The sequence below is a fragment of the Salinibacter grassmerensis genome, from assembly GCF_947077765.1.
Taxonomy (GTDB): Bacteria; Bacteroidota; Rhodothermia; order Rhodothermales; family Salinibacteraceae; genus Salinibacter; species Salinibacter grassmerensis.
In genome coordinates this window covers 230,687-346,029 of sequence record NZ_CAMTTF010000001.1, presented here as the reverse complement: position 1 = coordinate 346,029, position 115,343 = coordinate 230,687, and the positions used below count along the sequence as shown (strand labels likewise).

General features: G+C 64.2%; 82 protein-coding genes and 1 riboswitch (2 of these 83 running past the window's edge). Of the genes, 33 read left to right on the top strand and 49 right to left on the bottom strand.

The features are described from left to right. From OJB03_RS01295 to OJB03_RS01245, 11 genes are all read right to left on the bottom strand, one after another. Nucleotides 1–891, bottom strand: partial view of a tyrosine-protein phosphatase gene (locus tag OJB03_RS01295; RefSeq protein ID WP_263784547.1) — the 5' portion only. Its footprint begins 249 nt before the window's first position; 891 of the gene's 1,140 nt are visible here — the first part of the coding sequence; the start codon lies at nucleotides 889–891; the stop codon falls past the left edge of the window. A gap of 71 nt (nucleotides 892–962) precedes the next feature. After that, nucleotides 963–3,899: a TonB-dependent receptor gene (locus OJB03_RS01290; RefSeq protein ID WP_263784545.1), complete on the bottom strand. Its 2,937-nt coding sequence runs from the start codon at nucleotides 3,897–3,899 to the stop codon at nucleotides 963–965. A gap of 681 nt (nucleotides 3,900–4,580) precedes the next feature. Further along, nucleotides 4,581–5,837 carry a helix-turn-helix domain-containing protein gene (locus OJB03_RS01285; RefSeq protein ID WP_263784543.1) on the bottom strand — a complete coding sequence of 419 codons (1,257 nt, stop codon included), beginning with the start codon at nucleotides 5,835–5,837 and terminating at the stop codon, nucleotides 4,581–4,583. A 573-nt stretch (nucleotides 5,838–6,410) separates the two neighbouring features. Further along, on the bottom strand, nucleotides 6,411–7,175 hold the full coding sequence (locus OJB03_RS01280) for a sulfite exporter TauE/SafE family protein (RefSeq protein WP_263784541.1): 765 nt from the start codon (nucleotides 7,173–7,175) through the stop codon (nucleotides 6,411–6,413). Nucleotides 7,176–7,270: 95 nt separating this feature from the next. Next, complete coding sequence (locus tag OJB03_RS01275) at nucleotides 7,271–8,740, bottom strand: MBL fold metallo-hydrolase (protein WP_263784539.1); 1,470 nt, start codon at nucleotides 8,738–8,740, stop codon at nucleotides 7,271–7,273. A gap of 278 nt (nucleotides 8,741–9,018) precedes the next feature. Beyond that, on the bottom strand, nucleotides 9,019–9,150 hold the full coding sequence (locus OJB03_RS01270) for a hypothetical protein (protein ID WP_263784537.1): 132 nt from the start codon (nucleotides 9,148–9,150) through the stop codon (nucleotides 9,019–9,021). A gap of 264 nt (nucleotides 9,151–9,414) precedes the next feature. After that, the gene (locus OJB03_RS01265; protein WP_263784535.1) at nucleotides 9,415–10,224 is read right to left on the bottom strand and encodes a GntR family transcriptional regulator; all 810 of its coding nucleotides are present in this window, start codon (nucleotides 10,222–10,224) and stop codon (nucleotides 9,415–9,417) included. A 334-nt stretch (nucleotides 10,225–10,558) separates the two neighbouring features. After that, nucleotides 10,559–11,164 (bottom strand): hypothetical protein, encoded by a 606-nt coding sequence (locus OJB03_RS01260; RefSeq protein WP_263784532.1) that lies wholly within the window; start codon nucleotides 11,162–11,164, stop codon nucleotides 10,559–10,561. A gap of 109 nt (nucleotides 11,165–11,273) precedes the next feature. Beyond that, on the bottom strand, nucleotides 11,274–12,947 hold the full coding sequence (locus OJB03_RS01255; RefSeq protein ID WP_263784530.1) for a b(o/a)3-type cytochrome-c oxidase subunit 1: 1,674 nt from the start codon (nucleotides 12,945–12,947) through the stop codon (nucleotides 11,274–11,276). Next, a complete protein-coding gene (locus OJB03_RS01250) occupies nucleotides 12,944–13,465 on the bottom strand; it encodes a cytochrome c oxidase subunit II (RefSeq protein ID WP_263784528.1) in 522 nt (173 codons plus the stop codon). Before OJB03_RS01250 ends, OJB03_RS01255 begins: the two co-directional genes overlap by 4 nt. Before the next feature lie 13 nt (nucleotides 13,466–13,478). Continuing rightward, on the bottom strand, nucleotides 13,479–13,682 hold the full coding sequence (locus OJB03_RS01245) for a hypothetical protein (protein ID WP_263784527.1): 204 nt from the start codon (nucleotides 13,680–13,682) through the stop codon (nucleotides 13,479–13,481). A gap of 501 nt (nucleotides 13,683–14,183) precedes the next feature. On the opposite strand from OJB03_RS01245, the gene OJB03_RS01240 reads away from it, so the two are divergent. Then, nucleotides 14,184–17,381: a basic secretory protein-like protein gene (locus OJB03_RS01240; RefSeq protein ID WP_263784525.1), complete on the top strand. Its 3,198-nt coding sequence runs from the start codon at nucleotides 14,184–14,186 to the stop codon at nucleotides 17,379–17,381. A gap of 58 nt (nucleotides 17,382–17,439) precedes the next feature. Here OJB03_RS01240 and OJB03_RS01235 read toward each other — a convergent pair whose 3' ends face one another. From OJB03_RS01235 to recQ, 8 genes are all read right to left on the bottom strand, one after another. Beyond that, nucleotides 17,440–19,086 (bottom strand): Rqc2 family fibronectin-binding protein, encoded by a 1,647-nt coding sequence (locus tag OJB03_RS01235; RefSeq protein ID WP_263784523.1) that lies wholly within the window; start codon nucleotides 19,084–19,086, stop codon nucleotides 17,440–17,442. A gap of 153 nt (nucleotides 19,087–19,239) precedes the next feature. After that, entirely contained in the window at nucleotides 19,240–20,538 is a 1,299-nt protein-coding gene (locus tag OJB03_RS01230) for a Y-family DNA polymerase (RefSeq protein ID WP_263784521.1), read from the bottom strand. Between the two features lie 33 nt (nucleotides 20,539–20,571). Further along, the gene (locus tag OJB03_RS01225; protein ID WP_263784519.1) at nucleotides 20,572–21,054 is read right to left on the bottom strand and encodes a LexA family protein; all 483 of its coding nucleotides are present in this window, start codon (nucleotides 21,052–21,054) and stop codon (nucleotides 20,572–20,574) included. 243 nt (nucleotides 21,055–21,297) lie between these two features. Then, a complete protein-coding gene (locus tag OJB03_RS01220; protein ID WP_263784517.1) occupies nucleotides 21,298–22,065 on the bottom strand; it encodes a TIGR00266 family protein in 768 nt (255 codons plus the stop codon). Nucleotides 22,066–22,802: 737 nt separating this feature from the next. After that, nucleotides 22,803–25,415: a bifunctional aspartate kinase/diaminopimelate decarboxylase gene (locus tag OJB03_RS01215; protein ID WP_263784515.1), complete on the bottom strand. Its 2,613-nt coding sequence runs from the start codon at nucleotides 25,413–25,415 to the stop codon at nucleotides 22,803–22,805. A gap of 154 nt (nucleotides 25,416–25,569) precedes the next feature. Next, nucleotides 25,570–28,296 carry an adenosylcobalamin-dependent ribonucleoside-diphosphate reductase gene (locus OJB03_RS01210; protein ID WP_263784514.1) on the bottom strand — a complete coding sequence of 909 codons (2,727 nt, stop codon included), beginning with the start codon at nucleotides 28,294–28,296 and terminating at the stop codon, nucleotides 25,570–25,572. 231 nt (nucleotides 28,297–28,527) lie between these two features. Beyond that, a riboswitch (adenosylcobalamin-variant (AdoCbl-variant) riboswitch) is annotated at nucleotides 28,528–28,604 on the bottom strand. 723 nt (nucleotides 28,605–29,327) lie between these two features. Further along, nucleotides 29,328–30,707: a hypothetical protein gene (locus OJB03_RS01205; protein WP_263784513.1), complete on the bottom strand. Its 1,380-nt coding sequence runs from the start codon at nucleotides 30,705–30,707 to the stop codon at nucleotides 29,328–29,330. A gap of 131 nt (nucleotides 30,708–30,838) precedes the next feature. Next, nucleotides 30,839–32,662 carry a DNA helicase RecQ gene (gene recQ / locus OJB03_RS01200; RefSeq protein WP_263784512.1) on the bottom strand — a complete coding sequence of 608 codons (1,824 nt, stop codon included), beginning with the start codon at nucleotides 32,660–32,662 and terminating at the stop codon, nucleotides 30,839–30,841. Between the two features lie 258 nt (nucleotides 32,663–32,920). Here recQ and OJB03_RS01195 point away from each other — a divergent pair, with 258 nt between their 5' ends. From OJB03_RS01195 to OJB03_RS01160, 8 genes are all read left to right on the top strand, one after another. Beyond that, a complete protein-coding gene (locus OJB03_RS01195) occupies nucleotides 32,921–33,355 on the top strand; it encodes a BlaI/MecI/CopY family transcriptional regulator (RefSeq protein ID WP_263784511.1) in 435 nt (144 codons plus the stop codon). A gap of 45 nt (nucleotides 33,356–33,400) precedes the next feature. Further along, a complete protein-coding gene (locus OJB03_RS01190; RefSeq protein WP_263784510.1) occupies nucleotides 33,401–36,889 on the top strand; it encodes a M56 family metallopeptidase in 3,489 nt (1,162 codons plus the stop codon). A gap of 41 nt (nucleotides 36,890–36,930) precedes the next feature. Further along, the gene (locus tag OJB03_RS01185; RefSeq protein WP_263784509.1) at nucleotides 36,931–39,267 is read left to right on the top strand and encodes a S41 family peptidase; all 2,337 of its coding nucleotides are present in this window, start codon (nucleotides 36,931–36,933) and stop codon (nucleotides 39,265–39,267) included. 22 nt (nucleotides 39,268–39,289) lie between these two features. Beyond that, nucleotides 39,290–39,568: a hypothetical protein gene (locus tag OJB03_RS01180; protein ID WP_263784508.1), complete on the top strand. Its 279-nt coding sequence runs from the start codon at nucleotides 39,290–39,292 to the stop codon at nucleotides 39,566–39,568. An 8-nt stretch (nucleotides 39,569–39,576) separates the two neighbouring features. Continuing rightward, nucleotides 39,577–40,269 (top strand): ATP-binding cassette domain-containing protein, encoded by a 693-nt coding sequence (locus tag OJB03_RS01175; RefSeq protein ID WP_263784507.1) that lies wholly within the window; start codon nucleotides 39,577–39,579, stop codon nucleotides 40,267–40,269. A 121-nt stretch (nucleotides 40,270–40,390) separates the two neighbouring features. Next, nucleotides 40,391–40,567, top strand: coding sequence for a (4Fe-4S)-binding protein (locus tag OJB03_RS01170; protein WP_263784506.1), 177 nt, complete (start codon nucleotides 40,391–40,393; stop codon nucleotides 40,565–40,567). A gap of 155 nt (nucleotides 40,568–40,722) precedes the next feature. Beyond that, entirely contained in the window at nucleotides 40,723–41,712 is a 990-nt protein-coding gene (locus OJB03_RS01165; protein ID WP_263784505.1) for a cation diffusion facilitator family transporter, read from the top strand. A gap of 116 nt (nucleotides 41,713–41,828) precedes the next feature. Then, nucleotides 41,829–43,595 (top strand): lytic transglycosylase domain-containing protein, encoded by a 1,767-nt coding sequence (locus OJB03_RS01160; protein WP_263784504.1) that lies wholly within the window; start codon nucleotides 41,829–41,831, stop codon nucleotides 43,593–43,595. A 15-nt stretch (nucleotides 43,596–43,610) separates the two neighbouring features. On the opposite strand, the gene OJB03_RS01155 is transcribed toward OJB03_RS01160, so the two are convergent. The 6 genes from OJB03_RS01155 to OJB03_RS01130 form a co-directional block, all read right to left on the bottom strand. Continuing rightward, nucleotides 43,611–43,985, bottom strand: coding sequence for an NINE protein (locus tag OJB03_RS01155; protein ID WP_263784503.1), 375 nt, complete (start codon nucleotides 43,983–43,985; stop codon nucleotides 43,611–43,613). A 34-nt stretch (nucleotides 43,986–44,019) separates the two neighbouring features. Next, nucleotides 44,020–44,337 carry a DUF2752 domain-containing protein gene (locus tag OJB03_RS01150; RefSeq protein WP_263784502.1) on the bottom strand — a complete coding sequence of 106 codons (318 nt, stop codon included), beginning with the start codon at nucleotides 44,335–44,337 and terminating at the stop codon, nucleotides 44,020–44,022. Between the two features lie 93 nt (nucleotides 44,338–44,430). Further along, nucleotides 44,431–45,324 (bottom strand): alpha/beta fold hydrolase, encoded by an 894-nt coding sequence (locus tag OJB03_RS01145; RefSeq protein ID WP_263784501.1) that lies wholly within the window; start codon nucleotides 45,322–45,324, stop codon nucleotides 44,431–44,433. 31 nt (nucleotides 45,325–45,355) lie between these two features. Next, nucleotides 45,356–45,820, bottom strand: coding sequence for a DUF4385 domain-containing protein (locus tag OJB03_RS01140; protein WP_263784500.1), 465 nt, complete (start codon nucleotides 45,818–45,820; stop codon nucleotides 45,356–45,358). Between the two features lie 42 nt (nucleotides 45,821–45,862). Then, complete coding sequence (locus tag OJB03_RS01135) at nucleotides 45,863–46,867, bottom strand: glycosyltransferase family protein (RefSeq protein ID WP_263784499.1); 1,005 nt, start codon at nucleotides 46,865–46,867, stop codon at nucleotides 45,863–45,865. Nucleotides 46,868–46,979: 112 nt separating this feature from the next. Then, nucleotides 46,980–47,759, bottom strand: coding sequence for a DUF3047 domain-containing protein (locus tag OJB03_RS01130; RefSeq protein WP_263784498.1), 780 nt, complete (start codon nucleotides 47,757–47,759; stop codon nucleotides 46,980–46,982). A gap of 446 nt (nucleotides 47,760–48,205) precedes the next feature. On the opposite strand from OJB03_RS01130, the gene OJB03_RS01125 reads away from it, so the two are divergent. The 9 genes from OJB03_RS01125 (at nucleotide 48,206) to OJB03_RS01085 (ending at nucleotide 57,484) form a co-directional block, all read left to right on the top strand. Further along, the gene (locus OJB03_RS01125; protein ID WP_263784497.1) at nucleotides 48,206–48,712 is read left to right on the top strand and encodes a hypothetical protein; all 507 of its coding nucleotides are present in this window, start codon (nucleotides 48,206–48,208) and stop codon (nucleotides 48,710–48,712) included. A gap of 57 nt (nucleotides 48,713–48,769) precedes the next feature. Then, on the top strand, nucleotides 48,770–49,666 hold the full coding sequence (locus OJB03_RS01120; RefSeq protein ID WP_263784496.1) for a hypothetical protein: 897 nt from the start codon (nucleotides 48,770–48,772) through the stop codon (nucleotides 49,664–49,666). 46 nt (nucleotides 49,667–49,712) lie between these two features. Continuing rightward, on the top strand, nucleotides 49,713–50,858 hold the full coding sequence (locus OJB03_RS01115; protein ID WP_263784495.1) for a glycosyltransferase family 4 protein: 1,146 nt from the start codon (nucleotides 49,713–49,715) through the stop codon (nucleotides 50,856–50,858). Nucleotides 50,859–51,049: 191 nt separating this feature from the next. Then, entirely contained in the window at nucleotides 51,050–52,387 is a 1,338-nt protein-coding gene (locus OJB03_RS01110) for an arylsulfotransferase family protein (RefSeq protein ID WP_263784494.1), read from the top strand. Nucleotides 52,388–52,406: 19 nt separating this feature from the next. Further along, complete coding sequence (locus OJB03_RS01105; protein ID WP_263784493.1) at nucleotides 52,407–52,682, top strand: hypothetical protein; 276 nt, start codon at nucleotides 52,407–52,409, stop codon at nucleotides 52,680–52,682. After that, nucleotides 52,679–53,062, top strand: coding sequence for a hypothetical protein (locus tag OJB03_RS01100; RefSeq protein WP_263784492.1), 384 nt, complete (start codon nucleotides 52,679–52,681; stop codon nucleotides 53,060–53,062). The genes OJB03_RS01105 and OJB03_RS01100 overlap by 4 nt, the downstream gene beginning before the upstream one ends. Then, nucleotides 53,059–54,132, top strand: coding sequence for a sulfotransferase (locus OJB03_RS01095; RefSeq protein ID WP_263784491.1), 1,074 nt, complete (start codon nucleotides 53,059–53,061; stop codon nucleotides 54,130–54,132). The genes OJB03_RS01100 and OJB03_RS01095 overlap by 4 nt, the downstream gene beginning before the upstream one ends. A gap of 45 nt (nucleotides 54,133–54,177) precedes the next feature. Beyond that, on the top strand, nucleotides 54,178–55,167 hold the full coding sequence (locus OJB03_RS01090) for a hypothetical protein (RefSeq protein ID WP_263784490.1): 990 nt from the start codon (nucleotides 54,178–54,180) through the stop codon (nucleotides 55,165–55,167). Nucleotides 55,168–55,861: 694 nt separating this feature from the next. Next, entirely contained in the window at nucleotides 55,862–57,484 is a 1,623-nt protein-coding gene (locus OJB03_RS01085; protein WP_263784489.1) for a sodium/sugar symporter, read from the top strand. A 92-nt stretch (nucleotides 57,485–57,576) separates the two neighbouring features. Here the strand turns inward: OJB03_RS01085 and fsa are convergent, their stop codons facing one another. Beyond that, nucleotides 57,577–58,257, bottom strand: coding sequence for a fructose-6-phosphate aldolase (fsa, locus tag OJB03_RS01080; protein WP_263784488.1), 681 nt, complete (start codon nucleotides 58,255–58,257; stop codon nucleotides 57,577–57,579). Between the two features lie 100 nt (nucleotides 58,258–58,357). Beyond that, entirely contained in the window at nucleotides 58,358–60,388 is a 2,031-nt protein-coding gene (gene tkt / locus OJB03_RS01075; RefSeq protein WP_263784487.1) for a transketolase, read from the bottom strand. A 531-nt stretch (nucleotides 60,389–60,919) separates the two neighbouring features. Here tkt and OJB03_RS01070 point away from each other — a divergent pair. From OJB03_RS01070 to OJB03_RS01060, 3 genes are all read left to right on the top strand, one after another. Further along, nucleotides 60,920–61,603: an SAM-dependent methyltransferase gene (locus tag OJB03_RS01070; RefSeq protein WP_263784486.1), complete on the top strand. Its 684-nt coding sequence runs from the start codon at nucleotides 60,920–60,922 to the stop codon at nucleotides 61,601–61,603. Between the two features lie 107 nt (nucleotides 61,604–61,710). Then, nucleotides 61,711–62,682, top strand: coding sequence for a YihY/virulence factor BrkB family protein (locus OJB03_RS01065; protein WP_263784485.1), 972 nt, complete (start codon nucleotides 61,711–61,713; stop codon nucleotides 62,680–62,682). A gap of 63 nt (nucleotides 62,683–62,745) precedes the next feature. Further along, complete coding sequence (locus OJB03_RS01060) at nucleotides 62,746–63,189, top strand: hypothetical protein (RefSeq protein WP_263784484.1); 444 nt, start codon at nucleotides 62,746–62,748, stop codon at nucleotides 63,187–63,189. 19 nt (nucleotides 63,190–63,208) lie between these two features. Here the strand turns inward: OJB03_RS01060 and OJB03_RS01055 are convergent, their stop codons facing one another. Next, on the bottom strand, nucleotides 63,209–64,294 hold the full coding sequence (locus OJB03_RS01055) for an alkaline phosphatase D family protein (protein ID WP_263784483.1): 1,086 nt from the start codon (nucleotides 64,292–64,294) through the stop codon (nucleotides 63,209–63,211). A gap of 76 nt (nucleotides 64,295–64,370) precedes the next feature. Then, on the bottom strand, nucleotides 64,371–65,882 hold the full coding sequence (locus OJB03_RS01050) for a calcineurin-like phosphoesterase C-terminal domain-containing protein (protein ID WP_263784482.1): 1,512 nt from the start codon (nucleotides 65,880–65,882) through the stop codon (nucleotides 64,371–64,373). A 479-nt stretch (nucleotides 65,883–66,361) separates the two neighbouring features. On the opposite strand from OJB03_RS01050, the gene OJB03_RS01045 reads away from it, so the two are divergent. The 4 genes from OJB03_RS01045 (at nucleotide 66,362) to OJB03_RS01030 (ending at nucleotide 72,956) form a co-directional block, all read left to right on the top strand. Beyond that, entirely contained in the window at nucleotides 66,362–67,543 is a 1,182-nt protein-coding gene (locus tag OJB03_RS01045; RefSeq protein WP_263784481.1) for a PqqD family protein, read from the top strand. Nucleotides 67,544–68,456: 913 nt separating this feature from the next. Then, nucleotides 68,457–69,287, top strand: coding sequence for a hypothetical protein (locus OJB03_RS01040; RefSeq protein ID WP_263784480.1), 831 nt, complete (start codon nucleotides 68,457–68,459; stop codon nucleotides 69,285–69,287). Nucleotides 69,288–69,528: 241 nt separating this feature from the next. Then, nucleotides 69,529–71,631, top strand: a complete 2,103-nt coding sequence (recG, locus tag OJB03_RS01035; RefSeq protein ID WP_263784479.1) for an ATP-dependent DNA helicase RecG — start codon at nucleotides 69,529–69,531, stop codon at nucleotides 71,629–71,631. Nucleotides 71,632–71,909: 278 nt separating this feature from the next. Further along, a complete protein-coding gene (locus OJB03_RS01030) occupies nucleotides 71,910–72,956 on the top strand; it encodes a PEGA domain-containing protein (protein ID WP_263784478.1) in 1,047 nt (348 codons plus the stop codon). A 79-nt stretch (nucleotides 72,957–73,035) separates the two neighbouring features. Here the strand turns inward: OJB03_RS01030 and OJB03_RS01025 are convergent, their stop codons facing one another. Continuing rightward, on the bottom strand, nucleotides 73,036–74,649 hold the full coding sequence (locus OJB03_RS01025; RefSeq protein WP_263784477.1) for a T9SS type A sorting domain-containing protein: 1,614 nt from the start codon (nucleotides 74,647–74,649) through the stop codon (nucleotides 73,036–73,038). Between the two features lie 676 nt (nucleotides 74,650–75,325). On the opposite strand from OJB03_RS01025, the gene OJB03_RS01020 reads away from it, so the two are divergent. Beyond that, complete coding sequence (locus tag OJB03_RS01020) at nucleotides 75,326–76,603, top strand: MraY family glycosyltransferase (protein ID WP_263784476.1); 1,278 nt, start codon at nucleotides 75,326–75,328, stop codon at nucleotides 76,601–76,603. A gap of 266 nt (nucleotides 76,604–76,869) precedes the next feature. Here OJB03_RS01020 and OJB03_RS01015 read toward each other — a convergent pair whose 3' ends face one another. Next, nucleotides 76,870–77,625: a hypothetical protein gene (locus OJB03_RS01015; protein WP_263784475.1), complete on the bottom strand. Its 756-nt coding sequence runs from the start codon at nucleotides 77,623–77,625 to the stop codon at nucleotides 76,870–76,872. Nucleotides 77,626–79,260: 1,635 nt separating this feature from the next. On the opposite strand from OJB03_RS01015, the gene OJB03_RS01010 reads away from it, so the two are divergent. From OJB03_RS01010 to OJB03_RS00985, 6 genes are all read left to right on the top strand, one after another. Next, nucleotides 79,261–80,724, top strand: coding sequence for a YfjI family protein (locus OJB03_RS01010; RefSeq protein ID WP_263784474.1), 1,464 nt, complete (start codon nucleotides 79,261–79,263; stop codon nucleotides 80,722–80,724). Between the two features lie 1,297 nt (nucleotides 80,725–82,021). Continuing rightward, nucleotides 82,022–82,498: a lasso peptide biosynthesis B2 protein gene (locus OJB03_RS01005; protein ID WP_263784473.1), complete on the top strand. Its 477-nt coding sequence runs from the start codon at nucleotides 82,022–82,024 to the stop codon at nucleotides 82,496–82,498. 566 nt (nucleotides 82,499–83,064) lie between these two features. Further along, entirely contained in the window at nucleotides 83,065–84,636 is a 1,572-nt protein-coding gene (locus OJB03_RS01000; protein ID WP_263784472.1) for a PKD domain-containing protein, read from the top strand. A gap of 442 nt (nucleotides 84,637–85,078) precedes the next feature. Then, nucleotides 85,079–87,841, top strand: coding sequence for a FlgD immunoglobulin-like domain containing protein (locus OJB03_RS00995; RefSeq protein WP_263784471.1), 2,763 nt, complete (start codon nucleotides 85,079–85,081; stop codon nucleotides 87,839–87,841). A 70-nt stretch (nucleotides 87,842–87,911) separates the two neighbouring features. Continuing rightward, nucleotides 87,912–88,079 (top strand): hypothetical protein, encoded by a 168-nt coding sequence (locus tag OJB03_RS00990; RefSeq protein ID WP_263784470.1) that lies wholly within the window; start codon nucleotides 87,912–87,914, stop codon nucleotides 88,077–88,079. Between the two features lie 27 nt (nucleotides 88,080–88,106). Next, nucleotides 88,107–90,098 carry a T9SS type A sorting domain-containing protein gene (locus OJB03_RS00985; RefSeq protein ID WP_263784469.1) on the top strand — a complete coding sequence of 664 codons (1,992 nt, stop codon included), beginning with the start codon at nucleotides 88,107–88,109 and terminating at the stop codon, nucleotides 90,096–90,098. A gap of 225 nt (nucleotides 90,099–90,323) precedes the next feature. Here OJB03_RS00985 and OJB03_RS00980 read toward each other — a convergent pair whose 3' ends face one another. After that, complete coding sequence (locus tag OJB03_RS00980; protein ID WP_263784468.1) at nucleotides 90,324–91,346, bottom strand: hypothetical protein; 1,023 nt, start codon at nucleotides 91,344–91,346, stop codon at nucleotides 90,324–90,326. A gap of 101 nt (nucleotides 91,347–91,447) precedes the next feature. Between OJB03_RS00980 and OJB03_RS00975 the strand changes: the two genes are divergently transcribed. Then, complete coding sequence (locus OJB03_RS00975; protein WP_263784467.1) at nucleotides 91,448–91,732, top strand: PqqD family protein; 285 nt, start codon at nucleotides 91,448–91,450, stop codon at nucleotides 91,730–91,732. A gap of 1,039 nt (nucleotides 91,733–92,771) precedes the next feature. Here OJB03_RS00975 and OJB03_RS00970 read toward each other — a convergent pair. The 17 genes from OJB03_RS00970 to OJB03_RS00895 form a co-directional block, all read right to left on the bottom strand. Beyond that, the gene (locus tag OJB03_RS00970) at nucleotides 92,772–93,746 is read right to left on the bottom strand and encodes a phosphoenolpyruvate carboxykinase (ATP) (RefSeq protein ID WP_263784466.1); all 975 of its coding nucleotides are present in this window, start codon (nucleotides 93,744–93,746) and stop codon (nucleotides 92,772–92,774) included. A gap of 525 nt (nucleotides 93,747–94,271) precedes the next feature. Then, nucleotides 94,272–96,179: an asparagine synthase (glutamine-hydrolyzing) gene (gene asnB / locus OJB03_RS00965; protein ID WP_263784465.1), complete on the bottom strand. Its 1,908-nt coding sequence runs from the start codon at nucleotides 96,177–96,179 to the stop codon at nucleotides 94,272–94,274. A gap of 64 nt (nucleotides 96,180–96,243) precedes the next feature. After that, entirely contained in the window at nucleotides 96,244–96,537 is a 294-nt protein-coding gene (locus OJB03_RS00960; RefSeq protein ID WP_263784464.1) for a PqqD family protein, read from the bottom strand. A gap of 63 nt (nucleotides 96,538–96,600) precedes the next feature. After that, nucleotides 96,601–98,511 (bottom strand): ABC transporter ATP-binding protein, encoded by a 1,911-nt coding sequence (locus tag OJB03_RS00955; RefSeq protein ID WP_263784463.1) that lies wholly within the window; start codon nucleotides 98,509–98,511, stop codon nucleotides 96,601–96,603. A 51-nt stretch (nucleotides 98,512–98,562) separates the two neighbouring features. Next, a complete protein-coding gene (locus tag OJB03_RS00950) occupies nucleotides 98,563–99,861 on the bottom strand; it encodes a hypothetical protein (protein WP_263784462.1) in 1,299 nt (432 codons plus the stop codon). A gap of 238 nt (nucleotides 99,862–100,099) precedes the next feature. Then, entirely contained in the window at nucleotides 100,100–101,065 is a 966-nt protein-coding gene (locus tag OJB03_RS00945) for a glycosyltransferase family 2 protein (RefSeq protein WP_263784461.1), read from the bottom strand. A gap of 439 nt (nucleotides 101,066–101,504) precedes the next feature. Beyond that, nucleotides 101,505–102,524, bottom strand: coding sequence for a glycosyltransferase family 2 protein (locus OJB03_RS00940; RefSeq protein WP_263784460.1), 1,020 nt, complete (start codon nucleotides 102,522–102,524; stop codon nucleotides 101,505–101,507). A 63-nt stretch (nucleotides 102,525–102,587) separates the two neighbouring features. Beyond that, nucleotides 102,588–103,538, bottom strand: coding sequence for a phosphoenolpyruvate carboxykinase (ATP) (locus OJB03_RS00935; protein ID WP_263784459.1), 951 nt, complete (start codon nucleotides 103,536–103,538; stop codon nucleotides 102,588–102,590). 235 nt (nucleotides 103,539–103,773) lie between these two features. Then, entirely contained in the window at nucleotides 103,774–103,926 is a 153-nt protein-coding gene (locus tag OJB03_RS15690) for a lasso RiPP family leader peptide-containing protein (protein ID WP_423816348.1), read from the bottom strand. 173 nt (nucleotides 103,927–104,099) lie between these two features. Continuing rightward, nucleotides 104,100–106,025: an asparagine synthase (glutamine-hydrolyzing) gene (gene asnB, locus OJB03_RS00930; protein WP_263784458.1), complete on the bottom strand. Its 1,926-nt coding sequence runs from the start codon at nucleotides 106,023–106,025 to the stop codon at nucleotides 104,100–104,102. 76 nt (nucleotides 106,026–106,101) lie between these two features. Then, nucleotides 106,102–106,392 (bottom strand): PqqD family protein, encoded by a 291-nt coding sequence (locus OJB03_RS00925; protein ID WP_263784457.1) that lies wholly within the window; start codon nucleotides 106,390–106,392, stop codon nucleotides 106,102–106,104. A gap of 42 nt (nucleotides 106,393–106,434) precedes the next feature. Further along, the gene (locus tag OJB03_RS00920; protein ID WP_263784456.1) at nucleotides 106,435–107,520 is read right to left on the bottom strand and encodes a nucleotidyltransferase domain-containing protein; all 1,086 of its coding nucleotides are present in this window, start codon (nucleotides 107,518–107,520) and stop codon (nucleotides 106,435–106,437) included. 728 nt (nucleotides 107,521–108,248) lie between these two features. Then, the gene (locus OJB03_RS00915; RefSeq protein WP_263784455.1) at nucleotides 108,249–109,127 is read right to left on the bottom strand and encodes a glycosyltransferase family 2 protein; all 879 of its coding nucleotides are present in this window, start codon (nucleotides 109,125–109,127) and stop codon (nucleotides 108,249–108,251) included. Further along, nucleotides 109,124–109,693, bottom strand: coding sequence for a WcaF family extracellular polysaccharide biosynthesis acetyltransferase (locus OJB03_RS00910; protein ID WP_263784454.1), 570 nt, complete (start codon nucleotides 109,691–109,693; stop codon nucleotides 109,124–109,126). Before OJB03_RS00910 ends, OJB03_RS00915 begins: the two co-directional genes overlap by 4 nt. A gap of 27 nt (nucleotides 109,694–109,720) precedes the next feature. Continuing rightward, nucleotides 109,721–110,905 (bottom strand): glycosyltransferase, encoded by a 1,185-nt coding sequence (locus OJB03_RS00905; RefSeq protein ID WP_263784452.1) that lies wholly within the window; start codon nucleotides 110,903–110,905, stop codon nucleotides 109,721–109,723. Beyond that, a complete protein-coding gene (locus tag OJB03_RS00900) occupies nucleotides 110,905–112,317 on the bottom strand; it encodes an exosortase Y-associated Wzy-like protein (protein ID WP_263784450.1) in 1,413 nt (470 codons plus the stop codon). Before OJB03_RS00900 ends, OJB03_RS00905 begins: the two co-directional genes overlap by 1 nt. Nucleotides 112,318–112,483: 166 nt before the next feature. Then, nucleotides 112,484–115,343, bottom strand: partial view of a hypothetical protein gene (locus OJB03_RS00895; protein ID WP_263784448.1) — the 3' portion only. 209 nt of this gene lie beyond the right edge of the window; only the last 2,860 of its 3,069 coding nucleotides appear in the window; its start codon lies beyond the right edge, outside the window; it ends in the stop codon at nucleotides 112,484–112,486.

Sequence of the window (115,343 nt, the reverse complement as noted above, 5' to 3'; positions counted from 1 at the left end):
GTCGTCCGACAGCGCGTAGTCCTGAACGATGGTCTCGCGGTCTACGCCCAGTGCGCTGAGCAGGAGCGCTGTCCCGGTGCCCGCGCGGTCTTTCCCGGCCGAGCAGTGAAAGAGAAGCGGGGTCTTGCCCTCGGCCACGTGGCGAAACATCGTAGCGTACTTGTCGGCGTGCTGGTATGCGATTCGGGTATACATCTCAATCATCACCCCGTGCATTTTCTCGGCGGTGAGGTCCCCTGAGAAGAGCGTTTTTAGGTCGTCTCCGCTCTCGTTTGTGTACCCCCAGGAAATGATTTTCGGGGTTGAGGCACCGCGCCAATTCGTTGTCTCGGAGACGCGCTCGTCCGACGACCGAAAGTCGCAGACCACCTTGATGCCGAGATGCTCCAGGTAGTCGTAATCCGCATCGGTGAGATTCGACAGCACGCCCGATCGATAGACCGTTCCCCACTTCACGCGTTGCCCTTCCGCGGCGGCATAGCCGCCGAGGTCCCGGAAATTGCGTCCCCCCTCGAGCGGAAGCACGCGAGTGGCCGTCCGACGCCCAGCGCCCTCGCGGTCGGGCTGAATCACAAAGTAGGGACGCGCGATGCTGTCCGGCACGGTGGCCTCATAGCGTGTTGCCCGGACGTCGGTGGCGAGGCGGTGCATCTGCGCCGGCGCCGCATCGGGACGGCCGGACACGTAGATTGAGACGGCGGTTTCCGTCGAGGTCTGACTCCACGTCAGGCGGTACGTTCCAGAAGCCATACGCTCCGCGTCGGCCGCTGTTATCGCCACCCGTGCCGCCGACGATGCCTGCGCACGGGGCTGAGACTGCGCAGGGAGCACAGAGCCGACGATCAAAAACGCAGTGATGAGGGCAGAGAATACCACGGCTCGGGGCTGCATGGATGCTGAGTAGAACATGGTTGAAACACGCGCTTGGCTGAGGGGAGAAACGAGGTCGGGAGCAGAGGGCATCAGTAGCTCACCCGCACGCCGATTTGATAGCGCCGGCCAAACCCTTCTACCTCAAGCGGGTTGCCCTCGCTGCCTTTATAGCGACGTCCCAGCTCGTCGGTCAAGTTGTTTGCGTCGGCGAACACGGTGTAGCGGTCGGAAAAGGAGTAGCGAGCCGACACACTCAGGCGGGATTCGTCGTCCCAGTAGGTGTCGAGGCGTTCATCGGTCGGGTCCAACGAATCGACCCAGTCGTCGCGCCACTGGTAACTGAGACGTGCCGAGAGGCCATAGCGCTCGTAAAAGACGGACCCGTTGAAGATTGCATCGGAGGTGCCTGGGAATCGGGCCTCGCGAGGCTCTGTGTTCGGGGCGTCGGGCGTCGTAAACTTGCTATCGAGGAACGTGGCGTTCGTCTGCACGCCTAGCCCCCCCAGCGCGCCGGGCAGGAAGATCCACTGCTGAGAGTATTCCATTTCGACGCCGTAGATGCGCCCGTCCTGTCCGTTGAGCGTGGTCTCGTAGATGTATCCGCTGCGGTCGCGCCCGTCGGCGTCGAATCGATCGCCGTCCACGATCGTGGCGGACGCAAACTGCGGGTTGCGAATCCATTTGCCGAAGCCACTTACGGACGCAATTCCCGCCCCGGACAGGTAGTACTCGAAGCTGAGGTCCGCCCCCCAGGCCTTTTCCGCCTTCACGGACGGATTCCCTCCGTTGATGGTCTGATTGGCGTCATCAATGTTCACGCTTGGGCGCCGTTCGGCGAAGCCGGCACGGCCGATGGTACGCGTTCCGGCGGCCCGAATTCGAATGTCGTCTGTCACGTCGACATTGACGTGGAGGCTGGGAAAGAATTCCGTCTCGCTGGTGGAGGTCGATACCGACTCTGAGCCGTCGTCCACGACCCGAAACCCGTCGCTTTCATAGCCGGCCTGCTCGACACGGACGCCGCCCAGCACGCTCCCCCACGACGGCGACCAGGTGTTCATGACATAGCCGGAATAGATGTCTTCCTGCACGGTGTACCGATTTTCATCCGGCACGGCCTCACTCCGGTCGTACAGGCCGGCTTCTTCGAGCTGACGGACGGCGCGGTCAAACTCATTCTCCAGTCCCGACACGTCAAACCGCTCCAGGTCGTAGCGATTGGGAAAGGGAAAATCGCTTCGCAGCCCTTCGTCCATCAGTTGTCCCTCAAAATCGATTGCGGGCGCACCGGCCTTTTGGAGCAAATAGAAGGGGATAGTGCTCACTGCGAAGTCGTACCCGCTCTTCTCTCGGGTGTCGAACTTGGCCCCGAATTGAATGTCCGAGGAGGTGCCGAAGAGGCTCCAGTTGCGCTGAAGATCGATCTTGGCTGCGTAGGCGTCGGTGTCGGACTGGCTGTTGATGTCAAGCCCGAGATCAGTCTCGTAGTCGGTCTGTGAGAGGTCGTCGACGGACGAGGACGTCGGGCTGGAGAGGTCGAGCGATGGGAAGTTGGGGTCGCTGAAGTCGTACTCGGCGGTCAGCGACGGACTGGACTGCCCCGGTCGCATGAGCGGGAGCTCCGCCGATGATGACGTCCGTGTGTAGCTCCCCCGGTAGCTGAGATCCCAGGCCCCAAACTGACTCTCTCCGCCCACCATGTTCGTCCAGGTGCTGTTGCGGTACCGCCCCGGGCCGAGGAGCCCGTTCCTAGAGACGTCCTGCAGGGTGCCCTGCGTAGGGGTGTTCGAGCCCTCCTGAAACCCAGAGGCGCCGCCTAAATCGAACACGTACTGGTTTCGTTGCTCGTCGTCGTTGAACTCGACGTAGGTGGAGGAGACGAAAAATTCCTGTGTCTCGCTCGGGCGAAGGTCGAACCGGCCGCTAAAGGCATTATTGGTGCGGTCGAGGTAGTACACCCGATAGTCGGCCTCGCTGGGCCAGAGCCTGCCGTCCGGACCGATCTCGTAGCCACTTTCAATGTTGTTCGTAACCTGATTTCGCTTGTACCGAGAGGCGGTCAGGACGATGCCGAGGGTCTCGTTCCACGTATTGGAGATCTGCGCCGACGCGTCGTACTGGAGGTCCTGACTCATGCCCATGTACCCCGGGGACACCTCCCCGTTGACATGCAACCCGGGATTGTCGAACGCCGAGGCGGTCTCCACATTGATCTGCCCCGCGATCGCGGAGGCCGGTTTGTTCGGGGCAATTGCTTTTGTTACCTCCGTCGAATGAATGATCGGGGCCGGAATCTCGTCGAACCGGACGACGCGGCCCTCGGACCCAATCACATTGAGCCCGTTGATTGCAAGTCGCGTCCACCGTTGCGGAGTGCCGCGAAGATTGACGTACCGGGCCTGGCCCTGGTCGCGCTGAATGGCAACCCCAGGGACCCGCGAGAGGGCGGCCGCCGCATTCTGGTCCGGAAACTTCCCGACCTGGTCCGAGGCAATAATATTTTTGACCACCGGGGCGGCCTTCTGTCGCGAGAGCGCGGCCTCCTGCGACCCCACAATTGGGGATGCACTGACGCTTACCCCACCCATCTCGGTGGCCTTTCGGGTAAGCACGACATCCGCCTGCGTGATCTCGTTGGGCTTTACGCTCACCGTCCGGCGTTCCTGCTTGCGCCCAATGTACGTTACGCGGAGCGTGTGCTCCCCGGCGGGTATGCCCTCGATACGGAATCGCCCGTTGCGGTCCGTACTGGTCCCGCGCCCCACCTCGGACAACTGTACGTTGGAGCCGGGAAGTGGAGTGCCTCGCGCCGAGTCCGTCACGACCCCCGTGACCGTACCGGTTCTATCCTGCTGGGCCGATGCGGGGGCCGCGATGACAACACACAGTCCCAGCAGAAGCACCAGAAGACGTCCCGCCCCGGCGGCCGCTGCGTGCCGCAGTAGAGACGGGAAAGGTGAAGGGCCGTGGTTGCGTGAGTCAGTGGGCGCAGAATCTGGGTTCTGCGAGTGGCGTGAAGGGGCCATTGCTTTGCTGGCGGAGTTGAGAAGCAGGTGGGAGCAGGTCGTGAGCACGCCCCGTTGGAGCCGGATGTGAACACAATTCCCAATATGGCCGCCATACACCCCAGCGTCGTTCAACTTCAAGCGGTTGGACGTTCGACATCGCGATCCCCGTCCGAGATCGTGATGTCGGAACGTCCCCTGTGTCGTTTGGAACGCGCCGGATGGGACCTGCACGAGCCCGCGTTCTCTTGACGAGAGTCCAGCCTTACACGAGAGAGGACCGTAGGCAGATGTGAGGAGGAAAGGCGTGCGGGCCTGTGCTCTCCACCATAGAGGCTAGGGGGCCGCTGTGCCGACCTTAATCGCCGATGGGCGCGTGGGGGCTATCGATCGAGACTGCCTCGGCTCACCGACCCGGTCGCAAGCGTTTGGGACAACGCGGGGCAAAGACCTGGCTGGGCCCCCGCGTGCTCTTTTCATTCTCCCCGTGGCGGCTGGGGGAACCGGTTGGCGCACACGAAGGATGGGTCCCGCCGCCGATCCGCCCAGGCTCGGGCAAGAGACCTGACCAAGCTTTCTCCCGGCCCAACGATTTCCCATCACCGTGGGCTCTTGGCCCAGGGCAACCGGGGGACTGATGTACGGGCCAGGGCCAGTGGAGTCGCCAGCCGCGGAATACCGGCCGCGCCGCTTCTCATCACCCTACGCGGCCGAGGACGCCCGCTGCGTCCGCCGGTACGCCGCAGGGGTCGTCCCGGCCTTCCGTTTGAAGGCCGAATAGAACGTCGACTTCGAATTGAATCCCGCCTCGTGGGCGATGGCAACCACCGTCAAGTGCTCGCGCGCATCATCGACCAGCAGGTTCTTGGCCGCTTCGACCCGATAACTGTTGACCCACTCCGTGAAGCTCTGATCGAGCTTTTCGTTGATGACCTGAGAGACGTAGCGCGGTGGCACATCGACCTGGTCGGCCATCTGCCGGAGCGTAAGGTCGCCGTCCAAGTACGGCTCTTCCGCCTCCATATGCTGGACAATTTGGGTGCAGAAACGCTCTTTCTGTTCGGGCGACAGCGACGACGTTTCGTACTTGGAGGAGGCCGCCTTGTCGTCGGCGGCTTCGGGCTCGGCCCCGTCTTTCCGTTGCCCGGCGGCCGTCACGGATATGTTACCAGCGGGGACTGAGTCGCCGTTCTCCGTGTCGCGAGCCGCTGGCCTGATCGGCCCGATGGTCTCCACCAGGCCGGCGCCCGCGGGCACATCGTTCTCGGCCGTCACAGACGCAAACGGGGCAATCCGGTCTCCGGAGCCTCTGGTCGACGCAACCTGCCGCCTGTTGGGCTGCGCCCGAAACGAGACCAGAGTAGCCGCTATGCTCACGACCAGGGCGGTGGTCACGCCGCCAATTCCGACGGGCCGAAGCCACGCGTACGAGTCCGCCGAAAAGATGGGGATCAAGAGGCAAAGGCCGGCCTGTGTGATGGCCACCGCACACGCCAGGGGGAATCGAGCATCACGATCAACGTCTGACCGCTGGGAGTGGGCCCACAGCAGGTAGGCCACCAATCCGAGGTACACCAGTCCGATCACCCGGGGAAGCTCGGCCCCCGGAATGAAGGAGTCGGCCAGACCAATAGACGTGTAGTGGGTCGCGAGATCCGGGCGTAGCGGCCCTGCGAGCAGGACTGGAATCTGCATGCAGAACTGGATGGCCGCTGGCAAAAAGTGCAGCGCGTCTTTCCAGTCTGGCGACCGACCGGGGCGGAGAAGGTGTCGCACGCACAGGTAGAAGCACGGGGCAATGGCCATCCCGATGCTCGCAAGCGGAAACTGAAACGGCATCCAGAACGGAAGCTGTTCTCCGAGATTCATGGAGAGCAGCGTCAAAGTGACCTGAGTATACCCAAGCCCCCCGAATGCGCCGCTCAGATACCACCGGCCGGTTCCTTGTATTCGGGCCACAGCCATGATCGCAAGTAATGTACAATGCCAGACCCCAAGGAACGCGACTAGCACGAAGAAGCTGTCCCACGGTGAAACCACGTCGAAGGTCATGGGGACACTGTTTGGAATCGTGAAACGGCATGGAGCGCAGTTCCACAAACTTCTTTCGCATCAGAGGTGTGTTATCGTCAACATCACCAAACGGTTAACGAACCGTTATCACCTGGAGCGGGGCATGCCTCCGTAGTCTGTAGGACCGCGGGGGCCAGTCCCTACCATGGACAGGCGGTGCGGAGAAGAGCCAAGTTCTTCTGTATCGCCGTCCCGCCGTCCATGGGTCAGGCGATGGACACGCCAGAACGGCGGCCGTCGGTCACAGTCGAGACGATGCCCCTGCTACACTGGAATCGGAGACTCCACATCGGCCCACCGGAGGGTAGGCAGGTCGAGGCATGCCGAGAGCATATCGGAAGTCCTTCTCCGAAGACGTGCCGGGGAAGCAGGGGCCGCTTCGAGCATCCCCCACAGTCGCTCAATCTGCAGCGCCTCCAATCCATCAGTCTCACAATCGCGAAGTCCCCGGCCAGCCCATCAGCCGAACAATCTCACTAGATTTTGTCCGAGGACCACCACGCCCATCACGACCAGAAAGACCGCAAAGCCTCGCTTGAGGCGTTTCTGCGGCACATGCGCCCCGATGTGTCCCCCCACGAAGCTACCCACGATGCCAATGCCGGAGAAGACCAGCACCAGATCCCAGTGAATCGTGAGGCCGGCCGCCTCCATCACGTCGAGGTACTTCACGAATCCGCCGGCGCTCTTGAGGGCGATGATGGCGAGGCTGGTGCCAACGGCAAGGTGCATCGAGAGGCCCCCGAGCACCACCAGGGCCGGCACGATCAAAAATCCGCCCCCGACGCCCACGAGGCCCGTAAGCACCCCCACGCCCAGACCGTCCCCCATCACCTTCCAGAAGGCCCGGCCTGGCTCATCCATCCGATCGGAGGGGGGGCGGCGAAACATCAAGGCCGCCGCCCCGAGCATCACGAGGGCAAAAATCACGAGCTGCACGGCCCCCGACATGAACTGCGACAGGTAGGCGCCGGCGTACGCCCCCACGATGCCGGGCCCGCCAAACCAGCCCACAGTCCGCCAGCTCACCCGTCCACGAAAGGCGAGCGGAATGGCCCCGACGAGACTGATAAGGGCCACAATGCCGAGGGACTCGGCGATGGCGAGCTTGCCGGGCTCACCCACCAGATACACCAGCACGGGCACAGTGAGGATCGACCCTCCGGATCCTAATAGGCCAAGCACTAAGCCAACAAGAAGAGCGCCAAGCCAGGCCGCATACATAAAATTGAGGGTCAGATGGACGGACGGCAGTGGAGCGACGCGAGGGAGCGCCCGGCACTTTGTTTGGGCACTCCAACTGCGACGCGCTAACAGCTCTACGCGGTCACTGCCTCCTCGGAGTCTGGCTCGTAGTTCCGGAAGTGGTCGTTCACATACTTGACCGAGTGCCCGGCCCGCGCCAGGTACGACGAGGCGGCCGCCGCCCGTGCCCCGCTCGCGCAGTGCACCAGCAGCGTCTTCCCCTCCGGCAGGTCCGCCTCCCGCTCCGGCAGGCGGGTGTAGGAGACATTGATCGCCCCCTCCACGTGCCCCTCCTCATGCTCCAAGCGGTAGCGCACGTCGAGCACACCTGTCGTTTCATCCTGCAATTCGGCGCCGAAGTCCGCAAACGTGATCTCGTCAATCGTCTCGCTCGGGCCGCCCGCCTCGAAGTAGCGCTGGAGCGTCTCGATCTCTGCAAAGCCCGTCACGTTGTCGTATCCGATGCGCACCAGGTCGCGGACCGCCTCCTCTACGTCCTCCTCGTCTGCGATGAGCACAATCGGAGCGTTTTCATCTTCCACCAGCGATCCGACCACCGTGCTGAAGCTGCCGTTCATCGGTGCGCAGAGGCTGCCGGGGATGTGGCCGGCCATGTAGGCCGACCGGCCCGGCCGCGTGTCGATGATGAGGGGCTTCTCGCCGGTAGGCCCCTCGCTGGTCACGGCGTCCTCAAGTTCGCGGACCGTGAGCTCGGAGGGAGAGGGCAGCCCGCCGAGCACCGGCATTCCCTCCTTGTTGTCTCGCTTCATGCGGGCGAAGTAAGTCGGCGGCTCCGGCTGGCCGGCCAGGATGGACTCGACGAACGCCTCCTCCCCCTCGCGGGCCGCCTCGATCATCGGGTTGAACTGCTTCTCGTACCCGAGCGTGGACTGGGGCACCGCGCCGAGGGCCTTCCCGCAGGCCGACCCCGCCCCGTGGCCCGGCCACACCTGCAGGTGGTCCGGCATCTCCAGCACGCGCTGGACCGACTCGTAAAGCGTGCGCGCCGCCGGCTCCATCGCCCCCTCCACCTGGGCCGCCGACTCCAGGAGGTCCGGCCGACCGAGGTCGCCGACAAACAGAAAGTCTCCGCTTAGAAGGCCCATTGGCGCCGTCGCCCCGCCGCCGCGGTCGGTCACGAGGAAAGAAAGGTGCTCCGGCGTGTGCCCCGGGGTGTGGACGGCCGTGATCTCGATGTTGCCAATCGCGAACGTGTCGCCGTCGTAGAGCCACGTCACGTCGTAGTCCCCACCGCTTTGGGTCGGCCCTTGGGCCCACTCGTACTTCCAGTCATCGGGACCCTCGTCTGAGAGGTAGAGCGCTGCGTCGGTGCGCTCGGCCAGTTCGCGGGCGCCGGACAGGAAGTCGGCGTGGATGTGAGTTTCAGCGACGGCGGTGATTTCGAGTCCCTCTCGTTTGGCAATGTTGAGGTAGCGATCGATGTCGCGCTCCGGGTCGACCAGAAGCGCCTCGCCGGTCTCCTGACAGCCGATCAGGTAGGCGTACTGCGCAAGCTTCTCGTCGCTGATCCGTCGGAATAGCATGGGAGGTTGGGTCGGTTCGAAAGGGAAGTGGAGGTGGACATGAGGCAACGGACAGCGGGCGACGCCTGAGCCCCCGCAAGGCGTGAGGGCACCCGTCTCATCCAGTCCCAGTCGGGGGCAGGCCTCACGTGTCGCTCGACCGTGGACCGGCCCGTCTTATGTTGTAATATGTATTAACAACTACGGGATCGGGCTCTTCTATTTCTAGAGCATGGAAATGGTTTCGCTCGCGGAGCAAGGGCCCTCCTCTACAAGATTGTCTCCGGGGGCGCTGTTCGTCAAAGCCGAACGGCATTGCCCATCACGAGAACGCTGCTCAGCGTCATGACGACGACGGCGTTGATCGGAGGCAGCAGGCCCGAAACAGGGAGGCCGAGGCCAACGGCGTTGTAGCCGAACGTCCACCACAAATTCTACTGAATCACCTGGTGGGTGCGGCGGCTAAGATGCTGAAGCCACGGGACGAGCCCGGGGTCGGGGTCGTAGAGGAGCGCGTCTGCGGCCTCCATGGACACCGATGCCCTCACGACAGCGCGATGCCTACGTCCGCCTCGGACAGCGCAGCCGCGCCACTGAATCCCGCCGCCTATGAGCACCGGTGCGACCTTGGATCGCTCCTGAACGGCCTCCATTACGGCCTCAGAGTGGGGCTCCCCCATCCCATGAGACCGCAGCTATTCGCCATGCTCTTCGGCTTCGTCCCCAAAGACCGGCTCAAACTCGCGGAGCGGCATGCCGTGCTCCGCCACGCCCTGCCGGGTGGTGTCGCGGGCCAGCTCCAGCTCGTACGCCACCCGATCACTACGATAGTACCGCCGCTGGAAGTAGACGCGCTTCTCGCCCTCCGTCAGCGACAGGCGTTCGATGAGGAGCAGTGCCTCCCCGGCGTCCACGCCGAGCAGGTCCGTGATGGGGGCGTCCGCGTTGGCGGCCGTGATGCGGTAGTGGCCGCGCAGGACAGGGATGTCGTACTCCGCTTCGAGAATCTGGTAGATCGTCTCCTCCTCCAGGTCGTGGTCCTCCAAGAGCTGCGCGTAGAACATGGGGAGCCAGGTCCGGTCAAACGCGACGGGCCGCCCGTCCCCGAGGCGAAGACGGTCGAGTCGCATGACCGTCTGGTCGCCGGTGTCCAGATGAACGGCGACTGCGGGCGGGGGCGTCTCCGGCGCGTGGTGTTCGACCTGGGAGGACGCCTCGAGGCCCGCCTGTGCCATGTCCTGCGCAAAGTCAGTAAGGCGCACGAGGCCCTGCGCGGCCCGGCGCTCCTTGACGAACGAGCCGAGCCCCTGTCGGCGATAGATGTAGTCCTCACTCTCCAGCGTCTGGAGGGCCCGCCGCACCGTCACCCGGCTTACGTCAAACCGGTCTCCCAGTTGCTTTTCGGAGGGGAGTTTTTCGTCGACCTCGTACGTGCCCTCCTCGATCTGATCGCGCAGCCAGTCGCTGATTTGTTCGTGGCGCGGGCGTCCCGACTCAAGCTCCATAGAGAATCCTGTGTGGTGGGGGCAACAGCGCTTTGCGACGAGATATAGGCCATGTCACAACAGGAGAAGATAGGGGGAAGATCCCTCTTGAGGGGACGTGAGGCTATCCGGCGCTTCTCAACCCGGGGCCGGTCGCGCCGACCGACGGAGGCAATCCCGGGGCCGGTGGGCGCCCGAGCCGCTGCCTCCCGGCATGCGCGTCGACAGCGCCCTCGCCGCCCAATTTTGGGGACAGAGCGCCTGCGTTCTCGGGGGAGCATCAACACTCGCAACGGGGACAGGAACTGCGCGCCGGGCTGACTCTCGGCTGGGAACTTGAAGGGGCTCTCATCGACTAGCGCTCCATCTGTACCGGCACGTGCCCGAACGAAATGCGCCGGCGCACGGTGCGGGTAGAATCCTCGGCGCGTTGCAGCTCCGCCTCGGCGGTCAGCGACTGCGGGCGGGCGTCGGCCCCCATCGGCCAGGTGGCGCGGAACCGTGTGGAGTCGCCAGGGGGCCAGGTTGCCGTCTGCACCTCGTCGAGCACCGCGCCGTCGTCCGTCTCCAGGGCCCGAAGGGTGAGGCGGTAGGGCGTCTCCGCGTTGTTTTCCACCACGACGGCGAGCCGGAAGGTCCAGGGCCCAGACGACTGGGCTCGAACCTGCATCTCCACCACGCGCTCCGTCACGTCGGTGGCCGGCAGGAGGTCGTCGCCGATCCGGAGGGGGGCGTCGGACGATTGCCCCCCCAGTGAGTCCCCCGGGGGGCCCTGTTCTTCGGCCACCGGTCCCGATTCCTCCTCCCCACTCAGGAGGTAGCTGCGGACCAGGGTCATTCCCTCAATCCCGAATGCCAGCCCGAACGCCAGAATGAGAAAGAAGCGGACCACCCAGGGATTCACCTCGTCGGGAGCAGACGGGGACGAAGCACTATCCGTCTCGGGAGAATCGGTACTCATCGAGCAGAAGTCCAGGAATCGTCTAGGCAGCCACTGGGCGGATCCCATTTACGGTCGCATTCGCTCCCAGCTCAGAAGCACCGGGCGCCTCTCCGGCGCCCGCACACGCCTACATCGGCGCCGGGAACGCCCCCGGCGAGAAGAGGCCGTCCATGACCATCTCGGCCAGCGGCAGCGTGTAGGCGATGAGGACCAGCGCCACGGCCACGCCCATCCAGAGCTTCAGGTTGTCCAGGATCTTCGGCGAGTGCTCCGGCCCGGAGAGGGCGGGCGGAATCACGTCGTCCACGTCGGTGGCGGGGGCGCCGCTCCACCACGTGCCCCCGATTACCACCAGGAAGAGCACCATCGAGACGAAGAGAATGGTGCCCCCAATCGCCACCTGCCAGTCCATCTCCGCCATCGTGCCGAACGGCACCTCGTAGTCGATGCCCGCGTACTGGGGCTCCGCCACGCGGCGCGGCACGCCCGCCAGGCCCTGCCGGTGGAGCGCGTTGGACATCAGCGTCATTCCGATGAACCACGTGTAGGGCTGGGCCAGGGCCAGGTTTTTGAACTTGAGCTGCTTCCCCGTCAGCTGCGGTAGCAGCCAGTAGGTGATTGCCATGAAGGTGAGGGCCACCGCCGTCCCCACCGTGAGGTGGAAGTGGCCGGGAATCCATGCGGTGTTGTGGACCAGCATGTCGATGTTGAGCGAGGCGTTGACCATGCCGCTAAACCCGCCCGCGGCGAACATGATGCCGGCCAGCGCACAGCCCACAAACGCGGGCTGGCCCCAGGGCAACGCCGCCATCCAGGCAAAATAGCCGCTGCCGCCACGCTGGCGCGCCCCGTGCTCCATGGACGAAATGACCGTAAAGGCCGTCATGAGACTCGGCAGCAGAATGACGAGCGTCATGATGAGGGCCCACATCTTGTAGACCAGGGTGATGCCCGGGTCCGCGTACTGGTGGTGGTAGCCGATGGGGGTCGACAAGAGCAGAAAGAAGACGAAGACGATTCGGGCGAGTGGGTCGCTGAAGAGGCGCCCCCCCGAGAGCTTCGGCAGAATGGAGTACCACACGAAGTAGGCCGGCAGCAGCCAGAAGTACACCACCGCGTGCCCGAAGTACCAGAAGAGTGTGCGGGGCAGTAGCGGGTCAATCTTCTCGACGATTCCGAGCGACCACGGGATGAGGAGCACGACCACCTCCAGCGCCAGCCCCAGCGAGCAGAGGTACCACATGAGCCACGTGAAGATCACCATGTAGGTCTGCAGCGGGATGCGGGCGTCGGGGTTCTCGTCCCGCCACTTCCAGTAGGTCCAGAACCAGTCCGCCCCGGCCAGCCACGAGCCCACCACCAGGAGCGCCGCGCCGATGTAGAAGAGCGGATGCGCCTGCAGCGGCGGGTAGAACGTGTAGAGGACCGCCGCACTCAGGCCACTGCCCGGCACAAGCCCGCCGAGGATGGCCGTGGCCGTCATGGTCGTTCCCACCACCATCATCACGAACCACGTCCACGAGAACGTGGAGCTCTCCGGCTCCCGCTCCATGGTGCGCGTGACCCCCCACTGGTAGAGGCCCGTAATGAAGAAGGTGGTGAACACGAGGGCCAGCAGGACGCCGTGACCGGTGAGCACGTCGTAGTACTGCACCGAGGAGACAAACCCCCGAAAGACGTCCGTGCGGTGTAGCGCCTGAATGAGGCCGAAGAAGCCCCCGATGCCGAGGGCCACGAACGCGACGATCAAGTTGGCCTTGACGATGCGCGCCGCTTTCGGGTAGTGGTCGACAAACGTCATTGTGCGATCAAGTTGCTCTCGTCAAACTCGGATGGGGGGACGACCTTAATTTCGCCCTGCATGTTGTGGTGGGCCGAGCCACAATACTGGTGGCAGATGATGCCGTAGCTTTTGGCTTCCGGAAACCGGGTCGTGAAGGTCGCGACCTGCCCCGGAATGACCGTCGAGTTCAGGCCGCTTCCTGGCACTTCGAACCCGTGCATGACGTCCGGGCTCGTCATGTGAAAGGTCACCTTGGTATTGGCCGGCAGGGTCAGGGGCTGGGTGCTCCCGGGTCGAAAGATAAACTGCTGGGCCAGCATGTACACCTCGTAGTGGTCGTCACTAATCTTCCGCACCCCCGGCTTTGCAAACGGCCCCTCCGACAGGACGGTCGCCGGATCGACGGTTTCTCCGGTTTCCACGCCGGGCACCTTCAGGTTCATCACCGTGAACCCGAAGAGCACAATCCCGATGAAGGCGGCGATGAGGAAAAGAGAGAGCCCGATCCAGAGCTTCTCGAAACGGTGGACGTGCATGGTCGATCAGGACTTACTCAATGATGTGGGGGGCATGCGTGGCGAACTCGACGAAGTACAGCAGCGCGTACAGCACGAGCAAAAGGACGAAGTATGCCCCCGTGACCGCAAGGGTCCCGTAGGGCTGAAACTCGTCGAGGGAAATGTCTCGGGCCTTGCCCGAGTCGTCCCCCGCTGCGGCAACCTCGGTCGGGGCGTCGGGCTCGTCGGTCGGCATGAAGAGCAAACACACAATTCGGGAGAGCGACGAACGGAAGCGGGCGACGCGGCTTCAACAGGCACACGTGCCGCAATTCTCACGACTATGGTACAATTCAGAGACTCCCCCCGCAACCCTGCGATCTTGAACGATCGGGTGGGGCGTTCCCCCACTTCCCTGTGTGCGTGCGTGGCCCGCACCGTGCCCTCCCCTCGCGCCGAAAACGGTACGTCTTTGAGGAAAGGGAGTCCGCTCTATCGCTCCGGCCCATCGAGGGCAGGTCACCGAAGGAAGCAGCGTATTCCGTCGTCACGCACGTCATTCAGGCCCCTCGGCTGCGAGGCCACAAGTCAGTCGATCGTCCTCCATGTGATGCTGGGCCGCCCCGAGCATTCTCGCAATACCAAGATTTCGTAATGGCGGTATCGTGCCCTCATAATACCACACCGGTCGGGCACGTTCATCCCCTGGAGATCCAGCCCCCCTCACGACCGCTCCGCCGAATTCTCTTCGTTCGTCATGCGATCTCTCCCCCCGCTCGCCTCCACTCTCGCGCTACTTTTCGCAGGCCTCGCGCTCCTCGGCGGTCCGGACGCCCGGGCGCAGTACTTCGGGCAGAATAAAGTGCAGTACGACCAGTTCGACTTTCGGACGCTGGAGACGGAGCACTTTGTCTTCCACTTCTACCCGGAGGAGGAGCAAGCCGTACGCGACGCCGCCCGGATGGCCGAGCGTTGGTACGACCGCCACACCGAGATCTTTCTGCACCGCTTCGACGAGAAGAAGCCGATCATCTTCTACGCCAACGACGCGGACTTCCGGCAGACCAACGTGACGCCGCGGCCAATTAGCCCGGGCACCGGCGGCCTCACCGAGCCGCTGCGGGAGCGCGTGGTCATGCCGTTCGCGTCGTCGTACGGGGAGACGGACCACGTGCTGGGCCACGAACTGGTGCATTCTTTTCAGTTCGACCTCGGCCTGAACGCGGACAGCGTGGGCATTCAGCTCGGCGCCCTGCCGACCTGGCTCATTGAAGGGATGGCGGAGTACCTGTCGGTCGGGCGGCAGGACTCGCACACGGCCATGTGGATGCGGGACGCGGTGCGCCGGGACGACATGCCCTCGTTCGAGGGCCTCGCCAACCCGCGGGAGTACTTTCCCTACCGCTACGGCCAGGCGTACCTCGCCTACATTGGCGGCAAGTACGGCGACCAGGCCGTTACGGACCTCTTCAAGCGGGGCGGACAGGTGGGGCTCGACTCGGCCTACGTGGAGCTCTTCGGCGTGTCGGCGGACTCCCTCACAAACGAGTGGGCCCAGACCACCCGCGAGACGTACGGGCCGCGCATGGAAGGCCGCACGCCACCCGACTCCGCCGGGCAAACGGTGCTCGCCCCGGAGACAAACGGCGGACGCATTAACATCGCCCCGTCGCTGAGCCCGGACGGGCGCTACGTCGCGTTCATCTCGGAACGGGAACTGTTTTCCTTCAACCTGTACGTGGCGGACGCCCGGACCGGAGAGGTCATCGCGGAGCTGGACCGGGCCGGCACCACCAGCCACTTCAACGCCCTGCGCTTCATCAGCTCCTCCGGCACGTGGTCGCCCGATGGGCGGCGCCTCGCCTTCGTCAGCTCCGAGGACGGCGACAACCAGATTACGATCTGGAACGTGGTGGAGGAGGAGATCGAGCGTAGCTTCTCGGTGGACGGCGTCACGTCGATGAAGAACCCGGCGTGGTCGCCGGACGGCTCGAGGCTCGCCTTCGCGGGCACCGACGGGGGCATCAGCGACCTCTACGTCCTGGAGCTCGGAACGGAGTCGGTGCGGCAGCTCACCAACGATCGCTACGCGGACCTCCAGCCGACGTGGGCGCCCGACGGGGAGACGATCGCCTTCACGACCGACCGGGCAGAGACGGACTTCGAGACGCTGAGCCCGTCGTCGAACATGGACCTCGGGCTGGTGGACGTGTCGAGCGGGGAGGTGACGGTCCGGGAGCCGTTCGGGGACGCCCTGCACCACAATCCGCAGTTCTCGCCGGACGGACAGAGCCTCTACTTTGTCAGCGACCAGGACGGGTTCAAGGACGCGTACCGCGTGGACCTGTCGAATGGCGATCGGTTCCGCGTGACCCGGCTCAAGACGGGCGTGAGCGGCATCACGGCGCTATCTCCGGCGCTGTCCATCGCCCCCCAGAGCGGCGACATGATGCTGTCGGTCTTCGCGGACGGCAATTACACCGGGGTCCGCCGCCCTGCCAGCGAGGCGCAGGGCATCCCGATCGGGGGAACCACGGCCGGGATCCCCTCCTCGGATGACCGTACGCGTCCCCCCACGGAGACCGACACGGCCGCACAGGAGCCGGGGGCGAGCGCCGCCGACACGTCGCGCGCCGCCGGCATCCTGCCCTCCCCCGCGTCTCGAAACGAGGGACTGATCGCCGCCAACCTCCGCGACGCCACCACCGGCCTTCCACCCGACTCTACCGACTACACGACCGACGACTACGACCCAACGCTGTCGCTGGAGTCCATTTCCCGGGCCAGCGGCATTGGCGTCTCCGTCGGCGGCCCGTTCGGGGGCGGCCTGGCCGGGGGCATCGGGCTCCGGTTCGGGGACATGCTGGGGCACCGGACCCTCGGGGTGGCCGTGCAGGCCCAGGGCACCTTCCGTGACCTCGGCGGCGGGGTGTCGTACATGAACCAGCGCGGCCAGCTCAACTGGGGCGGGTCCCTCAGTCACACCCCCCTCATCTTCTCGGCGAACACGGTTCCCTTTCGGGACGACGCCGGACGCCTCGTCGGCCTCGGAAGCGTCGTGCAGCGCGCCTACATTACCTCCGTCAGTGGCAACGCCTCCTACCCGCTGAGCCCCACCCGACGGTTTGAGTTTTCGCTCGGCGGTACGCGCTACGGGTTCGGAACGAATGTGCGCACGGCGGGCCTTGCCCCCGACGGCACGGAGGAAACGTTGCAGGATCAACTCGGGGGCCGCTCCCCGAAATACCTAGCAACGGCGAGTGCGGCGTACGTGCGCGACTTCACGACGAACGGCCTCACGGGGCCCCTCCAGGGCGGACGGTGGCGGGTTGGCCTTACGCCGACGGTGGGCTCACAGAACTTCGTCACGGCCCGGGCCGACGTGCGCCGGTATCTCTACGCCGAGCCGTTCACGTTCGCCTTCCAGGCGCTCCACGTCGGAAACTACGGCGCCTCGTTCAGCGACGAGTTTGGCATCGGGAATGAGTACATCGGCTACCCCTACGGACAAGGCTTCGTGCGCGGCTACAGCGTGCAGAGCATCGCGAGTGGCATTCGGGAGAACGGCGGCTGCACCCGTCTCGGCGACGCCCCAACCACGTCGCAGTGCGCCGAGATCGACCGCCTCTTCGGCACGCGGGCCCTCACGACACGGGCCGAGATTCGCATTCCCCTTCTGGGCCCGGAGCGCCTTAGCCTCATCCCGTTCCGGTACCTGCCCACCACACTGGCGCCGTTCGTCGATGCCGGCGTAACCTGGACGAACGACGAGGGGCCGGACCTCTTCACGTTTGACACCGACAGCGCCGACACGACCATTCCGGTGGTGAGCGCGGGGGTGTCCGCCCGCTTCAACATCCTGGGGAGCCTTCTGCTGGAGACCTACTACGCGCGTCCCTTCCAGCGCCGCGACACGACCTGGGAGCTGGGCTTCCGCATCTCGCCGGGGTTTTGATTCATGAGGCGTGGCGCGTGAGGGGCCAGGACAAGAATCCCGTGTTGCGCTCCGTGCGTCATTCCGGCAGTCCCGGCTCCACCATGAGCACGTCCTCGCGGTCGACGCGCACCACGCCGGGATCCGCGCCGGTCGGGCTGGTGACGTACTTGCGCTCGGTGATCATGACGGGGGCCACGTCGCTGCCTTTCGACTTGCTGTAGTGGGCGGCGATGGCCGCGGCGACGTATCGGCGGCGCTTGCCGGGCTCGGCGTCGCGGTTCGGACGGTGGAGCACGGTGTGGGCGCCCGGCACGCCGCGCGCATGCAGCCACAGGTCGTAGGGCTGGCTGGCGTGGAACGTAAGGTCGTGGTTCTGCCGTGCGTTTTTGCCGACCCATACCTCGAAGCCCTCCCCAAGGTCGAAGCGGCGGAACGGGAAGTCGTCCACGTCCGCGTCGTCCCGCTCCACGAACGGCAACAGCTCGTCCTCCCGCTCGTCCCGAAAGTCCTTGATGCCGTCGAGCGTGTCAATCTCTCGGAGGTCGTGGAGGAGGGCCTCAGCCCGTTCGGCCCGCTCGATCGTGTCATCCAGTCGGACCTCCGCCTCCTCCCGCGACCGCCGCGTGCTCCGGGCGCGGTCGTAATAGTGCTCTGCGTTCTCGACGGGCGACTTGGACGGATCGACCGGGATGGTGACGGGCGCCCCGTCCTCGAACAGGTTGGGCAGCTCCACCTCCTCCGCCCCGTCGGGCACCTGGTCCTGCTGGGCCATGAGGAGGTGGCCCCACCGCTCGTAGCGCCCGGCCCGGCTCTCGCTCTGAAGCTCCTCCACCATACGCTCGGCGCTGCGGCGTTCGTGCTCGGCCGCCGACTCGAGGGCCTCCTCCAGTGGGTCGTAGAGACGGTGGAAGTGCTGCTCGGCCAGTGTGCGCCGCACGAAGTCGGCCACCGCGGCATCCACTGTGTCGAACCGCTCGGCGGGCGTCTCCTCGCGGTGCCGGAGCGGCACCAGTGAGAAGGCGTCCGGGAACTGTCCCGCGCCGTAGATTACGGGGGTCGGGTCGGTCAGGGCGTCGCGGAGGGTCATCGACGCGTCGAAGAGGGCCCGCCGCTCCGCCGCCGTGCAGTCCGCGGGCGCCTCACTCGTAACGCCCGCCCGGTGCAGCGTCTCCCGTGCCAGGTCGCCCCCGAAGAGCGACACGGCCGACTGGACCGCCTGGCGCGTCTTGTTGCGGTTGTTTTTCCATCGGTCCTCGAACGCCTCGAACGTATCCGGCATTGGGGCGGCGTACGGCTCGGGCGCCTTCGTTCCGGCGAGCTCATCGTGGCGCTGGAAGGCGGCGACGATCGTGTCGTCAGGCGCGACGTGAAAGGCATTGGCCCGCGCCCCAAAGAGCTGCCACAGAATCCGCCCCCCGCCGTCCAGCTCGATGGACACGAGCCGGTCTCGATGGGCGATGGACACCCCTGTCACCGCCCGTCCGATGGCGCCCTCAAAGAGGGTGGCTACGTTGCGACGCGCCTTGTGGTAGCCCGGACGGCGAAACAGGTACAGAAACGGCCGTTGCACCGAGCCGCGCACCATCCAGTCCTGATCATCCATGGCCAGCGCGACGGTCAGCTCGTTCTTCGTCTGCGAGTAGATGTCCCGGACCGTCGTGCCCTCCAGGTCGGCGTGCCATTCGTGGACGAGGGCGCGGAGGGTGTAGTAGTTGTTGACCACGGGTGTTGTCGGCTCGGCGGGAAGTTCAGTCCAGCATGATCGGTGGGCGGCAACGGACCATCACCGTACGCTCGTTCCTCGGCCCGGTCCGTTTTCCATTCATCCTCCACCCTACGAGCGGGGCACCGAGGACGGCACGGGAGCTCCGTGTCTTCACGCCCTCGCCACCGGCAGTTCATCCCATCGGGTCGTGTAGTGCTGGGAGGTGTTGTCGCGCGTCATGGTCCAGTCGCGGTCGCCCAGCAGCCCCGCCGCCGCGACCCCGATGGTGCCCCGCCCCATCGTGCCGTTGATCTGGTCCACGGCCTGCATGAGGGCCTCGTCATCCTGAACGGGACGGCCGAACAGGCTGCCCTGATGGGGGCGCCGGGGCCGGATCGCGTACAGCATCACGCCGGCCTTCCGGTAGGCCGGGCCCGCCTGGTAGATGGCGTCCAGAAGACGGCGGGAGGACCGGACGAAGGGCGGAGCCGCCGCAGTGTGCTCGTCGAGCGTGGCCTGGGCTTCATTTGCGTAGTGGGGCGGTGGCCCGTGCGTCTTGGTGGTGATAAACGCGCCGATCCCCCGCGCCACGAGGTCTTCCTCCCGCAGCTTCTCCGCGGCCCGCTGCGCATGCTTAGCGAGGGCCTGTCGAAGCTCCGCCTTCGCCTCCACGGGCGAGCCGAACGAGCGCGACCGGACGAGGGACTGGCGGTCGGGCCCTACGAGGTCCAGGTCGAGACACTGGTGCCCCCGCAGCTCGCGGGCGAGGCGCAGCCCCACCACTGTCATCTTCGACCGGATCCACGGATCCGGCAGCGCCCGGAATTCCGCCGCCGTAGCGACCCCGTGCTCGCGCAGCGTCGCCTCGTAGCTCGGCCCGATGCCCCACACGTCCCCCACGTCGGTGCGGTAGAGCAGCACGTCGAGGTCCGGCTCCGGCGGGCACACGTAGACCCCCGTCCCGTCGCCCGCCCGCTTTTCAGCCTTGGCCTTCTCGTCCGCGATCTTGGCGAGCGACTTGGTGGGGCCGATCGCCACGCGCACCGGGATTCCCACCCAGTCCCGTACCCGACGACGGATGCGCTCGCCCAGCGTCCGGAGGGCGTCACGGTCGAGGGCGGGCAGCGTCACGAAGCACTCGTCGATGGAGTACCGCTCCAGGTCGATGCACATCGTCTCGAGCACCGCGGTCACGCGACGGCTTAGGTCGGCGTAGAGCGCGTAGTTGCTCGAGAGGACCGCCGCGTCCATCGCCTCCAGCTCATCCCGCCACTTGGACACCGGCGCGCCCATCGGCACGCCCGCCGCCTTTACCGCCGCGGAGCGGGCGATGATGCAGCCGTCGTTGTTCGACAGCACGACGGTGGGGCGGTCGCGGAGCGCGGGGTCGAAGACGCGCTCGCAACTGACGTAGAAGGCCTGGCAGTCGATGAGAGCAATGACGGGATCCACGGGCACGAGGGGCAACATAAACGGGGCGGTGCACGAAGGCGTAGAGAACCCTCACGACACCTCGTGGACCACGTGCTGCACGACGCCCCACACCACCAGCTCCTGCCCGTCCCGGACCGGGATGGGATCGTGCTGCCCGCTCTCGGGGACGAGGTAGAGCCGCTCCTTGCGCACCCGAAGGCGCTTGACGGTCAGCTCGGAATCGAGCGCGGCCACCACGACGTCCCCGTCCGCCGGCTCCACGGCCCGGTCGACCACCAGAATGTCCCCGTCGTGGATGCCCGCCCCGGTCATGGACGTCCCCGACACCCGGAGGTAGTAGGTCGCCGCCTCGTGCTCGATCAGGTGCTCGGCCAGGTCGAGTTCGGTTTCGACGTAGTCGGAGGCGGGCGACGGGAAGCCGGCCTCGACCCGGGTCAGAAAAAAGGGCTGTCGCAGGCTCGGCGTGGGGTGGGCCGGGCGCATGGCCGTCACGACGACATCGGGGGGGACGGAGCGCTGGTCCGGGTCATCGGCACTGCACGAAAGCGACATGGCGCGGTGGAGGCGTGCTGGACGGAGTGTTGGATCGGTGCGCCCCCACAATACAAACCAGCACACATATTTCAAACATGCACCCTCGTTTCCGTCTCATTCCGCCTCCGCTCCACCCTAAAAACGGACGTTTTGCCATTAACAATCCGGAATCGGCGCTTCAGGACTGACGCAGCTCCCCCGAAAGACCAGCGGTGGTGCTCCGGTCCGGAGGGATACAATCAGGCGTTCTGTCGGCTCCTGTTAGTCGCCGGAGATGAAGTCGCCGAGGATGCCGGTTCCACCCGGCCCCTCACTCTCTCCCCGGTTCGCAAGCTCGCCGGCCACAATGCGGTCAGCGAGGCGGGAGAACGGAAGGCTCTGCAGGTACACGGTGCCGGGCCCGGTGAGCGTGGTCAGGAAGAGGCCTTCACCGCCAAAGAGTGCGTTCTTGAAGCCGCCCACGAACTCGATGTCGTAGTCGACACTGCTGGAAAACGCCGCGAGACAGCCGGTATCGATCCGCAACGTCTCCCCGGCCTCGAGCGTGCGCTCGACGACGGTCCCGCCGGCGTGGATGAAGGTCCAGCCCTGCCCCGTGAGGCGCTGCAGGATGAATCCCTCGCCCCCAAAGAGGCCTGCCCCCAAGCGCTTGGTGAAGGCCACCTCGATCTCGACGTTGGCGTTGGCACAGAGGAACGCGTCCTTCTGGCACAAAAACTCGCCCCCGAAGTCGTCGAGCTGGACGGGGATAATCTTGCCGGGGTACGGGGCCGCAAAGGCCACGTGGCTCTTGCCCTGCCCCTCGTGGACGAACGTGGTGATGAAGAAGCTCTCACCGGACACCATCCGCTTGAAGCCTTTGAAGAGGCCGCCCCCGGTGTCGGTCTGCATGCGGACGCCGTCGTCCATGTAGATCATGGTGCCGGCCTCTGCACGCACGCCTTCTCGGGGGTCGAGCTCGACCTCCACGAGCTGCATGTCGTCGCCCAGAATGTCGTAGTCGATGCCATCGGTGCGGATGGTGCTCATTGGACCTGCGGTGTTGATTCTTGGGAGGTGAGGGGCCGCTACGACGTGGTCCGTAGCCGGCTTATTTTTCTAATATGCGAAACAGCAGCGATAGAGGAAAGGGCCAGGCCCCAAAAGGCAGACGTCCTCGTCAGATCTCTAGCTGAAGAAGGCCCTCCATCTTCACCATTTGCTTTCATGCCGGTCACTGTTTCGAAAGCCCCCCGAATGTTGTGCCCGCCGCCACCGGCACTTGTGCGAGAGAGTGTTAGCAGCCGCAGCAGGAGACTGTCACCGGTCCGGTCACAGTCGATACCAACCCGAGGCCGGGCTGTCTTGCGACCGCGTAAGAACCAGCGCTCTCGCCAGCAAAAGCAGACTGAGACGCGACTCGACAGCCGACGTGGGGGGATGGAAAAGACAGGGGACCCGACAGCACCTGCCCCGTGACTCTGTGTCGAGGGGGTGAGCACCCCGAATGACTGGGACGAGGTGGAAGAAAAATTGCCCCCGATCGAGAAGCCGGTACCGATGAGGTATGGGGCGTGGATCGGACGGGCCGCGTTCACTTCTTCACAGAGGGGAAACCGGGACAGTCGGTCGGACCGTCCTGCCGACTTTCCGGGTGCGCTCTAGCGCAGAACGTGGACGGTGCGACGGGGCGGTTTTCACGGGAACGACGCAGAAGAGCGACATGCTTATCTCTTCCCCCTCGCGGCGCGGCATTCCGAAATGCCGCAGGGCCCTTCCACGGAAGGTCACGCCGGTTCGGGGGCGAGCATGATCTCGGGGGCGGGCTCGCGCAGGTTGTACCGATTGCTCATGCTGGCCCCGTAGGCCCCCGTCGTCGCCACGAGCAGCGTGTCGCCCGGCTCCGTGGGCGGCAGGCGGCGGTCGTGGCCCAGCACGTCGCCGGTCTCACAGACCGGCCCCACCACGTCCGCCGTCATTGCGGGCGACTCGTCGAGGCGGCTGAGGTTGACGATCTCGTGGTGGGCGCCGTAGAGGGCCGGGCGCAGAAGGCTGTTCATGCCCGTGTCGAGCCCCACGTACGCCGCCGCGTCCTTCGTTTTCGTCTGCGTGACGCGGGCCAGCAGCACGCCGGCCTCCGCCACCAGGTAGCGGCCCGGCTCCATCCAGAGGTCGTACTGCGGGTGTCGGTCGGCGGCCTCCGTCAGGACGTCGTCGAGGGTGTCGAGGTCGAGCGGACGACCGCCCGAGGCGTTCGGCACGCCCAGTCCGCCCCCGACGTTGAGCGCACGGACGGCGGGGAACTCGGCGGCGAGGCTGGCCAGCAGGTCCACGAGGCCGGCCCATGTGCTCTCGTCCGTGATGCCGCTCCCGACGTGCGCGTGCAGGCCGACGACGGTGGCCCCGGCCTGATCGACCGCCGCACGCAGCCGCTCTAGGTCTTCGGGGACGACCCCAAACTTCGACTGGGCCCCCGCCGTGCGCACCTTTCGGTGATGGCCCTCGCCCTGCCCCGGGTCCACCCGCACGAACAACTCCTCCCCCGCAAACACGTCCGGGTGCTCGGCCAGGGGCTGCACGTTATCGACCGTCACGTGCACACCGCGCTCGAATGCGTCGGCGTACTCGTCGGGGGCCGCAAAATTCGGCTGGAACAGGACGCGCGCCGGATCGAGGCCCGGGCACGCCTCAAAGACGCGATCCAACTCGCCGGGGGAGACGCACTCGAAGCCGAGGCCCCGCCGCTCCAGTAGGCGGAGCACCTCGGGGTGCGGGTTGGCCTTCACGGCGTAGAACGACTGGTCGATTGGGCCGAGTCCCTGCACCTCGTCGCTGCGGGCCGTCACCACCTCCGGGTCGTAGACGTAACGGGGCGACTCGTCGTCGGCCAGGCGCAGCAGGTCCTCGCGGCGCTCCCGCCACCACGTGTCCGGCGCTTCCTCGGGGGAACCGTCCTCAACCAGCTCCTGCCACCGCGGCCCAAAGACGGCGTCCGACGCCCGATGCCCAAAGAACTGCGCGTGCAGCTCGCGGACGAGGCGTGAGGCCTGGTCCTCGTCCACCACGAAGCTCATGTTGAGGTCACTCGCGGCCTGGGTGACGAGGTGGACCTTCTGCTCATCGAACACCTCGAACGCCGGGCCCAGCTCGCTCAGCAGGGAGCGGATGTGGCGCCCCACGAGGCTTACGATGGCGCACGGGTCGATCAGCTCGGCGTCGCAGTATCGGTTCAGGTCGTGCAGCAGCCGGTCGAGGATGTCCGGATCAAGGGCATTAGCGACCGGGTCGAGCGTCACCGTCACGTTCGACTCCGACGTGGCCATCAGGTCGACGGACAGGCCGTGGTGCTTAAACACCTGGAAGACATCGGCCAGGAAGCCCACCTCCTGCCACATGCCCAGCGTGTCCATGCTGACGGCCGTGATGTCGGTCTTGGCCGAGATGGCCTTCACCTGCGGTCCCACGTCGGGCCCCTCGCCACTCACGATCGTGCCGTCGAGGGACGGGGCCTCGGTGCTGCGGACGTGGAGCGGGATCTGGTGGCGCCGGGCCGGGTCGAGACACCGGGGATGCAGCACCCGCGCGCCCATCGTCGCCAGCTCCTGGGCCTCGTCGTAGTCCAGGCGGCGCAGCAGGCGCCCCGACGGCACCTCGCTCGGGTTCGCCGTGAAGAGGCCCGGCACGTCGGTCCACACCTCGGTCCGCTCGGCCTCCAGCTTGGCCGCAAAGTGGGCCGCCGACGTGTCTGAGCCGCCCCGCCCGAGCAGAACGGTCTCGTCGAGGGCGTTGCTCGCGATGAAGCCCTGCGTGAGGTAGACGGTCTCCGGGGCGTCGGCGAGGTGGGCCTGGAGGCCCGGGTCGGCGTGCGACGTGCAGTTTGCGGCCAGGTACTGACGCCCCGGCGGCAGGTGCGGATCGTCGGTGGCCCGCAAGAACTCGCGCGCGTCAAGCCACTCTGTCGGCAGCCCCTGCGCCGACAGGTACGCCGCGCCGAGGCGGGTCGACAGCAACTCGCCCGTGGCCAGGACGGCGGCCCGCTGCCGGGGCGACGGCCCGTCGGTCGCCTGAATCTCATCGACCCACTGCTCCAGCCGTGCAAACTCGTCCGACAGCACCGCCTCGGCGTCCACGCCGAGGTCCTGCCCCAGTGCCCGGTGCCGCTCTCGAATGGTGGCGAGCGTCGACTCCGGGGCACCGGGATCGGCGGACGCCAGCTGTGCGCACAGCGCCTCCAGCTGATCCGAGATGCCCTGCAGGGCCGAACAGACGAGGAAGGGCGCGCGCCCCTCCATGCGGTGCGTGCGCACCACCTCGGCAATTGTGTCCCACCGGGCCCGGCTCGACACACTCGTGCCCCCAAATTTACAGACGACCCACGGATGACCTGACGTTTCCATCATGCTCCAATTCCTTCCACAAAATACGACGCGGCGCCCTCCATGTCGGGAGGACGCCGCGAAAACCACTTTCGTATGTCCCGACTACGTGTGAGAAGCGCACTCCGGGCCGACTTCGTTCCGACCTGCGCCCCTCACTGCCGCGGAGGCGTATGGCCTAGCTGCACCGCGAGTGCCCGCAGTCCGCGCACTCCATGCAGCCCTCTACGTGGCGCACGTTCGCGGACCCACACTTGTCGCAGGTGACTTCGTGGTCGGTGGCGTGGGCGCGCAGGGCCTTCGCCATCGACTGGCCGAAGGACGCGATTGAGCCCTCCGCCTTCTCGAGCTGCTCCACGAGGAAGTCAATCTTGGAGCCGTGGCGCAGCGCCGTCGACACGAGCCGCGTCTCCACGCGCACGTCATCGGACGGCATGTGGCTGGTGATGTCGCCGATCACGACCGTTCCGTTCGGGCCCAGAAGCGAGTAGTGACGGCTCTCATTCTTCCGGATGTGGCCCTCGTCGACGCGCTCACTGTCGTCGCCGAAGAGCGGGGCCTCCCCCTCCGACTTGAAGGCGAAGACCTCGTAGGGGTGATCCTCCAGAAAGCCGACCAGGATGGTCCAGTGGTCGCCCTGGTACCGCACGCGGTGGATGGCGCACGGCAGGGTCTCCGGGCGATCGGGCGCCTCGGTGCGGGGCACGCCATCGCCGTCGTCCTCGTCGTCGCCGCCGGAGAGCACGGCACTCATGGTCCCGGCGCGGTACGTCGTCACGCCCTTGATGACGCCTGTGTCGTGGGCCTTCTCGTAAAGCTCCTTGAAGTCCTCGAAGGGGTAGTCATTCGGGACGTTGACCGTCTTGGACATCGAGGAGTCCACGAACGGTGCCAGCGCCTTCATCTGGGTGAGGTGGTCGTCCACGTCCAGATCGCGGGTCGTGACGGCCCAGTCGGCCTCCGGGTCCCAGGTGCCATCCGTCTCCATGTGTCGGACGGCGTAGTCCTTGACCTCCTGATCCTTGCAGATGTCGCGGGTCGGGTGAATCTGCCAGTGGGTGTGGCCCTCCTCCTGGCAGCGAAGCACCGTCTCGTCGCCCTGCTCCTCGGCGGTCCAGGCCGTGCCGTCGGCGTCGATGTCCTCCCCCACTTCGTAGGCGTTCGGGGACATCGACGGCCGGTTGATCCCGTCGGGGAGCGCCGGCTGCTCGGAGGTCCGGATGTAGCTGTGCATAAACACCGGCTCGATGCCGCTCGACGGGGCGTTGCCCAAGGTGGACGTGTTGCCCGTCGGCTGAATGGAGAGCAGGTGACTGTTGCGGAGCCCCAGGTCGCCGATCATCTCCTTCGTCTTGTCCGAAAGGCGCTGGACGAAGGGGTTTGACAGGTATTCGTCCTTGTCGAAGAGCGGGAACGCGCCCTTCTCGTCGGCGAGCCGCGCGCTGGCCTGGTAGGCCTGGTTGGCGAGGTGCTCCTGGAACTGGCGCATCACGCGGGCCCCCTCGTCGGAGCCGTAGCGCGTCTTCATCATCATCAGCGCCGAGCCGTCGCCGTAGTGGCCGAGGCCGATGCGGCGCTTCTTCTGCAGGTTCTCCTGCTGCTCCTCGAGCGGGACGTAGCTGAGGTCGTTGACGTTGTCGAGGAAGCGCACCGCGAGCGGGACGAGGTCGTCGACGAGATCGTAGTCAATCTCGCCCGCTTCCTGGTCCACGAGCTGCGTCACGTTCAGGTTGCCCAGCAGGCACACGCCGCCGACCGGCAGCACCTGCTCGCCACACGGGTTCGTGGCGTTGATGTGCTCGATGTAGCTGAGGTTGTTCTCCTTGTTGATGGTGTCGACGAAGATGACACCGGGCTCGTTGCGGTTGTAGGTGGAATCCATAATCCGATTCCAGATCTCCCGCGCCTCGTACACCGCGGGCTCGCCGGTGGCCGGGTCCTTCCACGTCTTCACCGTGCCGCCCTTCTCCTGGTAGGCCTTCAGGTTGCCGTCCCAGTGCTGCTTGTAGAACTCCTTCTCGTTCTCGTAGTCGGGGAAGCGGAGCGCCCACTTGTCGTCGTTCCTGACCGCCTCCATGAACTCGTCGGTGATGAGAACCGACATGTTGAACTTGTGGAGGCGGCCGGGCTCCTGCTTCGCCTCGATGAACTCAATGATGTCGGGGTGCCAGATGCCCATGGTGACCATCTGGGCGCCCTTTCGGATCTTGTCCTTCACGTCGTCGCGGTCGGACATCATGCCGGAGCCCGCGACGATGGTGGCGGCCTGCTTATTCCAGACGTCGAGCATCTGCACCGCGCCGGGCGTCATGGAGCCGACGCCGCCGATGCGCGCCCCACGGGGCCGCATGATGTGGGCGCAGAACCCGTAGCCGCCCTCGCTGGCCAGGATCTTGGCCTGGCGGGTCAGCTCCGCCTGGATCTCGTCCATCGAGTCCTGGTCGTGGCCCTGAAACCCCGACACGAAGCAGTTGATGAGCGTGGCCTTGCCGAGGCCGGTGCCCGCGTTGGCGAAGATGCGGCCGCCAGGCGTGAACGGAAAAGGGCCAGTGCCCAGTCCTTTCCCGCTCAGAAGCTGATAGAAGCGCTGGGTCCACGCGTCGGTGTCGTCTTCGACCTGGGCCATGGCCCGCGCATTCCGGTACCAGCTGTCCGGTATGCGGTCGTCGGTGCCGTACTGGTAGTTTTGCTCGTAGACCTCCTCGGAGATCTCGGTCTCGAAGATGTCGTCGTTCGTCCGGTCGTCCGTGACGAGGTCGCTGTCGGACAGCTGATACTGATGCGACCCGTTTCGTCCCGACCGGGTGTTGACGCGGTGGCCGTTGGAGGCGTGCCCGTTGGTCGATTCGGCCGGGGCAGCCACGTCGGCCGCTGCGGATTCTGTAGAAGAGGGGTTTTGGGACATAACTGAGCGCTCGATTAATAGGAAAAGGACCTCGGACGGTTGGCGCGCGTCACGAAGGCCAGGGCGCGCTGAGAGAGGCGATTCAATACAGGCCAGATCCGCGCAGCGGGAGCGGGCTGCCCGGAACGGTTCGGCCAATGCCGTCAATCAACTCGTACGCCACGGACCACATGCCCTAAAGACGCGCAGGGCTTCCCCTCCGACACGGCGGCCTGAAGGGACGTGATCGCTCTCCGGGCGGGCATTCGGGCTGGAACCGTTGCGCGGCAGCGCCGGCCTTCCACCGGACTTTCCCCGTGACGCAGGAGCACCCATCGGTGCGTTCCTACCGCCATGCCACGACAGCACAACCCCAGAGAGCACGTGCTCACTAAGCGTGTCTTGTACGGTAGGTTTCTGGCGCCAAAGTATCAAATGGACGCCATTTACTGCTGTTATTGTTTCACCGCAGAAAACCGTTCTCAGCGTCGATGTGTGCGGGTATGAGCGGAACGCAGCTTTGTGAATTCCTTGATCCGTGTGCGTCTAGCGTCTGCCGCCGCGGAATCTCACAGGGCCTAGGTCTCCTCTTCGAACAGGCTCCACATACGAAAAATTTTCGTTCAGAGCAGGTGGAGATCTGACATTTGAACGGGCGGGGGAGATGACTTTCCAACCATTCCCCGAGTACAGGACGGGTAGGAGCAACAGCCCCCATGGTTGTCTGCGTCGAAGGGGCTTCCGGCGATGCTACTGAGCCAGCCGTCTTGCGGTTAGGCGCCCTGCAGAATCGTCCGCCTCTAGAAGACCGCCGTCAACCAGGCACGGTTCGGGCTCCTGTCTGGAGAGGATCGAGACCCTTCTTTCAGCCGCGGGTCGATGTCAACCGCCGTATCAGGCACCCACTCTTTATTACTGTTATTGACCACGTCGGCACATTCTCCCTGGACGCCGCTCCGCGTGGACGGAATGAACAGCGTCCGCACCCTGGTTTCTGAACCGGCCTCTCTCCTGGCAGACAGGGTCGTCCCCCCCTATCCCAGCACGGTCGCTCACTCTCCCCCGTCGCCGTACCGGAAGTTATACGAGACGCCAATCTCGGGCGTCCCGTGCACCACGTCGAGTCCGCCGTAGAGCACGACCCGTCCGAGGTTGCCCACGACGCCGGCCGAGACGACGGGGGCCCAGTCACGTCCCGCCTGTGGGTCGATGTGGGCCCCAAACCCCAGGGCCGGCTGGACGCGCGACTCAAACACGTCGTAGAAGCCGAGGGCCCGGACGCTGAGCTTCTGGTCGGGGCCATCCTCCAGGACGGCACTGTTGATGGCCGCCTGAAGCTGGACGCCGCCGCGTGGATGCGTGTAGCCGGAGGCCACTCCGATGGGGGTATCGCCCCTTACGTAAAGCCCGGCCGTGCCCCCTGCGAAGGCGACAACTCCCACGGCGGCCGCCGCCCCGAGTGCGGGGAGGCCAAGATCGGTATCCTCCTCGTCGTCCTCCTCATCATCCTCGTCCGAGAGGATCTCCTCAGCACGGGAGCGGCCCTCCGTGTCGGCCTCGTCTTCGCCCTCCTCCCCGGAATCATCCCTAGCGCCCCGTCGCCCTTCCGTGCGGTCGTCCCGGCCGGCGGCTGCCGACCGCTCCCCATCGGCCGTCGAGCGGCCCACCGTCTCGCCGCGGGGCCGTCGGGTGCGGTCGTTGTCTCGGTCCCGCCCCCCAACGTAGTACGGGCGCGGCGCCACCCGCCACCCAATGTAGATGCGTGACCGGGGCGTGTAGATGCTCGGCGATCGGGACGGCTCCGGCCGACGCTCGCGGGCGTCCCGGTCGCCGGGGCCGGGGCGTCGTTCGGCCGCGTCCGACGCGAAGCCCATGCGCTCCACGACGAGGCCGTCGAGCGTCGCCCCCTCCGAGAGAATGCGGCGCGCCTCGGCCGGGGAGGCGTCCAGGAAGACGCGTTCGTGGGCCACCGTCACGTTGAACGCAAACCGGTCGGGGACGGGGCGGAGCGCCATGCTGTCGACGCCGACGATCATCTCGGCGCGCTTCTCACCGTCCACCCGCACGTCAGCGCGGAGCTCGACGTTGGTCATGCGGATGCCCGCCGGACGCTCGCGCCAGGGCAGCACCTCGCCCTCATAGAGCACCCGCTTGGCGGGGCGCCAACTGACGACGAACGACCACCGCGACGTGGTGTCGGTCGCGGCGTACCGGTAGTCGAGTGCCATCGAGTCAACGCGGGGGAGCAGGTACGGCGCATCCCGCCCCATCTCGTCGAGGAGGGTGGGCAGCGAGCGGGGCCAGCCTTCAAGAGCCGCCGTTCCGTTGCCCGCCCCGCGGGGCGCCTGCGCCTGTCCCGGCCTCACCCCGGCGATGACCAGCACGCCAACGAGTAGCACAAGCCGGAGCCCGGCAGACACGGTCCGTTGCATGGAGATCTAGTATCTACGTTAAAGGGGCATCTTGGACTCTGTATGGCCGCGCAGAGCTACGAGTTCGTCACATATGCCCCCTCCACAGGCCCTCTTCCGGAGTGGGGACGGCCCTCCCCGGTTTCACACGTTCACGTGTGCTCGCGGATCGTGTCGAGGAACTGATTGCCATACCGCTCCAGCTTCACGTCCCCCACCCCGTGGATCTCATGGAAGGCGCTTCGGGTCTGGGGCTGATGCTCCACCATTGCCCGCAGCGTCTTGTCGTTGAAGATGACGTAGGGGGGCACCTCCTGGTCCTTGGCCAGCTGCGTGCGGCGCTCGCGGAGCGCCTCGAACAGCTCCCGCTCCGGCCCGTCGGCCGGGAGGGGATCGTCGGAGGCGGTCTTCGGGGTGCTGGACGACCCGGACGCGGCGGCCCCGTCGCGGAAGGCAGTGGTCTCGTGGCCCTTCAGCACCGGGCGGCAATCTTCGGTGAGCGTGAGGGCGCCGTACCCCATCACGTCCACCTCCACCATGCCCTTCGCCACCAGCTGCCGGATAATGGATCGCCACTCGGCCTTCGACCGGTCGGCCCCGATGCCGTAAGTAGAGACGGTGTCGTGGTCGTGGCGCTGCACCTTCTCGGTGTCCGTGCCGAGAAGCACGTCGGTCACATGGCCGCTGCCGAAGCGTTGGCCCGTGCGGGCAATGCAGGAAAGCACCTTCTGGGCGGCCGTGGTGCCCTCCCAGGTGTCGGGCGGGCGCAGGCAGTTGTCGCAGTTGCCGCACGTACCCCCCTCCATGTCCTCGCCGAAGTAGTTCAGGAGCACCTCGCGGCGGCAGTCCGGCGCCTCGCAGTAGCCGAGCAGAGCGTTTAGCTTGTGGCGCTGGGTCCAGCGGTGCTCGTCGTTTTCGGCGGAGTCGTCGATGAGCTGCCGCATGCGCACCACGTCCCCGCGGCGGTACGCCATCCAGGCGGTGGCGGGGCGCCCGTCGCGCCCGGCCCGGCCGGTTTCTTGGTAGTAAGCCTCCAGCGTCTTCGGCACGTCGAGGTGGGCCACGAAGCGCACGTCGGGCTTGTCGATGCCCATCCCGAACGCGACGGTGGCCACCACGATGAGGCCATCCTCGCGGAGGAAGCGGTCCTGATGCTCGCTGCGCTTGTGGTCGGAGAGGCCGGCGTGGTAGGGCACGGCGGTGTGGCCGTGGTTGGTGAGCCAGTCGGCGGTCGTCTCCACGCCGTTGCGGCTGAGGCAGTACACGATGCCGTTCTGGCCGGGGTGCTCCCGCTCAATGAACTCGTGCAGCTGTTGGCGGGGGCGGTCCCCCTTCGGTTCCACCACGTAGCGGATATTGGGGCGGTCGAAGCCGGCCACGAACCGGTCCTCGTCCGTCATGCCGAGGCGGTCGAGGACGACCCGCTGCGTGGGCGGGTCGGCGGTGGCGGTGACGGCGGCGCAGGGGATCTGCGTGAAGTCGCCCCGGAGGTCGGCCAGCGCCAGGTACTCGGGGCGGAAGTCGTGCCCCCACTGCGAGATGCAGTGCGCCTCGTCAATGGCGAGAAGGGACGGGCGGGCCCGTGAGAGCAAGTTTTTGAAGCGGTCGCGGGTGGCCCGCTCGGGCGCCACGTAGCAGAGGTCGAGCTCGCCCGCCGTGAGCCGGTGCTCCACCGCCTCCCGCTCCTTGCGTCCGAGGCTGGAGTTGAGCACCGCCGCCCGCACGCCGACCTGCTGCAGCGCGTCGACCTGGTCCTGCATGAGCGAGATGAGGGGCGAGACGACGATGCCGGGGCCGTCCCGAATCATCGCCGGGATCTGGTAGCAGAGCGACTTTCCCCCGCCCGTCGGCATGAGCACGAGCGCATCCCCCCCATCGATGAGCCGCTGCACCACCGGCTTCTGGTACGGGCGGAATGTCTCGTACCCGAAGACGGACTGGAGGACGTGCGTGGGATCGGCGCTGGTGACGTCCATCGAGCGGAAGCGGCTATGGTGGAGATGGAGGCAGAGGCTCAGTCTTCTACGACACCTCGCACTCCTGCGATACAATGTTGCGAAAGTGTTTGTGCTACTCAGGCACTCCTAACAAGCCCAGCGCCATGACGTGCCCGCTTGCGCCTGAAAATCGCTTGCTGTTGTCGCCGGTCCCATCCTTGACTTTTTGGTCTTTTGAAACGTATGGTGCTAATGTGTTAACGTTTATGCATCAACATCCTTCTTCAATCCTCCCCGATGAACGGTTCTCTGTACAACGAACTCGGTCGCCGCGAGGGCCAGATCATGGACGTGGTATACCAGCTGGAAGAGGCCGGAGCCGAAACGATCCGCACGAAGCTTCCCGACCCGCCGTCCAACTCCGCGATCCGGTCGATGCTCCGCCACCTGGAGGAAAAGGGCTACCTGGACCACCGGCAGGAGGGGCGCCGCTACGTCTACTTTCCGACCCGGCCGAAGGACGAGGTGCGCCGCTCGCTGCTGGACCACGTTCAAGAGACGTTTTTCGGCGGGTCGCTGTCGGAGACGGTCGCAACACTTCTCTCGGCGAAGAGCGAGGACCTCTCTCCGGAGACGCTTCGAGAGTTGGAGCAGATCGTTGAGGATGCACGCGACTCGTCCGGCTCTTCGGGGACCGGCTCTTCGGAGACAGATGCATCGGGGGACCAGTAGCCGCCCTCGCACCGGACAGTAAGCGAACAGATGACACTGAGCTCAATGGTTAGCTCCCTCACGTCTTCCCATCTGAGCACTTTCCTTCTCGATGTTCTGCTGAAGGGCGCAGTCCTTTTGGTGCTTGCCCACGTGGCGAATGCACTACTCCGCCGAGGGGACGCCCCGGCACCGCTTCGCCGAGCCGTCTGGGGCCTGGCATTTGCGGCGCTTCTGGCACTGCCGATCGGGCAGGCGGTTCTGCCGCAGTCGTCCCTCCCCGACCCGGTCGATGAGGTCGTTCGGCTCGCGGGGGATTCAGCCGACGAGCCGGCGGCCCGACAGCCGTCCTCACGGCGTGACGAGCCCCGGTCCGGTTCGAAGCCGGGACGCGAGGCCTCGGCAGAGACGCAAGCCTCCACGTCCGCCGGAGCGTCGGGCGGGGCGGGCGCGTCCCCGGCCCCCTCCGCTCCGGCACTCAACAAGGGACGTACAGACGAATCCTTCTGGCTGCTGGGGTGGGTGTGGGGACCGGTCCTGCTCGGCGTCTGGGGCACGGGGGTGGCGTTGCTACTGGCTCGCCTGCTCGTCGGTCATCTGCGGTCCCGGCGCCTTCGTCGGCAGGCCCGCCTGGTGGACGCCCCGGACTGGGCAGAACACCTCGAAGAGGTTCGGGAGCAGCTTGGATCGGGGCGTACCGCCGAGATTCGGTTTCACAAGGGGGCGACGCCGATGTCGCTCGGTCTTTTCTCTCCGACAATCCTTCTCCCAGACTCCGCTCGGGAGTGGCCCTCCGAGCGGCGCCGGCTCGTCCTTCTCCACGAGATGGCGCACCTGAAGCGTAGGGACCTGCTTCTGGGGCTCGTCGGGCAGCTCGGGCGCGCGCTGCACTGGCCCAATCCGCTGGCCTGGACGGGGTGGTCGCAGCTCCTCCAGGCCCGGGAGGCGGCCTGCGATGAGACGGTGCTTGCCGCGGGCGAAGATCCTGAGACGTACGCCCATCAACTGCTGGCGGCCGCGCGCCGGGCAGTGGACGACCACGTCCCCGCCCCCGCCCTGCAGATCGCCCGGCCTACGCGGCTCCGAGAGCGCATTCTCGCAATCGTGAGCCGGGAGGACGCTGCGTCCTGGTCACCCAGACGCAAGTCTCTTCTCGGAACGCTCGGTCTAATGCTGGCGCTTTTGGTGGTGGCCGTCCGCCCTCTCCCCGACGACTGGTATCCTCGTGCGGAGCGGTCGGGGAGCAGCCTGGTTGCCGCCACAATGTCTGACGCGGAGACGGCAGGCCGCGGGGCCGCGGGTGCGGAGCAGAAGATTCAAAATCTGCGCGCCTTCGCCACGCTTTACGGCTACGTCCGCTACTTCCATCCTAGCGACGCGGCGGCGGAGACCAACTGGGACGCGTTTGCCGTCCACGGCGTGCGGGAGGTGACGGATGCTGGCAGCCGGTCCGAGTTGCGTTCGACCCTGCACGAGCTCTTCGCCCCTATTGCCCCCACGGTCCAGCTGTACGAGACGGGCGAGCAGTCGCCCGCCCCGCCCGAGGTGCTTGCGCCCGCCGACACGACCGGGCTCAGCCTCGTATCCTGGCAGCATAAGGGCGTCGACCTCGGCAACCGCGGGCCGTACGAGAGCGCGCGCCTCCACCGTCAGATGGAGCAGGAGGAATCGTCTGGCGGCCCGGGCTTCGGAACGGTGGCTCAGAGTGTGGACGCGATGCCGCATCGGGGCAAGCAGGTGCGGCTCCGCGCCGCCGTTCGGGCCGAGGTGAGCGGCGCCGGCAATCGGGCCCAGCTCTGGCTCCGCGTCGACCGGACGAACGACAGGCAGGGATTCTTCGACAACATGAGCGACCGGCCGATCACCAAGCCAAGCTGGGAGACCTATCAAATTACCGGAACGGTCGCCGAGGATGCCACGCACATCATGCTCGGCGGATTCCTGCGTGGCCGCGGCACGGCGCAGTTCGACGCGTTCCAGCTCCAGGTGCGAGACAGCAGCGGAGCGGCGTGGACGAACGTATCCCTGGAAAACGCAGGCTTGGAGGACGGGGCCGCAGGCGAGCCTCCGGCAGGGTGGGGCGGGCGATCAGACCGCTACGCGTTTCGGACGACGCAGGGGGATCCCGCCGAGGGTCAACAGTTCCTGTCGATTGCGCTGGACACCTCCTCGGTCGCAGTTGGGGCAGAGGGCCTCTTCGAGACGCGCCCGGCCGCTGGGGAGACGGTTACCACGCCGCTCGGGCACGGCCTCTCCGCACAGATCCCGCTCGCGCTCTACAGCGACGACAAGCAGACGCTTCGCTCAGATGGCGCCCCCTCCCCAGCTGCACTTCGGGGGGCGCTCGGCGATGTCTCCCTAAATCGCCTCACGGCCGAGGACGACGCCCTTCGCCGGGCCAACATCATCATTGCGTGGAACGTCTTCCAACACTTCTACCCGTACTTCGACGTCGTGGACGCCGACTGGGACCCAGTGCTGACCCGCAGCCTCCGCCGCGCCGCGGCCGACACGTCCAGCCGCGAGTTCCTGCGTACGCTTCGGCGGATGCTCGTGCCCCTCGAAGACGGGCACGCGCGGGTGTCGCATCCCGCCGACACCCTGCGGGCCGGCCTTCCCCTCCGGTTCGACTGGGTTGAGGAGGGCGTAGCGGTGACCGACACCGCCTCCTACAGCGGGACACAGAACTGCGCCCGGCCCGGCGACGTGGTCACGGCCGTTGACGGCGCACCAATCGAGGAGACACTCCGAAACACAAAACGGTCCATTTCCGGCTCCCCACAGTGGCGGACGGTCCGTGCCCTGCGGACATTCGCCGCGGGGCCGCCCGGTACGTCCGTCCGCCTCACGCTCCGCCGCGACGGGCAGGCGGTCGAGTGCCGGGTCCCCCGCGCTGACGACATGGGCCGCGGGCGCTGGCGGCGCCAGCTCCACCCCGAGCCCCGGCCCGACTCGATCGACGTGCTCTCTGGCGGCACCCACTACGTCGACCTCACCCGGGTGGGAATGGAGGCGCTTCAGCCCCACATCGACACGTTGGCCCAGGCCGAGGCGGTAATCTTCGACGTGCGCGGGTATCCGGAGGGCGGCGCCCAAGAACTGCTTCCCCACCTGTCGCCCGAGACGCTCCGGTCGGCCCACTTCGAGGTGCCGAAGATCATCTATCCGGACCAGGAGAACATCGCAGGCTACACCGGCGGCCGGTGGACACTCCCCTCAAAGACGCCGCAGTTTACGGGCAAGGTCGCATTTCTGACCGATGGGCGTGCCATCAGCTACGCCGAGAGCATCATGGGCATCGTCGAACACTACGACCTGGGCACCATCGTCGGCCAGCCGACCGCCGGGGCGAACGGAAACGTAAATCCATTCACGCTTCCCGGAAACTATCAGGTCTACTGGACGGGCATGCGCGTTCAGAAGCACGACCGGTCCCAGCACCACCTCGTCGGCATCCGTCCGGACGTACGGGCCACGCGGACGGTCGAGGGGGTGCGGGCCGGCACGGACGAAGTGCTGCGGGCGGCGCTCCGCGCTCTCGACCGGTCCCCGTAAACGATTCCTCCACTCTCCCTCACGATGGCTCTGCCCAGCAGATGGCTCTACTCAGCAGGTTGCGCCGATCTACGCTGGTCGCCGCGGGACTCTTGTTTCTCGTCGGGGCCGCCGCCCTCACATACGCGTACCGCGACACGCTCGGCCTGGCCGAGCCGCCGCGAGACGAGCAGGTCGAAAACCTCCGCGCCTTCGCGAAGCTCTACGGGTACGTCCGCTACTTCCATCCCAGCGACGCGGCGGCGGGCACCGACTGGAATCAGTTTGCGATGTACGGCGCGCAGGAGGTAAAGAACGCTGCCAGCCGGGCGGAGCTCCGGTCGACCCTGGAGGGGCTCTTCAGGCCCATCGCCCCGACCGTGCAGCTGTACCGGGCTGGAAACGAGCCACCCCCACCCGCCGACGTCCTCACGCCGTCGGATACGGCGGGACTGAATCTCGTGGCCTGGCAGCACCAAGGTCTTGGTCTTCACAGCGACGGCCAACCGTACCACAGCGTCCGTATCAACGCGACGACGGACCCTGCCTCGGGCGGCACCTTCGAGGACGGACCATTCGCCTGGGCAACGAAGCAGTTTGATGCTCGGCGATTCCAGGGCAAACAGGTTCGGCTTCGAGCCGCTGTGCGTACCCTCGACCGGAAAAGCACAGGCCACCTCTACCTCCACGTCCCCCGCAGCCCAAACGACCCTCTAAGTGCCCCCATTTCCTCTCGCTCATGGAGCGTGCACGACCGGACAGTGACGGTTCCACCCAGAGCCAGTCAGTTCAGAGCGGGCCTGTTTGTACGAGACCCTGGGGCCACCCAGTTTGATGAGATGGAGCTCCTGGTTCGCGACTCGTCGGACGCCTCCTGGAGGCGTGTGTCCCTTGACAACGCAGGCTTTGAGTCCGGAACGACCCAGTGGAGACTTTCGGACAGTCCCGGAGTCCGGGCGTCTGCTACTACAGAGGACGCCTTCAGGGGGCGGCAGTCCCTGAAACTCAGCGTTGCGCCACCATCAGAACTGCAGCTATTCGAGGCCCACCCGCAACCGGGCGAAACGGCCAGGAAGCTAATTGGCCGGGGGCTTGCAGCACAAATACCACTCGCACTCTACGGCCGGGACGGGCGGACGCTACGACCAGATGGTACGCCCTCCCCCGATAATCTGCGAGGCCGACTCGGCTCTTTGGAGACATCGCACTCAGGCCCGGACTTCTCCTCGGCCAACGTGGTGGTCGCCTGGAATGTCTTCCAGCACTTCTACCCGTACTTCGACGTGGTTGATGTCGAGTGGGGCCGAGTGCTTACAAAAAGCCTACGCCGCGCCCTCACCGACGACACCCCAAAGGCATTCCAACGTACGCTCCAGCAGATGATCGCCCGTCTGAAGGACGGACACGGAAGGGTGTCTCCGTCTCCAGGGGGTGGCTCCGACTGGCCGATTCTTCTGGAGCGGGCCGGCGGAAATGTAGTGGTGGGGGACACTGCGCGCCCGGCCGGCATGGACCGTAGCATATGTCCTGAGATTGGCGATGTGGTCGTCTCCGTCGACGGAGCGCCGATCGAGGCGAGGCTGCGCAGGGCAAAACGCCATATCTCTGGATCTTCGCAGTACCGAGACGTCAGGGCGCTTCGGGATGTCGAGCACTACATGGACCCGTCGTCCGTCTCCCTTCTGCTTCGTCGTGAAGAAAAACAGATTGAGTGTTCGGTTCAACCTCGCCGCGCAGTCCCCACCGGATCGATGCAGACAGAGCCTCGCCCTGCGTCGTTCGAGAAGCTTTCCGATGGGATCTACTACGCAGACCTGACGCGCCTGCCTTGGAGCCGGATACAGGACCGGCTGGACACACTCTCCGAAGCGCGCGGGGTCGTGTTCGACATGCGCGGGTACCCGGAAGGCGGAATGCAGAAACTCCTTCCCCACCTGTCGCCCGATACGCTCCGGTCGGCCCACTTCGAAGTGCCGAAGATCATCTATCCAGATCAGGAGGAGATCGTGGGATACGCCGGCAGCCGGTGGACACTCCCCCCACGGACGCCGCAGTTTGCGGGCGAGGTCGCGTTTCTGACTGACGCGCGCGCCATTAGCTACGCCGAGAGCATCATGGGCATCGTCGAGCAATACGAGCTGGGCACGATCGTAGGCCAGCCGACCGCCGGGGCGAACGGAAACGTAAATCCGGTCTCCCTCCCCGGAGGACACAAGGCCCGCTGGACCGGCATGCGTGTCCGGAAGCACGACGGCTCCCAGCACCACCTCGTCGGTATCCGGCCCGACGTGCAGGTCGAGCGCACGATCGAAGGCGTTCAGAGTGGGAAAGACGAAGTGTTGGAAAAAGCACTAGAGGTGCTCCGGTCCAGCGAGCGTGGGGCCACTGCGCCCAACTGATCCGACCGTCCCACCACGCAGCATGATTTTCTACCTGGCGCGTAAGTACCTTGCAAACACGCTAGTATTTGCGGCCATCTTTGGGCTTTTTCCTATCCTCTTCGGCGGCTCGTGGACCGCTGTCCTCGCGCCCGCCCTGTTCTGGGGAAGTGCGGCGGCCGCCGGCTACACCTACTGGCGCTTCCGGAAAAAGAAGGTGTGGCCGCTATACGACAACCTCCGACTGTCGCCGGTCGTACTCCTCGGGGCGCTGTTTCTCGCGCTCCAGCCGCTCACCCTGGCGCTCGCCCTCTACCTGTAGGCCCCACCATGGACACCGACGCGGCCCTCGTTCTGGACGGGGTGTTCTACCGGGTTCCGGGCCTCAGCATCCTCCAGGGCGTGCATCTGAAGGCCTCCGCCGGAGCCGTCACCGGCCTTTTCGGGCGCAATGGCAGTGGCAAGACAACCCTACTGAAGGTGGCCGCGGGGCAGATTCAACCCAACAGCGGCCTCACCATCATCGACGGCACGCGCCTGCACAAGCCGTCGAAACGGCAACGGTTCGCGAAGATCGCCTACCTGCCCCAGGCGTCAATGCTTCCTGCGGACGCATCAGTGCAGGCCCTCGCCCGGAGTGCGGGCCTGTCGCCCGACCAGGTGCCGGACCGCCTCGCCTCATCCTTAAACCAAAAGGTGCGCACTCTGTCCGGGGGCGAGCGGCGGCTTTTGGAGGTCGCGATTGTGCTGGGCCTGGAGCGCGACTACGTCCTGCTGGACGAGCCCTTCACGGGCGTCGAGCCCCTCCTGATCGACGCCATCGGCCGGCGCATCGAGCAGGCGGCCGCACAGGGGACCGGCGTCCTCCTCACCGACCACTACCACCAGCACGTGATGCCCCTCGCCGACGACGCGTACGTCCTGCGCCAGAAGCAGTGTGCCCCCCTCAATGGAGACGCCGCCCTCCACGACCAACTCGTGGAGATGGGCTATTTCCAGGACGATGCGGCCACCCGCTCGTAGCCGAATCCAGCAGAGACGTCCGGGCGGTTTCCGGGCAAAGCCTCGTCGCGCGCCGGGCGAACGCCTCTCCCCTGCCTCCGTACCAACGGCGTTGATTCTTCCCCCCTTCACACCTCCTGCCATGGACGCCAACGTCTACACCCACGAGGGCAACGACGTCACCGTCACGTGGGATTGGGAACGCTGCACTCACGCCGAAGCCTGCGTGGAGGGCCTGCCGAGCGTCTTCGACCCGGAGCGGCGCCCATGGATCCAGCCCGACCAGGCCGACCCCGAGATCGGGTTCGCGGCCAGTTGACGGTCCTCCCTGTCAGGTTCTCCCTCCCACACGGACTGCCTCCCACAAACTCAAGCGGAAGCACGGGGGCGCGGGCGCTTGGGCTCCCTCCTCGCCCCCCTCCTCCGGCTCTCTCGCACTCCCGTACTCTCTCTCCACACCCTCACGCCCGACCTATGGCCTCGTCGAAGAAGGCGATCTACGCCGCCATCCTCGGCAACTTCGCCATCGCCGTCACCAAGTTTCTCGGGGCGGCCGTCAGCGGCAGCTCCGCGATGCTGGCCGAAGGCATCCACTCGCTCGTCGACACGGGCAACGGCGGCCTGCTCCTGCTCGGCATCCGTCGCAGCAAACGCCCCCCGGACGAGAATCACCCGTACGGCTACGGCAAGTCGCTCTACTTCTACACCCTGGTCGTCGCGGTGCTCATCTTTGGGCTCGGGGGCGGAATCTCCCTCTACGAAGGGATCCTCCACACACTCGACCCCGGCCACGGCGGCCCCGGCACCGCCTCCGTCCTCGGCATCACACTCGGCGGCCTCACCCTCAACACGATCGTCCTCGGCGCCGCCATCGTGTTCGAGGCCCTCGCCCTGCGCACCGCCCTCCAGGAGTTCAGGAAGCAGCGCGGCGACACGCCGTTCTTCGAGGCCATCGTGACGAGCAAGGACCCGACGACCTTCACCGTGATCTTCGAGGACACCGCCGCCCTGGCCGGCCTCGTCGTCGCGCTCGTTGGCATCCACCTTGCAAGTCTTCTGCACATGCCCGTGATCGACGGGATTGCCTCCATCATCATTGGGCTCATTCTATGTGGCGTGGCCGCCTTTCTCATCTGGGAGAGCAAAAAGCTCCTGATCGGCGAGGCGGCGTCCCCTGAGGTTCGGGACGACATTCGCCGCATGGCCCGTGCCGACGCGGACATCGCGTCGGTCGAGCGCCTGCTGACGATGCACATGGGGCCTCGCGCCCTGCTTCTGAACATGGACCTGCGCTTCCGCGACGACCTCGACGCCGACACCGTGGAGGGTGCCGTCGATCGGCTGGAACGCGCCATCCGGGAGGCCCACCCCACCATCCGGTACATTTTTGTGGAGGCGGGCGGGCTCTCACGCACACCGGCCGCGGACTCGGGGACTTCTTCGACCACCGGTCCGCCCTCGTAAACAATATTCACCGTCGGTGGCGGGGAGCCGCATTGACGATGGGCCGCGGATTCCGTATTCATCATCCTCCCCGTCCCCGGCCGCTCACGTTGTTCTTCTGTTCCATCTTCATCTCCATGTCGACCGTTCTCACCCGCGCTCTCTTCCGCGGCGGCTGCGCCGGCCTCGTTCTGCTGGTGCTTGCCGGCTGCGGCGGCTCGCTTTCCTCCCTCGCCCCGACGCCCGAGCCGGAACGGGTGCCCGAGGATACAATTCTGGTGGCGGACACCGACACCACCGCCCTCGACCCGGAGGTGGCCCGCCTGTACGTCCTGGAGTCGGAGCTTCTCGCCGCGGACGACAGTACACGCCGGGCCCACCTCCTCAACCAGGCCATGGCGGAGCTGGCCACCCTGCTCCGCACCCGGCCGGAGGCCCTTCAGCGGAACGCCGTCCGGTCGGTCTACGGGGGCCTCACGGCCGAGTACCGACGCTTCCACGGCTACCCCAGTGACCCGGACTCGACACTTCTGGCCCGGGGACAGATCTTCTCCGTCCGTGCTCGCCTGTTTGCCTCGCTCGACGACGTGGACAACCCGCTCCTGGAGGTGGAGCCCGTCCGGCCGGAGGCCGAAGTAGAGGGCGCCGAGATTCCAATGACCTCCAACCGGCTGGTGAAACAGAGCACGACCGCCCTGGAGGAGGACCCCAGCGAGCACGTCGACCACTGGCGGCGACGCGTACAGGTGTACGGGCCCATGATCGAGCACATCCTGGCGGAAGAGGACGTGCCCCAGGAACTGAAGTACCTCGCCATGATCGAGAGCGGCCTCAACCCCGACGCGCGGAGCTGGGCCGGCGCCGTGGGCATGTGGCAGTTTATGCCCAGCACCGGCCGGCGGTACGGCCTCACCGTGAACGCGTGGGTCGACGAGCGGCGCGACCCGGAGAAGGCCACCCGGGCGGCCGCCCGGCACCTGGGCGACCTCTACGACGAGTTCGGGGACTGGCACCTCGCCCTGGCGGGCTTTAATTGTGGGGCCGGCTGCGTGCGCTCCGCGCTCCGCCGGGCCGACGCCGAGGACCCGTCGTACTGGGACGCCCACGAGTACCTGCCGCGCGAGACCCAGGGCTACGTGCCCATGTTCATCGCCGCGGCCCGCGTGATGGAGAACCCCGAGGCGTTCGACCTCGCCCCGCCCGAGGCGGGCTCGCCGCTCGCCTACGACTACGTGCCGGTGCACGGAAGCCGCCTATCGCTTCGCACCGTGGCCCGCCTCGCCGACACCACGCGCAGTGCCATCGAGTCGCTCAACCCGGAGCTGCGGCGGGGCCGCGTGCCGCCCTCTAAAGAGCGGTACTACGTGCGCATTCCGCTGGGCAGCTACCCACGGTTCGCCTGGAACTACGCCGAACTGCCGGACGAGAAGAAGCAGCCGGCCACCACGTACGCGGTGCGCGGGGGCGACACGCTCTCCGAGATTGCCGTGCGCTTCGGCACCTCCACCGCTACGCTGAAGCGGCTCAACGGCATCGACGGGGCCATCATCCGCCCGGGTGAGCGCCTGGTCGTGCCGGTCCAGGAATACGCGAGCGCCCTCGGCGCCGCCGACCAGCAGCGGCCCCTGCGCGTGCAGTACGACACGTCGCCCCCCACGCGCCCGCTCGACGCGATCGAGACGGCCCGTGCCGCCCCGCCGGACACGACATCCCCCCCGTCCGACGCACCTCCCGCCTCTCGTCCCCAAACGGCCTCCGCCGCCACGACCTATCGCGTCACCCGGGGCGATACGCTCGGGGAGATTGCACAACGGTTCGGCGTGTCCATCCGCGACCTTCAGGCCTGGAATGACCTCAGTGACACCCGCATCCGCCCCGGTCAGCGCCTGCAGATTCGCGACTAGCCCGGCTAAGCGGTTCTACGCGTCGTCGGCCCTCGTGTCGTACACGGTGCGGACCGTCTCGGCGACCTCCAGCGCCACGTCCCGGTTGTAGCGGAAGGCAAGGTCCTGGTACTTGATGACGTCGTAGATCGTCCCAATCACGCACAGCCCACCCGTGAAGAAGTAGACGAGTCCCAGCGCAAACTCTTCTGCGTAGAACCGCTGCAGCCCCGCGGCGCCGATAAATCCCACCGCCGCGAGAATCAGAAGGTGGGAGGGGTCGCGGCGGCGCGACCGGTAGATGCGCGCGAAGTGCTCGGCTTGCGCATCGCTCATGTCGTTGAGCAGGCGGGCGACCTCGACCTGTTCGTCGCCTTCAAGTTCGGGGAGGTGGCGGAGCACTTTGGACATCGGAGGGGAGACAGTAGTGCGAAAAACAGGAGGGTCAGCGGCCCAGTCCGGACGTCGTCCAACACAGCGACACGACATGAGCCGCGAGCACGCCGACGACGGGGGCGGCCAACGGGTGTGCGCTCCACGACGCGCCCCAGTGCCCACGGGCCAGGTGCGCGATGGCCGTCCCGAGGCCGTCGCCGGGACACGGAAGGCCGAGCTGCTCAATCAGGCACAGGTTGATCCCGCCGGGGGCCTGGGGATTGATGCTTGCCGCGGCGATCAGGGCCGCCGTCCAGAAGACCGCCTCAAGCGGTACGGCTCGAAGCCGCTGGACGACCGGCCCCACTGCATCCTGAACGGTCGGCATGAGAGACGGACGGACCGAATGAGAATTCTGGGCTCTACCCCTACCACGTGTCGGGCCCGTTAACTGTTACGGCCACGCACGCCATCTTTGCTCTTACGTCTCCAGGTGGTCGAGCAACAGCCGATTGACGGCCGTCGGGGCGTCGTGCTGCACCCAGTGGGTGGCATCGTCGAGCACTCGGAGGCGCCCGTCGGTGCACATCGCGGCGCTGGGGGCCGCCATCTGCCGGCTGAGGGCGATGTCCTGCGCGCCCCACACCACGAGCGCCGGCACGTCGATGGCCCCGGACGGCGGAGAACTGCGCAGTGCCCGGCGGGCCGCGGCCCGGTACCAGTTTAGCATGCCCCGAAGCCGGCCCGGTCGGCGCCATGCCCGGCGGTAGGCCGCGAGGTCCGCCTCGGTGAACGTGCCGGGGTGCCCGCTCCACCGCAGCATCGTGGCAAGTCCCTGCCCGTCATTGCGCCCGAGCAGCCACTCCGGCAGGCCGGGCACCTGAAAGAACAGCGCGTACGTGCTCCGCAGCAACTGCGCGGGGCTCGTGCGGAGCGTCTCCCGAAAGACGTGCGGATGGGGCACATTGAGCACCGCGAGACGCCGGAGGCGCTCCGGGCGGGCGTGGGCGAGGTGCCACGCCACCATCGCCCCCCAGTCGTGCCCCACAACCGAGGCCCGGTCGTGGCCCGTGGCGTCGATGACCGCGCACACATCGTCCACGAGGGGCTCCAGATCGTAGGCGGCGACGGCGCGCGGCGCCTCGCTTCGGTTGTAGCCGCGCTGGTCCGGCACGACGACACGGTAGCCCGCCTCGGCGAGGGCCGGGATCTGACGGCGCCACCCGTACCAGAACTCGGGGAAGCCGTGCAGGAGCACGACGAGCGGGCCATCCCTGGGGCCCGCCACCCGCACATGCAACTGCACACCGCGCGTCTGCACCCAACGGCGGTCGAGGGGGACCGGGATCTGCTCGGCGGGATTTCGTTGTGGCATAGGGGCGTCTGGGGACGGGGGGTGCGGACTGTTACTCGGCCATGGGACTCGCGTCCGGATCGTACACCTCGTTCTGGTGCCGCTCTTTCAGGCGCTCGTACTCGGGGTCGTCCGTAAGGGCCTGCCACGCGTCGCGGAAGATAATAGCCGCCGCTCGTTTCTCGGGGTCGGCCCACTGTTCGGGGGCCCGCTCGGTGCCGTCGTCCTCGTACTTCCGCCCGCCCGGATACTTCGCGTACCGCATGGCCCGCGTGAAGCCCATCTGCAGGTACTTCCGCGCCATGTCCATGCCCACGAAGTCGTCTGCGGCCCGGTACTGCTCGTACGCCCCCCGGAGGGCCTCCACCGCGGCCTCCGCGGCGGCCTCGTCCTTGAAGCCCCAGTCCGGGAGCAGCTCGTCCTTGTACGGCTGCACCTTGAACACGCCCTGTTCACTGGAGTCGTACCGGTAGGCCTCCGGGTGGGCCCGGAAGTCGGTCTCGTGTGCGCCCGCCATGGCGCCCTTTTCGCTTTTTGGAATGCAAGTCGCAGGGGCCTCTCACTCCGCGGACCCCGAGTCCGAATTTTGGGGCGTTACCTGTCGGGGCCGGGTGCGCTCGTCGGTGAGCCGGGCCCAGGTGCGCTCGGTGAACTCCTGGAACGTCTCTTTCTGGTGGAGCCACCCGAAGTGGAGCGCGTACGGCGTCAGTTCCATGTACTCGCCGGCCCTTGGCAACGACTCGGCCACACTCAGCAGGGCGTTGCGCAGCGACGCGTTCGAAATGCCGCGGAGGCTGTACACGAACTGGTTGGTGTAGAGGCGATAGGACACCTCATTGAAGTCCGGGTCGTGGTCGGTCAGGCTGTCGATGTAGTCGAGCTGCGGGCTGTTGCGCCCCTGCAGCCACGGGAATACGTGCAGGTCGAGCTTGCTCATGGCCAGTGCAATGCTCCACTCGCAGGTCTCTTCACTGCGCCCCTCGTCGAGTCGGCTTCGGAAGTGCGTCTCGTCCATCCGATTGAGGAGCGCCGCGGCGGCCTCGTCCACTTGTCGGGTGCAGGCGTTGTCCTGGGCGTAGATCATGCCTGCCTGCACGCGGGGCAGCCGGGTGAGGCCGAGCCGGCGCAGCGTGCGGCGGCGGCGCCCCAGCAGTATGTCGATGACCACCCCGAGCCCCTTCGGCCCCCCAAAAAAGTGATCGGCGTTCTGCAGGCCGGTGGCGGTGAACGGGAAGGCCGAAAACTGCCGCCAGAGGGGATCCGGGTTGCGGCACCACACGATGTCCGCGTCTACGAAGAGCGACCGCTCGAAGGCCTTGAAGCGGTGGAGGTGATGCTTGAACCCAACGATGGACCGGTGCTCCTGAGGCAGGTCGCCGAGCACGTCGAAGTGTGCATCCAGCCCCCGACGCTCTAACAAGGCCTGGTGGTGCTCCGGGCAGAAAAGCGCCACGGGCCGGTCGGGATCGTGCCGACGAAGCGTGTGGACCGACGCCACGACGTGCTTCACGTACCGATCGGGGCCGTAGCTGTGAAGGACGTAGCCTTCGCGGGGGGAGGACATGAAAACAGAAAAGGCAAGCCGACTTGACGGGACACGCCCTTCAAGACCCGTGCCCCGTTGATTGGTCCGTGCTCCCCGGGCCAGCCACGCGGGCCAGACGTGCGGGGCCTCCTCACCGGGCCGGGAGCAGTTCGATGTCGTCGACGTCGACCTTCGCCTCGTCGCCGGTGGTGTCCGAGTCGCTCCACAGGGTGATCGACACCGGCCGATCGGGGGGGCGCTCGCCAAACACCTGCCGGTAGTCGTCCCGGATGCGCCGCTGGACCGTCTTCCACTCCCCCGTGCGCGGCTCGCGGGCCGAGTCGACGACGATGACCTTCAGCGGCCCAAAGGAGACCGTCGTGCCGACCGGAAGGGAGGAGCTGTAGGTGTACTTGATGCTCTTCGGCCGCCCTAGCCAGTCGGACCCGAACGTCACGTACACCGCCCCCCCGGTGTCGTTCTGGTCCCGCTCGCTGGCGCCCTCCGGCAGCTGGTGGGCGCGCCAGCGCCACTTGAGGCGGGGGTGGTCCTTCAGGTTCCACTCAAAGTCGACGCCGTTGCGCTTTGTGTAGCGCAGCGCCTCGCCCTCCGTGACGAGCTGAACGTAGCGGTTGCCGTCTTCCTCCCGCACCTCCATGATTTCGCCCGGATCGCGAGTCTCCTCGTACGACCGGATGTTCTCATCCGACTCTACGAACACCCATCCCTCAGGAAACGTCCCCGGCGCATCGTCTTCAAAGTTATCGACAATCGTGGGTGCCAGGTCTTCGTGGGAGGACGTGCTCTGTGCGCGTCCAGTTACGGGAAAGGAGAGGGCGACCCCCAATGCCACCACTCCGATCCACAGCCCTAATTGCTGAACCGCCCTGCCAGAACGCGTTGAGTGTGCCCGCAGAACAAAGTGGGTCATGTAGAGGAATATCGTTGGGAAGCAGTAAGATTTTTGTCCTTACCATAGCAGTGTTCCGTCTAGTATGTCGCATCCGACCCCCTAGAAGTAACGGGACCGGGTACCGGAATGCTGCTCTTCTTCTTATCCCTCGACCGCGAAGTGCCCCGCACATCCGCATGCGCTTGACTCCTCCACGTCCCCAACCGGAACGTTTACACCAAATTCTGAGACCAATTGCCCACCCGCCCTCGTCTCAAACACCCTCATCCTCGTGCCTGTCTGCGGACCGGACGGTTTGACTTCCACGTTTCGCTGTGCTGAAACTTACGGTGATGCGCCATCGATGTCTTTCCGGGGATGGCTCTCCTCGGTCTCCCAGGTGAAAGATCACCCGGCGCCAAGCGCCAGACCAGCGGCGTCTCCTTTCCCGACAGGATCTCTTTCAACAGCCGACTTCGTGCCCCATGGGTTTCCCGAAGCGTGCTCTTCAAATTGTGGGCGGGGTGTTGGTGGTCTACGCCCTGCTCGTAGCCACCCACCTCGGCGAGTTCTGGCCTTTCAGCATTTATCCGATGTTCTCGCAGGCGGGCGATCCCTGGACCCGGGCGATGGTCCGCGAAATGCCATCCCAGGCCGACCCCGATACCCTTTCCTGGGACGCGGTATCGCTTCAGACCCTTCCCGGGACGTCCTATCCGTTGGCCCCGAAGGGCATCAACCAGAACGACGTGGCCAACTACGTGTCGAAGACCGACCAGTGGACCAGTGAGCGCGTACAGGGACTACGGAGTCTCTTCACCAAAGGGCGAACGCTCTCGGCACCGCTGTTCATCTTTCGGGTACGGGGCGAACTGGTGTCGGATTCCGTGGCGGTTACCGCCACGCCGGTGCTTCTCTTTGCCCCCGATACAACTCGGCTCAACCCCTCCCCAGCGGCCCGCACGGTGGCCTCTGCGCCTCCTCCCTCCTGATCCCTTCTCTGTCGGTTATCGGTCCGCTGTGTTTTCGCCTTTCCCGCCGTCGCCTCCATGTCTACTCTCTCTCGCATCTCTCACACACTCCGCCATGAACTTTTCGGTGGCCTCGCCTCGGATACGCCCGGGACGTGGCTCTACTTTCGGGGGGTAGAGCTCTTCCTTCTGACGTATACCGTCTACTTCTGCTGGAACTGGGGGGTGTACATCCAGCAAAATATCAGCTCGGTACTACTCCCCCTGGGCCTGGCGAATTACATCGACGTGTCTTTCATGTTCGACCACAACGTGGCCCTCATCAACACCGTCCTGGTGGGCGTGCTCGGGCTCGTCGGCTTCTTTCGGCTCTGGCGGCCGGCCTACCTGCTGGCCCTCTTCGCCTTTCACCTGCAGTATGTGGCCCGGTACAGCCTCGGTGAGATCTCGCACGGATCCAACCTCGTCGGGATGGGGATACTCGGGCTCGGGATCGCCCTGCTGGCCTTCCGGAGCGAAGAGCGCCGGCGCCGCTTTACTTTCGGCTTCCTGTACTTCTTCATCGGGCTCGGCTACACGTCCGCCGCCGTCTGTAAGCTCATTGGAACCGGCATCACGTGGCCCGACGGCCGGCATCTCCTGATGTGGATCGGCGAGCGAAAGGTGGATACCCTCTCCAGATTTGGGGCCTTCGACCCGTCGGTCCTGCAAGAAATGGTGCTGCACGACTACCACTTCGGGACCCTCTTTCTGCTGGTCGGCCTCCTTACCGAAGCGATTAGCTTCTTGATGTGGTGGCGCAAACTTCGGTATGTGGTGGTCATACTCGTGGTGGGGATGCACATCGGGATCCTCCTGACGATGAACATCTTCTTCCACGCATCCACGTATCTCCTCATCCTGCTGAGCCTCCCGTGGCATCACATCATCGATTACGTGATCGATCGCTTCCGGACGCCCGTGCCGTCGGCGTAGTCGGCTTGTCCCCCGTCCTCTGTTCTGTTCTCATCTCTCGCGTCTTATGCGGCTCTTGTTCGTGACCCAGGATTTCCCTCCGGACGTCGGGGGGATTCAGACGTACTCCTGGGAGCTGGCAACCCGCCTTGCCACGCGGACGGAGGTCCTCGAGGTTATCGTCCCTCACCGCCCCTCCGCCGAAGCGATCGACCGGGCCGTCTCCTTCCCCGTCACACGGGTTTCAGGACGGCCCGACCTGTTGCCAGTTGCCGCCCTCCCCTCCGTCATCCGGCGGGCTGCTCGTCTGCGGGCCGACGTTTCCTTTCACGCCCAGTGGCAGACGGTCGGGGCGTCCGTACTTGCCCGATGGCTGACCGGCTACCCGCGCCGCATCGTCTGTGCCGCCCATGGGCGCGAGGTGCTCTTCAACCCGCTGTCGGGACTGCCGGGAGCGCGGGCGGCGTACGATCGACTGCGGCGGTGGACGCTGGCCCAGCCCGACGCCCTCCTCCCGGTGAGCCGGTACACGGCGGGCCTCCTTCGGGACCGGGGCGTCCCGCCGACCCGCCTCCACGTGGTTCCGAACGGCACGAACCCAAACCGCTTCTGGCCTCGGGGCGGCACGGCCCTTCGCGACCGGCTCGGAATCGGCACCCGCCCGATGCTGCTCACGGTGGGCCGCCTGGTCCCGCGAAAGGGCGTCGACACGGTCCTGCGGGCCCTCCCCCGAATCGTCGCATCCGTGCCGGATGTCCAGTATGTGGTCGCCGGCACGGGTCCCGACCGCAGTCGGCTGGAGCGGCTGGCCGTCCGGAAGGGTGTGCGCGACCGCGTTCATTTTGTCGGGTACGTGGCCGACGCCGCACTGCCCTTCTACTACTCTGCGGCCGATCTCTTCGTGATGCCGGCCCGCGAGGCCCCGCCCGACGTGGAGGGATTCGGACTCGTCTTTCTGGAGGCCAATGCCTGCGGCACACCCGCCATCGGAGCGCGGTCCGGGGGCGTCCCCGACGCGATCGTCGACGGGGAGACCGGCCTGCTCGTGCCCCCGTCCGCGCCGACCGCTCTGGCCTCCGCCCTCGCGTCCCTGCTGCACACTCCGGAGCGGATCGCGACCTTGGGTTGCCAAGGCCGTGCACGCATCCTGCGCACGGCCAACTGGGAGGAGGTCGCACGGAACGTCCACGCGCTGTTGGCGGAAGGGGCATAGCACGCACCCTCTACGGAGGGCTCGACGCCACATCGTCTAGCTTGGCCGGGCGGCCGCCGACTGTCTCCCTTCCGTATCAGCAGGCACAACATCCTTGTAACAACAGTTGCCTTCGTCACCTCACTTTGCATACATTTTGTGAGAGGTAGTCTAATCTTCCGCAAAGTCTGCTAGCCCTCCCGTCGTATTTGATGCAAAGCACCCCTTCGAAAATTTGGTTCGTTGCCTCGGTGGCACTGTTGGCCTTTCTGGTCGGCTTCGCAGTGCGGGCGGCGCGGGTGCCTCCCAATGACTTTCTGAAGCAGGCGTGGATGCAGGCCCGGTCGGCGGTCGCCCCCCCAACGTTCTTGAAGTCCAAGGTGCACAACCGCAGCGGCGTCCGGCTCGCCGACCCGGACGCAGTGCAGGACGGCGTAACCCTTCTGACCTCTACGTGGCAGGGCCCGGACGGCTGGTCGCCTCGCGTTCGACTCATCAACCGGGCCGGCGATGTCTTGCATGAATGGCGGATCGACGAGACGGCCCTCTTCGCCGACTCCCTCGATTTAAGCCGAAAGCATTACCTTCACGGATCCCACCTGCTTCCCGACGGAGACGTCCTCTTCAATGTAGAGCACGGGGGGACGGCACGCGTAGATGCCTGTGGCAACGTGAAGTGGCGTCTGCCCATCGGCACACACCACTCCATCGACCGGGCCGCGGACGGATCGTTTTGGATTTCCGACATTACCCAGTCCCCTCGTCCGGCGGGCACCGCCGTGCGCGACGACGATTCCGGGCTAAAGACGGCGTACCTCGACCGGCTCACGCACGTTTCTCCAGACGGACAGGTGCTCCGCACCATCAACGTGCTCAAGGTGCTTTACGCCAACGATCTGGCCCGCTACATCAGCAAGTCTTTCATTGCGGGCCGTGTGGAGGACCCTGCGGCCCGCCTCCCCGGGGCAGACCCAACCCACCTCAACGACGTAGAGTCTTTGTCCCCTTCCATGGCCGAGGAGTACCCGCTGTTCGAGGCCGGGGACCTGCTGGTTTCCCTGCGCAATATCCATCTCGTGTTCGTCCTCGACCCCGAGACGGAAACGGTGAAGTGGCATGCCTCCGATCCTTTTACCATGCAGCACGACCCTGACTTCATCGGCGACGGCTGGATTGGAGTCTTCGATAACAACCGGGACTTCACGGCCCGGGGCACCATGCAGGGCGGAAGTCGTGTCGTGGCCCTCCAGCCCCACACAGACTCTACGGAGGTGCTCTTCCCCACGCCGAAGTCCAACCCCTTCTACACAGAGGCGGGAGGAAAGTGGCAGATGCTGGACAACGCCAACTTGCTTCTGACCGAAAGCCACGCGGGGCGGGTCTTGGAGATCGCCCCGGACGGGCGCACGGTTTGGGAGTGGACCCACGCCCCCCATGGTGACTCAATGGTTCCTGCGGTGCAGGAGGGGACCCGGTACGACCTTTCTCCCGACGACCTCAGCGACTGGCCCTGCTCTTCGAAAGATTACGTTCGCACGCCAACATCATAATCGCTCAACCAACACCACCATGAGTACACGATCCGCACCTCGATTCCTCGTCGCCGTTGTCGCTTTCACGCTTCTTTGCCTGGTGCTTCCGGACAGTGCCTACGCGTACGGCGGCCCGGGAAGCGTAATCTCAGGTATCGGGGCGCTTCTCGCGGCGATTGCGGCCCTTCTCGCCTCCCTCTTCGGCTTTATCTGGTTTCCCCTGAAGCGCCTCCTCCAGAGCACGACCGACGAGGAAACGGAGCACGCAGCGTCAGCAGCTTCACCATCGGACAAGGACCCGTCGGCCGAATGAACACCGTCCTCGCCGCCGGCGTCGTAGTCGGTTTTGCCCTCATCATCGAGCGCCTCCACCTTCCCGGGCACGCCCGTGAGGTAGGGCGGCACAGCACCACCTGTCTTCGGGTGCTTCGCGACGATTCCCTGGACGACGCGGCGAAGGAAACGGCCCTGCAAAACCGTGCCCGACAGCTTTTTGGGCTGTTGGGGCGCCTGGCAGGGGGGAGTGCCCTCGCACTTGGCCTTCCCCTGGGGGGCGTTTGGCTTCTCAGCCATGCAGGCATCGGCTCGTTTGGCGAGACCTTCGCCACCCTGCAGCGAATTGATTTTCTCGCCGTCACGACGGCCGTGGGGCTGCTCGCATACGTCCTCGTTCAACGCACTCGCGCATCATGACCTTCGAGGACCGCTACGGATGGCTCGATCGGCTTCTCCACCGCACGGCCTTCCGCACCGGCACGGCCCAGCACGCCCTGTCCGACGTGGAGAACATTCTGTACCGGGATGCCCTCAGCTCGATCTCGGTCGACGACCCGGTCTTTATCACGGCGCTCCCCCGCTCAGGCACGACCATTTTGCTGCGCCTGCTGTGGAATACGGGCCGGTTTGCAAGCCACACGTATCAGGACATGCCGTTTCTGCTGTGTCCGCTGTTCTGGGACCAGTTCTCCAACCAGTTCGATGGGGGGACCCAAACGACCGAACGGGCGCACGGGGATGGGCTTCAGGTGTCGGGCGAGAGCCCCGAAGCCTTCGAGGAGATGATCTGGAAGCACTTCTGGCCAGAGGCGTACCGGGGGAGTTGTATCCACCCCTGGTCGGCTGACGACCACGACCCTGAATTCGATGCCTTCTACGAGTCTCACATGCGCAAGGTCGTGGCCGTACGGAGGGAGACCCCTTCGGCCGATTTGCGCTACCTCTCAAAGAACAACCTTAATATTGCCCGCCTCGGGGCTCTACCCCGGCCGCTCGAGAACGGTACGTTGTTGATCCCTTTCCGGGCCCCACTTCAGCAGGCAGCCTCCATGCTTCAGCAGCATGAGCGCTTCCTTCGGCTCCACGACGACGATGACTTCGTGCGGGAATACATGGAAGCCATCGGGCACCATGAATTCGGGCACGGCCTCTGCCCTGTAAACTTCGGCGGCTGGGTCGACAGCGCCCCCGAACCCACGTGCCTCTCCTTCTGGGTCCAGTACTGGATTGCTGCCTACGAGCATGTACTGGCCCACGCCGACGAAAATACTGTTCTTCTCTCATACGATCGTCTCGTCGACGAACCGCGCACAGCCCTTTCTCGTTTGGCTGGTCTCATTTCCATGGATTCACCCCCGTTCACCGGTCAGGCTGATCAGTTGCGCCCGGCCCGCTCCCATTCTGTGGAGACCGCCGGCCTTTCTTCGGAAACGCAACAGCGCGCCGCTGCGCTACACGATACGCTGAAGCAGCGCGCTGCCCTCTAATCTCGATCGCCCTCCCCGTCTCTTTCGCTCGGCTCTTTGGGCTTCATGCTCCAGCGGTTCTACGACGCCCTATCCTCCCTCCGTGCCCGCTGGACTCGGTTTGCCGAAAGCAAGGCAGGAGCGTGGATTCTGACCGGCCTCCGCTGGCTGTTCATAGGGGGAATCGTGGCCTATCTGGCCTACGAGCTCACGACCATCGGGTGGGGGGAGGTGGCGCGCTCCCTCCCCGCCACGCCCTGGTTCTACGTCCTGCTGCTGCTGATGTACGGCACCCTGCCCCTCACGGAGGCGGTCCTCTACGGCACGGCCTGGGGCGCCCACTACCGCGACCTCCTGCCGGTCCTCTTCCGAAAGCGGGTCCTGAACAACGACGTGCTCGGCTACTCCGGAGAGGCCTATTTCTACCTCTGGGCCCGCCGCGAGACCAATCTGGGCACGGGAACCGTGCTCCGCACCGTGAAGGACAACGTGGTGATCTCCTCGGTCGCGTCCACCAGCGTGGCCTTTGGGCTGCTGGCCGTGTTCTTCCTCACGGGCCAGATCGAACTGCTCCGCCAGTATTTGCCGTCGGAAGCCTACACGCTCGGGGCCGGCGTCGCCGTGCTGATTATCCTCGTGAGCGTCGTCGTGGCCTTTCGGCGCTCCATCCTCTCCCTCCCGTCGTCGCTGCTCTGGCTTTTCGCCGCCGGCCACTTTGCTCGCTTCGTCCTCAACAATGGCCTGCAGGTAACGCAGTGGGCCGTCGTCATCCCGGAGGTCTCGGCGGGCACCTGGATCACCCTGCTCGCGCTTTACATCGTGATCCAGCAGGTCCCGTTCGTGCCATCCCGGGGCCTCGTGTTCATGAGTGCCGGCGTCGGCCTGTCCGGACCGCTCCAAATTCCGGAGGCGCCCCTCGCGAGCATGCTTCTGGCCCAGAGCCTGCTCGACCGCGGCCTCAACTTCCTCGCCTACACGGGGACGACCGCCGCCGAGGCGGTGGGGGACGACATGGAGGACCTCGACGACCTGTCGATCCCCGAGGAAATTGAGTAGTGTGCAGGACGTCCAGGTCCCATGACTTCCGCTGCGCTCGCCCCGCCCGCCCGGGCGAAGTGCGTTCGGGGTCCAAAGCCAACGCACTCGCCGGGATGCGGGCTGGACATCCCAACCAGGGCCCGGGATGCAGCGACGGGCCGTACGGGGACCGGGGGCGGGCCGACAGGCCAGCACCTCCAACTCTTCGCCGAACCGGTCCGCGTACGCCTCCGCCAGCGCCATTCGGTCAAATTCGCTCCCGAACGCCTCGTCAAGGGCACATGCAGTGGCCACCTCCAGGGCCGCGCTGCTGCTCAGTGTCCACGCCCTCTGAAATCTGTGAGCACGGACCTTTGCCCGACAAGGGCCCGGCAAGGAGGGAAAATAATTTCAGTAGTCGGCCCGGACAGCGATTGATGTGCACCTCCGCGCTCTGTCCATTTTTCATTTCCACAGGCCGTCCCTCGGGGCCGGTGCAATATCTCTGCCCGAGGCATCCACACCGGCGGTGTAGGTCCCTCACCGACGAATGCAGGCTCATTTTTGCCTATCGCGCCCCCGGCTCCAGAGGTCGTGCTGCTGCTTTATTTTCGCCAACGGTCGCCCTCCCCCTTGCGCCTGCGCTTTGGGAGCGCTTTTTTGGAGGCGCTCGCTCGGAACTGGAAGCGCGCCTTCACTTCTCTGTGTCCATTTCACCACTGCGCACTGATACATGGACTCCGCCGCCGTTGCGTTCACGACGCTGGACTACCTCATCTTCGGCGTCTACCTCTTCGTCATCGTCGGCCTCGGCCTCTGGGTGTCTCAGGAGGAGGAGGGGGAGGAGAAAGACAGTGCCGACTACTTCCTGGCCAGCAAGGCGCTCCCGTTCTGGGCGATCGGCTCCTCACTGATCGCGGCCAACATTTCCGCCGAGCAGTTCATCGGCATGAGCGGCTCGGGCTTTCGGGTGGGCCTGGCCATCGCCTCCTACGAGTGGATGGCAGCGGTGACCCTACTGGTGATCGCCTGGTTCTTTCTCCCGATTTACCTGGAGAAGGAGATCTACACGATGCCGCAGTTCCTGGAAGAGCGCTACGACGGGCGAGTACGGATGCTGCTCGCCATTTTCTGGCTGCTGGTGTACGTGTTCGTGAACCTCACCTCCGTGCTCTACATGGGCGGCCTGTCGATCAACGTCATCATGGGCTTTCCGCTCTGGGCGTCGGTCTTCGGGCTCGCCCTCGTCGCCACCGCCTACAGCCTGTACGGGGGCCTGAAGGCGGTGGCCTGGACCGACGTGGTGCAGGTGGTGGTGCTGGTCGGCGGGGGGCTTCTCACGACCTGGGTGGCGCTCGACGCCTACGGCGGCAGTGAGGCCGGGGTCATCGGGGGCTTCACGCAATTGATGGGCGACGCGGGCAATCGCTTCAACATGATTCTGTTCGAGGGGGAGCTGATGTACCGCAACGACGAGGGGCAGCTGCAGGATGCCTACCAGCTCCTTCCCGGCCTGAGCGTGCTGCTCGGCGGCCTGTGGGTGGCCAACCTGTTCTACTGGGGCTGCAACCAGTACATCATCCAGCGTGCCCTGGCGGCCAAGAGCCTGAAGGAGGCCCAGCGCGGCCTGGCCTTCGCCGCCTACCTGAAGCTGCTCCTGCCCCTCATCGTGGTGGTGCCGGGCATCGTGGCGTTCGCGTTGGACGCCCCCATCCAGCGGGGCGACGAGGCCTATCCCTGGCTGTTGGGCGAGTACGTGGGATCTGGCTTCCGTGGGCTCGCCTTCGCGGCGCTGGTGGCGGCAATCATCTCGTCGCTGGCGTCGATGATGAACAGCGCCTCCACGATTTTCACGATGGATCTCTACCGCAACTACACCAGCCAGGAGACGGTGTCCGAGCGGCGCCTGGTACGGATTGGGCGGGCGGTCGCGCTGGTTTGCATTGTGGTGGCCGCCGCCCTGGCCCCACAGCTAGCCGACCTCGACCAGGTCTTCCAGTACATTCAGGAGTACACCGGGTTTGTGAGCCCCGGGGTGCTGGCCATCTTCGTTCTGGGCCTCTTCTGGAGCAAGGCAACCCCAAACGCGGCCCTGGTCTCCGCGGTCCTGAGCATTCCGCTCTCGGCGGCCTTCAAGTTCTGGACGCCGGGGATTGCGTTCCTGAACCGCATGCTGATCGTGTTCTTTATCTCCGTCGCCCTGATCGTCGCGATTTCCCTGGTGGAGAACAAAGGGGAGGACCACCCGAAGGCGATCGACGTCGGAAGCATCGAACACGAGCGAGACCCAATTTACAACGTGGCGGCCTTTGGCATCCTCGCCATCACCGCCGCGCTCTATGCCTTCTTCTGGTAGGGCGCTCGCTCACGGTGACGCGTCCGCGGGGCGGGACAGAGTTCACCCCCATGACGCCCTGCGGGCCCGCAGTGCGGTCGTTGCGGGTCACACTACGCCGTCGGAGTGGCGGGCTCCTCGTCTCGGGTTTCCCTGTAGTCCTCCCAGTCCTCCAGAAAGCGCTCCAGCCCGCGGTCCGTTAGCGGGTGCTCCAGCAGGGTCGTCATCGTCTCGAACGGCATCGTCGCCACGTCGGCGCCGGCCAGGGCCGCCCGTTTCACGTGGGTGGGGTGTCGGATGGAGGCGGCAAGGATATCGGTCTCAAACTCGTAGTTGTCGTAGATCTGCACGATCTCCTCGATTAGGCCCATGCCGTCGGACGAGATGTCGTCGATGCGCCCGATGAACGGACTGATGTAGTCCGCCCCGGCCTTGGCCGCCAGCAGGGCCTGCGTCGGCGAGAAGCAGAGCGTGCAGTTCGTGGGAATCCCCTCGTCGTCGAGGGCGCGGAGCGCCTTGATGCCCTCTTTGATGAGCGGAATTTTGACGACGACGTTATCGTGGATCTGGGCCAGGGTGTGGGCCTCCTCCATCATGCCGTCGAACTCCGTCGCCGTCACCTCCGCGGACACGTCCCCGTCGACGGTCTGGCAGATCTCCAGCACGCGCTCGTGGAAGTCCACGTTGCCCTCCGCCTTTACCAGGGAGGGGTTCGTGGTGACCCCGTCGAGCACGCCCATGTCGTTGGCCTCGCGGATTTCCTCAAGGTTGGCGGTGTCTACAAAGAATTTCATGGTGCGTCGGGTTTGATTGACCTGAGAATGTGTCTTGCTGAGGAGTCAGGGGGCGGGCCGATCTCCCCCACCCGGCGGGCAGGGGACAGGCCTCGTGACCTTACCCCTGTACCAGTGTTCGGGCTTCCTCGGCGACCCGCTCGGCGGTCAGGCCGTACTTTTCCATGACGGTTTCTCCGGGCGCCGAGGCCCCAAACCGGTCCACACCGATCGCGGTGCCGCCCATGCCAACGTAGCGCTCCCATCCCTGCGTCACCCCCGCCTCGATCGAGACGCGCGCCTCCACCGACGGCGGCAGCACCTTCCGCCGGTACGTCTCCGACTGGGCCTCAAACAGCTCCCATGACGGCATCGACACCACCTGCGCCCCGATGCCCTCCGCCTCCAGATCGCGGGCCGCCTGCAGGGCGCAGGTCACCTCGCTCCCGGTTCCGATCAGCACCACGTCCGGCTGGCCCGCCGCCTCCCGCAGGATGTAGGCGCCTCGGTGCAGCCCCTCCGCCGTTGTCAGCTCCGTCCGGTCGACGATGGGCAGGGTCTGCCGCGTCAAGGCCAGCGCCGTCGGCCCGTCCGTCTGGGTCACGGCCGCCCCCCACGCCTGGGCCGCCTCGTTCGCGTCAGCCGGCCGGATCAGGGTCGCCCCCGGAATTGCCCGCAGGGCCATCAGGTGCTCAACCGGCTGGTGGGTCGGCCCATCCTCCCCGAGCCCGATTGAGTCGTGGGTAAACACGTACACGACCGGCTGCTCCATCAGGGCACTCAGCCGGAGGGACGGCCGCAGGTAGTCGCTAAAAATCAAAAACGTACCGGCGTAGGGCTGAATGCCCCCGTGCAGGGCCATCCCGTTCGACAATCCCGCCATCGCGTGCTCCCGCACCCCGAACCGGAAGTACCGCCCATCAGGGCTGTCCTTCTGAAAGTCCCCGCGCTCCTCCACATCGGTCTTGTTCGACCCGGTGAGGTCCGCCGAGCCCCCGATCAGGTATCCCAGCTCCGGGGCCAACTCCTCGAGGGTCAGGCCGCTGGCCTTGCGGGTGGCCAGTTCCTCCCCCGTCTCCGCGGTCGGTTCAAACGTAGGAAGGGTCTCCTCCCAGCCCTCCGGCAGCCCCCGCGCCATCCACCGGTCCATCCGGGCAGACTGCTCGGGGTGGGCCTCCGCGTAGCCCTCACGGAGCGACTCCCACTCGGTCTGGGCCTCTTCCCCCTCGGAGACGGCCTCCCGCATGTGGTCGTAGACTGGGTCCGGGACGTAGAACGTCTCGTCGGTGGGCCACCCGAGGGCCTCTTTCGCCCCGCGCACCTCCTCCTCGCCCAGGGGCGCCCCGTGGGCCGCAGCGGTGTCCTGCTTGTTTGGGCTTCCGTAGCCGATGTGGGACTGGACCCGGATCAAGGAGGGACGCTCCGTCTCGGCCTTCGCCTCTTCAATGGCGCTGTCGACCGCCTCGAGGTCATTGGCATCGTCCACGTGGGCCACGTGCCAGCCGTAGGCCTCAAAGCGGGCGGCCACGTCCTCGGTGAAGGCCAGATCCGTGGACCCATCGATCGTGATGTCGTTGTCGTCGAAGAAGTAGACGAGCTTGCCCAGCCCGAGGTGGCCCGCCAAGGAGGCGGCCTCCTGCGAGATGCCCTCCATCAGGTCCCCATCGGAGCAGATCGCGTAGGTCCGGTGGTCGAAAAGCGGGAAGCCCTCTTCGTTGAACTCGTCGGCCAGAAGCCGCTCGGCGATCGCCATGCCGATTCCGTTGGCGAAGCCCTGCCCGAGCGGGCCGGTCGTCGTCTCCACACCTTCTGTGATGTGGGCCTCCGGATGGCCCGGCGTCCGGCTCCCCCACTGCCGAAAGTCCTTGATCTCCTCCATCGAGAGGTCGTACCCGGTCAGGTGCAGCAGGCTGTACAGAAGCATCGAGGCGTGGCCCGCCGAGAGCACGAACCGGTCCCGCCCCGGCCACTCCGGGTCCTTCGGGTTGTGCCGCAGGTGCCGCGTCCATAGGACGTAGGCCACCGGCGCCAGCCCCATCGGCGTTCCCGGATGGCCGCTCTGGGCCCTCTGGACCGCATCGGCCGACAAAAACCGAATGGTGTTGATGGTCTGCGTCTCGATGTCTGTCTCCTCAAAAAGGTCCGTGGCCATGGAGTATTGCTGTGTGTTGGAGTGTGGGATCAAACTGCCCCCCAGAGAATAAATCGCTCCTCGGATGGGACGGCCGGGTCGCAGGGAGCCAGCCCTCCGCCCGCCTGCCGCAGGCAGAAGCAGGGCTGGGCATTGTCTCTACCAGCTTTGGTACGATACAACCATCGTACGATACAAAAGGCAGGCATTCCCGTTCGCCACGGGGACAAGAGCGTAACGCGTGCCGCCCCGCACGTGGTTTTGGTTTGCGGGATGGGAAAATCGACCAACGGCATTATAGGAGTTGGTCTCGTAGGATTCGATTACTTTTCCGTGATCCGCCCGTCCCCCCAACCTCGATATCGGGGGCGTGCCCTCGACACCAGCACCAGTCCGCGCTGACCAACCCGTCAGGGGTGCACGCCGTGAGGGTCGGGACCTGCCCTCCGCCCGCCTCGTTTGGGAGAAGCAATACCCAGGCTGTCTGCCCGGTGCATTCAGCCTTTGCGTCTTACTCACGCTGTTCTGTCGACTGTTTTCTCTCCGTCGGTAATGTCCCGTTTGCGTCCCGCAACGATTTCCCTCCTCGCGACTCTCCTCGTCCTCGCGGCCGTTCTGCCCCAACGGGGAGCCGGCCAGACCGTAGACCCGCTTCCCCCAAGCCTGCAGGAGGAATCTCTGGCCGAGTCGGCCGTCATCTCTGACTCAGACACCGTCGAGAAGGACGCCCCGTACGTCTCCACGTCCCAGCGCGTCGTGAACCAGATGCTCGAGGCGGCCAACGTGACGAGCAACGACGTGGTGATTGACCTCGGCAGCGGCGACGGGCGCATCCCGATCGCCGCCGCCCAGCGACACGGTGCCCGCGGCATCGGTGTCGAGATCGATCCGAAGCTGATCGCCAAGGCCCGCGAAAACGCGGAGACGGCCGGGGTCTCCGACCTCGTCGAGTTTCGACAGGGGGACCTGTTCAAGGCCGACCTGAGCGAGGCGACGGTCGTGGCCCTGTACCTGTGGCCGGAGATCAACGTGAAGCTGCGCCCGAAACTGCTTCGGGCGCTCGACCCTGGGGACCGGATCGTCTCACACGACTTCCGGATGGGCGACTGGGAGCCGGACCGGGTCATCGACCTCGGGCCCGGCAAGATCGGGCAGGAAACGGTCTATCTCTGGACCGTTCCCGCCTCTATTCCGGAGGACCTAATGGAGATCAGCGACGAGGTAGAGGTTCAGTAATCCAGGGCCTATGCGGGCAGGACTCTCGCCGGTTCTCTCCGTGATCCTGCCCGTCGGGCACGAGTGGCGCTTCTCTTGCCACCTCTGACAGACACTTTCCGGGGGCCATGTCTCTCGCCGACGCGAAGCAGCTCGTTCTCGATACGCTTTCCGCCTACAGCGACGACCACGGGGAGCGGCTGGCGGCGGCGGTCGCCTACTACGCGACGTTTTCGCTGGCGCCCCTTCTGGTCCTGGCCCTGTCCGTCGCCGGGCTCCTGTACGGCCAACGGTCCGAGGCGGCGCAGACAGAGCTCAAGGCACTGGTCCAAGACGTGGTCGGGCCCGAGGGGGCTGCCCTAATGGAGACCATCCTGGAAGGGGCCGCGGCCGCCCCCGACACTGGCCTCTGGGCAACGGCCCTCAGTAGTCTCGCGCTGGTCGTCGGGGCCACGGCCCTGTTCGCCCGCCTACAGGACGCACTCAATACGATCTGGGGCGCCACGCCCCGCTTCACGGGGGTCGTGGGGTTTTTGTGGAGCCGGGGCCTCTCGCTGCTGCTGGTCGTCGGGGCCGGGCTTACAGTGGTCGCCAGCCTACTGGTGAGCACCCTTCTCGTCGGGCTGGCCGACCAGTTGGGGGTACAAGGGCTCCTGCTGGGGATGGAGCGACTGGGCGCACTCGTCATCCTCACGCTCCTCTTCGCCGTGCTGTACCGCACGCTCCCCGATGCGCCGGTCCGCTGGGCAGACGTGTGGCTGGGCGCCGCGGGAGCGGCGGCCCTCATGACGGTTGGCACCTGGGGCCTCGGCTGGTACCTGGGGCGGGCCTCCGTCACCTCGTCGTACGGAGCCGCGGGAGCGCTCGTCGCCCTGCTGCTGTGGGTCTATTACTCAGCACAGATCTTTTTTCTCGGGGCCGAACTGACGACCGTCTACGCCCGTCGAACTGCGCACCTGGCGTTCTCCTCCGAGGAGACCGTGTCCCCTGTTGAGAGCTCATCGTCGCCGCGCTCCGAGCAGTCCCGGTCCTCCTCCTGGCCCGCCCGCCTGGGCTGGGTTGCACTCGGCGTCGTGCTGGCGCACTTCTTCCGGCGGTGATCCGCCCGTTCGCGTTGCACGTCCAACCCCGACTTTCTCCTCATGATGGCTCTGCCCGGTCCCATGCCCCTTCGCTTGTGCTCGCTGATCGCGGTACTCATCGGGCTTCTGTTCTTCGGAAGCGGGGCAGGATGCGCCTCCACGGCCACCACTGCTCCATCAGCCATTCCCAACGCGCCCGCCCTCGATACGGCCCGGGTTGCCCGGATTGACGTGCCCGATCAGATTGCAACTTCCGACACCCTTCGGATCCGTCTGTCCGGCACCGTGGGGCCCAACGGCTGCTACGCGCTCGCTCGGATTGACGAGGCTCGTGTCCCCGGCCGGATCACCCTGACGCCACTGGTGCAGCCCCCGACATCGGGCGACCGGCCGTGCACGATGGCAATCGTACCGCTCGACACGACCTACGCGGCCTCCCCGCCGTTCGAGAGCGGCCCTCTCTCCGTGACGGCCCTTCAGAAGAACGGGACTCCCGTGACCGACACGGTCAGGGTCGCGGATTGAGAACGACTGCTCGCCCGCGCTACCCACTCGACGGCTGCAGGTCGGAGAGCGAGAGGGTATGGTCGAGCAGCGTCTCGTTGTCGGTGCCCCGCACCTCGAACCGAAGGGTTACGGGGTCGGCGGCCCAGTCGATCGTCACGAGGCCATAGTTAAGCGCCGCGACGAGCGACCCGACACGGTGCCGGTTCGCCTCCTCATGCATCGGGGCATGGTGCGTGAGGCCGCTGGACGTAAACTCGTATAGCGGATATTCGGCGGCCTCGTCGTGGCGGGAGATCTCAGAAATGTGGCGGTCCCCGCTGAGGAGGACGGCTCCCGGCACGTCGGCGTCGTTGATGACGCGGAAGAGGCGCGCTCGGGCCTGGGGAAAGTTGGCCCACTTCTCCCACGGGTGTTGGCTGGAGACGGCCTGGATGCTGGTCCCGATGAGATGAACCTGCGCGGTGCTTGAGCGCAGCTCGTCCTTCAGCCACGTCCACTGCGTCTCGCCCAGGATGTCCCCCTCCTCATTGGGAAAGTAGCGCTGGCCGCTGATCGGATCTCGCGTAATGGGGTCGCGGTGGTAGCGCGTATCCAGCAGGATTACCTTCACGCGCCGCCCGGGCGGCCCGTAGGTGTGGGCGCTGTAGACGCCCGCACGCTCCCGTCGCGGATGGTCCTCCGGAACGCCTATGAAGTCGAGGAAGTGCTCCTGACTGCGATCCCGCTTCGGGTAGGAGCGACCCGCGTCGTTGGCCCCGTAGTCGTGGTCGTCCCACGTGCCGATCACCCGCGTCGACTCGCGCAGGGCACGGTAGCCGGGCCGGCGGTTCTGCCGGGCGTAGATTGAGTCGAGGGCCGTCATGTTGAGCGTGTCCGCGTAAACGTTGTCCCCCATCCACACCCAGAGGTCGGGATCAGCGGCACGGATGGGATCCCAGAGGGGCTGAGAGGCCGTCTGGTCGTTGCACGAGCCAAACGCGATGCGTGTGATCGGCGTCGCCGCATCGCCCCCCGCGGTGGACGACGGCTCCTCCGGACCGGTGCAGCCGAGCCCGACCAGTCCCCACCCCAAAAGGAGGAGCGCTCCGGCAAAATGCGTCCATGACATCGGCGGTTCGTACATGCGGGCCAGTCGGTGTGTGCGGAAAAGTAAAGAGAGGGCGGGGCTCTTTGCACCTTTGCCAGCTCCTGTGGCGCGTTCAGCCCCTGCCGGAAGACGGGCGGGCCACGTAGGTGCGCCCGGCGGGATCGGTGGCCTCTACCCGCACCCGGTTCGCGTCCGGGTTGTCGGGGGCGTAGTACAGATGCGCGGTGGGCTGTGGCTCCACCCACGTGTGCTTCTCCGGCTGGTCGCCCCCCGCGTGGCGGCGCCGGCTCATCGGGTCGAGCCCCACGCGGCGGGCCATGGCGCCGGTGCGGATGCCGTCCTCGTACCACACTACCGTCCAGTCGTCGGTGGCGTCCCACACGTTGGCAACCCACTCGCCCGGCGCCTCGGGATCGGCCCCGGCCGGGTAGGCCCGCATTTGGTGGTCGGCCTCGTGGCCGGTGGACTTGTAGCGCCACTTGACGGACTCGCCGTCCACCTCGTAGACCGCGTAGCCCTTGGGCGTGCCGTCGTAGCAGACCGGGCCGGTCCACCACGCGCCGCACACCGTGCCGACCACATGCTCGTGCGGGCCGTCGGCGAAGCGGTGTTCGTTTTCGTGGACGTGCCCGCTGATGATGTGGGCGTCAAACGGATCGAGGAGCTCGTAGAGCGCAGCGCGGTTTCCAATCCGGCCCCGGACCGACGGGCTCGCCTCTCCCTGCCGCTCGTAGGCAGTGCTAAGGGGCGGGATGTGCGTGAACACGACGACGGGACGACCCTTCTCGACGAGCGCGAGGTCCTGCTCCAGCCACGCGAGCTGGGCCGCGTCGAGGTGGCCGTGGTAGTCGCCCGTCTCCCGCCCGAAGCCGTCGCTCCCCGGCCAGTATACGTCGTCGAGCACCACGTAGTGGGCGGCCCCGCGGTCGAACGAGTAGTACTCGGGGCCGAAGTGCTGCCGGAAGGTGGCCGTGGAGCCCGGGTCGCCCGGCGCGTCGAAGTCAAGGTCGTGGTTGCCCACTGCCTGCACGAACGGGATGCCCATCTCCTGAACCGCCGCCTCGTAGCCGGAAAAGAGCGACAGGTCGTCGAACACGAGGTCGCCCCCGCCCACCCCAAAGACCGGGCGGTCGCCGAGCGCCTGCACGGCACCCTGCACGTCGGGCACCGTCTCGTCCTGAAATTGCTGCACCTCCGCTTCCGTCCGAGTCTGTGGGTCGGCCAGGAAGAGGAACGCGTGCCGCTCGTCGTCGCGGTCGAGGGGCGTGAGCCGAAACGAGGCCTCCGCGGTGCCCCCCGCCGCGCCTAAGGGCCGGTAGAACCGGGCGGTGCCCGTCTCGTGCGTGGGGAGCCGGTACCCGCTCGGCACCGAGAGGTAGACAAACGGCCGGCGGGGTGAGGCGGCCAGCTCGTAGCGCCCGTCGGCGCCGGTCTGCGTAACAGTGACGCCGTCGGTTATGGGCACACCCTCCAGTCCCCCGTCCGGCCCTGTGACGCGACCGGTGACTGTTACCGACTTCCGACCAACGCCTAGGCGAGGGGCTCCCGCGGCCATCCCCGGAACGCCGAGCGCGGCTCCAGTGAGGCCAAGATACTTGAGGAAGTCGCGACGCGTAGACTGCATAGGCCGGGCGAAGTTGGTGGAGACAAAGTACCGTTTTCATAAGGTGCAAGGCGAACAGGGAGAAAATCATCATCTCAGCGTTATGATCCTCTCTTTGCGGTCCTCTCTCCACGGCCGGGCCTGCCGACGAATCCGTTCGATCCGCCGGCATAAGGAAGCCGTGCGCTTCAATCACAGGCCGTTTGGCCAGACCATTTTCGCCCGAAAGCCGGACCCATCCTACAGATCGAGACGAGCACCGGCAGCGTCGGCGTGGGCTTGGTGGTCTTCGTGCCGACACTTTTTGCGGACGTCATGCTTTTTGCGGGAGTAACGGCACTCACCGTCATCGCAGTGATCCCGAGGCCGCACAGGGGGCGCGAGTCGCCGCACTTAGGCGGGCTGTATCGGATTATCGCACTTCTGAGACGCTTGGGGGGGTGCAGGCTCTCAAGTGCGCGCCCGATGGCCGACTTCGAATAGACAGACACTTTAAGCCCATGGCCGAACGCGACGACAGTCAGGATGGTGACGTTCAGAGTCACGACGTCCCTCTCCGCAACCCATCGGTGACCGCCTACCGGGTCGACGGCGACGCGGTCCTGCACGATTCGGAGCGGGACCAGGTCTTTGCAATCACGGCCCTTGCGCGGGAGCTGTGGGAGCGTTGTGACGGGAACACCCCCCTGGTAGAAATGGGTCGTGCGATTGGAGGGACGGCCAACGCGCCCCCTCCCGAGGTCATGGAGACGTTGCGGCAGATGGCCTCTCGTCTGCGCGACCAAGGGCTCCTCTTCGTACCTAGCGGAGACATATCCAGGACCGGCCAGGACGGGCCACCGGACGCCAAAAATGGAGAGACCCTGCGCGTTGTGTTCGGGGCGCATCAGGTCAAGGTCCGGACCGATGCCCCCAAGCTTGCGCGGGCCGTGCGGCGTGTTTTTCATGGGATGCTCGGCGGGCGGCGCGGCGACGACTCGCGCCCCGAAACGGTCGACGTGCTTGCCGCAGGGAGGTCAGGGGAGCAGTATTACGTGCGCGGCGCTGGAGGCGACCAGACAGAAGAACACACATTGGACAGCGCGATCCGCGACCTGAAGCACACGGCCCTGCGGCGATTCATGGAGGCGCGACCGGACCTGATTTGGCTCCACGCCGGGGCGGCGACCCGAGACGACACCTCCGTTCTGGTCGCCGGCCCGTGGGGCAGCGGCAAAAGCACAGTGATCGCGGCCCTGTGCCGCTCGGGGTGGACATACCTGTCGGACAACATGGCCCCGCATGACCCTAACTCCGGAGCGATTTTGCCCTTCCCCACCACCATCGCCTACCGCGAGTCTGGGAAAGAGGCACTCTCCAGGGAGGAGCTGGCCGGACGGCCCAAAACACGCGTCACCTTAGAACCGGCGCGCATTCGGGACGCTCCCGTCCAGCCGGACGCTGTGTTTCTCCCGGTCTTCAATCCAGGTCGGCCAGCGGAAGTGGAACGACAGGGCGCGGCCGAGGCTGCAGTGTCACTCGTGGAACGCTGCCAGAACGCGGGCCGCCACCACGGCGACGCCGTGGACCGGCTGTGCCGGTTGGCCGGGCAGGTCCCCGCCTTCCAGTTGTGCTATAACAGTCGAAGTAGCATTTCCGGTCTGCTGACATCCGCCCTGCGGAAGGCAGATGCCCGGATTTAGTCTTTTGGAACGTCTTTGTAGATAAAAGTCCTCTTTCGGAATAATCGCTCCGTCTCCTCATACTCCTTTCTGCGTATTCTGGTAGCAAACCTCTTGCTTGAAGCGATGGACGACGGTAGGGATGATTCTCAGCGACCAGAGAGCACGGGACAGAGAGACGGAGAGGAATTTACTCCCGACGACGGTTCCGAGAACTCGACGATGTCAAGGCGAGACGCGCTCAAGAAAGGGGCGTACGCCGCACCGGCGATCATGACCATCGGAAGCGTGCCGGCGTTCGCATCTAGTGGATCTCCATGCAATAAACCCCCCGGTCAGGGAGGCACTCCTCCGGGTCAAGGGAGTACTCCTCCGGGTCAGTGCGAGGATCCTCCTGGTCAAAGCGACGACCACAAAGGCTCCCCTGGTCAGAAAGGTGCCACCAGCACCGATTATGTGAGCGAGAGGTATGGCAGCGATGACTATGTTGACGGCAATCGGAGCCGTAGCATTCACGGAGAGAAAGATTACAGCAGCAGCGACTACGGCGTAGACGACTAAAGGATTGGGCCAGCGACAGGATGCTCTCGGGCATAGAATTGTCCCGGGTGGGATCAATGAGAACATCTTGGAGACGATCGGGACTCAGAGCCATATCCCCGGGGGTTAGGGCCATGAGCTTGGTGCCCAGGATTCCTCTTCATACCCAGAAGAAAGCCCCCTCCTTTCGGGCCGCTACACGCTCTCTACCAGCCACGGTGGGCAAATGCCCCCTCGGATCTTCACTGGTGTAGGATGCATGGTAGTGGACACAGGTGTATAGTTAGGTCTTGCGTCGGCGTCTCCGCCGTTCCCTTCAAAAAGCCCATATGGGAAGCGCTCAATCTCCAGTCGGCTCTCTTCGCTGCTGTCCTGCCCCCAGCTTCCTCCAGTCGTGACTTGCGATCTGCTCCGAAGCGGGATACTGGCGGTGCTCGCGGTGGTCGGAGCTTCTCTCTGTAGCGCGAGTGCCCAGCCCATCGAGACCCGCCTTCCGTTCCTGCAGAACGAGTCTGCCGGCTACGCGGGAAGCGAGATCGCTGGGGGGATGCGCAGGGACGAAGGGCCGGACCCCGCCATTACGGCCGGCATTCCGGCGGCGCACGGCGCTGAGTTTGGCGACCTCTACGGAGGCGTCTCCTACCAGCACTTCTTGAAGCCGGGCCTCCCGCAGCGAGACGACGGGGCCGCATTTCTCGGCTTCGGCGTAGGGGAGGCCCGCCAAACAGTTGGGCTCGACGTCCGGTACGCGGTGTACGACCTGGTGGACGACCCGCTGAGTGAGGGGAGTCTCAGCCTAAAGGTCCACCGCCATGTCTACGGGGGGCTCTCCATCGCCGCAGGCATAGAGGACGTGATTCAGTACGGCGGGTGGGACAGCAAAAGCGCGTACGTGGTGGCGAGTCAGGTCTTGCGGCTCGACAACGATATTCTCACCGAGGCGTCGGCCACCGCTGGCGTGGGAGACGGGCGATTCAACACGATGAAAAGCCTTTCGAACGACACAAATCAGGCCGCCCTGTTCGGGGCGCTGAGCGTCCAGCTGGCCGATCGCGTAAACGTGTCGGGCACATGGCACGGACAGGACCTAAACATTGGCGTCTCGGTCGTCGTGCCGGAGCCGGTTCCGCTCACGCTGTCGCCAACCTGGGTCAGCGTGCTCGGCAAGCACGTCTTCGGGGATCGGTTCGCCCTGAGCGTGGGAACGAGCGTGCCGTTCTCGTGAGGGATCGCTCTCGTAAAGAGCCGTTTCCATGGGAGGACGCGCTCCTTGCCCGAAGTGGGATGAATGCCGCTCGGGCGACCGCACCGCAGAATCCAGAGAACCCATCCGCCGTAGGCTGGGGGAAAGTGGGCCTCCGGCGCCGGGAACGCCACCCCGCAGTTCGTGTGAGAAAGAGCGGACACATCGTCCGCACATCCCGCATTGACCGGTCGGCCCGTTACCTGGCCCGTAACCTACAGGCATGAGTGAGGACTTTCTTCAGCAAGACGTCCGCTACGTGAAGGGCGTGGGGGAGAAACGGGCCGACGTGTGGGCCGAGCAGCACGGCGTGCGCACCGTGCAGGACCTGCTCCACTTCTACCCCCGCCGCTACCTTGACCGCACGACCGTAACCCCGGTGCGGCGTCTTCAGGAGAGTCCGGACTCGGTCACGGTCGTGGGCACCGTCCGCTCTGTCAACGTAGTGCCCAGCAACAACCAGAAGCGGCTCGAAATCATTCTGGAGGGGGAGCAGGGCGGGCGCATGAAGGGCACCTGGTTTCAGGGGGTCTGGTGGGTGCGGAAGGCGTTCGACGAGGGCGACCGCGTGGCCTTCCACGGAACGGTGGAGAAGTACGGCCGCTGGCACTCGATGACACACCCGGACTTCGACCGCCTCAACGACGAGGGTCCGCTGCTCGATACAGGCCGCATCGTGCCGCTTTACCCGGGTGGGGAGGCCATGAGCAACGTCGGCCTCACGAGCCGGACCGTGCGCCGCGTCCTGTACGACCTGTTCAAGGAGCACGGCCTGAAGCTCACGGAGACGATGCCCGGCTGGCTCGTAGACGGGTACGACCTGATGGAGGGCCGCGTGGCGCTGCGGGCCATTCACTTCCCGAAGAACCAGCAGGAGCTCTCGCGGGCGCGGCGTCGCCTGAAGTTCGAGGAGCTCTTCTTCATCCAGCTCCTGCTGGCCCAGATGCACGAGCAGCAGGAGGAGGTGGCGGGGCCTGCCTTCGGCGACCCCGACGCGTACACCCGCGAGTTTGTGCGAGAGGTGCTCCCCTTCGAGCTCACGGGCGCCCAGACCCGGGCCCTGCGCGAGATCATCGGCGACGTGCAGACGGGCACGCAGATGAACCGCCTTCTCCAGGGGGACGTGGGCAGCGGAAAGACGGTCGTCGCCGTGGCGGCCATGATGCACGCCTACGACAGCGGCTATCAGAGCGCCTTCATGGCCCCTACCGAGATCCTCGCCGAGCAGCACCACGCTAGCCTGCAGGACTACCTCCACCCACTGGGGCTGGAGCCGCGCCTACTGATCGGGAGCCAGACCAAGGCGGAGCGGGAGGAGGCGCTTCGGGCCCTCCGCAGCGGCGAGAGCCCGGTCGCCGTCGGCACGCACGCCTTGATTCAGGAAGAGGTCGCGTTCGACAACCTCGGCCTCGCGGTGGTCGACGAGCAGCACCGCTTCGGGGTGGCCCAGCGCGCCGAGATGTTCGAGAAGGGCGAGCGGCCCCACATGCTCCTCATGACGGCCACGCCCATTCCCCGCTCCCTCGCCCTCACGCTCTACGGCGACCTCGACGTGTCGAAGATCGACGAGATGCCGCCGGGCCGCAAGCCGGTCGAGACGCGCCTGCGCGCCGAGAAGCGGCGGGGGGAGGTATACGCCTTCCTGAACGACCGGCTGGAGCAGGGCGAGCAGGCGTTCGTGGTGTACCCGCTCGTAGAGGAGAGCGAGAAGATGGACCTCAAGGACGCGGAAAGCGGGGCGCAGGAGCTCCAGGAGACATTTTCGGACTACACGGTCGGGCTCGTCCACGGCCAGCTCGGGTCCGACGAAAAGGACGCGACGATGCGCCGGTTCAAGGAGGGAGAGATCGACCTCCTCGTGGCCACGACTGTGATCGAGGTGGGGGTCGACGTGCCGAACGCGACGGTGATGCTCGTGGAGCACGCCGAGCGGTTTGGACTTAGTCAGCTCCACCAGCTGCGCGGCCGGGTGGGGCGGTCCGACCAGCAGAGCTACTGCGTCCTCATGGCCAGCTACAAGCGGAGCCAGGAGGCCAAGCAGCGCCTGGAGGCGATGGCCCGCACCAACGACGGGTTCGAGATCAGCGAGACGGACCTCCAGATCCGCGGCGCCGGGGACTTCTTCGGCACCCGCCAGAGCGGGATGCCCGACCTCAAGATCGCCGACCTCACCGAGGACGACGAGATTCTGGAGGTCGCCCGCGAGGCCGCCTTCGCCCTCATTGAGAAAGACCCGCACTTGCGGGCCGACGAGCACGAACGGCTCCGCCAGCGCTACCAGGAGGACTACGCTGAGCACGGCCTCGGCTTCGCGCGGGTAGGATGACGACCCAGCGAGGAGACAGATTCTTCCCGACGCCAGCGTTCCTGCACCCGCGATTCCGCACCCGTAGTCTCCCGGACCCGCGATTGTGGTTTGGCTCTTCGTAGGAGTTTGGCTCTTCGTGGGAGGCGAGAGATTCTCCGCCCGGCCCGACGGGTCCGATTCGATCCATGTTCTCGCCGGGCTCGTGGTCGCCCCACAGCCTGCACGACGAACCTTCCCCCGCGCCTGAGGTAGGAGTTAGGTCATTTCTCCCAACGAACGTCGCACGTGGCACGCGGATGGCCGACGATGCCCCGTTTCCGGAGCCAGATGACGCTGCTCGTTCGGACCCCGACTCTGCGTCCTGGGAACCGTACCAGTCCCCACAGGGCAGCAGGGGGGGCGCGCTGCGCCTGTTGCGCCGCCATGCCTTCTCCATCACAGCGGGGGCAGCCGCCCTCGCGATTGGGCTGCTGATCTACTTCGCCCCCACCCGTCTCGGGCCCGCCCCGAGCGCGTCCCAGTCGGACAGGGGCCAGGCGGCGTCCACCCTGTCGGTGTCTTCCCAACCCAGCAGCGCCGTGGTCATCGTGGGCGCCGACACCGCTGGTGTCACTCCGATCAACGATTACCCGCTCCCCCCGGGCACATACCTGGTGACGGTCGACCGGGCGAACTACGGGAGCCTGGACACCGTGCTGACGCTGTCCGCAGGCCAGTCCGCCGCACTCGCGCCCCGCTTTTCTCGGGACGAGCCCCCTTCCGGCCGTTCCTCCGACGAACCGGCGGCTTCGCCTCCCCCCTCGCCCGATGCCCCCGCCTCCTCCGACGAGACACCGGACCCGGCTCCCGGCAGGCCCACGGCCAATAGCCGCCCGGGGACCTCTTCTGCCGCCACGGACGGCGACATCGCGCCGGTGACCGGCACTCTCGTGCTGCGGGCAACGCCCGAGCGCGCAACGGTGACGTTCGACGGAGAGGAGGTTGGGGGCACGCCAGCAACCCTCGACGAGGTACCAACAGGAACCTACGACGTCACCTTCTCCCGTTCCGGGTACGGAACCGTGGCCCGGCGGGTTGACATCACCGCCAGTGACACAGCGACGGTGACGGCGACACTGGAGCAGCAGACGGGGCACCTTCGCGTGCTAGTCCGCCCCTGGGGCTCCATCTACATCGACGACCAACGCCGCGCCGAAAACTCGGACGTGTGGTACGATACGGCGCTTCCCGCCGGCGCCCACACTGTCACCGCCCGCCACCCGGCACTGGGAGAACAGAGTCGGTCCGTGACCGTCGCTCCCCAAGACACCCAGTCGGTTATCATGGACCTGCGTGAGCAGTAGCGCCTCCGCGGCGGAGACTGGCGCAGAGGTCCACCCGTGCACTTCGGGCCGGGCAATTGCTCCCACCGGACGACCATTCCTATCGGACGACCGTCAGCTGGCGCGTCTGCTGGAACGTCCCGGCCCGCATCCGGACGAAGTACTTCCCGCTCGGCAGGGTGCCCGCATCGATCTGGGCCTGATGCACCCCAGTCCGGCGCTTTTTGTCCACGAGCCGAGCGACGCGCCGTCCCAGCACGTCGTAGACGGCGATCGAGACTTCTGACTCCTCCGGAAGCGTGTACTCAAGTTCGGCGCCCCTGCGGATCGGGTTGGGGCTGGCCTTTCCGAGCCGGAATTCGTCCGGGCTCGGGGCGGCCGTAACGGCAATCCGCCCCGTCGACTGCTGGATCTGTGCGGCGGGCTGGGCCGCCGACAACGCGTGGCGCTCCTCCCCGGCCGAAATTTTGACCCGTCGGTCGCTTCCGCCCGTCTCCAACCGGACCTCTACAGGGAACGTCGCGCCCTGAAGCTGCACGGCGTGCTCCGAGGTCTCCTCCGGCGCAAACGCCGCCGCCGCGTGTCCGCTCGCAAACCGGACGTCGAACACATCGCCCGGCGGAATGGGGGGCAGCTCCGAGCGGCTGCGCTGCGGGTCAGTCAGTCCTTCCTTCAGCCGAAGCGTGGACTGTTGCCCCTCAGCGTCCGTGACCCGGAGGCGCGCTTCATCCGCTGGCCCCTGCTTGGACGTCTCCGAACTGGCCATCAGCGCCTTCGTGGCCCCGGACACGTCCAGTGTTCCGGCTTCGGCGATCTTGACCCAGTACCCCTCGCCGGGACGCAGCGCCGTGGTGGCCGTGTACCCCTGGCCCACCGGCAGCATGAAGAACTCCGACTCCATAATCCCGGTCGGGGAGGCGGTCACTGCACTGACCGACACCGTATCCTCGACGCTTCCAATCAGATTCCATCCCGGCTCCACCTCAACCGTCGCAGGCGCCACCGTCCCTGTCACGCTCGTGGTGTCTGCCTGACACTGCACGGCAATCCCTGTCCCCGCCGGCAAAGGGTTTTCTTTCGACAGCGGCGCGTACCCGCTTCCCGGCGTGTACGAGAACCCTCCTGAGCACTCCGGGAAGAGGGTCCCGAACGTCGAGTCTGACTCTATGGGCACCGAGACAAAGTTCCAGCCCTCCGTCAGCGCGATCGTGCGCGTTACCGTCTCGGAGGAGTCGGCCTGGAAGCTGGTCACCTGGTGGAACGTCCCCGGGTCGTAGACTCCCTCAGCGCAGACGGGCACGCCAACGCCACTGCACGCCTCGAACGTGGCGGATGAGTCTACAGCGACGGCGGTTCCCTCCGACACGTCGAAAACCTCAAACTGCAGGGACGCGCCCGACGCGTATCCGTCCGGGGAGACACTGATCGAATCCGACCCCGCGGCGGCGAGCGTAGCGCCATTCCCGTCCGTCCATACCCCGTAGCCCGCGCACGTCCCGCCGGCCGTGTACACCGCGATTGTGTCCCCCGCCGCCACGGGCGTTCCATCGGGAAGGGCCGGGGCCGCCGTCGCCGGGACGTGCACCGTCGCGTTGTCGACGTTCGTGATGCACTCTTTGGCGTAGGTGAATGATTGTCCCAGGGCCGCGGCGGGCACCAGGATCCCGACCCCGAATAGGGCGGCAAACACCAAAGCAAATGGGCGGGCAGTCATTTTATGTTGTGATCCTTTAGGTCTTCAGCTTCCAATCTTATGGATCACAACATCTATTCCTAACACTCCCTCGGCGGCTTCTTCCTCCGTTATACCGTGTTGACACGGGGAATCAGGGCATGCGAGCGCCGCCGCAGGGTGCACTCATGCTGCTTTAGCCCCCTATAACCAGCAGGATTGGGCTGTCATAGGGGCGTTCAGTCATTCTGCGTGTCATCTAAAAGATAATGGTTTGCCGAGAATTCGGAGCATAGAATCCGTTCCCTATTGCCCGACGCGTTTTCGTTTCGAAACCTCTTCCCGTCAGAACGGCGTCTCGGGAGGGTCCACATGCTCGTAGACAGCAGCGGAATGCCGAGGACCGCGCATGCCCGAAGCTCCCTACACGCTCGCCTCTCCTGGGCACTCCCAGGCCCTGCCGGGCTCCCGGACTAATACCGGTCATCCAAATCTACCACGACCGAGAGGGGATTTTGACAACCCTCGTGCTCCAAAGATAAGCGCATGGCCCCTCTATATGCTTATCTGTTCTCGGGCACGCGCTCGTACCATTGTGAGCAGAGATCCTGGCACATCTTCTCCAGCGAGGCAACACCGGGCAACTGAAGTGCCCCGACGCCCACGTCTTCGTTGCCTCTGCCGCCCACATCTCCTCTCTGCACTCACGCTGCGATTCATGGCCACACCTCTGTTCTTCGGACTTGTCGGGAGCGTGGTCGCCGGGTTTCTGGTGACGGTGCTTCTCACCGGTCTCGTCTGCGAGCAGGCCCCACGCCTCGGTCTACTGGACCGCCCGACGCAGGCCCGGAAGGTCCACACCCGCACCACGCCAACGGGGGGCGGCCTTGCGATTGCCGTAGGGTTGGCGGTGGGGCTTGGGGCGCTCTGGGGATTCTGGGGCCCATTCCCCGGGGCCGTTCAGTCCCTCTCGTTCTGGGGCGGGGCGGCGATCATGCTCGCCACGGGGTACTGGGACGATCGGCACGCCCTCGACGCGAAGGGCAAATTTGCCTTCCAACTCGTCGCCGCCTACCTCCTTCTCCACTCAGGCACGATTCTGCCTCTTCCTGGAGGAGGCACCGGCGCACTGGCCACCAACGCGGTTTCGGGGACCGTTGCCGCCGGGGCCCTTCCCTTCAGCGAAGCGCTGTACATTATCCCGCTCTCGATGCTGTGGATCGTGGGCATCATCAATGCGGTCAACCTCATTGACGGCCTCGACGGTCTGGCGACGGGCATCATTGGCATTGCCTTTCTGGCGTGCGCGGCGCTCTTCGGGGTCAAAGGGGAAATCGCCCTGATGGCCGTCGGCGTCGTGATGGCCGGAGCGCTCATCGGCTTCCTGCCGCATAACTTCAAGCCCGCCACCATTTTCATGGGGGACTCCGGGAGCCTCCTCCTGGGCTACCTGCTGGCCGGGTACACGCTGCAGGGGCCTCTCCACACCGACCCGGTGATGGCCCTCCTCATTCTTCCTGTCCTTCTGGGCGTCCCGCTTCTGGATACCGGCACGGCAATTATCCGGCGCTTCGGCTCGGCCCGCACCATCTTCGCCCCCGATCGTCGCCACGTGCATCACCGCCTGGTCGATCGCGGGACCGAGCAGGGCGCCGTGCTCATCCTCTACGGGGTTGGGGCGTGGTTCGGAAGTGCGGCCGTGCTGATGGGCGTGCTGCCTACGGGGTGGGGCTTCCTTCTGGCCGGCAGCACCGTAACGATTGCCGTCGTGTGGGCCTGGCGCCTCGGGTGCCTCACGCCCGCCCCGGCCACCGACGAGATGGACACGCGACAGTACTCCACCAGGGTGCTGGCCGAAAACGATATTCCGGCATCCATTGACATCACCGCGACGGGCGACACGGTGCCAGCAAGAGGCGATGGCGCCGTTCCTGAGGCCACGCAGGACCAGTCGGCCGATGAGCAGAAGGCAGAGGAAAACCCAGTTGCCCCGTAGGTCCGGGGGTCTTTCTCCTGTCCTCCGCGGTGGGTGACGCCTCTGTGCAGCACTTCCGGGTAGCACTTCCAGGTAGTATCTCTCTTCCCGCTTTTCCCAGCCGGCTTCTTTCCAGTTTCTGACCGAAGGCTCTTTCGATGTTCACCACTTGCGGGTTGAGAGCACGGAAGTGACCGACGAGGCACACCCTCACGAAGAAGACATCCCAGCAAAAAGCCCCTGGCAAAAAAGCCTTCGACAAAAAAAGAGAGCCGGACTGTGAGGGCTCACGTCTGCCCCGTGTTTCCGGGCGGCCCTGAGTCCGGTGTCCATGGGGAGGGCTCTTCTCGTTGCTCGAGCCGCTCGAGCACTGGATCCGGCAGCCGGTGCCAGCTCTTGCGGTCGGCCACGAGCGGCCCGGCGATCTTGCCAGAGGCCCCCATCCCGAACGCCTCCGCCGCGCTCGCCAGCGCGACCTGGCCGGCTACTCGGGGACTCGAGGCAGTCCCTATGCCGGTCCGCCGCCCGGGCCCCACCCGGAGGTGGCAGCGCATCGAAAAGGTGCCGCTTGCCTCCGGGCCCGGCTCCAGCCGGTAGCCGTAGCGCCCGGGACATAAAACCAGGTCGAGGCGGTCGCGGATTGCCTCCGGGCGGAGCCGCAGGTCGACGACTGCCTGATTTAAATCTTGACTTGACTCCTCCTGTTCATCTCCAGGCTGGGACCTACGGGATTCACTGGAAAAGGCCTCCAGCGGAAGGTTCGCCGCGGTACGCCCGGTCGCCCGGCTGCCTACGACGTAGGCCTTCCGGGAGAATGGCGCGCGCAGGCGGCGCCACTCCTCCGGTGTAACCTGGCGCTCCGCTGCAGGACCGTCGGGCCCCAGGGCGACTTCATTGTCGCCGCTTCCGGTTGCCTCTCTCCCTCCTACGTAGTCTTCGTTTCCACTGCCTCCGTCCGGGTCGCCCTCGCCTGAATCGCCTTCACTTGAGTCACCTCCGTTTGGATTGGCAAAGCTGAAGTCATTCTCGGTTGGGATGTTCATCGGTTGGGGATCAGTCTGTTAATCAGTGGTATCGAGACAGGAGGCGCCGGGGCACCGGCACATGCCTTAGCGCACCAGGGCACAGGGCCTCCTGTCATGACTATGGTGGGAGGCGCCCCTGAATACTTGCAGGGCGGTGGCACACACGGGCAGGCCCCTAAGCGACAGCCCTTTAGACGAACGGCCCCACAGCCAGCAAGCGCAGATGGTGGCATATCAAACCTGCGCACACGCGCCCAGGCGGGGTCGGATCAAGCTCGTGTCAGATCGAGCCCGTGTCGAAAGAAGACCGTGTCAAAGAGAGACTGTCTCGGGGCAGACAGAGGCTAATTCGGCCAAGAGCGGCGGCGAATAATATACCCTCCGGAACAATTTATTTGCTGGGAAAAATGTGCAGAAAAGTGCATCCGGGTTCTCATATATGCCGTATATGGATTTTTCCGGACAGCACACTACCAGAGCTTTTCACCTCCGCCGCGCGCCAGCAGAGGGCTGAACGTCCTTCTCTGCGGGATAAAACACATATTGTCCTCTTATTCATTTTGCGTAGCGGTTGACATGTCGCCTTTGCCTGCGGCGGCGACTCTGTTTCTGGACAGCTCGCACTAGCATTCCCGGTTAAACAGAAGATCAGTCCTGCTGAATAGCCTCGGCTCCAGGCCCAGGTCAGACTGGCAAGCGGCAATGCAGATAGAAGGCGCCAGCAGAGACAGCAAGTGGAGACAGCAAGTACAGGTGACCAGGGACTTATCTTCATCTCCTTCCCTCTGCTCCCACCACTGCCGCATGGCTCTATTGGCGTAAGTGCGCTGCGGAGTAGGTGCGTCGCAGATAGGTGCGCCACGGACATGAGCGAGCGCGAAAGACGGCGGTGCGAGCCGAACCGTGGGTGACATGCCCTCCTGCGCGCGACGGCGAGATTGTGGCCTGCCGCATGCTTCCTGTGGATTGGATGCTCTGTGCCCTGGACTTCACGCAGGGTGCCCCAGCTGGGACGGATTCAGACGCAGCAACCCTCGCGAGAGAAGGAGCGCATTTGACTTCGAGGACCTTTGCTGGCGTCTGAGCAGCCGGTGCTCGGGGGTCAACAACGGGGGTTCCATCGTTTCCGATTTTGGGCGCAGGCGGTGAGCACAAGCCTCTCGAATGGCCAAACCGCCGATCCGTTTATCTTTCGTTCAGCTCAATTCTACCATGGTACCCTCTAGCGAAAACCAGTTTTCTTCTTCTGCCGCGAACCAACGTTCCTTCGGCTACCCGCAGGCTCAGGGCCAGCTGGGTGCTCTCCTTCCGTTCCCGCCCCTCAAGTCGGCCGCCGAGCATAGGAAAGACGTCAGGTGCAGAGAAGACGCCGGACATGACGGAAATGCCGAGCGGACCAGCATTTTTGGTCTCGATGCCGGCAAGACGTCCAGTCCCAGCGAGACATCCACTCCCAGCGAGATCTCTAATTTCGACGAGAAGCGGGCCGCTGGCGACCCCAAGGGCTCCAGTGGCACTGAAGACACCGGCAGCTTCAAGAATGCTGGCAGGTCCGGCAACTTGACCTCTGGCCACCAAGCATCTGATGGCACAGGCTCCGGCGACCTGAATCCTCTCCACCAAGGATATCTTTCCCAGCGCGCGCTGGAGCTTTTGCCGACGCTCCTCGCGGAGCCGGCTTCCCAACTCGCCGACCGCCGGAAGCGAGACGTCTTCCTGACCGGCGCGCTTCCGATGTGGGCCGGCGCGCTCCCAAACATCCAGTTTCGCTACGGCGGAAGCAGGGTGAGCCCCAACCTCTACAGCGCGGTGGTCGCCCCACCCGCCTCCGGCAAAAGCGCGCTCCGCCATGCCCGCAAGTACGGCCGGACGCTCCGCAAGGAGCTACGCAGCGGCACCGCTCCAAGAGGGTCGTCCATCGAAAAAGAGCCACATACTGCAGAAGAGCCTGGCGCCCGAGAGAGACATGAAGGCACGCCCTCTCGCCGGAATCGGTCTGGCAGCCAGCCCGGCCGGCACCTCTTTCTAGCCGCAGACAGCAGCGCCGCTGCCCTCAAGCGACGGCTTGAGGAAAGCCCCCATGGGGTCATCTTCGAGACGGAATTCCAGTCGCTTAGCCAGGCCCTGGGAAGCTCTTGGGGCTCCTTCACTGACGTGCTCCTGAAGGGGTTTCAGAACGAAACCATAAAGATGAGCCGGTCCTCGAAGGGTACGGTGACCATTCCTCATCCAGCTCCCTCCATCGCGCTGGCCGGCACGCCAGCCGCGCTCGGCGAAGTCCTGTCCGGCGACGGTGCCATGCCCGGCGGTGGGGACACGCCCGGGGCAGGAAACGGGCTTTTCAGTCGGTTTCTCTTCTACCGGTTCGACCGGGAGTTTGAGTGGAGCTCACAGTTCGGAAAGAGAAGTGGAAGCCTGGGACAGCGCCTCCAGGACGCCAGCGAGGCATTTCGGAGCGCGTACCGTGGGCTCATCGCGAGAGAGGAGCCGCTCTGGATCAGGGTGCCGGAGGCCCTGCAGGAAGTGCACACCTGGGCGTTTCGCTCCCTTACTGAGAAGTGGCGTGAAGACGGGAACGTGCCCCGGCCCATGCAGGCCTCCCTCACCCGAGCAGGGCTTCAGGCGGTAAAAATCGCCGTGATCCTTCGGGGCGTTCGGCTTGCGGAAACCGGAGTTCCATCGGCTCAGTCGGTGGAGCTGGGGGCTAGAGACCTGGAGGCGGGCCTTCGCCTGTCTCTGACATATCTTCTCCATGCAATCGGGGTCGGTAGTCGCGATCACGGAGGCGATGGTCTACGGGGTGCAGATCTGCAGGAAGGGACCGGCCTCCGAGCGACACTCGATGAGAGGAGGCAGGACCTTACCGAACGGCAGCGTGAGTACCTGGAGGCGCTCCCGGAAGGAACGTTCTCGACGGCAGAGGCGAAGGAGCGGGCCCAGAGCGTTGGCGCAAGCGAGCGGGGCGTACAGCGGTGGCTCAAGGCGTGGAAGGAAGCCGGCCTGCTGCGGAAGCCAAAACGCGGGACGTGGGCCAAGCGAGACCCAGAACCGGAGGGCCCGGCCGGGGCAGAGAGTGTCATTTCTGTCATTAATGGCATTCCTGACCTCGCCGACTGAGCTGAGCGCGCAGGCCCCCAAGGAGCGCGCACGGGCGAAAGCGACAGGGTCAAAACGACGAGCGGACCGGTCAGGCCCGGGAGGGCGCGCTTGAAAGAAGGAGAACAGTTCCCCCAGCTTTTCTTCAGCGCTGTTGAAGGAGAGTGACACCAGCTACCAGTCGACGTTTCAAGGGAGCCGTTCTTGACAAGCGCCCTGTGAACTGACTGCTCCCCCGGCCGCTCGGAGAATGCCCCTTCAGAAAAAACGCGGGTCCTTTAAAGCACGGGTCTCTTTCTGCTCCTCCTGCGCTCTTCTCAATCAGTGACGAGCGTGTCGGCCGCTCACGCGAGCGCACTCTCTCTGCAACGTCGATTTTTACGATTGCAAAAAATTATTTATTACATGCACAATGAGTATGGAGTAATTAAACCCCGGCGGGGGAAGAACCTCTCCTTTGTTTTAGTATTTGTGTACTAATAAATAATACATTTGACATCAGGTATATATTAGGGAGCGGCTTCCTTGTCCCCCTCCGTAGATGGTTTCGTCATCAGGTGACCTGTTCATTCCGGTAAGTTGATCTTGTCGCCTACCGAAGAGCCCCCCTGTCTCGGATCGCCTTCTTGAAGGCCTCTACCTACGCCGCAGTGCGCCGGCAAATATCCTCTTTCAGGTGTCCTGCGCCGACGTCCTCAGGGCCATTTGCCTGCCTGAGAAGATCCTCGACTCCCTCGCGGAGCTCTTGGCAGAGGCGATTGGTCAGGCCGGTGCCTTATACCGCCTCACCTGTCGGGTTGCCCGTCCTCTGAGCCATCTGAGACGGAAGTCTGTGCGGAGGGCAGACGCGTGGAGGACGTGTGTGACAGTTCCTCTGACTCGGGGAATGATTTGACGGGGAGCATGGCGAGTGTTTCTCTGTACAAGGGAACGGACATGACTAGCTTGGATTGCCGAGACACTTACCTTTCAGTCGCGCTCCTTGGCTCTCCCACGAAGTGCTTCTTCCGAGCAGCTTGCTACGTTCTCTTTGAGCACACTTGCCCTTCGCTTCGGGGACCACACGAAGTGGTACTTCACTGCGCAGGCAGTGTGGTGGCCTCTCCGGCATGATTCTTAATCGATTAGCATTGCTCCATCGGTAGAACAACGCGTATGGGTCTCCGAAAGAGGAATCTCACATCGCGTTCGCCTTCCCATTGCGAAAGATCTCAGGGCCACCAGGTCCACATCCTCTGGCGAAGAGCGGAAGGGACTTCTGCCCCTCACCCATTCGATGCCTCAATCACGTAGTCCCTTGAACACCTTGAAGGCCCTCGTGCGCAGGCTCCAAACACTGTGGCGCCACCCCTGGCAAAACTGGGGGCTGCTACTGTACGCGGCTGCGCTCACTGCGTGCATCCGGGGCGGGCTCTCGGCCACCTCTCTAAGCCGCATGACCCGAACCCTGCGGCGCGTAGCGGCGGGGCTTCCCCGGTGGTCGGCGGCAACACCCCGCTACCGCCTGCGCGCCGCCTGGGCCGCCCACGCGGTGGGCCAGCGCCTCCTGCCCGAGCGGCCCTGCCTCACGCAGGCTCTCGTCCTGCAGTATCTTTTGCTTCGCCGTGGGGACGACGCAGCCGAACTGCACATTGGGGTGACGAAGAACGAAGATACAGGCCTCCAGGCGCACGCCTGGGTCGAGCACAGCGGGCGCGTGCTGATTGGAGGCGCAGGAGCCCCCGACACATACGAGCGGTTCGAGGACCTCGGTACGAAGCTTGAGGCCGCAAACACGCCCAGGCAGACGTCCTGATGCGGCTCGCGGTCAGCGAACTGTGCCCGTCTCACTTCGAGACTGGGGCGTTGGGCGCGCGCAGGATCTGATGGGGCCTCTTCACGTCCCGGCCCCATCTTCCCGTCGGGACCGCATCCCAAAACGAACCTCAGAAAACTTCGCTGGAGGGTGGAAGGTCCCCACCAGCCCTGCACGGAGGATACTCCTTGACGTGACGAAGCGCGGCGTCGAGCACCAAACGACGGCGTTCTCATGCAACATATTTCGTAGGAGACGACCTGCCTGATGTCTCGCTCCCGCTCTCAAAGCCGCAACCTGGACCAGAGCTCTCTACTGGGGACCATCGTCGCGACCATTTTCCCATTCTTTTCTCCCGACTCATCCAGAGACTCAAAAGGAAGAGCGAGAGGAGCGTTAGTATATTTTGATTATCATAAATTCTGTTGCTTGAACGATTCCCTCTTCGCCTCAGATCGCCTCCGATGACATCGCATCCCAGTCGGGACATACGCTCATCGGACGACGCACATCTCCCCCAGTCGTTCATGTCGTTTCCCACGTCTTCCCCTACCGCGCAGGCGTTTTTGCCTTCTGGTCGTCCCGGTGGTCTGCAGAGGAGTCTCTACAGCCTCCTGCTCGCCGCCGTGCTATTCGGGCTCGCATTCTCTCCTCCGGCCCAGGCCCAGAGCAAGCGCGCCGGCGACACGTTCTACATCAAGCTTGGTGGGGGGCTGTCCGACTACGCCGGTGACAATGACGGATCCCTGGGTCTCGACCAGACGACTGAGCTGAGGGAGTTTTTTGACACCCGCAAGTTCACCGAACGGGCGGCGTTTCCGTACGTGCTCGTCGGGGAGCTGGGCTACCAGTTCTCACCCGAGTTCGGCCTCGGGCTGGGCTACCAGTTCGGGCAGTATCCCTTCGCCGATGGCGTCCCCTTCACCACCACCTCGAGCGCCCCAGGACAAGGCGGTGACCTCGGCCAGTCGCGACACACGGTACAGCTCCTGACTCGGTATATGGTTGGAGCCTCAGGATTGCGGGTGAGCCCTTATGTCGACGCAGGGCTCAACCTCTCTCTCGGGGGGCGCTCCCCTGGAATTGGGCATCTAGTTGGGATTGGGGTAGACGTATCCCTCACCGACCGCACGTCACTATTTGTCGAGAGCCGCCTTAATTTTACGTTCCTGGACGACGCTGTTGACGGCATTACCAGTGAGACCCGTGCTGATGCCCTCAGCGCCCTGCCTGCCATCGGACTGAAGTACACCTTCGACCGGCCCGCGGTGCCGCCTCGTATCTTAGAGTTGAACGGTCCTGCTGAGGTGACGGCCGGCGAGGCGGCCGCCTTTGCCGCCCGCGTCAACGAGGAGGAGGCCACGCGCCCACTGTCCTATGAGTGGACGTTCGGCGACGGGCGGACGGCCACCGGGCTCACGCCGTCGCACGTCTATAACGCTCCCGGCACTTACGCCGTCGCGTTTGCGGCCCGTAATGACGCCGGCACCGCCATCGATTCGCTGACCGTGGAAGTGCTTCCGGCCCCACGGCCGCCCCGCATTCTTGCTCTCACCGCCACCCCCAGTCCGGCCTCGTCGGGCGAGCCGGTTCAGTTTGAGAGCACGGTGGAGGGCGCCAAACCCCTCACCCTGGAGTGGAGCTTCGGCGACGGGCGATCCGTCACGGGACCCGCTCCCACTCACACCTACGGTGCCCCGGGCGAGTACACTGTCCGCCTCACCGCGACCAACGAGGACGGGACGGCCACTGACTCGATCGCCCTGCAGGTGGAGCGGACGCTCCCGGCCGTCTGCAAAACGGTGCAGGAGCTCAACACGGTCTACTTTGCTCGGGGATCGAGCCCGCTTAGCTCTGAGGCGCGGAAGAAGCTCCAGGAGAACGCGGAGGTGCTCCGCAATTGCCCGAACCTGTCGGTCCGCGTAAAGGGCTTCGCGGCCCCGGACGAACCATCGCCCCTGCCGCTTTCTCGGGACCGCGCTCAGGCCGTGGCAGACTTCTACGAGGACAACGGCATCGCGCCCGACCGCGTCACGACAAGCGGAGAAGGGGCCGTCGGCGACCCGGGCGGCAAGAAGGGCGCCGATGAACAGAACCGCCGCGCCGACTCCATTCCACAGCGGGACGGCGATCTGTAGCCGTTCGTCCGGAGGGGGCGAACTGTCTCGGTGCTTTGCCTCCTCCAGCCCCTCATCGGGCAGGCGGCCTCTGTGTTCGCGCCCAGGCGGACCGAGCCCATTTCTCGACTCCGATCAGCCCTTTTGGGGACGGCGATTTCCCGTCTGCGCCGTAGCGAACTCACTAACGCCCTTCCGGAGCACGTCGACCGGTCTTCCGTCGTCATTTCTTTCCACAGCGCCACTCTGCTCCGCGTGGGACGGACGAGTCACAGGAGCAGCGCAGGCAATCCGAGATCTCATAGCTTCTCTCCCTCCCCAAACATTTGTTTGTTACAAAATAACAAAACAAAACAAACGGTAGTCCGGTCGACTAGCGGCCATCTCAGCTCTCAGCTCTCCCTCGCTTCTGATTCTGTAGCACACCTCTCCGCACTTTCTGTCTCCCTGCCCCGACGACGCCATGTGGTCACTTCACCCCGCAGGACGTGCGCTCTTCCTTTCACTGCTCTTTGCTCTGTCGCCTCTGCCCGCGCAGGCCCAAACGCCCAACGCCTGGATCAATGAGGTTCACTACGACAATGCCGGCGGAGACACCGATGAGGTTGTCGAAGTTGTGATCGAGGACGCCGGCAGCGTCGCCCTCGGCCGGTTTCAGGTTCTCCACTACAACGGAGCGGATGGAGATTCCGACGCCGCAGACCCGGTTCCCCTCGATGCGTTTACCCCTGGCGCGACTACCGGGGGGTTCTCCCTGTACTCGTACAACTACACGGACAACGGGGAGACCCTTCAAAACGGCACGGAGGCGCTTGCGCTCTGCTTTGACAGCAATGACGACGGCACGTTCGAGGCGCTGGTGTCCAGTGGGGGCACCGACCAGTTTCTGAGCTACGAGGGCACCCTCACGGGCACCAGCGGGGACGGGTGTGCGGGCGGCAAAACGAGCACCCCGATTGGGGCCGACGAGTCCACGCCTCCTCCCGTCGGAGAGTCTGTACAACTGGAGGGATCCGGCACCGCGTACAGCGACTTCACCTGGACGGGCCCTCTTGCCAGCACACCGGGCACGCCAAACACAAGCCAGACCCTGAGTAGCAGCGTCACGATCACCGTCGACGACGACGGGCCCGCCGACTACGCGTCTATTCAAAACGCCATCGACGCGACGGGGACGAATACCACCATCCAGGTACTGGAGGGCCTTTACACCGAAAATGTCACCGTGGACAAACAACTCACTCTCAAGGGCGCAAACGCTGGTACGCCAGGTGACAGTCCCCGCGGCGGTGAGGCGACCATCGAGGGACAGGTGGTGATCTCGGCCTCCGACGTGACCCTCGACGGGTTCGACGTGGCCCCGCCCCCTGCGACCTCTAACACGACGGCGGAGGCGCTTCGCGTCAGCAATGCCCCAGACAATGTGGTGGTGGCCAACACCGTCGTCCGCGATTTTGAAGAAAGTGGGCTTCCCCCTTGGGAGGGCTTAGGGGGCATCGTGGCCTTCGGTGGCAACAGCGGCGACGCCATCGACGACCTGACGATTGCCGACAACAAGGTTCAAAACCTGGACGGGCGGGATACAAAAGGGGGCGCGGCCGGCATCAGCATTCAGGGCCACGTGGACGGCGCAACCGTCACGGGCAACACGGTTGCGAACGTCGGGATGGACGCCACGACGTGGGCGTTCGGGATCGTCGTCCGGGGCACCGACAATCACGGCCAAACCCCCACGGGGGTCGACGCGTCCGGCAACGACGTGTCCACGGTCCAGTCCGCCCCCACCACATCGACGGTCGGCGTCGGATTCGGGTTTGAAGACGGCACTGCGGGCACCACGACCGTCGCAGGCAACAGCTTTAACAACACCGAATTGCAGGTCGAGGACAAAACAGCAGCCCTGGACTTAGACGCCCTTCTCGCCGACAACACCTTTGATCGGGCCGTCGTGATTCGGAACGCGAACGGAGACGTCAAAGACGAATCCGGCGTCCAGAAAATCTACTCGCCGATTTCGCCGGCCGTCACCGCGGCGGCCCCCGGCGAGACCGTGGAGGTCCACGACGGCACCTACGCGGAGACCGTGACCGTGGACAAGGCCTTGACCCTGCAGGACGCGTCTACGCCCACCGTGGACGCTTTCGAGGTGGCCGCCGACAACGTCACGATTGACGGCTTCAAGATCACCGGCGGCCTCGTTGGCGGGGAGACAGCCGGGATTTTTGTCCAAGCGAACACGAGCGGCCACACATTTTCGGCCAACAATCTTGGGGGGCCGGGGAGCGGAGCGGGACTCCGGATCCGATCTGGAGTCAGCGGCACGGAGATCACGGAAAACAACATTTCCGACTGGGCCTTCGGCGTCGACGCCGACACTCCCGGGCAAAACGTGCAGGTCACCGGCAACTGCATCTCCAACAACAGCAGCGTGGGCGTACGGTCGTCCGGCGGGCAAATTCTGACCGCCTCCGGCAACTACTGGGGCGCGTCCAGCGGGCCGAGCGGTGACTACCCCGGCACTGGCGACGCGGTCGTAGGGGCCGTGACGGTCGACTTCAGCCCGGAGCCGGTGGCGGCCTGCACAGACGGCGACCCGACGCCCGAGTGCACCGCCACCACCCTAGGCGAGTCCGTTACGCCCCCTGAGGACGGAAGCCCCGGCGTGGTGACCGCCACCTTTACCAACACGGATGGCCTCGAAGAGATCGAGTATACGAAGCTGGAGAACTTCACGGTGACCGGCGAGCCAAGCGGCTTCACGCGGAGCGGAGACACGTGGACGGCGGACGACCCACAAAATCCGCCCGCGGCGGCCGTCTTCGATCTGACACAGACCACGATCGGAGACCCGTCGACGTACTTCGCCATCGCCGCCAGCACCTGCCCGACCAAGGACGACGGCCGACTGGAGGTCAACTTCGATCCCGTCCACGAGCTCTCCCCCGCGGCCGCGGCGCAGTTCGCAGGCAACGCCCCGAATCCCTTCGGCGACCGGACGACGATCAAGTTTGCCCTTCCCGAACAGACCGACGTGACGCTCACGGTCTACGACATGATGGGCCGACGGGTGGCCACGCTCGTAGATGGCCCCGTGCGCGCCGGCACGCATCAGATCCCCTGGACCGGGCGCACCCGCGACGGACAGGCCCTGGCCAGCGGCGTTTACCTGCTGCGCCTGAGGACAGGCGAGCAGGCCTTTACCCGGCGGATGACTCTCGTCCGGTAGGACTCTGTTTCGGCGCTCGCCTCCACGCGGTTCAGGACACGCTTTTTGTCGAATCTGACCTCAACTGCCCATGCCTTCCGACACTCCGTCCTCCGATGCCCAATCCTCTTCACAGCCCGATGAGCCCGACGCCCCCGAAGACCCGCGCAAGCCGTTTGTCAAGCCGGAGCTGCGGCGCGAGACGGACCTGATCCGCGGCACGGGGGACCGCCATTTCTTCGAGTCGACCGCAAGCTGATTCTCTCCCTGCCTCTTGCCCTCTGCCATGCGACATGTGACGTGTCTTTTCGTTCTCGGGCTGCTCTGCGGCGGCGCCCACGCGCAGAGTGACTTCGTCGTAGAGCAGTCGGCTCCGGCCTACGGCGCGGCCGGTGTGTCCCTCGCCGACACCGTGGCCTTCTCGTTTGCCCAAGAGATCGGCGTGAGTACCGACTGGGACTCGCGGTTCGTGGAGGCGCCCCGCGCCTCACTGTCGATCGATGGCGTCTCCCTCTGTCTCAATTTTGCGGGTCCGTGTGGCGGGGGCGACGATGTCCCCCGCCACGTGCGCTTTCGGGTCAGCCACCAGCCGGACGTCGACTACACCTGGCTGGTGTACGCCGTGGAAAGTGCGGGCGGAACGCCAATGGCGGAGCCGTACGCCCTGCGCTACACGACCGCCCCGGACGCTGGGGAGGGCACGATCTCCGGCTCGGTCAGCGCGCCCGTGCCCGCTCAGAAATTCCTCTCCTCCCCGGCGTCCGACATGCGCCCGACTCTTCGCACTTTGGCCAAGGGCTTACGGCAGCGTGGACGCGGGCACCTCGTCTTCGACGCCGCCGAAACTGACCCTGAGATGAACGAGGCGAGATCACTCCCTTCCAGCCCCCCTCAGGCCCGCGTCCGAACGATTGGACCGAAGGCCGCGGGCAACGGCCCGTTTACCCAGGTCCTTCTGCTCGACGAGTTTTCGATCGAGGAAACCGACTGGAATATTCGGGGCGGGGACGCGCTGATCGGATCGTCCGGGGACTATGGCGTGGAGTTCGTGCGGCCGGGCACCTACGTCCCCATCGCGGTCCGCTACACCAACGGCTCGAACACGACGATCGACGCGCTCGGCTTCCACGACCCCGACGGGGACGGCTCGCCCAATGCGGTGGAGATGGGTGGGGGCGAGCAGACCGGGGTGGACCTGCAACTGTTCGAGTTCCCGCGCACCACCGCCCGCGCCGCGCCCAACCTGCCCGTCGCCCGGGACTCGGCGGCGCACTACGCGCCGGACTCGCAGCTCCGGTGGGTGCAGGCCGAGACGGGCCCACGGCCCAACGGCACCGCCTACGCCTGGACGTACCGGTTCTACTCGCCGTCGCAGGATCTGGGGACAACGGTGACGATCGATCCGTTGAGCGCAGACGTAGACACGACCTCGGGGCCCGGCCTTCTTCCAGAGATGGGCCCGATTCCGGAGGGCTTCATCGACAGCGACGAGGCGCTCCAGATTGTGCTGAACGACGGCGGACAGGACCTCGTCGATTCGTACCCACCGGATCGGCTGACGACGCTCCTCTCCGGCGGAAATCTGTTCTGGACCGACGCGCCAATCCCGTCCGAGGAGTTCTGGCACGCCCGCCTAATCGGACACACGAGCTCTAGCACTGAGACCTTCGAGCGCTACCTCAACATCGAGACGGGCGATGTCCTGCCGGTCGAGCTGACCCGCTTCGCGGCCTCGACGACCGACGATGCCGTTCTTTTGCGGTGGCGAACGGCCACCGAAACCAACAACGCAGGCTTTGCGGTGCAGCACGCGCCGGGCGACTCGACAGTGGCGGCCGACTGGCGGACGCTGCAGTTCGTGAAGGGCGCCGGGACCACGCAGCGGCCGCAGACCTACCGGGTCCGCACACCGGACCTGCCTCCGGGCCCGCACCGCTTTCGCTTGAGGCAACGGGACCTGGACGGCACCGAATCATTCTCCGACGTGGCGGCAGTGACGCTCGGCCTGGACGCCCCCCTCCGCCTGACGCCCCCCTCGCCCAATCCGGCCCGGCAGGCCGCGACCCTCCGGTTCGGCGTCCAGACAGCCTCCACGGCCACCGTGGCGGTCTACGACGTGCTCGGGCGCAAGGTCGCGACGCTGCACGACGGCCCTCCGCCGACCGGGCGGATGAAAACGGTCCGCCTCGACGCCAACCGATTGCCGAGCGGCACATACTTCGTGCGCCTGACGGCGGAGAATCGCACACAAGCTCAGAAGTTGACGGTGGTGGAGTGAGTACCGCCACGGGAGCAGGTGTCGCCACGATAATGCGTGGACCTGCCTGGCCCCTCTGTAAAGCCCTGTCTGGGAGAGACAACCTGCCCGTACGTTCGAATGGGCCCTGGATCGGGCTCAAGGCGACGAACGGTACGGGCTCGCCGGCGCGCGGTCCTAGATTGGTTCCTTCTCGAAGCGGATAAGACCATAGGAGACATGGACTCTGTTTTCCAATCCCTGGCTTTACCCGGACACGGCGTCGGAGGCTGGTCCGTCCGGCAGCAGCGGAGCCAGACGCGTGTGCACCGTTCGGGGCTCCTCCAATACGTCGCGGCCCGCGTAGAAGCGATGGGTGTGTGTCTGGTCGACGAGCCGACGGAGCACGGACAGGTGCCGGCCGGCCACATCAGGACGCGACGACAGGAAAAACGCGCTTTGGGCAAGGAGCTGTTCGAGCGCCGGCTTGGGCCCGATCGGTTCCACGCGGCTCGTCGGCGCGTCGGCAATCGTGGGCAGAACGAGGAGGCGGGGCGTGCAGGTCGATTCGGACTGCCCGGGGTACAGACGGTCAATGCCGACCTGCCACTTCGACGCGTCGCTGAGGGACGCGGGCCAGTCGGGGCCGTCGAGCTCGAGAAAGCAATTTGCTGCGCCCGGATCCACGCAGAGGGGCCGCCGAAAGGCATGCGCCCTCACTCCATTGCCTGTGGCTCGAAGCAACGCTGTGTCGTCGGACAGGGCCGCCCACCCGTGGCGGAGCAGGCTCAAGGTAATTGTCGTCTTGCCCTGCCCGCTCCGGCCCGGCAGGAGGACCCCACGGCCCTCATGGGCGAGCGCCGCGGCGTGCAGTGGAAACCAGCCCTGGTGTCGGAGCAGGAGGCCGAGACTAAGGACCACGAGATGAAACAGCGGGTCTCGCTCTTCCTGATCCGGGTCCTCAAGCAGAGCCGGATGCACCTGGCCTTCGGCCCAGCCGCTCTCCGGATCGACCACGGCGGTCGCGTTCTCGTGGACCAGGACCATCTGCTCCGGCGCGTCCCAGACCTCAATCCCGCACTGGGCGCTTGTGCCGACGTGTCGCGCCGTGCCTGTGGGCGTCTTGAGCGACGTGTGTACGTCGAACGCGAGTCGAATGTCGGCGCCAGCGTCCGCCCTGGTTGGTTCGGCGCCCTTGTAGCGCAGAATCCGCCGCAGCCGCTCTCGTACCGCAGGGCTGCCACCAGCGGCGCGCAGACGAAGGCCGTGGAGTTGGTAGTCGGGCAGCATGGACACGAGCCTCTTCGGTCCCTACGACAAAATGCTTTTCCTCGTCGCCGGAGCCGTTCTTTCAATTAACCGATGATATGTCACAAGCCTCTGCAGCCCCCATGCGTTCGTACCGTCCCCGTTCCCAGGTCGTCTCCACCACGATCGACGAAGACGAGTCGGTCCTGCTCCACCTGGAGGCGCAGCAGTACTACTCCCTCAACGAGACCGGGCACCGCATCTGGCAGCTCCTTGCCCAGGGCCGCGATGCCAGCGCCATTGCGGCCGCGATTGCTGCGGAATGGGCGACCCCGGAGGCCAAGGCGCTGCGGCACGTACGTTCGTTTCTTCAGGAGCTAGGCGAAGAGGGACTGGTGGAGAAGGTGCCCGACAACGAAACGACGTAGCGAGGAGTCGCCGTCGCTCCTTCAGGCGAACCGCTGTGCGCTCGACAACGTCTCGGCGTTCATATTTTTACACATCACAGGTCGGGAGTCCGGTATATTCTCGTTTTGGGCCGGAATCACCGACTCGATGTTCTGCTTCGAGCGCCACTTTCGATTCTCTTTAGAGAAGTTATGTATGACTAAGCGCAAGAGCGATATTATTGTTTGGGATATTGGGGACCTTCCCCCGCCGTGGGGGAGCACTCACACCGTACTCATTATGTTACGCATGTAGAAAAGGATTTTTACACCAGTTTGTGTAGGCTCGCGCGCGGATGGCGATTCACCCTGAGACTAAGGGGCACAGGAGTGCCGCGCGACCGAGAAGACTCTTCTCAGCCGACCTTCTTCGGACAGTATCAGGGTTCGGAGAAGGGTTTTGTTAGCATAAGCTCGGCCAGGGAGACATACCGACGTTGAGAAGCGTACTGGCACCGATGCCAATGGTGACGGAGGGCGTATACGCCCGTCTGGGCAAAGACCTCAGCACCGAGTTACACGGACGAGGGTTCTCCGGTTCGACGGCATGTCGGGGCATGAAGGCGCTGAATGAGCGGGTTCAGGCCCGGGCCGCACCCACCTCAAGGGTCTCGCTTCTTAGGACTCGAGGCAGTACAGCTGGGGCCCGCGGCCGGACGGCTGTTCGGTCGATGACCGGCGTGCCGAACGTTCGCCTAAGCAAGAACAGGCAACGAGAGATTGTCGCGGGGTTCTGGCGATCCTCATCGGGACTGAAACAGGTTGGTGCCGGTGCAGCCGACAGCTCAAGGAAGCGAGCCCTCGCCTATCAGAAGCGGAGCTGGCCATCCGCAATTGTGCGGGAGGAGATCAGAAAGTCCCTGAAGAGGGCTTCACCAGTCTGACCCGACAGGGGTATTGCTCACACTTCCGAAGGAGGCTTCCGGAACGAAGATGCTCTCCCCAGTGAGGCGGAGACTAAGGAGCGGACGCTCTCCCAACTGATGACTGAAGCCAACCGAACAGGATGAAGAACACCTCTCTACTGCGGGCGGTCTTCAGAGCTGTCCGAAGGGCGCGTGGCCCTGATGTCATCCAGAATTGTGTGGTATACGGAAGGGAGAGCGTCCATCGACTGCGGGCGGCTAAGTACGGACATGGGAATTCGCCGGGCCAGCGCCGCACACCGGTCAAGGTGCTCCGGATCTGCGCCGGTCTCTTCCAAGAACATCTGCACGAACGCGTTCGAAAGCAGGACCAAGCACGCCTGCTTGGTCCCAACCTGTCTGATCTTCACCTCCTGCTGGTCTGAGCTCTCTTCGTGGTAGCCGAGCACGTAGACGTGTCGCAGGGGCAAGGGAGAATCCGGCTGACGCTCGTGGATGGGAACGATCCGTTTCGAAGAGCCCGGGACTGTCCACTCCAACTTGTCGCCACTCCGTTCGAGAACCTCGCTGAGCGAACGTTCGCCCAGTTTCATCCACGGGAATCCCGGGTCGACATGTGGGGAAGCGTCCGTCGAGGAGGGGCGACAGGCAATCAGATCGTCGGAGAGGAGCCTGTGTCCCTGCTCGTAGAATAGCGAAGCCGTGGTTGACTTGCCCACGCCCTTCGGTCCGACAAAGGCAATGGTACCACCATCAATTTCAACGGCGCTTGCATGGATCGTCAGGTAGTCCCGGTCGTGGAGCAGAAAGGCTGCGATGTACACAGCGTAGTACTCAAACAGAGACTGATGTGTCGTCCCTTGACTGGGAAAGAGCTTCACTGTGTCCTGCCCAATCTCCACACTCCCGAACCGGGAACGGATGCAAATGAAGTCACTGCAGCATTCTATGCATGTTTTCGCCTCAACTTCGGATGTCTCTAGCTTTTCCCCGCGGTGAAGAGTGACTTCTACCGTGGAAGACTTTTCGTAAGTTGACTGGGGACGGAGCCGTTTTAGCGAAAAGTCGGATGAGAAACAGAGCCCATGTGCCTCATAGCTGAAGAGGGGACTGTCATGCGACACATCCATTGGCAAGAAGCGTCATGGTGGTTGAGGGTGTTTAAAGGATGAGTCTTGGGACGGGCAGTGTTTTCACTAATGAGAAGTGAGGTGGTCACCTGTTCAGTGAAATACCTGTGGGGTAAGAGGGATGTCTATTCTGGCAAGGATCCAACTCGAAGCCATCAACCAGCCCGATGACCTGACTGGAAACGGGACACTGCTTCTCCTCAACGTAGTATGGGGCAGGAGCAAATTCACTACGACTTTCCATGTATCTAATGCAGTGAGAGGCCCTAGGTTTGCCACCGTTGCCGTTTAAGAAGGATCCTGCCGATGAGTATGCCCCCACTCGTCTGGGTCCAACACCTCGTCTAACTGACAAAAAGAGCCGTCGAAATGCCACCCGTGACCGACTGCACCGGTGATCTCATGGGCGTCTCCGTATTTCGTTACTGAGGGAGGAGTGTAGGAATCCATACTCGTGTGCTGTGTCTTTGACTTGTAAAACAATCTAACTAAAAATCAGGCTAGAGAAGGAGACGCCTACAGATATCATCTTTTGGATTTCGTTCGATGATCCAAGAAGTACCCAAGCCGGAGAACCTGTAAAATCGAGACGAGATCTACCGACCGGGCCGCTGATGGAGCCTGAGTAAACCGATCTACCGTAGAACGAACGACCTCCACGTCCATGTACGGGGCAAAGGAATCCTCCATGCCCTCGATGACGGTCTGCACATCGAGTGCGGAGCGGGTGAGGCTTTGAACCACGCTGGGTTGAAATTCGGCCTTGTCCGTGCGGGTCCGAACCTGCTCGGGGAGCACCGACCCCACTCCGGACCGCAGAATCTGCCGCCCAACCCCTCGCTTGCGCTTCACCTCGGAGGGCAGGGAGAGGCAGAAGTCCACGACACGCGGGTCCCAGAACGGGAACCGCGGCTCCACGGACCGCAGGCTGGCCATTTGGTTAAGCTCTTCCAGGGCGCCCGGCTGAATCGTGCCGGATACCTGACGAAAATGACACCGGCGTTCCGTCGGAGCGGACGCAGGGGCCTGCTTATGGTGACGGTGCCGCCGGTCGGCAATCTGCGTGCGCTGGGCCAGGCCCGAGTCTATCAGCTGGGGGAGGGTCTCCTTCTGCCCAACAGACAGCCCGGCCGACTGGAGAAGGCGAAGCACCCCCATCCCGACTCGGTTCGGCAGCCGCCCGTAGCGAAGCCAGTAGGCGGCAAACACCCCTGGCCAAGACCTTTCCTCACCCCGGAGGTTGCCGCGAAGATCACGGATCAGTGCCCCCCACCGTCGGTTTCGGGCCAATTCCCCAGGGTAGCCGTGTCCGTGGGACGTAACCTCGTCTCCTCCGTGACCGTCGAGAACAACGTTGAGCCCGGCGTCCTGCACCTCCTGGTGCAGCAACTGTAGCAGCGACGGCGTATGAGCGAGAGTGGCCTTTTGCTGAGACGCAAGATAGCCAGGAAAGTCTTCCAGCAGGTCGTGGTCGCCTCCCTCAACGAAGTGGGCCCGGTAGTCGCCCTGATCGAGCACGGCGCGGATGTATTCGCTCTCGTCCACTTCCGGGACCTGCTTGTAGATCGCCGAGAAGGTGTGAAGGGGGTCCGACGACACCTCGTGGGCCGTAACGGTGACGGAGGAAGAGTCGAGGCCCCCACTCATGAACGCCCCTGCGTCTCCCTCGGCCCGCAGTCGGTCTTCGACGGCACTCGAGAACACCTCCCGGAACGCCTCGGCGTACGCCTCATCGGAGCCAAGCGCCCGCTCCTCAGGAAGCGTGAGCGTCCAGTACGCGTCGGCGTGAAGGCCTCCGCGATTGATCACGGCGCGGTGACCGGGAGGCAACCGCAGGATGTCGTTGTAGAACGTGTACTCTTTGCTCAAGTGAATCCGAGCCAGAAAATCGGCGACGCGGGTGTCGTTGATCTCGCAGGACACCGCAGGATGGGTGAGTACAGCGTTGATCTCGGACCCGAACACGAAGCGGGGTTCAGACCAGCAGTAGTGAAACGGCCGCAGCCCCATCCGGTCCCGGGCGCAGAAGAGACGATCGTTGCGCCCGTCCCAGATGGCAAAGGCAAACGCGCCTCGGAGGTGCCTGGGCGCTTCGCCCCCCCACTGCCGGTAGGCATCCAGGATCAGCCCCGCGTCCGTTGCCTGTGGATCGTCGCTGCGCCGGAGGCCCAGCTCTGAGATCAGTTCGTCCCGGTTGTCGATGCGGGCGTCGGCGGTCAGCACAAGATCCCCCTCAGGGCCCACGAGGGGCTGGGGGGCGTGGGCCGCTTCCGGGGTCGTCCGTAGCGCGAGATGCCCGACGCCGACGGACGCGTTGCACTGCACTCCCCATCCGTCTGGCCCTCGATGGGACTGGGCCTCCAAGAGGCGATGAAGGACGGCCCGGTCTACGGGGCGCTCGTCCGTGTAGCAGATGCCAGCAATTCCGCTCATAGAGGCTAGATACTCACGGTGGCACTGCGGACTTTAACGCTTGCGGGGTGCCTGGATGAGATGGTCAGTCGCGCACGAGAAGAAGGTCAAAGTCTTCCATCTCATCGATGAACGTGAGTACGTCTTCGGCGATACGCTCGTAGTCTTCGTCCGGAAACGCGTCGTGCAAGGCATCGACGACGCTGCGGATTGCGAGGCTCCCCGTCTCTGCGTCCTCCACCATGCGGAGCACGTGGTCGCCAACCGGATTCAGGCCGTAGTACGTTCCCGTCTCGGGATCCAGAAGGATGCGCTCGTCCTCCACCTCGGCGCTCGCGAACGAATTCGTTGCCGCGATGGAATCATCGAGGGAAGCCATGTCGGGTCGACGTTAGGGCTTGAGAATAGGGGGTACTGCAGGAATTTTAACTAGGGATGGCCGTCAGGACTGTGGGGGCGTGCCCGATGAGACCGGTGGGGAGACGGGAGCGTTTTCCGGTCCTGTATCGGCCGCTCGCCATCCGTGCTCTACTTGATTCCGCCAGGATTCTGCGTAGTGTCCCTCCTGGTCCACAAGTTCTTCGTGCGTTCCCGACTCAATGATCTCGCCGTTGTCCATCACGTGGATGATGTCCGCGTGCATCGCGGTCGTGAAGCGGTGGGTGATGATGAACGCCGTGCGTCCCTCGTCCACGAGACGGCCAAAGCTTTGTAGCCACTCGTTCTCGGCCCACGAGTCCATCGCACTCGTCGGCTCGTCGAGGATGACGATGGGGGCGTCACGGTAGTACGCCCGAGCCAAGGCAATCCGTTGCCACTGCCCCCCGCTCAGATCTGTCCCACCCCTGAACCACTGGCCCAGTTGTGTCTCGTATCCATCCGGAAGCTTCATGATTGTCTCGTGGATCATGGCCCGGCGGGCCGCATCCCTGAGCGCGTCCGGATCGGGCTCACGGCGGATGTCACCCACAACTATGTTCTTGGCTACTGTGGCCTGGTATTGAATCGGCTGCTGAAACAGCGTCGTGATCTGTTTGCGTAGATCTTCGACACGATAATCACGGATGTCAATCCCATCGACGAGCACACGCCCCTCCTGTGGGTCGTAGAGGCGGCCAAGAAGCTTCGACAGAGTCGTTTTGCCGGCTCCATTTTCACCGACAATGGCCGTTACTTTTTGGGCAGGGATGGTTAAGGAAAAGTCTTTTAGCACGTGAGCATCGGTCTCCGGGTAGTGAAACGAGATGTCTTCAAAGGCGACGTGCTGTTGCGGAACGGGCAAGTCATCTCGTGGCTTATCCGGGTTTTGGATTGTCGGCTCGAACGATAGGAAGTCGAACAGGTGTTCAAGAAACATGGCATTCGTGTAGAGCTTCCCCGCATTCTGGAGCAAACTCCGCATCAAGCCCTGCCCTTCTCGGAAGGACCGGTAGAACAGCCCCAGATCGCCGATTGTCGCGAGCCCGCGCATGGCCCGCCACGCCATGATTCCCATCACAATCCCCATCGCGGCGAGAGCCGTCAGCCCAGCCCCAATCGTCGCCAAGCCCTTGTTCTTTTCGAGCTCGATGCGCTCACCTCGAAGCCAGTCCCGAATGTCACTGTACGCCTCGGCGAAGTGATCGGTCAGATCGAAGGCTCTCATTTCCTGTGCCGCGTAGTCGTACGTCAGGATCAAATGGTAGTACTGCGCCCGCCGGCGATTCATGGTTCGTCTCTCCCACCAGTCGTGGTACTTCTGGTTATGCTTGACTACCACGTAGAGGGCCGGAAGGGTGCTAAAGATGAGCACTAGTGGGATCCAGAGCCCGTACGGAACGAGAATGCCGGCAATTGTAGCCAGTGTGATGCCGTTCTGCAAAAGCCCCCCTAGTTGTTGCAGCACCTCCAAAGATTTGTTGCTGGCCTGGCTACTGGCCTGATTGAGGGTGTCGTAGTAGTCGGAAGACTCGTAAAAAGCAAGGTCAAGCCGACCGGCCTGGTCGTGAATTCGGTTCTGAATGTGGTCCTCGACGTGCTGAGCCTGAGAGGTCTGCACCCATCCATTGACGGCCTGGGCGACCTGTTGGAGAAGGAGCACAAGTGCCATAAGCCCGCCCGGAATGACGATCAGCTGGGCATTCCCCCACGCCAAGCCTTTCCCAATCGCTTGGGAGGCGCCATCCAAGACCCACTTCGTCAGATAGACGCTGGCTCCCGGAAGAAGGCCTTGAATAACCAGGAGGATTCCCCACGCAATCATCCAGCGGGCGGCAGCCTCCCACATGAGAGTCAGCGCTCGGGGCACGTAGGCGAGAAGACGGCGAACGTTCTGCAGGGCCTCACTGGGCTCCGGAAGGTTTCGGTCGCTCATGGGATGGGTCGATTCGTGAAGCCGAGAGTAGCGGGCTTCCTTGAGAGAAGGCTACGGACGGGCCTCAGAAAAAGCCTCGACGGTTGGGGCCTGGCAAGACGCGAGCGACTTCCTGTACAATTGAAGATCTGCACGGTCTCCGTCCATCTCGACCGCCGATACCGGAATCTTCTCGTCCTTCTCAATTTTGGTGGTCACGCGCACATCATCGGCTAGGGTCACCGGAATGCCCGGCTGCCGGTCTTGATTAGCGCAATTCTCGATCAGGCCGTAGCACGCGTAGCCCCCGATGCCGTCGAGCTGATCACCGGGGACAAGATCTTTTTTGGCGTAGGCGTATACGTCGGCCACGTGCCCGTGCTCCGGCTGCAGGAGCGAGCGATCATCAAGAACGGCGGTCGCAATGGCGTCCATCGCCTCTACGTGGCACAGGTGATAGGGACGGTAGAAGATGTAGAACGGCCCCTCGCCCCTCTTGTAGTACTCCATCATCCGCTGTTGGTAAGCGTCCTCGCAGTATCCGACGGCGAACACGCCCCCGTTCGGTTCGGCCCCTAGAATGTAATCTACTACGGGACCGTGCTCCTTCCAGAGCGCTTCTAGGTCGAAAAGGTCATGTACCTCTCTTACGTGGTCGGCTTTGGGGCCATGCATCCCAGGCATGGGCGTCTTGAGGTTCAGGGCGTTGGCCAAAAGGGCCATCTCCACGCCGAGCTTCGTCCCATCCGTGTACGCGGTGCACATGTGGTAGTCAAGATTCCGCTTGTCCGCCTCAGGGATGATTGAGGTCGGATTTGCGTAGCGATCGAGGTATCCTTTGATGTTGCCGGCCATGACCAGGTCGAACCCCCAGAGCCGCAAGTCGTCCACGAGACGCTTAATCACCCCGTGCTGGTCGCCGTCACAACTGGCGTACGTGACGCCCTGCTCCGCAGCCTGTTGCATGAGGTAGGGGCCGAAGGCCAGATCTGCCTCGGCGTTCATCATGACGAGGTGCTTGCCGTGGTCGAGCGCCACTGGACAGAACCGGGCGGCGTCCTGGATGGCGTTGGAGGCATCGATGAACACCTCGGCCGGGTTGGCCCGGGCGGCCAGCGCGGCGTCCTTGCAGACCGCCATCTGACCATTCCGAATGCAGTCGTGAAGAGCCCCGATGTCGGACACCACCTCGTAGGGAACGTCGGCCGCTTCGGCGCAGTCGATGGCGGTTTCGAGGTCGGGGTCCGCCAATGCCACACACCGGAAGGCGGGCGTCGCCAGGCACTGGTGAAGCAGCCCGCGGCCCATCGCCCCGGCCCCGGCCATCGCAACATCGATCGTCGAGTCGAGCGCGCGGAGGCGATTGCGCATCTCGAAGGGTCGGCTCCCGGACGAGGCTGGAGCGCCGGAATGAGAATTCGGCTGTGTCGGGGTCATGACAGCTTGGAAACTGAGAGGGAGATAACGAGAGAGGCGGCCGAGTGCGGAGGTCCACTCCTGGCGATATCCGTACCCATCGCTACCGATGGCCGGCAATGCCGAGATGATGACGAGTAGGAACGCCAGCTCTGGGGAGTGATGGGACAGGCATCGTTCCGACTTGGGCCTACTAGCTTAGAAGTAGTTGTCGAAAGCGAAGCCACAAGGGGTACATTGCTTCTGCGTACTGGAATCCGAGCGTCCGGTAGAGCGCTCTGTACAAGCGTCCTGGCCCGAACGCCGCGTCCGACGATCGGAAATGTCCCCGGACGAGATTCTCATGCTTGCGCGCGGCCAGTTCGGGATCGTGTTCGTAGAGTCCTCGCACCGCCTGGATCATGTCCAGATGAAGGGCCTTGGCCCGGGCCTGCGTGAGGCGATTGTGGGAACGCAAGTGCCGCAGAATTTTCGCCCGTAGGTCTAGGAAGGTGCTCCACTGCGCGATACGGTCGGCCATGGAGGCCGAGGTCGCCCGCACATACCGGGTCGTCAGTGAAGCAGGGTCCTCCAGCATCTGGCAGTCGTGCGTGAGCATTCGAAACATGAGCCCGGTGTCCAATGAGAGGCCATCTGCGTCCTGCCAGGCGCCCGCCTCTTGGATGGCAGTCTTTCGCCAAAGGTTGCTGCTCGTTCGCCCGAGCCGGGCATGAATCAGGCCGATCCAGGGATCAGCAGTGTTGACGGGTCGGGTTTTGGGGGCACGTTCTTGATCCGGGTAGACCTCTTCGTAGGCGGCCGCTACAAAGTCTGGGCGAAACGAGCAGTCGGCAATCAGCTTGGCTTGGTGCTCCAGTTTATTGGCCTCGAGTACATCGTCGTGGTCGAGGAAGGCCACATACTCCCCGTTGGCTATTCTGAGTCCCGTATTGCGGGCCCCGCAGATGCCCTGGTTCTCCTGAGCGTGAACGCTTAGATGCCCGTCGTCCTCCTGAATGGACCGGAGCACCTCAAGGGTCTCATCGGTCGACCCGTCGTCGACACAGATAACTTCCTCGGTCGAGAACGTTTGGTTCAACGCGGAGCGGACCGTGGCCTCGACGAACGTCTCCGAGTTGTAGCACGGAATCACGATTGAAATGTCGGGGCGGGGAGTCATCTATGCAAAGTCTTCTGATTCTAGAAACGCCTCTTTCCACACCATGAAGCAAAGGAGGGACTAGATGAGATAGGGGCGCCGTCCCGTTCCGCTGACGTGGCGTTTCAACTCACGCCGAACAAAGTCGGTCTCAAGCAAGCCGTCGTCCTGAAGAGAGTCCGGAGACAAGTACGTGTCTAAGAGAGGACGAAGGGCCCCTTGAAACCATACCCAAAAAGGAGCACTCTGCGCAATCTTCCGGTTTTAAGCCATCTCATGTGGTAGTATGGTGTCCGCGGCCTATCGAATCAAAATCTTTCGGATTGACTCTTGATACGGGGGCCAGAGGGGCTGTCAAAGGGACTGCAGCCAGGAAGACACTTGGGGCAAGGTATATGCTGTTCGGCACGTTAGCATAGGTCATGGGAAACTTGTCCCTCCGCTCTGATGCCGGGGTAACTTATGGCTTTGATCCTTCACGACGCTGAGGGAGTTGCTCACCGCGGATTTTTCCGAGCCCCCGCTCTTTGTAATGTCGGGGACGCGTCCGCTCTCGGAGGTATTGGCGGAGGCTATACGCGTTTAGGAGGGTCCAAAATTCCCGCCGCTCGATTGGGGCCGGACGTGCCTTAAACCAGTGAAGCCATCGCTGGACGGTCCAATCGGTCAATCGCTTCGCCAGGATGAGTTGAGGATGGCGCCACACCTCATACGCATGAGACTGATGGGTCCAGTCCTCCTGGGAATAGTGGAGCCAGTGGTAGCGGATGTACGCGAGCGATTTCCCGCGGGCGATGGCTGCCCGGATGAACGCGTCTCGGGTCAATCGTTGCTCATCGAAGTGGTGTTCTACGGCCGTCTTCGTGACCCTCCCGATTCGATATCCGGCGCTTCGCAGTTGCCAGGAAAACAGCGTATCCTCCAGCGCGCCCACCTGGCTCCCGGGGCCCAGTTCGGGATCGAAGCCGGGCACATCCGCAAGCACGGCCCGGTCGAACGCCATATTTGCACTGATGATGTTCTGGGGAGTCTCAGAATCAATGGACTCTGTTGAGGCCAGGGCCGTGCGATGAAACGGTTGCATCCAGGTCCGCTCCAGGTGAGAGGGAAGCTCGACCGTCCCGGCGACGGCATCAGCCTCGGTCTCCAGGATTGGCCGCGTCATGCAGTGGAGCCAGTTCCCCGGGACTCGGACATCGTCATCTAGCCACAGAAGGAGGCGCCCTTCCGCGTGTTGAATGGCAGCATTCCGAGCCCGCGCAACTCCTGGGGTTGGCTCGGTCACGCGACGGAGCGGCATGCTCTCAGCAGAAGTGGCCCGTATCACCTCGGCGGTCTCATCCGTCGACCCGTTGTCCACGACGATCAACTCGGGGTCGAGGCGATCCGGGATCGAGACTCGACTGACCGACTGAAGCGTCTTCCGTAGGTGGGAAGCTCGATTCCGCGTACAGATCAGTATGGAAACAGGAATCGCCATTGCGACACGGACAGTAAATCAACGGTCCCCCTCGTCAGACTGGCTGCGCGTTCAACTGACAGCTTATGCTTCGCTGGATCGTCCGTTGGGGGCGTGCTCCTGCTCGATGAAGGCAGCTAGAGAGGAGAGCGCGCTCAGGGACTTTTCGCGGCGCAGGCGGCGGACCGGTACGGACTGTGCAATTTCCGCACTCCGCTTTAGGTGATGTGGCGTGACAGCTTCCTCAGGAAGCAAACGACCCACGTACGAGTTGCGAACGAGTTCGATGCATGCATCTTTGCCCGTGATCGCTTCACTGAATGGAGCCGAAAACCCGTTAGGTCTGTTCTCGTCCTCCTTGTAATCGAGCACGTACATGCACTGTAGAGGAAGAGGCTCATCCACGAAATTCTTTTCCGCTTCGAATGAGTGCTTAGGCCCTCCCGGATCAATCTTGGGAATGCGGTCCGGGTCTTTGTTGACGGACTTGACGATTGATTCGGGGGTCAGCTTCAGGTGGGGAAAGCCAGGATAGGCCTGTACGGAGCCGCCAGTCGTGTCGAGCACGAGAAGGTCGTCGGTGATGATGGGGTGTCCACGCGAGTGAAGGGCGGCCGCGGTGGTTGACTTCCCCATCCCCGAGCGGCCCACGAAAGCCACAGCGCGCCCCTCGATCACAACGGCGCTTGCATGGAGAGTGACAAGTCCCCGCAAATGAAGCAAGAGCCCAATCGCGATTCCGGAGACTAAAAAGCGGAATCCTTTCTCTTCGGCTCCCTTCTCCGGCGAAACAATGATTCTTCTGTCGTCACAGACCTTAACCCCTCCGATACTCTTGATGTAACACAAAAACCCCTCGCCTTCTCTGGTGACCTTGGAAGAATATTTTCTATCTGGAAGGGAGGGGCTTTCCATACTTCCGTATTTAATCTCGGCATGAATGGGCCCTTTCCTTTTCGCGTTCAGCTCCGGAATTCGCACATCTGAAGATATATTGATCCCGAATGCGCTGTACAGATGCCTTGTATCTTCCATTATAGATAGTCTTGAGCGTGTTGCCTTGTTGGGGAGATACCAGCCGGTGGGATCCGTCTCCGGCTATTCTGAACGGAAGTTGGATTCAGCTCTTAATCCATTAACGAGTAAGACACCTGATAAGACGTGTCGAACCCAGTTCACCAGTCTGCACTTTCCTAAGTTGAGCCCACATACAGAAAGGCGGGAGTGAACACTCCCGCCTTTCTGTCTTCGAGTGAAGAGTAGTAGACGCTTATGCGTTTGCATCATAACCCGGGTGGCCAGGGCTGTACGCCGTGTTATCACCTTGGCCATCAGACGAAGATGCACCGCCTCCGCGCGTGACCTCTTCAACGGAGCCGTAGTTCACGATTGACGGCTTGATGTATTCCTTTTTTTCGTTCATAACAGTACCCCACAATTGTGAGAAGAGTAATGGACTGCGGACGATTTCCGCAGCATGATAGCTACCTCTAGGCTAATGCATCAGGTGATATACTTGTTGCACTTATTATTCGGAATATGAAAAAATATGGCGCAATTATTCCTCATCTTTTGGATTATTGATATCAGCTTCCATCACAGATCTCTGTGGCGCAACCAAAGAGCAAGTGAAAGGGCACGCCAGACGAAGAGCCCTTTGCCTTCGTGGCCACTACCGGTTTTTCCATCGAGGTAATTCCGCACAGCCTCTCGCAGATGATCAGAAGATACGAATCGGTCGACACCGCCGAAGTCATCATCCATCAAACGGTTAAGTAGAGGACGCTCGTGGGCTATGAGGTTCTCATCGAGGGCGAGACTCAAGTCTCCCTTGTCTTCCCGCCACTGCACGGCCGATGGGAGTACTCCTTCCATCGCACGACGCATGACAAACCGGTCCCACCCCCACCGGATTTTTTGTTCGGGAGGGAGAGCAAGACAGAATTCCACGAGGCGCTTGTCATAGAAGGGATATCTGGTCTCCACCGACGAGGCCGCCCCTACCTGATTCCACAAGTCCAAAATGCGCTTCATGACCGCCTGGTCCAGCTGCGCACGGTGATGTTCGTGGTCTGTCTTTGGAGCGGACCCGTTGTCGTTGCTTACGTGAGGAGCTACTTTTCGAGCCGTCTCTTCACTCAGCATGTTCTGCCACGCGGGGCCCATGTGACGTTCTGGAGCGTCTTCGCTCTGCCCCTTCAGGTATTGTCGCACTTTCATAAGCTGAGAAATCACAGGCAGGGAGACGACAGACCCCTTGACCCAGTTCCAGGCCACATGCCGTGGAGACTCGCCCCAATGGTTCGCCAAAAGGGCGGCCTCCGTTGCCAGTCTTAGTAGTCGGCCTTCCTCCCGGAGCTCGTAGAAAAACCCCTTCCCATATGAGACGGTCGTATCTCCATCGAATCCATCAAGCATGACCCGGATGCCGTGGTCTCTTGCACTACGGTTGGACCTCCAGAAAATGTATATATTTCCAGCCGTGCAGGCGCCATCTACATATTCGTAAAGCTCGTCCCAATCGGCGAGTGGACTTTTTTCGTCTCCTTGAATGAAGTGAGGCTGGAGCTCGTCGTACTTCGAAAGCACGGACTTGATATAGGGGCTTTCGTCGGATCCCGTCTCCTCCCCGAAGACTGCTGAGAACGTATGAACCGAAGGAGAGCCCGATGATCTTCCGGACATCTTGGCTGCCTGACACGCAATCGATGAGGAGTCCAGCCCCCCGCTTAGCATACAGCCGACGGGAGTGGTGCTTCTCAGCCGCGCCCCTACGGCATCCCTAAACAGGGAATGAAACCGCTCGGCGTACTCCTCGTCGGAGGAGAGCTGCACTTCTTGGCTCGGATCAAGCGCCCAGTACTGTGTTTCTGTGGCGTGGTTCGGCCCGACGGTGAAAACATGTGCGGGAGCCAGTCCGGAAATGTCCTTGAAGTACGTGCGCGTCGAGTCTTCTTCGATTGGTGTGAGGAGGTGGTCGGCAAGCCGGACCTCGTCGGGTTCCTCGGGAACGTCGTCCAGGGCAAGCAAGGATTTGATCTCGGAGGCAAACGCGAAGATTCTTCTCTGCTCATGATAGTAGTAGAGCGGTCGGACTCCGAAGTGGTCAATGGCACAGAATGCGTGTTCTTCCCTCGGGTCCCAGATCGCGAAGGAAAATGCCCCGAGCAGGTGCTGAACGCAGTCCCGCCCCCATTCTTCGTAGGCTCGTAGGATCAGCGTGGTGTCCGGGATGACCCGGTCGGGGTCTGTGGGCAGCCGAAGACCCTGGATGAGATCCTCTCGGTTGTCGATTCGTGCGTCGGCGGTGATGACACAGCCGCTCTGCGAACTTTCTTGGGGGAGAGAGGCGTGAAGCGATTCAGGAGTCGTGTGCAGCATGCAGTGCCCAATTCCGACTGGGCCACTGGTCCAAACCGCCTGTTCGTCCGGACCCCGGTGCTCCATTTTATCGACCATCCGGTTAATATCGGTGTCAACCGGACGCCCGTCCAGATAGTAGAGGCCCGCGATGCCGCTCATACGCCGTAGAGGGTTTTTGGAAGGCATGGCCCAAAAGCCCCGAGCTCATCAGGGGGCTCCTGCCCGAGAGTAGACCTCACTCCTTGATCTCGATCAGATCGTCCTCCTTGAGGTCACGGAGTAGGGAGAGTACATCTTTGAGGCACCGCTCAGAATCCACATCGTACTCGGCCGTGATGGCCGCCACAATCTCTTCGACGGTGGCGGGCTCTTGGACTTGGTCCCAGACCCGAGCCCCGACGGGATTCAGTCCGTAATAGATTCCTTCCTCCAGGTCTAGAATAACGCTCTCCCCGTCCACTTCTGCGGAAGTCTGGTGCTCCGCCGCAACGATGACGGAGGACTCATCGATCATGGTTGATTCCATAGGAAAGGGGCGGTTCTTGCAGGGTTCTTGCGTGACAGCTATCTACGGCCTGAGCAGGCCCGACCAGAGGTGATGCAGTACCGAGTGGGCCCCGTAGCGCACCTGGTCCGTGAGGGAATCCTTCGTCGCAATCTGGAGATGCACGCGATCCGTAAGCGGCAGCGATGACTGCTGTGGGCGGCTCTGCAGATATGATTTCATGGACGCGAAAACGTTCTCGGTGGAGCTATCCAGAAAGCGTTCCTCGACGCGGCTCGGGAGCATCACATCCAAAAGGCCGCGGGCCATGTGAAGGCCCAATTTCAGCGCGCGGGTGCAATTCATCGTTTCCGCGCGGGCGCTCAAAGCGTCCCAGTCCATGTCTGCCCCCCGAATAGTGGCCGCAACGTCCGCGACGTGGCGCAGGGCCCGCCACTGATTCTTGATGCCATGATGGACGAGCACCAGGAGTCGATCTTCTGGGGAGAACCCCGTCACCACAGCGTCGTCGGCGAGGCGAACAGGACGCGCCTGCTCCCAAAACGTATGGAAGTCCGAAGAGAACGCATATCCGGGCGGCATCAGCCGGGTGTGCACATCCAGGGTGAACGTATTCCCTCGCGTAAATTCCCACTGGCCATCGAGGTAGCGGGACAGGGACGCTCGCCACCCACTCATGCCCTTTCGCTTGGGAGCGGGCTCGTATCCGAGATCATTTAGGAGGCGGTCAGCCTCTGAAAATTGATCACCGGGGATTGCCACGTCCGCATCTACCGAGTACCGCAGGGCAATGTCGCCGTATGCAGATTGTGCGAGCACAGGGCCTTTCATGGCCAAGAGCGGCAGTCCCGCATCGTCGAACCGCCGGCACACGCGGCCAAGCTCCTGCGCCAGAAATGTGTTGCGGATCCGAACGCCCCGTCTGTGCTCTTGAATCTGCTCGTGCATCGGAGGCGGAAGTTCAGGGCCGAGGAGGTCTTCCAGGCCTCGAAAGAAGAGCGGAAGCACGCGGTGCTGGCGCGCCAGGCGCTGGACGGCATTCCAGTCGACACCGGCCTCGAGGAACGGCCGGGCCGCCTCGCGCCGCGCCGCGTCAGAGCGGTGCGAGAGACACGTTTGAACGAACTCATATGTGTCAGAACCGGACATCTCCATACGGGCAATGTCCTGAGTGTCAGAGGATGAATCTTTTGTAAGGATAGCACCCTCGGCCGAGGGTAGCAAGGGACGTGCTACCATGGACCCTGCGGAGCGAAGTGAAGAGGAGAACTGTACAGGAAAATGCCCGACCCTGCGGTACAGACGTGTTTCACGGCGTAATGTGGGGCATGGTACCGAGCACAAACTCACTTTTTTATTCGCAAAGACCAGAGAGGTGCTCTTTTGCGGAAGGCCAGCCTCTACGCTTCGATCGAGCAAAAAAGCGAGGGCACAGTCGCCAGACCCGAGGTGCACTCTCGCAGACACTACCGAGGCCGAAAATAACAAATTGCGGGATACGCCGAAACCAATCTGCTTTCTCAAAGGGTGATGCTCTGAACGGAAGTGCCTCGGGAGACCCACCTCAAGAGTAGAGTCCCAAGTAGGCAGCGAGGTAGGTGTATGGAGGGGAAGAGCGTTGTCTTCGGAGCAGACACTCCATTGAACCAACTCTTTCAGAGCAGTAGTTTTGGATGATGATCGGGCTTTTCTACGAGATGAACAGACGCGATACAGAACGTTGCTGGCCGAACCGGTTCGAGCATTGAGAATACACGGGGGAGCAGCGCGCCTCTGGCTCTCTTCCTCAATCGAAGCGACTCAGTCCAAACCCTCGCTTTCTACACAGGCTCCGCCTTCAAGAACAGCGAGCAGATCGGTCTCGGAAGCACTCTGCGTTACAACTGCGGGGACTGCGGGTCTTGTTCAAGCGGGGCGTCCGCTGACTCCTCTGCATGGGTTCGGCTCCCATCGCGCGCATGCTCGCGCCGTTTAAGGCCGATCAGGTACTCGTAGAAGGCGAGCAGGATCGCGTAGTCGAAGCCCGGCCGCCCGTCCAACAGGCCAAGGCGCCCGACATACACGTACAGGAACCGAAGCAGCGGGCGACAGGGAAGCGCGTAGGAGAGGTCCTTGAGGGCCCGGCGCCGCGCCTGTGCAGTTCCCGTCAGGAGTGACGACCAGTCGACGTCCCGGAGCGCCGTCGCCCGGGCGTGGCCCGCCTCGTCGGACGAGTAGCGGTTGTGGCGGCGCACCCAGTCAGAAATCCCCTTCGAAAAGGCGTGGTGCCGGAGCGGCTCGTCAATCGTGCCGACCTGCTCGGGCGGAAGGGCGCCGCGTTGCCCGTGACCCACCTGCGTGAACGTGAGCGCCTCGCGGCGGCCGAAGCGTACCTGGTAGGTCGGGTACATCCCCGCGTGCTTGAGCCATCGTCCCTGAAAGATCAACTTCGAGGGCACCCGGTAGGCCCGGTGCTCGCCGCGGCCCACCGCCTCCCGGAGCGACTCGCGCAGGGCCGGCGTCACGCGCTCGTCGGCGTCGAGGTGGAGCACCCAGTCGTGGCGGAGGCCTCCCGCTTCCAGCCCGTAGTTGCGCTGGCTCGCGAAGTCGTCGAAGTCTCGGTGTAGGACGCGCGCTCCTCGATCGCGGGCGATCTCGACCGTGCGGTCTTCGCTTCCCGAGTCCAGCACGAGCACGTCGTCGGCCCAAGCTACCGAGTCGAGGCAGTCGCCGATGTTAATCTCCTCATTGAGCGTCAGGACGAGAACGGAGATCATGGCGACGGGTCCGTATCCAGGGTGCGTTCTTTGATTGTACGAGCGGGGTTTCCACCGACAACGGCCCACGGCTCGACGTCCCCCACTGCCACGGCCCGTGCCCCGACGACGGCCCCCCCACCCACAGTCACTCCAGGCCCGACGAACGCGTCGGCACACACCCAGGCCTGGTCTTCGACGGCAATGGGCGGCTTTCGGAGCGGCATGGCGGGGTCGCTCGCGTCGTGCGTCCCCGCACAGAGGTGCGCCCGCTGTGAGATCGTCACCTGATCCCCGATCTCAATGGGCCCAAGGTTATAGATGAGAGCTTCCTCGCCGACCGAGCTCCAGTCGCCAATCGACAGGTTCCAGGGGAAGTAGATCGTAGCGCGGGGGTGAATGCGGACGTTGCGGCCCACCTCGGCCCCGAAGAGGCGCAGCAGCGCGTTTCGCGTGCCGTAGAGCAGGCGCGGCGTCCACCGGAACAGCATCGCCCCGACGCCCCACAATATCCGCCGGACAAGTTCGCCCACGTCGTACTTTCGGGCCGACCGGTTAGCGGCAATGTCGAGCTCCGGGTCTGCCATAATCGTACCTGTCCGAGCAGAAAGGAACTACGCCTGCCGAATGACATTGGGACGAGGCCCGTCGCTCAGCAGCCACTGGTAGGCCGCTGTCATGTTCTCCGCCACGCCGGGCCAGGAGTACTGCTCTTCCACAAGGCGCCGCCCCCGCCGCCCCATCACTCGCCGCGTTTCGTCACTGGTCTCAACGGCCGCCCGCAGGGCTGTGGTAAGCGCCGCCTCGTCTGGCTCTACCCACCATCCACAGTCGTGACGCTCCAGGTCCGTCCAGGGCGTTCCAGTCGTGGTGAGGGCCGGAACGCCGGCCGCGAGCGCCTCGGCGACGACGATTCCGAAGTTTTCGCTGTGGGTCGGCAGGACGAAGAGGTCGGCCCGGCGGTACACGTCCCACTTGTCCTCGTCGGGCACCGATCCCGAAAACTGGATCGCCCCTTCAAGCCCGAGCCGCCGGGCCTGCGCCTCCAGCTCCGCCCGGTGCCCGTCTTCGCTCGGTCCCACGATTTCCAGTGTCCAGCCCGCCGGACGCACCGCGGCCCAGGCCTCCAGAAGCATCGGCAGGCCCTTTTTGGGGTGGACCCGGGACAAGAACAGGGCCCGGTGTCCGTCGGACGTCTCGCGCCGCTCGCCCTCAAGAGGCCCGTCGGGCAGTGGTACCCCGTTGGGGATAATGGCCGCAGGCTGCCCGAAGCCTAGGTCTCGGAGCACGTCGACCTCTTCCTGCGACGTCACGTGAAAGAGGTCAGCCCGCCGAAGCACGTGCTTCTGATATGCCGTCCAGGCAAGCCGTTTCTTCCAGCGGTTGTGGTGGAGGGCCCAGTCCGTCAGCATCCCCCGCGTGCTGACCACGAAGGGGCGCTCTGCCTGCCACGCGACGAGCGCTGCGGCCGCGTTGGAGGGCAACCAGAGGCCATGGTCGTGGAGCAGGTCCGGAGAGTCCTGCCTTACTTCTGCCCGCAGCGTCCGGTAGAAGGCGAAGGGGGATCGGAGCCGCCGGCGCAGCCGTCCAGCCTCCACAACGGTGCGCGTGTCCACCCTGCCTCCCGGCAGGATCGAGGTCCCGTTTCCCTCTTCCCCCGGCACGGTCGTAACCAGGCGCACCGACGAGACTCGCTCCGAGAGAGCCTCACAGAGGAACGGCACGCTCCGCGACGGCCCGCCGTGGTCCGCCTGGGTGCTGGCGACGGTGTGCAGAACGTCCGGGCCAGGGAGCGCCATTACGCCGCAACGGGTTGGTCCTGCGGCTCGCGAACGAGGTACCCCGTCGTGCGCCCCGCCACGAAGAGCGCACCCATCAGCAGGAAGCTCCAGAAGACGGTGTTGAAGAAGAACTCGAAGGCATTGCTCAGCCAGAAGACCTTGAAGAGTGCCGTGTAGACGAGCCCACTGCCCAACAGATACCCCCCAAACCACCGCTCTGCCAAGCGGGAAGCCCAGGAGGCCAGCAGACCGTACAGCAATCCCCCCAGGAGGACCCCGAGCGCTCCACCAGAGAGGTACGCATCGACGACAAACTTGGGCTTGGCCGAGGCAGGCGTCCCACGCTTCACGACGCCCGCCTCGTAGACCCGCTCCATCGCCAGCCGCTCCATGTTTGGCTTGCCGGGCCATACGGCCCGGGGGATCACCCCCATGGCCCCGTGCTCTGCGAGCGTGAAGCCGTAGTGCGGGTGCTCGTCCGGCACATAGTCGATGTAGTCCGTAAACATGCCGATTTCGGAAAAGCGGTTGGTCATGAACTGCCAGTTGATCTCGGCCATTGGCGCGTCGTCACTCAGAACGCGCTCGTAAGCCATTTGGGCTGCCTTCTCTGCTTCAACATTACCCCGCCAGTTTAAGCTCCGGATCACCCCCACGTATGTAGGAAGAACGGCAAAGAGAACGACGAGGACGGCCGGGGCCAGCACCGTCATCGTGCGCCTGTACCACGGATACAGGAAGATGGCCAGGAGCAGAACGGCTACGATCACCTCGCTCTTTTGCCCGCTCAGGAGGGCCTGGAGGAAGTTGACCCCGTATACGCCCACGTTGGCCAGCATCAGCGTCCGGCGGCCCTGCACGATGGAGACCGCCAGGCTCAGCACCGAGGCCACGAACGCCAGGGTCGACAGGCGCCCTTGAATTTGGCCCAGGCCGGGCACCCACGAAAACGCCAGGGATGCTAGGAACAGCCCCCCGGCCAGGTAGAGCATAAACCAGGGCTGGCTCATACTCGTGCGGAGCTGCCATTCTCCACTCCGCCGGTAGTCCATCGCGGCCAGCACGCCCGTCGAGACAGCGGCGTGGCCCAACACGTAGTAGCGCTGGGCCTCCGCAGCTAGGGCAATCTTCGGAGCCGAGGCCGCCCGGAATGGGTCGTGGCTGAGGTAGAAGTAGCCCTGTAGGTCGAGGAAGTAAAAAATGGACGTAAGGGCCGTGTACCCCGCAAACATGAGCTGCGTAAGCCCGATGGGCCGGAAGAGCTGCCGGGCGAGCGACCGTCCCCCCGGGAGCGGCTTCACGGTGCTCGACAGGGTCAACCCCAGAATATAGAGCGACCCGCTCCAAGCCACCAGATACGAAACGGTGGGGCTCTCCCACAGAAGCACCGCCAGGACATATGGTATGAAAAGGAGCCCGTAGCGGAGCATTCCGTAAGGAGAAAGATAGCAGGATTGAGGGAGGAAAGAGCGAATAGAGATGCTGAACGCCTCCTCGCGATTGGTAGATGCTTCTCCGACGCTACACCTTAGTTCTCAGGCACTACATTCTGTCGTTTCCGTTCCGGTGCTATCCATCCCAGAGGGCAGAAGAGACTTACTCGACAGAAATCTCGAACGTATCGGTTGTAGTGCCGACGCCATTGATCGTACCCGTCACGGTGACTGTGGCAGTGCCTGTGCCCTGCTCCGTCAGCGTAAGGGTATAGCCGTCCGCGCTAACCGATGCCGTCACAACGCCCGTGCTGCCGCTTGAGGCGGTGTACGTGATCTTATCACGCGTCTCCTGACACGCTGCGACCCCACGGAGGTCTACTGTGAAGGGACCGTTTCCGCTGGTATAGCTCTTGTTCGCCTCTGGCCGCGACAAAAACAACCCCGTCGTCTTGTACGCGCCCAATGGAGTGACGCGGGCCGTCCAGGTGAAGCTATCTCCCTGCGTGATCGTGCCGTCTACCGACACCTTGAGGTAAGGATTTTCTTCGTCTGTGTTGTCGTCTGCTCGCACAGTCCCGTCGCTGTTGGCAATCTGAACGCCCGTGACATTATACCCCGCGGTTGCCGTCACGCTCGTTTCACCAGGACGACTAAGCAGGCTCGTCGGAATAAGCGCATACCCATTGGTTTCGTCAGTGGAAGTCGCGGAGTAGTTCTGGTTTACTGCGTCGGAGGTGCGCCCACTCCGGTCCTGCGAATTGCGGAGGCGCATTATGCCCCTGGAAATAACCTCGTGAATGCTCCCTGGCAGATTAAATGTGACGTTATCAAAGTAGAAGCGGAACCAGGGCTTCATCTTTGCCTGATCTCCGGTTAGCAGCCCGCCCGTGTTCTGCAATTCAGAATCAATGAAGAAGTGGTCGTGTGGGTGGTACGGCGCACTTGTGCCGCTACCGTGGTTTACAGAAAGCAGCGGGCTATAAAAGTCGCGCTGGTAGGAGGAATTCTTAAACTCATTCCTCGTTGCGACAGGGACGCCAGACCCCAGTATTTCGTTCGCATCAAACCCAAAAACGTAGTTTGAGTTACCGGAGTAAAAGTCTTCGAGCGTGCCCTGCGGCACAACATTGAAGTTTTCAAGGTAATACTCGTACGAATGGCTGCTAAACTTTAGCCCGATTTGCAGCCCTCCCCCATTGTCCTCAACGGTTACGTTTTTCCAAGTGATTGGTGCATGCGGTCCTACGGACGAAACGAGATTTATCGTTTCAGTAGAGGACAGTTTTATGGTTCCATTCTTGTAGACGTTGCCACTCTTTCCATTGTCTTCTGGATAATGCTCTCCTCTTTGATCACTCCAAATACGCTGAAGGGACTCATCGCCTCCTGTGCTGCTGAGGTCAAATGTGAATCCATCAATCACCACGTTCAGACCGAGGGTGTTCATGATGCCTCGCGTGCTGTACCCGTAGGTGCTTGATGGGGCTTCCTGAACATCGAGATTTGTGTAAGTGGTCGGGCGGTCAGCCTTCGACCCAATCTTCATTGGGGATGCCCAATAGATTCCCGCAACCGACCAATCGGTCATATCTCCCGCCAGAGCATAAATCTGGTGGTTCCGCACCGCATCTTCGATGTGGACATTCTTGCTTGTGCCATCTGGCCCTGTAATGTCGAATTCTGTCCCACCTGAAGGAAGCTGAGCTCCGGCTCCAGCCAATACGTTTCCTCCGTAACCGTGAGCATGCACGTTGTTGACATGTACTTGTAGCCCTTCTTGATAAAGCTGATCTTGGGCTCCCTTTGAGTACCAAGCCGCCCAATCCCCGCTATTTTGAAGGTACGGCTCGATATTGTCGTAGTTATTTGTCGTAAATGGCTCTTCGTTTTGGTCTATATTTCCATCCAACTCTAAGTTCAATATTCCGAGTTTATCGGAGGCATTGTACTCGTTTTTGAAGGTAGACTGCCCTCCATTCATCTCAGGGTAGAGATCATGCTCTGCAACTGGATCATACCCGTTCTTTTGCGTATACACCGCTTCTCCAGGCATCAGAATGAGCGCCCCGTTCGTGGTAAATGAGCGCCCGGGAACCGAACGATCTGGCCCCACGCCTCGAAGCATGACCCCTTCACGAATGGCTGTTGCGTGCTGGTAGTAATATTCGCCCGGGATGTCTACGTACCCCCACTCAATTCCTCCTTGTTTGTACCGCTCTGCGGCGAAATTTATCGCCCACGCAAGATGGGGAGTTGCGCTCTCAGGATTGTTGGGATCGGCCTTCGGTGCCCCCCACCACGCAAGATTAAATACCTCTGGCCTGCGGACCCGCTCCAAGCGGCGGTCAGAGGTTGCATATTTGTAGGTCACTGTGTAGTTCTGACTACCGTCCCCCCAATTCTGATTGAATGTTTTCAGGGCATTTCCGGCGTCGTAGATCGTGCCGTCTTTGTAATTGACCCATCCTCGATTGGCCCTGTTGACGTGACCGTGCATGTCAAGGTCACTGATAAAATCTTCTGGATCTGGCCCAAACTCCACACTGAGGCTGCCGAAGACCAAATCTGTATCTGGAAGACCGTACGGGTCAAATCCGCTAATACCGTGGGACTGCTTCGCGCTGACGTCGTTATCGAAGGCAAACGTTGTCCCTCCGTCGATTTCCGATCCACTGTTGGTCACCTCAAATAGCCCCCCGCCGTCGTCCCCAGGCTCGTAATACCCTTGCACCTGAATCATTTTTCCCACGTCCACTCCTTCAAGTCCTTTCGCCTCTGCGAGGGTCGATACGACGATTGGGTACCGAAGCGTGTCTTTCTGGTCCACATAGACTTTGTACGCTTGTCCGGGGTGTAGGGAATCCAAGGACGGAGATGAAAGGGATGGCTCATACGCATCCCCTCTTTCATTCTCCGCGAGGACCAGAGATGCGTCGATGCTCTCGAACGCTGTCCCTGCCGCCTGAGCCGAAGAAGAGAGGTACGGCACGATGTGTCCCCCTTCCTCCAGAACGATCCGC

Excerpts from the sequence above, each read along its gene's own strand:
- OJB03_RS01290 (WP_263784545.1), bottom strand. The coding sequence starts at position 3,899 with ATGGCCCCTTCACGCCACTCGCAGAACCCAGATTCTGCGCCCACTGAC.
- OJB03_RS01280 (WP_263784541.1), bottom strand. The coding sequence starts at position 7,175 with ATGTATGCGGCCTGGCTTGGCGCTCTTCTTGTTGGCTTAGTGCTTGGC.
- OJB03_RS01275 (WP_263784539.1), bottom strand. The coding sequence starts at position 8,740 with ATGCTATTCCGACGGATCAGCGACGAGAAGCTTGCGCAGTACGCCTAC.
- OJB03_RS01265 (WP_263784535.1), bottom strand. The coding sequence starts at position 10,224 with ATGGAGCTTGAGTCGGGACGCCCGCGCCACGAACAAATCAGCGACTGG.
- OJB03_RS01260 (WP_263784532.1), bottom strand. The coding sequence starts at position 11,164 with ATGAGTACCGATTCTCCCGAGACGGATAGTGCTTCGTCCCCGTCTGCT.
- OJB03_RS01255 (WP_263784530.1), bottom strand. The coding sequence starts at position 12,947 with ATGACGTTTGTCGACCACTACCCGAAAGCGGCGCGCATCGTCAAGGCC.
- OJB03_RS01250 (WP_263784528.1), bottom strand. The coding sequence starts at position 13,465 with ATGCACGTCCACCGTTTCGAGAAGCTCTGGATCGGGCTCTCTCTTTTC.
- OJB03_RS01245 (WP_263784527.1), bottom strand. The coding sequence starts at position 13,682 with ATGCCGACCGACGAGCCCGACGCCCCGACCGAGGTTGCCGCAGCGGGG.
- OJB03_RS01240 (WP_263784525.1), top strand. The coding sequence starts at position 14,184 with ATGCGATCTCTCCCCCCGCTCGCCTCCACTCTCGCGCTACTTTTCGCA.
- OJB03_RS01230 (WP_263784521.1), bottom strand. The coding sequence starts at position 20,538 with ATGTTGCCCCTCGTGCCCGTGGATCCCGTCATTGCTCTCATCGACTGC.
- OJB03_RS01225 (WP_263784519.1), bottom strand. The coding sequence starts at position 21,054 with ATGTCGCTTTCGTGCAGTGCCGATGACCCGGACCAGCGCTCCGTCCCC.
- OJB03_RS01220 (WP_263784517.1), bottom strand. The coding sequence starts at position 22,065 with ATGAGCACCATCCGCACCGATGGCATCGACTACGACATTCTGGGCGAC.
- OJB03_RS01215 (WP_263784515.1), bottom strand. The coding sequence starts at position 25,415 with ATGATGGAAACGTCAGGTCATCCGTGGGTCGTCTGTAAATTTGGGGGC.
- OJB03_RS01210 (WP_263784514.1), bottom strand. The coding sequence starts at position 28,296 with ATGTCCCAAAACCCCTCTTCTACAGAATCCGCAGCGGCCGACGTGGCT.
- OJB03_RS01205 (WP_263784513.1), bottom strand. The coding sequence starts at position 30,707 with ATGCAACGGACCGTGTCTGCCGGGCTCCGGCTTGTGCTACTCGTTGGC.
- recQ (WP_263784512.1), bottom strand. The coding sequence starts at position 32,662 with ATGGACGTCACCAGCGCCGATCCCACGCACGTCCTCCAGTCCGTCTTC.
- OJB03_RS01195 (WP_263784511.1), top strand. The coding sequence starts at position 32,921 with ATGAACGGTTCTCTGTACAACGAACTCGGTCGCCGCGAGGGCCAGATC.
- OJB03_RS01190 (WP_263784510.1), top strand. The coding sequence starts at position 33,401 with ATGGTTAGCTCCCTCACGTCTTCCCATCTGAGCACTTTCCTTCTCGAT.
- OJB03_RS01185 (WP_263784509.1), top strand. The coding sequence starts at position 36,931 with ATGGCTCTACTCAGCAGGTTGCGCCGATCTACGCTGGTCGCCGCGGGA.
- OJB03_RS01180 (WP_263784508.1), top strand. The coding sequence starts at position 39,290 with ATGATTTTCTACCTGGCGCGTAAGTACCTTGCAAACACGCTAGTATTT.
- OJB03_RS01175 (WP_263784507.1), top strand. The coding sequence starts at position 39,577 with ATGGACACCGACGCGGCCCTCGTTCTGGACGGGGTGTTCTACCGGGTT.
- OJB03_RS01170 (WP_263784506.1), top strand. The coding sequence starts at position 40,391 with ATGGACGCCAACGTCTACACCCACGAGGGCAACGACGTCACCGTCACG.
- OJB03_RS01165 (WP_263784505.1), top strand. The coding sequence starts at position 40,723 with ATGGCCTCGTCGAAGAAGGCGATCTACGCCGCCATCCTCGGCAACTTC.
- OJB03_RS01160 (WP_263784504.1), top strand. The coding sequence starts at position 41,829 with ATGTCGACCGTTCTCACCCGCGCTCTCTTCCGCGGCGGCTGCGCCGGC.
- OJB03_RS01155 (WP_263784503.1), bottom strand. The coding sequence starts at position 43,985 with ATGTCCAAAGTGCTCCGCCACCTCCCCGAACTTGAAGGCGACGAACAG.
- OJB03_RS01150 (WP_263784502.1), bottom strand. The coding sequence starts at position 44,337 with ATGCCGACCGTTCAGGATGCAGTGGGGCCGGTCGTCCAGCGGCTTCGA.
- OJB03_RS01145 (WP_263784501.1), bottom strand. The coding sequence starts at position 45,324 with ATGCCACAACGAAATCCCGCCGAGCAGATCCCGGTCCCCCTCGACCGC.
- OJB03_RS01140 (WP_263784500.1), bottom strand. The coding sequence starts at position 45,820 with ATGGCGGGCGCACACGAGACCGACTTCCGGGCCCACCCGGAGGCCTAC.
- OJB03_RS01135 (WP_263784499.1), bottom strand. The coding sequence starts at position 46,867 with ATGTCCTCCCCCCGCGAAGGCTACGTCCTTCACAGCTACGGCCCCGAT.
- OJB03_RS01130 (WP_263784498.1), bottom strand. The coding sequence starts at position 47,759 with ATGACCCACTTTGTTCTGCGGGCACACTCAACGCGTTCTGGCAGGGCG.
- OJB03_RS01125 (WP_263784497.1), top strand. The coding sequence starts at position 48,206 with ATGGGTTTCCCGAAGCGTGCTCTTCAAATTGTGGGCGGGGTGTTGGTG.
- OJB03_RS01120 (WP_263784496.1), top strand. The coding sequence starts at position 48,770 with ATGTCTACTCTCTCTCGCATCTCTCACACACTCCGCCATGAACTTTTC.
- OJB03_RS01115 (WP_263784495.1), top strand. The coding sequence starts at position 49,713 with ATGCGGCTCTTGTTCGTGACCCAGGATTTCCCTCCGGACGTCGGGGGG.
- OJB03_RS01110 (WP_263784494.1), top strand. The coding sequence starts at position 51,050 with ATGCAAAGCACCCCTTCGAAAATTTGGTTCGTTGCCTCGGTGGCACTG.
- OJB03_RS01105 (WP_263784493.1), top strand. The coding sequence starts at position 52,407 with ATGAGTACACGATCCGCACCTCGATTCCTCGTCGCCGTTGTCGCTTTC.
- OJB03_RS01100 (WP_263784492.1), top strand. The coding sequence starts at position 52,679 with ATGAACACCGTCCTCGCCGCCGGCGTCGTAGTCGGTTTTGCCCTCATC.
- OJB03_RS01095 (WP_263784491.1), top strand. The coding sequence starts at position 53,059 with ATGACCTTCGAGGACCGCTACGGATGGCTCGATCGGCTTCTCCACCGC.
- OJB03_RS01090 (WP_263784490.1), top strand. The coding sequence starts at position 54,178 with ATGCTCCAGCGGTTCTACGACGCCCTATCCTCCCTCCGTGCCCGCTGG.
- OJB03_RS01085 (WP_263784489.1), top strand. The coding sequence starts at position 55,862 with ATGGACTCCGCCGCCGTTGCGTTCACGACGCTGGACTACCTCATCTTC.
- fsa (WP_263784488.1), bottom strand. The coding sequence starts at position 58,257 with ATGAAATTCTTTGTAGACACCGCCAACCTTGAGGAAATCCGCGAGGCC.
- tkt (WP_263784487.1), bottom strand. The coding sequence starts at position 60,388 with ATGGCCACGGACCTTTTTGAGGAGACAGACATCGAGACGCAGACCATC.
- OJB03_RS01070 (WP_263784486.1), top strand. The coding sequence starts at position 60,920 with ATGTCCCGTTTGCGTCCCGCAACGATTTCCCTCCTCGCGACTCTCCTC.
- OJB03_RS01065 (WP_263784485.1), top strand. The coding sequence starts at position 61,711 with ATGTCTCTCGCCGACGCGAAGCAGCTCGTTCTCGATACGCTTTCCGCC.
- OJB03_RS01060 (WP_263784484.1), top strand. The coding sequence starts at position 62,746 with ATGCCCCTTCGCTTGTGCTCGCTGATCGCGGTACTCATCGGGCTTCTG.
- OJB03_RS01055 (WP_263784483.1), bottom strand. The coding sequence starts at position 64,294 with ATGTACGAACCGCCGATGTCATGGACGCATTTTGCCGGAGCGCTCCTC.
- OJB03_RS01050 (WP_263784482.1), bottom strand. The coding sequence starts at position 65,882 with ATGCAGTCTACGCGTCGCGACTTCCTCAAGTATCTTGGCCTCACTGGA.
- OJB03_RS01045 (WP_263784481.1), top strand. The coding sequence starts at position 66,362 with ATGGCCGAACGCGACGACAGTCAGGATGGTGACGTTCAGAGTCACGAC.
- recG (WP_263784479.1), top strand. The coding sequence starts at position 69,529 with ATGAGTGAGGACTTTCTTCAGCAAGACGTCCGCTACGTGAAGGGCGTG.
- OJB03_RS01030 (WP_263784478.1), top strand. The coding sequence starts at position 71,910 with ATGGCCGACGATGCCCCGTTTCCGGAGCCAGATGACGCTGCTCGTTCG.
- OJB03_RS01025 (WP_263784477.1), bottom strand. The coding sequence starts at position 74,649 with ATGACTGCCCGCCCATTTGCTTTGGTGTTTGCCGCCCTATTCGGGGTC.
- OJB03_RS01020 (WP_263784476.1), top strand. The coding sequence starts at position 75,326 with ATGGCCACACCTCTGTTCTTCGGACTTGTCGGGAGCGTGGTCGCCGGG.
- OJB03_RS01015 (WP_263784475.1), bottom strand. The coding sequence starts at position 77,625 with ATGAACATCCCAACCGAGAATGACTTCAGCTTTGCCAATCCAAACGGA.
- OJB03_RS00995 (WP_263784471.1), top strand. The coding sequence starts at position 85,079 with ATGTGGTCACTTCACCCCGCAGGACGTGCGCTCTTCCTTTCACTGCTC.
- OJB03_RS00990 (WP_263784470.1), top strand. The coding sequence starts at position 87,912 with ATGCCTTCCGACACTCCGTCCTCCGATGCCCAATCCTCTTCACAGCCC.
- OJB03_RS00985 (WP_263784469.1), top strand. The coding sequence starts at position 88,107 with ATGCGACATGTGACGTGTCTTTTCGTTCTCGGGCTGCTCTGCGGCGGC.
- OJB03_RS00980 (WP_263784468.1), bottom strand. The coding sequence starts at position 91,346 with ATGCTGCCCGACTACCAACTCCACGGCCTTCGTCTGCGCGCCGCTGGT.
- OJB03_RS00975 (WP_263784467.1), top strand. The coding sequence starts at position 91,448 with ATGCGTTCGTACCGTCCCCGTTCCCAGGTCGTCTCCACCACGATCGAC.
- OJB03_RS00970 (WP_263784466.1), bottom strand. The coding sequence starts at position 93,746 with ATGGATGTGTCGCATGACAGTCCCCTCTTCAGCTATGAGGCACATGGG.
- asnB (WP_263784465.1), bottom strand. The coding sequence starts at position 96,179 with ATGAGCGGAATTGCTGGCATCTGCTACACGGACGAGCGCCCCGTAGAC.
- OJB03_RS00960 (WP_263784464.1), bottom strand. The coding sequence starts at position 96,537 with ATGGCTTCCCTCGATGATTCCATCGCGGCAACGAATTCGTTCGCGAGC.
- OJB03_RS00955 (WP_263784463.1), bottom strand. The coding sequence starts at position 98,511 with ATGAGCGACCGAAACCTTCCGGAGCCCAGTGAGGCCCTGCAGAACGTT.
- OJB03_RS00950 (WP_263784462.1), bottom strand. The coding sequence starts at position 99,861 with ATGCGCAATCGCCTCCGCGCGCTCGACTCGACGATCGATGTTGCGATG.
- OJB03_RS00945 (WP_263784461.1), bottom strand. The coding sequence starts at position 101,065 with ATGACTCCCCGCCCCGACATTTCAATCGTGATTCCGTGCTACAACTCG.
- OJB03_RS00940 (WP_263784460.1), bottom strand. The coding sequence starts at position 102,524 with ATGGCGATTCCTGTTTCCATACTGATCTGTACGCGGAATCGAGCTTCC.
- OJB03_RS00935 (WP_263784459.1), bottom strand. The coding sequence starts at position 103,538 with ATGGAAGATACAAGGCATCTGTACAGCGCATTCGGGATCAATATATCT.
- OJB03_RS15690 (WP_423816348.1), bottom strand. The coding sequence starts at position 103,926 with ATGAACGAAAAAAAGGAATACATCAAGCCGTCAATCGTGAACTACGGC.
- asnB (WP_263784458.1), bottom strand. The coding sequence starts at position 106,025 with ATGAGCGGCATCGCGGGCCTCTACTATCTGGACGGGCGTCCGGTTGAC.
- OJB03_RS00925 (WP_263784457.1), bottom strand. The coding sequence starts at position 106,392 with ATGGAATCAACCATGATCGATGAGTCCTCCGTCATCGTTGCGGCGGAG.
- OJB03_RS00920 (WP_263784456.1), bottom strand. The coding sequence starts at position 107,520 with ATGTCCGGTTCTGACACATATGAGTTCGTTCAAACGTGTCTCTCGCAC.
- OJB03_RS00915 (WP_263784455.1), bottom strand. The coding sequence starts at position 109,127 with ATGATCTCCGTTCTCGTCCTGACGCTCAATGAGGAGATTAACATCGGC.
- OJB03_RS00910 (WP_263784454.1), bottom strand. The coding sequence starts at position 109,693 with ATGGCAGACCCGGAGCTCGACATTGCCGCTAACCGGTCGGCCCGAAAG.
- OJB03_RS00905 (WP_263784452.1), bottom strand. The coding sequence starts at position 110,905 with ATGGCGCTCCCTGGCCCGGACGTTCTGCACACCGTCGCCAGCACCCAG.
- OJB03_RS00900 (WP_263784450.1), bottom strand. The coding sequence starts at position 112,317 with ATGCTCCGCTACGGGCTCCTTTTCATACCATATGTCCTGGCGGTGCTT.